The organism is Caballeronia sp. HLA56 (assembly GCF_054655155.1).
Genome location: NZ_BAAHOB010000004.1, coordinates 1 through 115,343, shown reverse-complemented (window position 1 = coordinate 115,343; position 115,343 = coordinate 1). Strand labels below are relative to the sequence as shown.

102 protein-coding genes and 11 pseudogenes (1 of these 113 running past the window's edge) are annotated in these 115,343 nt (G+C 59.6%); 32 read left to right on the top strand and 81 right to left on the bottom strand.

The annotated features are described in order from the left end of the window. Together ACYQ47_RS16520 and ACYQ47_RS16515 are read right to left on the bottom strand one after the other, a co-directional pair. Positions 1–520: the 5' portion of an amidohydrolase family protein gene (locus ACYQ47_RS16520; protein WP_459906034.1), read on the bottom strand. The gene continues 506 nt to the left of window position 1, outside the view; the window shows 520 of its 1,026 coding nt (coding positions 1–520); its start codon is at positions 518–520; its stop codon lies off the left edge, out of view. Between the two features lie 15 nt (positions 521–535). Continuing rightward, a complete protein-coding gene (locus tag ACYQ47_RS16515) occupies positions 536–1,510 on the bottom strand; it encodes an ABC transporter substrate-binding protein (protein ID WP_459906033.1) in 975 nt (324 codons plus the stop codon). A gap of 548 nt (positions 1,511–2,058) precedes the next feature. Between ACYQ47_RS16515 and ACYQ47_RS16510 the strand changes: the two genes are divergently transcribed. Further along, a complete protein-coding gene (locus ACYQ47_RS16510; protein ID WP_459906032.1) occupies positions 2,059–2,388 on the top strand; it encodes a DUF4148 domain-containing protein in 330 nt (109 codons plus the stop codon). A gap of 263 nt (positions 2,389–2,651) precedes the next feature. Here the strand turns inward: ACYQ47_RS16510 and ACYQ47_RS16505 are convergent, their stop codons facing one another. The 11 genes and pseudogenes from ACYQ47_RS16505 to ACYQ47_RS16455 form a co-directional block, all read right to left on the bottom strand. Continuing rightward, positions 2,652–3,737: a porin gene (locus ACYQ47_RS16505; protein WP_459906030.1), complete on the bottom strand. Its 1,086-nt coding sequence runs from the start codon at positions 3,735–3,737 to the stop codon at positions 2,652–2,654. A 739-nt stretch (positions 3,738–4,476) separates the two neighbouring features. After that, positions 4,477–5,622, bottom strand: coding sequence for a lactonase family protein (locus ACYQ47_RS16500; RefSeq protein ID WP_459906029.1), 1,146 nt, complete (start codon positions 5,620–5,622; stop codon positions 4,477–4,479). A 111-nt stretch (positions 5,623–5,733) separates the two neighbouring features. Beyond that, complete coding sequence (locus tag ACYQ47_RS16495; RefSeq protein WP_459906028.1) at positions 5,734–6,678, bottom strand: helix-turn-helix domain-containing protein; 945 nt, start codon at positions 6,676–6,678, stop codon at positions 5,734–5,736. 222 nt (positions 6,679–6,900) lie between these two features. Then, complete coding sequence (locus tag ACYQ47_RS16490; RefSeq protein ID WP_459906027.1) at positions 6,901–7,323, bottom strand: hypothetical protein; 423 nt, start codon at positions 7,321–7,323, stop codon at positions 6,901–6,903. Positions 7,324–7,455: 132 nt separating this feature from the next. Next, on the bottom strand, positions 7,456–8,223 hold the full coding sequence (locus ACYQ47_RS16485; protein ID WP_459906026.1) for an MFS transporter: 768 nt from the start codon (positions 8,221–8,223) through the stop codon (positions 7,456–7,458). Between the two features lie 577 nt (positions 8,224–8,800). Further along, a complete protein-coding gene (locus ACYQ47_RS16480) occupies positions 8,801–8,992 on the bottom strand; it encodes a hypothetical protein (protein WP_459906025.1) in 192 nt (63 codons plus the stop codon). A gap of 357 nt (positions 8,993–9,349) precedes the next feature. Further along, positions 9,350–9,507, bottom strand: a pseudogene (locus ACYQ47_RS16475) (ISKra4-like element ISBugl3 family transposase); the annotation flags it as partial. Positions 9,508–9,541: 34 nt separating this feature from the next. Beyond that, positions 9,542–10,726 carry a HupE/UreJ family protein gene (locus ACYQ47_RS16470; RefSeq protein WP_459906024.1) on the bottom strand — a complete coding sequence of 395 codons (1,185 nt, stop codon included), beginning with the start codon at positions 10,724–10,726 and terminating at the stop codon, positions 9,542–9,544. Further along, entirely contained in the window at positions 10,723–11,934 is a 1,212-nt protein-coding gene (locus ACYQ47_RS16465) for a DUF3500 domain-containing protein (protein ID WP_459906023.1), read from the bottom strand. Before ACYQ47_RS16465 ends, ACYQ47_RS16470 begins: the two co-directional genes overlap by 4 nt. Before the next feature lie 20 nt (positions 11,935–11,954). Continuing rightward, complete coding sequence (locus ACYQ47_RS16460; protein ID WP_459906022.1) at positions 11,955–12,611, bottom strand: O-methyltransferase; 657 nt, start codon at positions 12,609–12,611, stop codon at positions 11,955–11,957. 209 nt (positions 12,612–12,820) lie between these two features. Beyond that, on the bottom strand, positions 12,821–13,201 hold the full coding sequence (locus tag ACYQ47_RS16455) for a PadR family transcriptional regulator (protein WP_459906021.1): 381 nt from the start codon (positions 13,199–13,201) through the stop codon (positions 12,821–12,823). A 727-nt stretch (positions 13,202–13,928) separates the two neighbouring features. Here ACYQ47_RS16455 and ACYQ47_RS16450 point away from each other — a divergent pair. Next, positions 13,929–14,198, top strand: a complete 270-nt coding sequence (locus tag ACYQ47_RS16450; RefSeq protein WP_459906020.1) for a DUF4148 domain-containing protein — start codon at positions 13,929–13,931, stop codon at positions 14,196–14,198. 118 nt (positions 14,199–14,316) lie between these two features. Here the strand turns inward: ACYQ47_RS16450 and ACYQ47_RS16445 are convergent, their stop codons facing one another. From ACYQ47_RS16445 to ACYQ47_RS16370, 16 genes are all read right to left on the bottom strand, one after another. After that, positions 14,317–14,595, bottom strand: a complete 279-nt coding sequence (locus ACYQ47_RS16445) for a DUF4148 domain-containing protein (protein ID WP_459906019.1) — start codon at positions 14,593–14,595, stop codon at positions 14,317–14,319. Positions 14,596–14,820: 225 nt separating this feature from the next. Then, complete coding sequence (locus ACYQ47_RS16440; RefSeq protein WP_459906018.1) at positions 14,821–15,045, bottom strand: hypothetical protein; 225 nt, start codon at positions 15,043–15,045, stop codon at positions 14,821–14,823. Positions 15,046–15,087: 42 nt separating this feature from the next. Continuing rightward, positions 15,088–16,341: an MFS transporter gene (locus tag ACYQ47_RS16435; protein WP_459906017.1), complete on the bottom strand. Its 1,254-nt coding sequence runs from the start codon at positions 16,339–16,341 to the stop codon at positions 15,088–15,090. Further along, positions 16,338–17,633, bottom strand: a complete 1,296-nt coding sequence (locus tag ACYQ47_RS16430; protein WP_459906016.1) for an MFS transporter — start codon at positions 17,631–17,633, stop codon at positions 16,338–16,340. Before ACYQ47_RS16430 ends, ACYQ47_RS16435 begins: the two co-directional genes overlap by 4 nt. A gap of 46 nt (positions 17,634–17,679) precedes the next feature. Continuing rightward, complete coding sequence (locus tag ACYQ47_RS16425; protein WP_459906015.1) at positions 17,680–18,573, bottom strand: type 2 periplasmic-binding domain-containing protein; 894 nt, start codon at positions 18,571–18,573, stop codon at positions 17,680–17,682. Between the two features lie 35 nt (positions 18,574–18,608). Continuing rightward, complete coding sequence (locus ACYQ47_RS16420) at positions 18,609–20,159, bottom strand: acetolactate synthase large subunit (protein WP_459906014.1); 1,551 nt, start codon at positions 20,157–20,159, stop codon at positions 18,609–18,611. Continuing rightward, positions 20,159–21,016 (bottom strand): HpcH/HpaI aldolase family protein, encoded by an 858-nt coding sequence (locus ACYQ47_RS16415; RefSeq protein ID WP_459906013.1) that lies wholly within the window; start codon positions 21,014–21,016, stop codon positions 20,159–20,161. Before ACYQ47_RS16415 ends, ACYQ47_RS16420 begins: the two co-directional genes overlap by 1 nt. Positions 21,017–21,038: 22 nt before the next feature. Further along, the gene (locus ACYQ47_RS16410) at positions 21,039–21,887 is read right to left on the bottom strand and encodes an amidohydrolase family protein (RefSeq protein WP_459906012.1); all 849 of its coding nucleotides are present in this window, start codon (positions 21,885–21,887) and stop codon (positions 21,039–21,041) included. Next, entirely contained in the window at positions 21,887–22,912 is a 1,026-nt protein-coding gene (locus tag ACYQ47_RS16405; RefSeq protein ID WP_459906011.1) for an amidohydrolase family protein, read from the bottom strand. Before ACYQ47_RS16405 ends, ACYQ47_RS16410 begins: the two co-directional genes overlap by 1 nt. Before the next feature lie 22 nt (positions 22,913–22,934). Continuing rightward, entirely contained in the window at positions 22,935–23,906 is a 972-nt protein-coding gene (locus ACYQ47_RS16400; RefSeq protein ID WP_459906010.1) for an ABC transporter substrate-binding protein, read from the bottom strand. A 313-nt stretch (positions 23,907–24,219) separates the two neighbouring features. Further along, entirely contained in the window at positions 24,220–25,161 is a 942-nt protein-coding gene (locus ACYQ47_RS16395) for a LysR substrate-binding domain-containing protein (RefSeq protein ID WP_459906009.1), read from the bottom strand. A 49-nt stretch (positions 25,162–25,210) separates the two neighbouring features. Next, positions 25,211–25,741 (bottom strand): carboxymuconolactone decarboxylase family protein, encoded by a 531-nt coding sequence (locus ACYQ47_RS16390; RefSeq protein ID WP_459906008.1) that lies wholly within the window; start codon positions 25,739–25,741, stop codon positions 25,211–25,213. 23 nt (positions 25,742–25,764) lie between these two features. Further along, positions 25,765–27,798 carry a tripartite tricarboxylate transporter permease gene (locus ACYQ47_RS16385; RefSeq protein ID WP_459906007.1) on the bottom strand — a complete coding sequence of 678 codons (2,034 nt, stop codon included), beginning with the start codon at positions 27,796–27,798 and terminating at the stop codon, positions 25,765–25,767. A gap of 73 nt (positions 27,799–27,871) precedes the next feature. After that, a complete protein-coding gene (locus tag ACYQ47_RS16380) occupies positions 27,872–28,726 on the bottom strand; it encodes an amidohydrolase family protein (protein WP_459906006.1) in 855 nt (284 codons plus the stop codon). Between the two features lie 39 nt (positions 28,727–28,765). Further along, a complete protein-coding gene (locus tag ACYQ47_RS16375; protein WP_459906005.1) occupies positions 28,766–29,806 on the bottom strand; it encodes a Bug family tripartite tricarboxylate transporter substrate binding protein in 1,041 nt (346 codons plus the stop codon). A 189-nt stretch (positions 29,807–29,995) separates the two neighbouring features. Further along, entirely contained in the window at positions 29,996–30,955 is a 960-nt protein-coding gene (locus ACYQ47_RS16370; protein WP_459906004.1) for a LysR substrate-binding domain-containing protein, read from the bottom strand. 171 nt (positions 30,956–31,126) lie between these two features. Here ACYQ47_RS16370 and ACYQ47_RS16365 point away from each other — a divergent pair, with 171 nt between their 5' ends. Next, a complete protein-coding gene (locus ACYQ47_RS16365; protein WP_459906003.1) occupies positions 31,127–32,143 on the top strand; it encodes an ABC transporter substrate-binding protein in 1,017 nt (338 codons plus the stop codon). Positions 32,144–32,187: 44 nt separating this feature from the next. On the opposite strand, the gene ACYQ47_RS16360 is transcribed toward ACYQ47_RS16365, so the two are convergent. Together ACYQ47_RS16360 and ACYQ47_RS16355 are read right to left on the bottom strand one after the other, a co-directional pair. Then, positions 32,188–33,327 carry a porin gene (locus ACYQ47_RS16360; RefSeq protein ID WP_459906001.1) on the bottom strand — a complete coding sequence of 380 codons (1,140 nt, stop codon included), beginning with the start codon at positions 33,325–33,327 and terminating at the stop codon, positions 32,188–32,190. Positions 33,328–33,871: 544 nt separating this feature from the next. Beyond that, complete coding sequence (locus ACYQ47_RS16355) at positions 33,872–34,321, bottom strand: FCD domain-containing protein (RefSeq protein WP_459906000.1); 450 nt, start codon at positions 34,319–34,321, stop codon at positions 33,872–33,874. An 8-nt stretch (positions 34,322–34,329) separates the two neighbouring features. Here ACYQ47_RS16355 and ACYQ47_RS16350 point away from each other — a divergent pair. Next, positions 34,330–34,671, top strand: a pseudogene (locus ACYQ47_RS16350) (integrase core domain-containing protein); the annotation flags it as partial. A 300-nt stretch (positions 34,672–34,971) separates the two neighbouring features. Here ACYQ47_RS16350 and ACYQ47_RS16345 read toward each other — a convergent pair. From ACYQ47_RS16345 to ACYQ47_RS16265, 17 genes are all read right to left on the bottom strand, one after another. Beyond that, the gene (locus tag ACYQ47_RS16345) at positions 34,972–35,910 is read right to left on the bottom strand and encodes a substrate-binding domain-containing protein (RefSeq protein WP_459905999.1); all 939 of its coding nucleotides are present in this window, start codon (positions 35,908–35,910) and stop codon (positions 34,972–34,974) included. A 28-nt stretch (positions 35,911–35,938) separates the two neighbouring features. Beyond that, the gene (locus ACYQ47_RS16340; protein ID WP_459905997.1) at positions 35,939–36,931 is read right to left on the bottom strand and encodes an ABC transporter permease; all 993 of its coding nucleotides are present in this window, start codon (positions 36,929–36,931) and stop codon (positions 35,939–35,941) included. Positions 36,932–36,934: 3 nt separating this feature from the next. Next, complete coding sequence (locus ACYQ47_RS16335; RefSeq protein WP_459905996.1) at positions 36,935–38,422, bottom strand: sugar ABC transporter ATP-binding protein; 1,488 nt, start codon at positions 38,420–38,422, stop codon at positions 36,935–36,937. A gap of 38 nt (positions 38,423–38,460) precedes the next feature. Further along, positions 38,461–39,483, bottom strand: coding sequence for a zinc-dependent alcohol dehydrogenase (locus ACYQ47_RS16330; RefSeq protein ID WP_459905995.1), 1,023 nt, complete (start codon positions 39,481–39,483; stop codon positions 38,461–38,463). 92 nt (positions 39,484–39,575) lie between these two features. Beyond that, the gene (locus tag ACYQ47_RS16325; protein ID WP_459905994.1) at positions 39,576–40,538 is read right to left on the bottom strand and encodes an aldo/keto reductase; all 963 of its coding nucleotides are present in this window, start codon (positions 40,536–40,538) and stop codon (positions 39,576–39,578) included. Positions 40,539–40,709: 171 nt separating this feature from the next. After that, positions 40,710–40,889: a hypothetical protein gene (locus ACYQ47_RS16320; protein ID WP_459905993.1), complete on the bottom strand. Its 180-nt coding sequence runs from the start codon at positions 40,887–40,889 to the stop codon at positions 40,710–40,712. A 626-nt stretch (positions 40,890–41,515) separates the two neighbouring features. After that, positions 41,516–42,967, bottom strand: a complete 1,452-nt coding sequence (locus tag ACYQ47_RS16315; RefSeq protein WP_459905992.1) for an MFS transporter — start codon at positions 42,965–42,967, stop codon at positions 41,516–41,518. Positions 42,968–43,298: 331 nt separating this feature from the next. Further along, positions 43,299–44,105: a shikimate dehydrogenase family protein gene (locus tag ACYQ47_RS16310; protein ID WP_459905991.1), complete on the bottom strand. Its 807-nt coding sequence runs from the start codon at positions 44,103–44,105 to the stop codon at positions 43,299–43,301. Continuing rightward, positions 44,102–45,109, bottom strand: a complete 1,008-nt coding sequence (locus ACYQ47_RS16305) for a Gfo/Idh/MocA family protein (protein ID WP_459905990.1) — start codon at positions 45,107–45,109, stop codon at positions 44,102–44,104. The genes ACYQ47_RS16310 and ACYQ47_RS16305 overlap by 4 nt, the downstream gene beginning before the upstream one ends. Before the next feature lie 26 nt (positions 45,110–45,135). Beyond that, positions 45,136–46,092, bottom strand: coding sequence for an electron transfer flavoprotein subunit alpha/FixB family protein (locus ACYQ47_RS16300; protein ID WP_459905989.1), 957 nt, complete (start codon positions 46,090–46,092; stop codon positions 45,136–45,138). A 13-nt stretch (positions 46,093–46,105) separates the two neighbouring features. Beyond that, positions 46,106–46,855, bottom strand: a complete 750-nt coding sequence (locus ACYQ47_RS16295; RefSeq protein ID WP_459905988.1) for an electron transfer flavoprotein subunit beta/FixA family protein — start codon at positions 46,853–46,855, stop codon at positions 46,106–46,108. Between the two features lie 52 nt (positions 46,856–46,907). Then, complete coding sequence (locus ACYQ47_RS16290) at positions 46,908–47,867, bottom strand: ABC transporter permease (RefSeq protein WP_459905987.1); 960 nt, start codon at positions 47,865–47,867, stop codon at positions 46,908–46,910. 7 nt (positions 47,868–47,874) lie between these two features. Next, positions 47,875–49,374 (bottom strand): sugar ABC transporter ATP-binding protein, encoded by a 1,500-nt coding sequence (locus ACYQ47_RS16285; protein ID WP_459905986.1) that lies wholly within the window; start codon positions 49,372–49,374, stop codon positions 47,875–47,877. Between the two features lie 17 nt (positions 49,375–49,391). Then, positions 49,392–50,411 (bottom strand): ABC transporter permease, encoded by a 1,020-nt coding sequence (locus ACYQ47_RS16280; RefSeq protein ID WP_459905985.1) that lies wholly within the window; start codon positions 50,409–50,411, stop codon positions 49,392–49,394. Then, a complete protein-coding gene (locus tag ACYQ47_RS16275; protein WP_459905984.1) occupies positions 50,408–51,487 on the bottom strand; it encodes a sugar ABC transporter substrate-binding protein in 1,080 nt (359 codons plus the stop codon). The genes ACYQ47_RS16280 and ACYQ47_RS16275 overlap by 4 nt, the downstream gene beginning before the upstream one ends. Positions 51,488–51,612: 125 nt before the next feature. Continuing rightward, positions 51,613–53,286 (bottom strand): GMC family oxidoreductase, encoded by a 1,674-nt coding sequence (locus tag ACYQ47_RS16270; RefSeq protein WP_459905983.1) that lies wholly within the window; start codon positions 53,284–53,286, stop codon positions 51,613–51,615. 92 nt (positions 53,287–53,378) lie between these two features. Beyond that, positions 53,379–54,887, bottom strand: coding sequence for an aldehyde dehydrogenase family protein (locus ACYQ47_RS16265; RefSeq protein ID WP_459905982.1), 1,509 nt, complete (start codon positions 54,885–54,887; stop codon positions 53,379–53,381). A gap of 305 nt (positions 54,888–55,192) precedes the next feature. Between ACYQ47_RS16265 and ACYQ47_RS16260 the strand changes: the two genes are divergently transcribed. Next, positions 55,193–55,876, top strand: a complete 684-nt coding sequence (locus tag ACYQ47_RS16260; protein WP_459905981.1) for a TetR/AcrR family transcriptional regulator — start codon at positions 55,193–55,195, stop codon at positions 55,874–55,876. Between the two features lie 45 nt (positions 55,877–55,921). On the opposite strand, the gene ACYQ47_RS16255 is transcribed toward ACYQ47_RS16260, so the two are convergent. Then, positions 55,922–57,466, bottom strand: coding sequence for an acyl CoA:acetate/3-ketoacid CoA transferase (locus tag ACYQ47_RS16255; protein ID WP_459905980.1), 1,545 nt, complete (start codon positions 57,464–57,466; stop codon positions 55,922–55,924). A 201-nt stretch (positions 57,467–57,667) separates the two neighbouring features. Between ACYQ47_RS16255 and ACYQ47_RS16250 the strand changes: the two genes are divergently transcribed. The 8 genes from ACYQ47_RS16250 (at position 57,668) to ACYQ47_RS16215 (ending at position 67,101) form a co-directional block, all read left to right on the top strand. After that, entirely contained in the window at positions 57,668–58,813 is a 1,146-nt protein-coding gene (locus tag ACYQ47_RS16250; RefSeq protein WP_459905979.1) for an acyl-CoA dehydrogenase family protein, read from the top strand. Then, positions 58,810–59,589, top strand: coding sequence for a 3-ketoacyl-ACP reductase (locus tag ACYQ47_RS16245; protein WP_459905978.1), 780 nt, complete (start codon positions 58,810–58,812; stop codon positions 59,587–59,589). Before ACYQ47_RS16250 ends, ACYQ47_RS16245 begins: the two co-directional genes overlap by 4 nt. 8 nt (positions 59,590–59,597) lie before the next feature. Continuing rightward, entirely contained in the window at positions 59,598–60,767 is a 1,170-nt protein-coding gene (locus ACYQ47_RS16240) for a dihydrodipicolinate synthase family protein (protein ID WP_459905977.1), read from the top strand. A gap of 2 nt (positions 60,768–60,769) precedes the next feature. Continuing rightward, the gene (locus ACYQ47_RS16235; protein ID WP_459905976.1) at positions 60,770–61,189 is read left to right on the top strand and encodes a Dabb family protein; all 420 of its coding nucleotides are present in this window, start codon (positions 60,770–60,772) and stop codon (positions 61,187–61,189) included. Further along, the gene (locus tag ACYQ47_RS16230; protein WP_459905975.1) at positions 61,104–61,955 is read left to right on the top strand and encodes a sugar phosphate isomerase/epimerase family protein; all 852 of its coding nucleotides are present in this window, start codon (positions 61,104–61,106) and stop codon (positions 61,953–61,955) included. The genes ACYQ47_RS16235 and ACYQ47_RS16230 overlap by 86 nt, the downstream gene beginning before the upstream one ends. 32 nt (positions 61,956–61,987) lie before the next feature. Further along, positions 61,988–62,968, top strand: a complete 981-nt coding sequence (locus tag ACYQ47_RS16225) for a Gfo/Idh/MocA family protein (RefSeq protein ID WP_459905974.1) — start codon at positions 61,988–61,990, stop codon at positions 62,966–62,968. Between the two features lie 674 nt (positions 62,969–63,642). Beyond that, complete coding sequence (gene ppc, locus ACYQ47_RS16220) at positions 63,643–66,573, top strand: phosphoenolpyruvate carboxylase (protein ID WP_459905973.1); 2,931 nt, start codon at positions 63,643–63,645, stop codon at positions 66,571–66,573. Between the two features lie 114 nt (positions 66,574–66,687). Continuing rightward, on the top strand, positions 66,688–67,101 hold the full coding sequence (locus ACYQ47_RS16215) for an acyl-CoA thioesterase (RefSeq protein WP_459905972.1): 414 nt from the start codon (positions 66,688–66,690) through the stop codon (positions 67,099–67,101). Between the two features lie 193 nt (positions 67,102–67,294). Here the strand turns inward: ACYQ47_RS16215 and ACYQ47_RS16210 are convergent, their stop codons facing one another. The 7 genes from ACYQ47_RS16210 to ACYQ47_RS16180 form a co-directional block, all read right to left on the bottom strand. Further along, on the bottom strand, positions 67,295–68,392 hold the full coding sequence (locus tag ACYQ47_RS16210) for an FUSC family protein (protein ID WP_459905971.1): 1,098 nt from the start codon (positions 68,390–68,392) through the stop codon (positions 67,295–67,297). A 539-nt stretch (positions 68,393–68,931) separates the two neighbouring features. Continuing rightward, complete coding sequence (locus ACYQ47_RS16205; RefSeq protein WP_459906502.1) at positions 68,932–69,048, bottom strand: CHAD domain-containing protein; 117 nt, start codon at positions 69,046–69,048, stop codon at positions 68,932–68,934. Next, a complete protein-coding gene (locus ACYQ47_RS16200) occupies positions 69,003–69,368 on the bottom strand; it encodes a hypothetical protein (protein ID WP_459906501.1) in 366 nt (121 codons plus the stop codon). Before ACYQ47_RS16200 ends, ACYQ47_RS16205 begins: the two co-directional genes overlap by 46 nt. Beyond that, a complete protein-coding gene (locus ACYQ47_RS16195) occupies positions 69,293–69,478 on the bottom strand; it encodes a hypothetical protein (RefSeq protein ID WP_459906524.1) in 186 nt (61 codons plus the stop codon). The genes ACYQ47_RS16200 and ACYQ47_RS16195 overlap by 76 nt, the downstream gene beginning before the upstream one ends. Positions 69,479–69,583: 105 nt before the next feature. Then, positions 69,584–70,057: a hypothetical protein gene (locus ACYQ47_RS16190; RefSeq protein WP_459905970.1), complete on the bottom strand. Its 474-nt coding sequence runs from the start codon at positions 70,055–70,057 to the stop codon at positions 69,584–69,586. Positions 70,058–71,261: 1,204 nt separating this feature from the next. Continuing rightward, on the bottom strand, positions 71,262–72,434 hold the full coding sequence (locus ACYQ47_RS16185) for an L-dopachrome tautomerase-related protein (RefSeq protein WP_459905969.1): 1,173 nt from the start codon (positions 72,432–72,434) through the stop codon (positions 71,262–71,264). Beyond that, entirely contained in the window at positions 72,431–72,967 is a 537-nt protein-coding gene (locus ACYQ47_RS16180) for a GlcG/HbpS family heme-binding protein (RefSeq protein WP_459905968.1), read from the bottom strand. Before ACYQ47_RS16180 ends, ACYQ47_RS16185 begins: the two co-directional genes overlap by 4 nt. Before the next feature lie 102 nt (positions 72,968–73,069). On the opposite strand from ACYQ47_RS16180, the gene ACYQ47_RS16175 reads away from it, so the two are divergent. Beyond that, the gene (locus ACYQ47_RS16175; protein WP_459905967.1) at positions 73,070–73,969 is read left to right on the top strand and encodes a LysR family transcriptional regulator; all 900 of its coding nucleotides are present in this window, start codon (positions 73,070–73,072) and stop codon (positions 73,967–73,969) included. 1,107 nt (positions 73,970–75,076) lie between these two features. Here the strand turns inward: ACYQ47_RS16175 and mobF are convergent. The 3 genes from mobF to ACYQ47_RS16160 are packed head-to-tail and all read right to left on the bottom strand — an operon-like array spanning position 75,077 to position 79,933. Beyond that, the gene (gene mobF / locus ACYQ47_RS16170) at positions 75,077–78,025 is read right to left on the bottom strand and encodes a MobF family relaxase (RefSeq protein WP_459905966.1); all 2,949 of its coding nucleotides are present in this window, start codon (positions 78,023–78,025) and stop codon (positions 75,077–75,079) included. Beyond that, entirely contained in the window at positions 78,025–79,581 is a 1,557-nt protein-coding gene (locus tag ACYQ47_RS16165; protein ID WP_459905965.1) for a type IV secretion system DNA-binding domain-containing protein, read from the bottom strand. Before ACYQ47_RS16165 ends, mobF begins: the two co-directional genes overlap by 1 nt. Further along, positions 79,574–79,933 (bottom strand): hypothetical protein, encoded by a 360-nt coding sequence (locus ACYQ47_RS16160; RefSeq protein ID WP_459905964.1) that lies wholly within the window; start codon positions 79,931–79,933, stop codon positions 79,574–79,576. The genes ACYQ47_RS16165 and ACYQ47_RS16160 overlap by 8 nt, the downstream gene beginning before the upstream one ends. A 470-nt stretch (positions 79,934–80,403) precedes the next feature. On the opposite strand from ACYQ47_RS16160, the gene ACYQ47_RS16155 reads away from it, so the two are divergent. The 3 genes from ACYQ47_RS16155 to stbC are packed head-to-tail and all read left to right on the top strand — an operon-like array spanning position 80,404 to position 81,913. Continuing rightward, positions 80,404–80,814 carry a hypothetical protein gene (locus tag ACYQ47_RS16155; protein WP_459905963.1) on the top strand — a complete coding sequence of 137 codons (411 nt, stop codon included), beginning with the start codon at positions 80,404–80,406 and terminating at the stop codon, positions 80,812–80,814. 8 nt (positions 80,815–80,822) lie between these two features. Continuing rightward, positions 80,823–81,527 carry a StbB family protein gene (gene stbB, locus ACYQ47_RS16150; RefSeq protein ID WP_459905962.1) on the top strand — a complete coding sequence of 235 codons (705 nt, stop codon included), beginning with the start codon at positions 80,823–80,825 and terminating at the stop codon, positions 81,525–81,527. After that, on the top strand, positions 81,527–81,913 hold the full coding sequence (gene stbC / locus ACYQ47_RS16145; RefSeq protein WP_459905961.1) for a plasmid stabilization protein StbC: 387 nt from the start codon (positions 81,527–81,529) through the stop codon (positions 81,911–81,913). Before stbB ends, stbC begins: the two co-directional genes overlap by 1 nt. Before the next feature lie 148 nt (positions 81,914–82,061). Here stbC and ACYQ47_RS16140 read toward each other — a convergent pair whose 3' ends face one another. Next, positions 82,062–82,352 carry a TrfB-related DNA-binding protein gene (locus tag ACYQ47_RS16140; RefSeq protein WP_459905960.1) on the bottom strand — a complete coding sequence of 97 codons (291 nt, stop codon included), beginning with the start codon at positions 82,350–82,352 and terminating at the stop codon, positions 82,062–82,064. A 309-nt stretch (positions 82,353–82,661) separates the two neighbouring features. On the opposite strand from ACYQ47_RS16140, the gene ACYQ47_RS16135 reads away from it, so the two are divergent. Both ACYQ47_RS16135 and ACYQ47_RS16130 read left to right on the top strand, forming a co-directional pair. Continuing rightward, positions 82,662–84,203, top strand: coding sequence for an IS3 family transposase (locus tag ACYQ47_RS16135; protein WP_459905959.1), 1,542 nt, complete (start codon positions 82,662–82,664; stop codon positions 84,201–84,203). Between the two features lie 58 nt (positions 84,204–84,261). After that, a pseudogene (locus ACYQ47_RS16130) lies at positions 84,262–84,626 on the top strand (IS66 family transposase); the annotation flags it as partial. Positions 84,627–84,891: 265 nt separating this feature from the next. On the opposite strand, the gene ACYQ47_RS16125 reads toward ACYQ47_RS16130, so the two are convergent. Then, on the bottom strand, positions 84,892–85,911 hold the full coding sequence (locus ACYQ47_RS16125) for an IS110 family RNA-guided transposase (RefSeq protein WP_459905958.1): 1,020 nt from the start codon (positions 85,909–85,911) through the stop codon (positions 84,892–84,894). A gap of 77 nt (positions 85,912–85,988) precedes the next feature. Between ACYQ47_RS16125 and ACYQ47_RS16120 the strand changes: the two are divergent. Beyond that, a pseudogene (locus ACYQ47_RS16120) lies at positions 85,989–86,615 on the top strand (IS66 family transposase); the annotation flags it as partial. Positions 86,616–86,825: 210 nt separating this feature from the next. Here ACYQ47_RS16120 and ACYQ47_RS16115 read toward each other — a convergent pair. Next, positions 86,826–87,230, bottom strand: a complete 405-nt coding sequence (locus tag ACYQ47_RS16115; RefSeq protein WP_459905957.1) for a hypothetical protein — start codon at positions 87,228–87,230, stop codon at positions 86,826–86,828. A gap of 66 nt (positions 87,231–87,296) precedes the next feature. Then, the gene (locus tag ACYQ47_RS16110; RefSeq protein ID WP_459905956.1) at positions 87,297–88,187 is read right to left on the bottom strand and encodes a carotenoid oxygenase family protein; all 891 of its coding nucleotides are present in this window, start codon (positions 88,185–88,187) and stop codon (positions 87,297–87,299) included. 215 nt (positions 88,188–88,402) lie between these two features. On the opposite strand from ACYQ47_RS16110, the gene istA (ACYQ47_RS16105) reads away from it, so the two are divergent. After that, on the top strand, positions 88,403–89,917 hold the full coding sequence (gene istA, locus ACYQ47_RS16105; protein ID WP_459905955.1) for an IS21 family transposase: 1,515 nt from the start codon (positions 88,403–88,405) through the stop codon (positions 89,915–89,917). Then, positions 89,914–90,765, top strand: a complete 852-nt coding sequence (istB, locus tag ACYQ47_RS16100; protein ID WP_459905954.1) for an IS21-like element helper ATPase IstB — start codon at positions 89,914–89,916, stop codon at positions 90,763–90,765. The genes istA (ACYQ47_RS16105) and istB (ACYQ47_RS16100) overlap by 4 nt, the downstream gene beginning before the upstream one ends. Before the next feature lie 223 nt (positions 90,766–90,988). Here the strand turns inward: istB (ACYQ47_RS16100) and ACYQ47_RS16095 are convergent, their stop codons facing one another. Beyond that, the gene (locus ACYQ47_RS16095; protein ID WP_459905952.1) at positions 90,989–91,627 is read right to left on the bottom strand and encodes a carotenoid oxygenase family protein; all 639 of its coding nucleotides are present in this window, start codon (positions 91,625–91,627) and stop codon (positions 90,989–90,991) included. 4 nt (positions 91,628–91,631) lie between these two features. Next, positions 91,632–92,261 carry a hypothetical protein gene (locus ACYQ47_RS16090; protein WP_459905951.1) on the bottom strand — a complete coding sequence of 210 codons (630 nt, stop codon included), beginning with the start codon at positions 92,259–92,261 and terminating at the stop codon, positions 91,632–91,634. Positions 92,262–92,407: 146 nt separating this feature from the next. Here ACYQ47_RS16090 and ACYQ47_RS16085 point away from each other — a divergent pair, with 146 nt between their 5' ends. Next, positions 92,408–92,995 (top strand): TetR/AcrR family transcriptional regulator, encoded by a 588-nt coding sequence (locus tag ACYQ47_RS16085; RefSeq protein WP_459905950.1) that lies wholly within the window; start codon positions 92,408–92,410, stop codon positions 92,993–92,995. Positions 92,996–93,704: 709 nt separating this feature from the next. On the opposite strand, the gene ACYQ47_RS16080 is transcribed toward ACYQ47_RS16085, so the two are convergent. After that, a complete protein-coding gene (locus ACYQ47_RS16080; protein WP_459905949.1) occupies positions 93,705–94,247 on the bottom strand; it encodes a carbonic anhydrase in 543 nt (180 codons plus the stop codon). Positions 94,248–94,363: 116 nt separating this feature from the next. After that, positions 94,364–95,351: pseudogene (locus ACYQ47_RS16075) on the bottom strand (nitrilase-related carbon-nitrogen hydrolase). A 217-nt stretch (positions 95,352–95,568) separates the two neighbouring features. On the opposite strand from ACYQ47_RS16075, the gene ACYQ47_RS16070 reads away from it, so the two are divergent. Next, the gene (locus ACYQ47_RS16070; protein WP_459905948.1) at positions 95,569–96,525 is read left to right on the top strand and encodes a GlxA family transcriptional regulator; all 957 of its coding nucleotides are present in this window, start codon (positions 95,569–95,571) and stop codon (positions 96,523–96,525) included. A gap of 278 nt (positions 96,526–96,803) precedes the next feature. Here the strand turns inward: ACYQ47_RS16070 and ACYQ47_RS16065 are convergent, their stop codons facing one another. The 4 genes and pseudogenes from ACYQ47_RS16065 to ACYQ47_RS16050 all read right to left on the bottom strand — a co-directional run bounded on the left by ACYQ47_RS16065 (position 96,804) and on the right by ACYQ47_RS16050 (position 99,873). Further along, positions 96,804–97,163 carry a hypothetical protein gene (locus tag ACYQ47_RS16065; RefSeq protein ID WP_459905947.1) on the bottom strand — a complete coding sequence of 120 codons (360 nt, stop codon included), beginning with the start codon at positions 97,161–97,163 and terminating at the stop codon, positions 96,804–96,806. Between the two features lie 428 nt (positions 97,164–97,591). Beyond that, positions 97,592–98,778, bottom strand: a protein-coding gene (locus tag ACYQ47_RS16060; protein WP_459905946.1) for an IS3 family transposase whose coding sequence is annotated in 2 segments (ribosomal slippage) — positions 97,592–98,484 and positions 98,484–98,778 — 1,188 coding nt in all. Because the reading frame shifts where the segments join, the coding sequence is not laid out codon by codon here. A 64-nt stretch (positions 98,779–98,842) separates the two neighbouring features. After that, positions 98,843–99,358, bottom strand: a pseudogene (locus tag ACYQ47_RS16055) (transposase); the annotation flags it as partial. 116 nt (positions 99,359–99,474) lie between these two features. Further along, a complete protein-coding gene (locus tag ACYQ47_RS16050; RefSeq protein WP_459905945.1) occupies positions 99,475–99,873 on the bottom strand; it encodes a helix-turn-helix domain-containing protein in 399 nt (132 codons plus the stop codon). Positions 99,874–100,014: 141 nt separating this feature from the next. Between ACYQ47_RS16050 and ACYQ47_RS16045 the strand changes: the two are divergent. Together ACYQ47_RS16045 and ACYQ47_RS16040 are read left to right on the top strand one after the other, a co-directional pair. Continuing rightward, positions 100,015–100,161, top strand: a pseudogene (locus tag ACYQ47_RS16045) (transposase); the annotation flags it as partial. Then, complete coding sequence (locus ACYQ47_RS16040) at positions 100,127–100,711, top strand: TniQ family protein (RefSeq protein WP_459906500.1); 585 nt, start codon at positions 100,127–100,129, stop codon at positions 100,709–100,711. The pseudogene ACYQ47_RS16045 and the gene ACYQ47_RS16040, both read left to right, overlap by 35 nt. Positions 100,712–100,828: 117 nt before the next feature. Here ACYQ47_RS16040 and ACYQ47_RS16035 read toward each other — a convergent pair whose 3' ends face one another. After that, positions 100,829–101,023 (bottom strand): CsbD family protein, encoded by a 195-nt coding sequence (locus tag ACYQ47_RS16035; RefSeq protein ID WP_459905944.1) that lies wholly within the window; start codon positions 101,021–101,023, stop codon positions 100,829–100,831. 310 nt (positions 101,024–101,333) lie between these two features. Between ACYQ47_RS16035 and ACYQ47_RS16030 the strand changes: the two genes are divergently transcribed. Further along, positions 101,334–101,552 (top strand): hypothetical protein, encoded by a 219-nt coding sequence (locus ACYQ47_RS16030; protein WP_459905943.1) that lies wholly within the window; start codon positions 101,334–101,336, stop codon positions 101,550–101,552. 83 nt (positions 101,553–101,635) lie between these two features. Here ACYQ47_RS16030 and ACYQ47_RS16025 read toward each other — a convergent pair whose 3' ends face one another. From ACYQ47_RS16025 to ACYQ47_RS16015, 3 genes are all read right to left on the bottom strand, one after another. After that, positions 101,636–102,538, bottom strand: a complete 903-nt coding sequence (locus tag ACYQ47_RS16025; RefSeq protein ID WP_459905942.1) for a tyrosine-type recombinase/integrase — start codon at positions 102,536–102,538, stop codon at positions 101,636–101,638. A 24-nt stretch (positions 102,539–102,562) separates the two neighbouring features. Next, positions 102,563–103,636 (bottom strand): phage integrase family protein, encoded by a 1,074-nt coding sequence (locus ACYQ47_RS16020; protein WP_459905941.1) that lies wholly within the window; start codon positions 103,634–103,636, stop codon positions 102,563–102,565. Positions 103,637–104,352: 716 nt separating this feature from the next. Next, complete coding sequence (locus ACYQ47_RS16015; RefSeq protein WP_459906499.1) at positions 104,353–104,844, bottom strand: response regulator; 492 nt, start codon at positions 104,842–104,844, stop codon at positions 104,353–104,355. 183 nt (positions 104,845–105,027) lie between these two features. Here ACYQ47_RS16015 and ACYQ47_RS16010 point away from each other — a divergent pair, with 183 nt between their 5' ends. Next, the gene (locus ACYQ47_RS16010; protein ID WP_459905940.1) at positions 105,028–105,513 is read left to right on the top strand and encodes a ProQ/FinO family protein; all 486 of its coding nucleotides are present in this window, start codon (positions 105,028–105,030) and stop codon (positions 105,511–105,513) included. Between the two features lie 565 nt (positions 105,514–106,078). Here the strand turns inward: ACYQ47_RS16010 and ACYQ47_RS16005 are convergent. From ACYQ47_RS16005 to istA (ACYQ47_RS15995), 3 genes and pseudogenes are all read right to left on the bottom strand, one after another. Continuing rightward, positions 106,079–106,372: pseudogene (locus tag ACYQ47_RS16005) on the bottom strand (response regulator); the annotation flags it as partial. A gap of 84 nt (positions 106,373–106,456) precedes the next feature. Beyond that, positions 106,457–107,254, bottom strand: coding sequence for an IS21-like element helper ATPase IstB (istB, locus tag ACYQ47_RS16000; RefSeq protein WP_111483759.1), 798 nt, complete (start codon positions 107,252–107,254; stop codon positions 106,457–106,459). Beyond that, positions 107,247–108,750: pseudogene (gene istA, locus ACYQ47_RS15995) on the bottom strand (IS21 family transposase). The gene istB (ACYQ47_RS16000) and the pseudogene istA (ACYQ47_RS15995) overlap by 8 nt, the downstream one beginning before the upstream one ends. Positions 108,751–109,712: 962 nt before the next feature. Between istA (ACYQ47_RS15995) and ACYQ47_RS15990 the strand changes: the two are divergent. From ACYQ47_RS15990 to ACYQ47_RS15975, 4 genes and pseudogenes are all read left to right on the top strand, one after another. Beyond that, a complete protein-coding gene (locus ACYQ47_RS15990; RefSeq protein WP_459905939.1) occupies positions 109,713–110,108 on the top strand; it encodes a response regulator in 396 nt (131 codons plus the stop codon). Between the two features lie 500 nt (positions 110,109–110,608). After that, entirely contained in the window at positions 110,609–111,724 is a 1,116-nt protein-coding gene (locus ACYQ47_RS15985; RefSeq protein ID WP_459905938.1) for a sensor histidine kinase, read from the top strand. Between the two features lie 205 nt (positions 111,725–111,929). After that, positions 111,930–112,568 (top strand): annotated as a pseudogene (locus ACYQ47_RS15980) (DDE-type integrase/transposase/recombinase); the annotation flags it as partial. A gap of 256 nt (positions 112,569–112,824) precedes the next feature. Continuing rightward, positions 112,825–112,968 (top strand): hypothetical protein, encoded by a 144-nt coding sequence (locus ACYQ47_RS15975; RefSeq protein WP_459905937.1) that lies wholly within the window; start codon positions 112,825–112,827, stop codon positions 112,966–112,968. 299 nt (positions 112,969–113,267) lie between these two features. Here ACYQ47_RS15975 and tnpC read toward each other — a convergent pair whose 3' ends face one another. The 3 genes and pseudogenes from tnpC to ACYQ47_RS15960 all read right to left on the bottom strand — a co-directional run. Continuing rightward, the gene (tnpC, locus tag ACYQ47_RS15970; protein ID WP_459905936.1) at positions 113,268–114,677 is read right to left on the bottom strand and encodes an IS66 family transposase; all 1,410 of its coding nucleotides are present in this window, start codon (positions 114,675–114,677) and stop codon (positions 113,268–113,270) included. Positions 114,678–114,740: 63 nt separating this feature from the next. Further along, on the bottom strand, positions 114,741–115,037 hold the full coding sequence (gene tnpB, locus ACYQ47_RS15965; RefSeq protein ID WP_051154128.1) for an IS66 family insertion sequence element accessory protein TnpB: 297 nt from the start codon (positions 115,035–115,037) through the stop codon (positions 114,741–114,743). A gap of 44 nt (positions 115,038–115,081) precedes the next feature. Next, positions 115,082–115,343: pseudogene (locus ACYQ47_RS15960) on the bottom strand (IS66 family insertion sequence element accessory protein TnpA); the annotation flags it as partial.

Here is a 115,343-nt window from a genome sequence, read left to right as displayed (position 1 = left end):
GCACGTCCAGATCGACGAGGGCTTCGTAGAGCGGGTACCACTCGCGGTCGGTCATCGGCTTGCCGGTCCAGTAGCCGCCGCTCGGGTCCGGATTGAGGTTGCAACCGACAAAGCCCATCTCCTGAACGCAACGGCGCAGTTCGGCGATGCTATTGGCGGGCGCCGCGCCCGGCGACTGCGGCAACTGGCAAACCGGCGCGAAGTTATCCGGATAGAGCTCGGTCACGCGAAAAACGAGGTCGTTCGAGACTTCGGCCCATTCGAGGCTCGTGCGCTCGTTGCCGAGGTGATGGCTCATAAGGCCGGCGATCGGCGAGAACAGCGTTAGGTCGCTTCCGCGCTCCTGCTGCAACTTGAGTTGGCCATTGCCGATGGCTTCGCGGATTTCGTCGTCACTCACGTGCGCGCCGTCGCGCGAAGGCGCGTTCGTCGGGTCATTCGCGAATTCGACCTGTTTGGCGCGCCAGGCGCGAAATAATGCGGGTACGGTCGTGAAGTGGCCGTGGCAATCGATGATCATGTCGTCTCTCCCGTATCAGCCAACCTGCGGGTCGACGAACAGTTCGTCGATCGACATGCGGCGCGGCGTCAGTCCTTGCTTGAACGCCGTGGCCTCCAGTGCCTCGATGGTCTTGAGGTTCTCGGCAAGGCCATACGGCAACGGATCATGTCCGACGATCTTGCGCAGCTCAAGATACTTCTGGTCGCTCTTGCTCGTGGCTTCGCCTGCATCGAGACGCGCGAGCCATTCCTTCTTGGCCTGCGCGAAGGCGTCATAAATCGATTTTGCGATCCACGGATGCTCGGCCAGCACCGAGTCCTTCACGACAATGGTGCCGTGCATCGGATAAACGCCGGTGCGGGCAAAGTACTCGGCTTCGAGCTCGGTCGCATTAGGCAACAGGTCGGGATAGTCAGCCTCGACTTCCTTCCAGCCGCCCGTGGGCGCCCCCGTGCGGCCAATGCCGGCATTGGCACCGAAACCCGCCGACAATTCTCCTGATGCCATCATGTCGGCAAGCGAGGCGCCTTCCGGCGCGTGGATTACATTTGACGGCAGCTTCAGTTGCGTCACGTGTTCTTCGTCGTCCACCACCCACGTAACCTTCGACGAATCGAGGCCAAACTCGTCGATCAGAACCTGACGGGTCCACACGCCAGTCGTCACCGAATAGGCGCGCACGCCGACTTTTTTGCCTTCCAGATCCTTGGGCGTCTGAATACCGGCGTCCGGACGAACGAGCAAACCCGCGTGGTGAAAGCGGCGCACGACGAAAATCGGCAGCGCGACAAACGGTCCTCCAAAGGCGCGGGCAATGATGTACGTGGTCGGCGCGATCTCGCACACATCGAATTCGACATCGCGCACCATGCGGCGAAACGCACCGATCTGCGGATGTACGGTGATGAATTCCGCATCCACGCCTTCAATCGGGATCGACCCGTTGCGGATGGCAGACGTATGCGGATGCTCCGCGATTGCGATTTTGAGAGGGACTTTCTTGGTCAACTTCGTCTCCATGGATAGGGCTCCGGCACCAACTGGTGTACGTGGCGCTGCTCGAAGCGTCTCAATGGGTCAAGAATAGGTGAGCAGCAACCCCGCGTCCCTATACAAAAGTCAGATTCGATTGCACTTTTGTGGCCCCGGATCTTCCTTGAGAACATTTAGATCGACGACGCGGCTTTTATTCTCGCCACTAGTAAAACCTGTTCGATCGGCAAATGACCGGTTGGGACGATCACCTGTATCCAGCACCTCGTGACGGGGACAGTTTCTTTGCAGCTGTTGCGGGAACAATAAAAAGCGGAGTCAAGGCAGCGCCTGTTTTTTTCAATGCGGCGCGATCCATACACCGATGCTTTCAAGTAAGTAAAGCTAATCTTGTCTTTCCGAGCGAACGCGCGCCTGGTCGCTGTCAGGACATACGCGAAGTAATTGACACGGCCTTCGCGTATGTGCACGATGCGGAAGCCCGGATCAACGTGTTGAATTAATGGCCTCAAGGGGCACGTGTTTTGCGCGAGGTCGTCACCCATCCAGTGTCGGAGCACACTATGTCCAAATTGTTATCCATTGCTCGCAGATGGCCCTTGTTCGTGGCAACGACGTGCCTGATGCAGGCAGCGCCGGCCTTCAGCCAATCCACGGCGAGTCCGCCCACAGGCCAGGCGGCGAAGGCATCGCCGACCAGTACGCAACCCGAGGCGTCGACGACGACATCCGCCCATCCGCAAGCCTCGGATAAAGCGGCTCGCAAAGCACGCCGTGTGAAGAAGAACGCTGAGCTGGGAACGCTTGAAAAAAATGGCTACAACCCTGCAGCTGGAGACAATACCTATCCCGACAGTCTTCAAAATGCCGAGAAGAAATCGAACGGGAAATGAGTATTGTGTTCGCGCAGTTCCTGACGCGCCGGTTATTCGCCGATTGGCGGGTAGGTGAGAAGCAGGACAATCGAAGTTTTGGGTCCATCGATCGCAAATGCTACGAATTGGCCGGACGGACAGTTGCAGTCAACGCTGCGGGGCAAAGAAGTATTCCGCCCCGCTCGCGGATACTTCAAACGCTCTCGGGGTGCGACGCAGCGGAGATCATGGTGCTGCAGACTGATTCTTGATTGAAGCTGCGCGGAGATTTCGCCGCCACGTCAGAACTTGTGTACGAGACCGATGCCGATACCGCGCGAGTCAGCGCCCGCAGCGACAACGAGCCCTGAATATGCGGTACCCGAAAGCGTGTATTTCGCTTGATTCTTGTTCTGCAGAAAAGCCATCGCAGTGTAGAGCTCGGTCGACTTGGACAGCGCGTACTCGAGAAGCACACCCACTTGCTGCGCGTTGTTACCCGCGCCCGTGCGATCGTGGACGTAACCGTACATCACCGAAAACAGCGTAGCCGGGTCGAACTGATAAGAATCTGATAGTTGGTAGACGTCGTGCTGCATGTATTTCGGCGTATTGGTTAACTTCTCAGTGTGATAAGCCAGCCAGATGCGGTCGTCTCCGATCGCGTACGAAGCGCCAGCGTTGAACACCGTAAACACCGCGCCCGGACCTGCAGCAGCTCCGCCCGTCAGGGAATAACTGCCACCCGCTCCAACCGCAGGCTCATCTCCACGCTCATAGCCGGCCGCAACATTCAGCGGCCCGTTAATGTACTGGACGACGACGTTGTAAAACCCTATTCCAGAGCCTCCGCCAGTCGACGAATCGCGCAATGCCACCATGAATTTGGCATTCAGTCCACCCACCGTTGGCGTGTAGTAGGAAATACCATTGATCGCCCGGATGATCAGGCCGTTGAAGTTATTCATCGGCGACGCGATACTTTTCACCCACGAGGGGTCCATTGCCGCTTGAAGGACGTCGTATTGCGGCGTGTTTTGCAAGCCGAAGCGGACTTCTCCAAAACCGCCGGACATTCCGACAAACGCTAAACGGTTAAAGGCCTTGGTCGGGTCTGTCGCTGCACCCGTCTGGCCGGAGAACGCTTGCTCCAGCTGGAAGTTGACGTGCAGGCCACCGCCGATATCCTCGCTGCCCTTGAAGCCGTAGCGTGTCGAGAATAGTCCGCCAGGTACTGCCCGGATCGCCGAATTGTTGCCACCCGAATTTTGATAGACCAAGCCATTGTCGATTACGCCGTAAAGTGTGACTGCCGACTGGGCGAACACGCACGGGACGGACGCACAAAACAACCCTGCGGCGCATGCGAGGGAAGTTAGTCTATTCATTTCGATATCTCCGTTTGTTTCGACATCGGTAAGCCGACGTTTTATATGAATGTGGTTTGCTACGTACGACTGATAATCGAAACTGCTTTCTCAGATACTCGTTAATCGGTAGTTGAAGCGTCCACACACCGGTTGTCGCGGCGGACAGCGCGCTATAACCCGAGGGCAAAGATGCGTGGTCGTCGGCGTGAAAAATCCACGCCTTATTGGGATCGCCCCTTTTTGGGAGGCCGAAGCGGCTGGGTTTTCAGAAGATTTAGGTTTCGAGGGAGGCTTTTTATAATCGACGTCTCCTTTGTTAGATATGTCTCCGTCAAAAGCTCGAGCCAATTGCATGCGAGAAGGATCTCTCGACGGATCAAGAATATGTGAGGGCGGCGCCCCGGTCCCTATAAAAAAGTAAGATTCGACTGCACTTTTGTTACGAGACGCCCTGCAACGAGTCTTCCTATCGATCGATAAAGGCGCTTGCTCTCCAACACCGCTTGCAAACCCCCGCCATGCTCTTCGATAAAATATTTCAGCAAATCATCGGGTAGATTCGCGAACAGGTTATTCGCTTGTGTGTTGAAGGATCGCAGGTGAGTGTTTGAGTGCGTCGGTCGCGATGACACGCTATTTTGCTCGTCGCGCGAAGCGAATATCCGGTGCTTTGCCTAAGCTGCGCGTGACAGGACTAGAGATAAATTGAGCCGATCGGACACGCGCTCATGTTCTAATCGAACACGGACTTTCCGGGTCAGCGTGAAAAGGCAAGGCTCACGGCATTCGATGCCTTCGCGGAAACGCCCGTGTTCTTAAGCGCTCCGGTTGCCGGATCGATAGCCAGAACGCTCACGGTGCCGCTTCCCTGATTTGCGACCAACAGCCATCTTCCTGACGAATCGATGCCGAAGCTCCACGGCTTGATTCCGCCCGAAGTTGCACGTTGCATCTCTGAGAGCCGGCCGCTCGCTTGGTCGACGCGATAGACGACGATTTCATTTTCACCGCGATTGGCAACATATACAAAGCGCCCCTCGCGGCTGACCGCGAGCTCCGCGCCGCTCTTGCCGCTCACGGCTGCGGCGTTCGAAACCGGAAGCGACTGTACGAGCGTCAGACACCCTTGTGACGCGTCCCAACCGAGCACCATCACATCGGCGGACAATTCGGTGATGAGATATGCGAAGCGTCCATCCGCGCCGAACACAATATGACGCGGTCCGCTGCCGAAGGGCATGACGAAATCGTGGGAATGGTGCGCATCGAGTGCGGTCAGTGCGCGAGTCGCGCGGTCGAAGCCATACACGAAAACGCGGTCCGCGCCGAGATCGGGCACGAGAACGTAACCTCCGGAAGGATCGACGAGCGCGCTATGCGCGTGCGCGCTCATTTGCCGGCGGTTTGGCCCGGAACCGCTTTCGCTGATCGTCGATGCAAGCGCGCCTACGTTACCGTCGTCTTGAACGGCAATGCCCGATACTGAGCCGCTGTTGTAGTTGGCGGCGAGCAGCGTGTCTGAAAGGGCGTCGAACGTAAGATGGGTCGAGCCCATGCCGTGCGTCGCCACGGTGCCGACGCGGCTCAATTCGCCCGTTTCCTCATTCACGCTGAATGCCGTCACGCTGCCCGGCTTGTTGCTTTCGTCGTCGACGGCATAAAGCACGGGCAAGCGTGGATGCTTGAGCAGCCATGTAGGCCTGATGTCACCGCTGATCGTCGCAATGTGAGTAAGCTCGCCGCTCGCCGGATCGAGCCGCAGTTCTTCGATATGATTCGCCTGCGTGCCCACGTAGACAAATTCTGGCGATGTGTCCTGCGCGGGCATCGCGGCGCTTGCGTACATCGCCGCCGCCAGCAGTAACGCGAGGATCGGAAGGGTGCTTCGGAGGAACTGCATCATGGTCGGATGGCGGATGACAGTTATGCAAGCCTATCCGATCCACCGCAACGCGTCCTTGCAGAAAACCTCGATTCGCCGGGACTTTTGTCACATGGCGCGCGCCCGTGCCAGCTATTGCGATGACGCTTCTCGCGGTTGTTGCTGCCGCGCCGTCGCGCGAAACTGACTGGGCGCCTGCCCTACTTCACGACGAAAAAAACGGGTGAAGTAGGCAGCATCCGCGAAGCCGAGTCCGAAGGCAATCTGTTCAACCGACATGTCGCCGAAGATGAGATTCCTTTTCGCTTCGGTGATGAGGCGCGCATGGATCATCTTGGCCGGGTTCTGCTCGGCCACTGATGCGCATGCGGCGCGCAACTGCACTAGCGATATCGCCATCATGGACGCATAGTCCTGCAGGGGCAAATTGTCGCCGAAGTGTTCGTCGATCAGTTTGCGGAAACGCTCCACGAGACGTACGTCGTGACGCGTGCCGTGCTCTTCACCGGCCTTATCGAGACTGGCGTCGCGCAACAACCTGAGCAGCAGTATGGTGAGCAGCGCCTCGGTGCCGGCGACATGTCCCACTGAATCGGATTCGACTTCCTGTTTAAGACTCTTAAGGAGATTGTGCACGTCCAAGCCACCGTCTTTGGAGTCGGCCAGCGAGATGACGCGTGGCTCTCCCCATAGCACGATGAACTCGTGCAGCCTCGCATTGACCTGCGCCAGATACGACACCTCGATGGTCACGACCCAACGGTCAGCATCGTACTCGTAGTCTAGTCCGTGGACACATTCGGTGGGCAGCAATAGCGCGCACGGTCCTTCAAAGGGCACGCTTCGGCCTTCGAGGTTCATCAAGCCGCGCCCGCTACGCACGAAAATGACCTGACCGTATTCGGGATGCGCATGCGGCGCGGTACGCCAGCGCCCCCGGTCAGTAACGTGGCCAACATGCACGAACCACTGCTTTTCTTCGGGTTGCTCGACATAGAGGCGAACCTTGGGCACGGTGGTGAGCGGAGTCTTCGCGGCTGTCCGGGTCGGGCGCTTTACCGGATTGTGTTGTGTCATGTCGTCTCCTCGACGGTCGGCTACGACAGCCGCCATCGTCGTTCTAGGCTTGCGCGCAGCTTTTGGCGCTGCTTTCGCGAAGTCCCGCCATTACGCGGGACCTATGGAGCGAGAATTCATAGCCCGTCGGAGGGATCGCCGAAAGCGAAGTAATCATTCCATATATTGTGAGGCGATGCGCCTGCCATTTACCCCAAGTGGAACCGGGCCCGGTTCGGGGCGCTAGTCCGTCGTTCCGTCATGCACGCGCGCCATCATCCGCGCGTCTGATGAAGGCAAGGCCGACGGGAGATCGTTCACTTTGGGCGCCCATTCGCGTCTGAGCAATACCACAGTGCTCGTCGCGCCAATAAGCAGAAATGCAAAAATCGCCATCATCGGAAATGTGTTGCTGCCGCCGACATGAAGCAGCCATCCGGAAAGACTTGCCGAAACGCCACCTGCAAGACTGGTCGCAACTTGCTGGAGTCCGGTGTTCAGACCGACCGCCTGTTTGGGAATGAGCGTGAGCTTGCACAAGGCGAGATTGTTCGCCGTCACAAGCCCGAGGAGAGTGAGCGATACGACGTTCCAGAACAGAGCCATGTTCGGCGATGGCGCGTAGGCGCCCAGCAAGACTGTCGTGCCGCCGATGAACCCCGCCACGATGAAACACTTGCGGATTATCACCGCATCATGGCCGCGGACAATGAGCAGGTCCGCCGCCCAGCCCGCGAGTGCCGCAACAATGGCGATGCCAGCAAAACTGAAGAACGTGTAGAGCCCCGAGTCACTCAGCTACAAGCCGCGCTGCTCGACGAGATAGGCAGGCATCCACGTCATGCAATAAAACGCGAAATAGCTGTAGCAGAAGTTGTTCACAAGTCCGCCCCACACCACAGGGCTGGCAAGGAGATTCCGGAGCGGCACCGACGACGCACGATGTTTCGCGCTTGCCAGTTGATCCTTGTTCGGGAAATCGTTTCTCACCACCAGCAACCACGGCAGCAGCCAGATCATGCCGGCGAGTCCGGTGGCGACGAACCTCACCTTCCACGAATGGGCAACGATGATCCACGCGGCAATCGGCGCACCGAGCGCCGGTCCCATTTTGCCGCCGATGGAAAAGATGCCGAGCGCCGTGCCCTTACGCGTTTCGGGAAAGTGGTCGGCGAGATAGCGATAAGTGGCAGGCACCACCACCGCTTCCGCGACGCCGATGAGCAAGCGCATCACGATCAGCGCGGACAGCGTGGAGACAAGTCCCGTTGCCGCCGCCGCAAGACACCAGAGTACGAAGCATGCGGAATACGGCCATTTGACGCCGTAACGGTCAACGAGCCAGCCCATCGGCATCTGGAATAAGCCGTAGGACCAGAACACGGTCGAATTGAGCCAGCCCCGTTCGATGCTCGTCAGCGCGAACCCGCGAACGAATCCTCGGTCGGCGAGCGCCGCCGACAAGCTCGTTCGATCGACGAAAGAAATTAGCAACCCGAGAGAAAGCAAGATCACCACTATCCAGGGGTTTTCAGCGTTCGTTCGCTGCGGTGAATCGGTTTCCATTGCCTGCTCTCACCTATCATGCACATCTTCCGCAGAAGCGAATCGACGATGCACTAGTCGCGTGGTTGATCGCTATGCGCCAGCAAAAAGGGGTTACATGGGGCGACTCGTCCCTGTCGGCATAGCTCGTTTTGGCTCATCTTCATTCAAGCTTACTTAAAGCGCATGCGAGAGTCCTTGCACATAAGTGCGATCCGCTGGTATTTTTTTATCTCGCTGAGATCGGCGCGGGCGGACCGGTTCAGATGAGAGCGTTCCCCCATCTGTGGGCGAGGACCATGGAAAGTGTGCAATCGCTGAGTCCGTAGAGCCCCTCCGAACCGCAGCGCCCGGTCGGTGCTAGAAGACCGAGGGGGTTCACTATGAACGTCACCATCACAGCGCACGCAGCAGCAAGCACAATAGATCCGAATCTCCACCTGTTCGACTTTCGTGCGGACGACGGCGTAAATCGCTTTCGGGTCGAACTTGTCACGTTTCAAAGACGTCTGACTCTGAGTGGCGCAACTACGAATAGCCGGACGGCGATACGTACAAGCCTCCCGGGTGCCTTGACGTGTAAGCCACGTCATGGCCGTCAGTGGTATGCCGACGATTGCTCGGCGTCGGTTTCGGGATTCCTAAGTAGCGAGATCAGCGGCCCATGCGCTTGGCTATCGAAGTCGCAATTGCGGTCGGCCCAATGAGCGCGAAGGGCATCGAGCGTGGCGCCGTTTTCACCGCTCGCCGGCACCGTGCGTTGCTTGCGCCGCTTGCAGACGATCGGCACGGTGCAGACAATCCGAGGATGCAACCCATATGACTCAGCTGGTCTAGGACCGTCCCTCGATTTGCGTCTCGCTGACGTCGATGACTCCCTTTTGACGGCAAAAGGCGCCTGATCTGCGCGCCGGGCCCCGGGCGGCTTTCATTCGACGCAGTCCCATGTGACCGATTGAAAGAACAGCCCCGCGCACAGCACGCCGTTGATGCGCCGCCTCTTGTTGCTCACGCGCTCGCTCATGCTTGCTCACATGTGGCGCTAGCTGTTGAAGTGCATTAAATCGCTACCGAGGTACACTAATTCTGAATGTGGAACAAAGTTTGAGGAGGCCCGCATCGTGTCATCCTGTCACGCCTTTTCGAGAGCGCTGCGAGACATCTGCGTGCCAGCAAGCCACCCCGCTTCGATCTGGCGATCTTCGATACCTTGGCCCACACCAATCGTCCGCCGGTGAATTCGCATGTGCGATACCTTGATATGCCACACAACCCGGCAATGTGATTCGAAACAGAACGGTAGGGCGTCTAGGTCGGTCGCGCCTCCTCGGCCGAATGATCACGATACGCCGATAAGCGCGACGCCTAGGTAATACAGGCCCGCCATCGCGATGCCTGCGGAGCCGATGCGCTGAAACGCCATCGAAAGGTGCGCGCGTGAGACAACATTGCGTCGCGAGCGGCGGGCACAGCTCAGCAGCCCGAAGAGCGGCAACAGGACAATCTGGTGCCCGACCTCCACGCCCAGGCTGAAGCCCAGAATAGCCAGCAGGACCGCTGTTCCCGGCATCGCGTGCATGATGTCGAGCAGGCCGCCGGCAAAGACAAGACCGTGAAACAGCCCGAAGAAAAACGCGGCAAGAAGCCGGCTGCGTCCTCGCGCGCAGCCGGGCCAGAAGACGTTCTGCAACGCGACGAACACAATGCTCGCCGAAATCAGCGGCTCGACCACACTCGTCGGCAGATGCACGAGATTTAGGGCGGCGAGTGTGAGCGTGATCGAATGCGCCACGGTGAACGCGGTCACCACCTTCACTAGATCCCACAGCGTAATCACGGCGAGGACCAGCGCGCACCCAAAGAGCAGATGGTCATAACCAGTGAGGATGTGATGCACACCCTGGACGAAGAAGGTGCCGATGATGCCGGGATCGTCCACCGGATGCGATGCTTGCTGTGCGACCGTGGCGTGCGTCGGCTGAACCATGCCGCCGACTGAAAAATCCAGCTGATACCGCGACTGATCCACATTCCGATCCTGGGTGCCGATGGTGATGCGGGGATCGCCCGGCACCAGGCAGTTCACCAGATAGACCGCGATCGCGCGCCGGTGATGATTCTCAAAGGCGAGCCGATGCGTTGGACCGCCCGCAGGCAGTGGCGCATCGAACGTGAGCAGAATGTCACCCACACCGTTTCGCATCGCTTCGGCCGTCGGATAAGTTTCGGAGATGAGCCGCAGCGGCTGTGCCGCATCATCGATACTCAACCGCAAGTCACGGCGCACTTGTTGTGCGTAGCTTTGTTGCAAGGAGTATGGGATAGGCCCGTCGCCGCTGATGCCGATGTCCGCGAGTAACTGCGGCGCGACCGTGACGCCCGGTGTCAGGCGCAGCTGCAACGTCAGGTGGTCACGCGCCACGGAAATCGTCGTGGCCTCGAGATACTCGTCCAGCCGATGAGCGCAGACGGAAGCCGACATCACCAGAAGGAACCCGGCAAGAAGAAGCCATCCTCGTTTCATGGGGCAGTGAAGGCATGTCCATAGTCGTTCGTGGGATCGCGGTAGATGGTGTGAACGTGCATCGTCGGATCACCGCCGACTCCCTGCGGCGAAAATTCGATAATCACCTTTGGTCCCTGAATCCGGTAGTACGCGCTGCCGTTCTTACCCGGCTCATGCGTCGTCGGCCCACTCCAGGCGAACCAGGTGTCGTTTAGGCCTGCCTTGATTTCTTGAAGATGCGGCGCGGCGTATGCATCGTTGACGATGCCAGCCCATTCGGATATCAGATCGAGCAGCATGGCCTTTTGCTGCGTGTTCATCGCCGAGACCTTCAGACCTTCGGGCACGATCGACTCGCCGTCATGGCCCGGCCCCAGCACCAGATCATTCACGCGATAATTCAGGATGGCCTGCTTGCGCTGGTTCCCATCGAGCGCGTTCAACAGGGCGAAAGCCTTGTCGTTCTCGCCAGCAAGCACGCGTACCGTCTTGTCGTGGGATGTGTAGACGGAGGGTTGAGCACCGGTCAGTGTTGGCGTGAGCACACCGCGCGCGCCCGCGATCACCACGTTGAGCCCGAGATGATGTCCGCCAAATTCCAGCATCCACGGCGTAGCGGCACTGGGCGTGCCGAAGATGCCGATGGTGTAGACATCTTCGCCGGCGGCGAAGTGCTTTTCTCCGACCGACAACGCCTGATCGGAACCCATGATGTCGAGCACCTTTTGGTAGCCTCGGGCACTCAACGACACCTGCAGCAGATGCATGGCGGCCGCATGCTGCGGGGCGCTGAGGCCGCCTAGCTGCAGGCCGGGTCGCGGCACGTCGCTGACCGGGTAGTTCGACCAGATCGCCTGACCATATTGTTCGCCGACGAAGCCAGCTTGTGTCCCGAGAGCTCCTGCCGGATGATCGGCGGGCGTTGCGCCGTTCAAGCTCCCCGGCATGACGCCGCCAGCCGGGCCCGTTCTCGCGAACCGGGCTGAGGTGGCGGCTTTCTGCGGTGCGAACGCGAACAGTGCCTTGCGGCGTTGGTTCGCACTCAGCGAGTCCAGGAAGGCCGTCGCTGCGGATACAACGGCCCGGGTTTCGGCACTTGCCATCACGGGCGCGGAGGTGTTGGAGGAACCTTCCGTGTTGCCATACGATGCAGGGGCAATAAGGGCCGACATCGCGGCCGAGGCGATGAGCGCAACCAACCTAATCGAGCATGCTGCATCGCACATTGTTCTTTCTCGAGCTTCTTTCACTTGATCTTCAGTGCGAGTTCCGTGCTGCCTTTGATTGGCAGCGTCATCGAGATGAAGCCGTTGGCCGGATCGCGAATGTAATCGAGAAAATCCGGTTCCGCATTGTCATTGAGAACATAACCGCCGACGCGCAACTGCGGCGCAACGATCTCAATGACTTCGCGCGCGAGCGATGGTCCCTCGGGCGCAGGCCAACCGTCGATCAGCGCGAAGTCGACGGAACCGCCAAGGTCGCGCAGAGTTTGCCTGGCATCGCCGACGCGGATATCGGCATACTCGGCGAGGCCCGCTTCATCGAGATTTGCGCAGGCCAATTCTGCCTTGGACGCGACCAGTTCCGAACCGATGACGAGACCCCCGCCGTTGTCACGCACCGCCGCTGCGAAGTAGAGCGCGGACATGCCGATCGACGTTGCGAAATCCACGACGCGCCGCGCACCCATGCCGCGACAGAGAAGGTATATCAGATCGCCTTGGTCGGGATGGATGGAAAAGCCGTAATCGGCAAACGCCTCGGCGTCCGTTCGGGACGGACCGTCGAACGCGTGGGCGGAAGGAAAACGGCGCGACGCGTTCAGGCGCTCGAGCACGTCGAGGACGCGCTTGTCCTCAATTGGGCTGACGGTAGAGGTTGGAGTGTGATTTCGCGGCATGTGATATCTCGATGTTGGATAAGCGGATCGTTTATCCGCTGCTATGGATGGCCTGAACTGCCGCATGCAGTGCAGCGGCGATGGCGGCGGCGGCCATCGGATCGATTGAACCCTGCTGGAGACGGAGACGCATGGCGCGTTTTAGCTCTTCCAATGCTTTCTGCACCAGCGGCGGAACGTCACCGCAAGCAGGCGCCTCGGCCGGCCCTTTACGCGACAAGAGTTCCGTCTGCTGCCGCACGGTTCGCCACGAGGAATGCCTGGCCTTCCGCTGTGATGCGATAACACTTGCGGCTCGATACTTTGGCAAGCGGTGCGGCATAGCCCATGTCGTCCAGCCACGCGAGCGTCGGATACATCACGCCGGGGCTTGGGGTGTAGCGGCCCTCCATGCGCTCTTCGATCGCCTTGATCAGTTCGTAACCGTGACGCGGTCGCTCGGAAATCATCGCGAGGAGAAGCAGGCGCAGTTCGCCGTAGTCGAAGAGCCGGCCGTGGTGACGCTTGCCGTGGTGAGGACAATGACGCGGAGTGCCCTCGTCTGACAGAGGATCGGCGCTTGGAAGACGACCAAGGCTTTTGTTTTTCATGTAAAGGGAGCGTATATTCAGATATATCGGAAATCAAGATATATCGCAATTCCGCCTTTTACGAAGGTTTACGAAACTGAATGAGTGTTCCGATGACGACGCCCGTTCGAGAGTCGTCGTCCACGATCGCACATCCAACTCGATCACGATGCGGAGTTTTGGCGCAATACTGCTCCCCGCGATGATGTGGGGACTATCGAGTCCAGTGACCAAGCCGGGCTTGAGTCACTACCGCCGCTGGCCTTAACGGTAGCCAAGTGGTAGGTCACTGGCATGGCCGCCCGGTGATGACGGCAGGCTCGCTGCTCGGAATTGAGCTCGGTGTAACCTATCAGGGTGAGTAAGGGCCGCATTGCAGCAATCGCGCACGGTTGAACGCGATCGATGACATCTCGCTGGCAGAATATATTATGTAGAATACTTGAGTGCCGAAATACAATTTACTGCCTCTCTGGTCTGCACCATCTGACCGAACGATTCGGCCGTGAAGCGGCCGTAATGGTTCCTGCCCGTCGCCCGATAAGCGCACACAGCCCCCACAGGCGTCCGACACGAAACACAATACGAAGCAAACCCGTGCACTGGAACGCGCAACCCCGCCTCCGCGCTTCACCGAATCCTCAACCCCACCGCCGAAAATCTCAATGGACTAGGTGATAACCCTAGTGTGAAATGCAACCTGTGCCGCGCAATACATGCGGTTTAATTCCCACAGGTCACGTTAGCCATGAATCAATCAATCAATGCAGTTCTTATTGCCATCGCCACGCTCACGTCAACCGGCGCTCTCGCTCAATCGGCCGAACCGCTCACACGCGAGCAAGTGCGCACCGAACTCTTGCAACTGGAAAATGCAGGCTACAACCCGGCCAACAATTGCACCGGCGATTGCCCCGGAAGCCTGAGACACGCTGAAGCGATCCTGACGCGACAACAGCGAAGCGCACGCGCCGGCTACAGCCAGTTATTCGACGGCTCGGAACAGTCAGGCCGGTGAGCAACAGATCGTCACTGTTCGGATCGCGCAAGAGGATTTGCGGACTTAACCAGTCCGGCATAAGGCGCACGCGTATCGCACGATGCCGGTCGATCTCATCGCTACGTTGATAGAAACACTAACGAGCGATATCGCCCCACTGTGTGCTTCCGTTCCTGCTTGCGCCATAACCCGTCGGGTCCGCTGCCGCCCTGCGCGCGGCCACACGATATTCCGCCGCTTGAACTTCTCCGTACGGAAAATAGGCCCAGGCGGTCGGGCTGTAACCCGCGTTTTCGGCCTGCACCAACTCATTGCGGACCTGTGCGCGCGTTAACGATTGCTGAGCTGCCTGCGCAAAAGAAAGAATCGGCGCCGCAAGCGCCAGCGCAACGACTGCGTGACTTAGCGATTTCATGGCGACATCCTCCCGGCACTATTTAGCCGCACGACGAGACGGGCTTGCGCGAAGGCGGCAAACTTAGTCTAGCAGGCTTCGTAAATTGGGATGTTCACCACCGATCGGGCATGACTTTGCATGCGTTGCGACGATTGGCTTGTGCCGTGGAAAGATTCCGTGTAAAGGATCGGGCCAAACGCACGCGCGGCGAACGGCGCGCTGCGTCGGAACAGGCGGACCCGCTTACGCCTGATAAAACCGCATCGCGGGCACCACGATATTCGGCGGATAGACGCACCACGAGCCGTCGCCATGACGAAAGAACACAATGGCAAAGCGTGTTGAACGACGCATGACTTCGATGCGAACAGCGCGCCACGGCATATTTTCCGAACGTGCGGCGCGGCTCACGTGAATGCCGTCGATCTGCCCCAGCCAGTCATACACGAGGTGCCGGAGCGATGTCATCTGCTTGCTCATTCTAGTCCCTGCCTGAATCGAAAATGCCGTTCAATGCAGCGCATTGCGCTTGGCGAGTGGCCTGAAAATGCGGCTCCATATGATGCTGACCAGTATCGTCGCGCAGCCGCCCGCGACGACCGAGCCGATGACGCCCAGCGCAGTCGCGCTCACACCGGATTCGAATTCGCCCAACTGATTGCTCGCGCCGATGAACAGCGTATTTACCGCCGCCACGCGCCCGCGCATGCGATCGGGCGTTTCGAGTTGAATCAGCGTCTGCCTCACGATCACGCTGATCGTGTCCGCGCCGCCCGAGATCGCCAGCAGGCACAAGGACAGCGGAAACCAGCGCGACAGTCCGAACCCGACGATGGCCGCGCCATAGATCGCCACGGCAATCAGCAATTTCTTGCCGACGCCACTGACAATGGCCCGGCGTGCCAGCAACAGTCCCACGCACAACGCGCCCACGGCGGGCGCCGCGCGCAGCAGTCCGAGTCCTTGCGGCCCGACATGCAGAATCAGCCTCGCATACACGGGCAGCAACGCCGTCGCGCCACCGAACAGAACGGCGAAGAGGTCCAGCGAGATCGCGCCAAGCAGCAGCGGATTGCGCCAGATAAAGTGCAAGCCCGCGAAGATCGTATCGGCGGTGACGGGTTCGCGTGGCGGCGGCGTATAGTCGTAGCGCACGAACGCATACATCACCGCGCTGATGCAAAAGAGCGCCGCGCTGCTCAGATACACCGTCACCACATTGACCGCGAACAGCGCGCCCCCAAGCGCAGGCCCGGCAATGACCGATATCTGCTGAACCGACGTGCTCAAGGCCATTGATCGCGACAACAGTTTCGGCGGCACCAGCATGGGCAACAGCGCCTGCTGGCCGGCCATCTGAAACGGCCTGATCGCACCGAGTGCGAGAGAAAGCGCGAGCAGCGTGTCACGGGTCACGCTATGAGAAAGCGTCGATGCCGACAGCAGCGCGGCTGCGATCGCCTGAAGCCCAAGGCACGCCGCCACAATCCGTCCGCGATGCAGCCGGTCCGCGCAATGTCCGGCAATGAGCGTCGTAGCCAGCCCCGGCACGAACTGGAACAGCCCGACGAGACCGAGATCCCACGTGCTCGATGTGAGGTCGTACATATGCCAGCTGATCGCCAGCATCAGCATTTGCTGGGCGGTAATGGACCCGATGCGCGCAACCAGAAAGCGCGTGAGCGGCGCGTGCCGCAGCAGAGACGTCACTTCGTCCGGGCGGGTCGGCGTGGCGGGCGATGAAGAGTTACGAGAAGGCGTCATGGCAGCTCGCGCATGAATGCGGGCGCGGAAAGATCACCATATGACTTGATATCGACCTTTGGCGCCCACTTGCGCCGCAGCAATATGATGGTGCCGGTGGCCCCGAGCAGAAGGAACGCGAAAATTGCGAGCATGGGCAGCGTGTATGTGTGCCCGACATGCAGCAGCCAGCCCAACAGGCTCGCGGATACGCCTCCAGCAAGGCTGGTGGCCACTTGCTGCAAGCCCGTGTTCAATCCGACCGCTTGCTTTGGGATCAGCGTGAGCTTGACCAAGGCGAGATTGTTCGCTGTGACAAGCCCCAGCAACGAGAGCGAAGCAACGTTCCAGAACAGCGCCGTGCGCGGCGAATCCGCATACGCGCCAAGCAGCACGGTTGTTGCGCCCATGAATCCAACCACGATGAACGTCTTGCGCACTAATACGGCATCGCGCCCGCGCGCGATGAGCCGATCCGCGCCCCAGCCCGCCAGCGCCGCGACGACCGCGATGCCCACGAAACTCACGAACGTATAAAGCCCCGATTCCGTCAGCGTCAAACCTCTCTGCTCGACGAGATAAGCGGGCATCCATGTCATGCAGTAGAACGCGAAATAGCTGTAGCAGAAGTTGGTAATCAATCCGCCCCACACCACCGGACTCGCGAGCAAGTTCTTCAACGGCACCGAAGCGGCTCGCTTTTTCGATGCCGCCAGTTCCACGTTCGACGGAAAATCGTTCTTCACCATCGCGAGCCATGGCATGAGCCAGAGCAAGCCCGCCAGACCCGTGACGACGAACATCGACTTCCATGAACTCACCGAAATGAGCCACGCGGCAAGCGGTGCGCCGAGCGCCGGTCCCATCTTCCCGCCGATGGAATAAAGCCCTAGCGCTGTGCCCTTGTGCGTTTCATCGAAATGATCGGCCAGATAACGGTAGGTCGCGGGCACCACCACCGATTCCGCGACGCCGATCATCAAGCGCACGATGATGAGCGCCGCGAGCGTATTCACCACGCCGGTGGCCGCCGCCGCGAGACACCACATGAGAAAGCAGATTGCGTAAGGCCATTTCACGCCGTAACGGTCGACGAGCCAGCCCATTGGCATTTGCAAGAGGCCGTAAGACCAGAACATGGCCGAGCCGAGCCAGCCGCGCTGCACATGCGTCAGCGAAAACTCCTGCACGAAATGATGATCCGCGAACGCGGCGGACATGCTAGTACGGTCGACGTGGGAAATCATCAGTCCGAGCGCGAGCAACGCCAGCACGGCCCAGCGATTCTCTTGTCGCGTTCGGGTAATTCCCACGTTCTCGTCTCCGTTTATCGTTATTGGCAGGCGGACCGTCGATCCTTTAACCTAAACTTCCGGTTACATCGTCGAAGAGTTCGTCGACGGACAGGCGCCGCGGAATGATCTTCTGATCGAGCGCCCAGTCGACCGCGAGTTGAAGACCTTTGCGGTTGGCCTCCAGCCCGATGGGCGGGAAGATGCCGGGCACGTTCTCAGCGACGGCGCGGCTATCCACCACCATGCGGTACAAGTCGCGCACGATATCCGGACGCTCCTTCGACAACTTCTCGTGCACCACGAACATGTGGTTGATCGGCACCACGCCTGTGCGCGCGAACCAGTCCTTAGCGGCGGCGGGCGCATCCGGCACCAGCGTGCGCACGCGCTCGTCCTTCGGCATGTCTTCACCGAGCAACGCCGCTGTCAGCTCACCGTCGAGCATCATCTGCGGAATCGACGAACCGGCGGGAAGGCGCTGACAGTTCGCCGGATCGCTGTATTCCGCGAGATGCCCGTCGCCGAGTGTCATCCAGGTGACGCGGTCGAGATCGACGCCGTACTCGTGCCGCAGGATGCCGCGAATCCATAGCGCGGTGGTCTGAGTGTATGTACGTACACCGACTTTTTTCCCTTCGATATCCTTGGGATCGAGGTGACCGAAATCGATGTTGTAGCCCGCGCAGTGATGCTGAAAGCGGCCCGAGATCGGCGCGGGCAGCAGGACATACGGTTTGCCATACGCCTTTGCCTGAAGGAAGGTGACGATTGCCAGTTCACCCGCGTCGAAGTTGCTCTCGCGAACCATCGCCTTGAAGCCGTTATGCGCGGGCGTCGGGCCGCAGAAATCGAGCGTGGCCAGATCCGATTTCACGCGCCCGTCGCGCATGGCCTTCGTCACTGCATACTCGGCGAGATTGACCCGCAGCGTCGGCGCTTCGGTCTGCGTCGTCGTCATGATGTGTGCTCCTTCCTATTACCTTTAGTTGGATGTCAAAGCCGTACTTCGATCAGGCACGGTCCGGCCTCACGCGCCGAATCGGTCAACGCTTTGTGGAATCCTTCGGCCGTCTCCACGGCCATCGCTGGCACGCCCATGCTTTTGGCCATTGCGAGCCAGTCGATGCGCGGACGGTCGATATCGATCATCGACAGCGCGCGCTCGCCCAGTGCACCCGCGCCCATGTTGGCGTACTCGGCCTTGAGGATCGCGTAGCTGTTGTTGGCGAAAATGATTGTCGTGACGTTCAGCCCTTCGCGCGCCTGCGTCCATAGCGATTGAATGGTGTACATGGCGCTGCCGTCACCCACCATGCAGAACACACGGCGCTCGGGGCAGGCCAGCGCCACGCCGGTTGCAACGGGCGTGGCGTAGCCGATCGAGCCACCCAGGTTGTTGATGAGATCGTGCGGGCGCGCGCCCACCGTCAAGCTCATGGACTCGCGCCCCGTGGTAAGTGATTCATCCACGACGATGCAATGCTCCGGCAACCCAGCCGCCAGAACATGCGCGATGCTCGTCGGGTTGAGCGCGCCGGTGGGAACCGCCGTGTCGATGCGCGGCTGTAGCACCGCCGCCGTTCCCGACGCACCGAGGGCTTGCAACAGCATGTCGAGCGCAAGTTCGCTGTCCTCGTCGGCCTCGACGAGCGGATGCACGAGCGTGCCTTCCGCCTTCAACAGACTCGGCTTGTCCGGATAGGCGAAAAACGCCACCGGTTCACGCGTCTCGACGGTGATGATGTGTTTGAATTCCCTAAGGAACGCGCTAGCCTGCGCGACCGCATAAGGAATGCGCGCGAGCGGCACGCGGCCCGCACCGCGCTCCATGCGCGCCGTGAAGAACTGCGAGCCGAGCGTGGCACCGGTCGCGGCGGCTACACGGCCCGCCTTCTCCAAGGCCGCCCCGCGCGTCGCCCTGTTCGCCAGAACGATCAGCGCAGGCTCGCCCGAACGAAGCACTTTCGCCACGTGCTCGATGCGTTCTGCGCGCGGTGTCTTACGCGTTTCCGCAGGAACGGGCAGCGTTTGCGGCGCGGCCCCGACTGTCTGCCAAGACGTATCACCCGGCAGAATCAGCGTGGCGATTTGCCCGGGATGCTCGCTGGCCTTGGCAACGGCCTGAGCCGCATCCCACGCGATCGTGTCCGAAGATTCCGCGCGTCGCACCCAATGACTAAGCGGCCGCGCAAGCCCTTCGATATCCGACGTCAGCGGCGGATCGTACTTGAGATGCGACACCGAATGCTCGCCGACGACATTGACCATGCCCGACGAAGCACGCTTCGCGTTGTGGATGTTTGCCAGCCCGTTCGCGAGACCCGGTCCGAGATGCAGCAACGTGGACGCGGGCGTGTCCTTCATGCGATACCAGCCGTCAGCAGCACCCGTGGCCACGCCTTCGAACAAACAAAGAACGCTGCGCATCCGTGGATTGTTGCCGAGCGCGGCGAGAAAATGCATCTCGGAGGTGCCCGGATTCGCGAAACAGATGTCGACGCCCTGCTCAACCAGCGTCGAAACAAGACTTTCGGCGCCGTTCATCAGTAGCCTGCCAGTTCGCGTGAGAGACCGACCACGCCATACGTGCGCGCGGGCGCGGACATGAGGAACCGATATCCTTCTTCCTGTAGGCGTCGATGATTCTTCGCCGTCACATGCGGGTTGCCGACGACTACATTGTGCTTGCGGCACGTTTCGACGATCTGGTGCATCGCGGCGAGCACTTCGGGGTGTTCATACTGACGCGGCAAGCCCAGTTCTTGACTTAGATCGCCCTCGCCGATCAAGATGAAGCCGATGCCCGGCACATTGGAAAGCATATCGTCGAGGTTCTCGATCGCCTGCGTGCTTTCGCACATCAGGCCGACCAGTAATTCCCCCTGCGGCGCGAGCGGCCATACATCGGCCTTCTCGTAGTATTGCTGCATCGACAGACCCCAATAGCGCGCGGCATTCGCGGGACCGTCGCCGCGCACGCCCTTCGGCTCGTACAGCGGCGCGTTCTTCGGCCGAGCATATCGGCACGATGCAACCGCGTTATAAGCTTGCTCGACCGTTGCGATGTGCGGCCAGATCACGCCATACGCACCGCGATCGAGCACCTGCTTGGCGAAGCTCTGATTCATTTCCGCGCCGTTTGCGGGAATGCGTGCGAGCGGCGTCACCTTCGGCGCGACCGTACCTGATTCGGCAATCTGCTTGCGGTTCAACATGTACTGAAGCGCGTCGCCGAGCGCGGACACATCGTAGGGGTTGTGTTCCATCTCGTAGACGATGCCGTCATAAGGCGCATCGCTCATTTCGATGGCGGTCTGCTTGTCGAGCTTCGCAAACGCGGCGTGTGCCGGCTTGCCCGATTCGAAAGCGCGGATGATGCTGTTCAAGCGGGTGTCTGACATAATGTTCTCGCTTATGTTTCTCTTATTCGCTCAATGCCGGATAGAGCTTCTGCGCGGTCTTGCCGAAGATCCATGCGCGGTCTTCGTCGTCGAGGCACGCAAGCCCCTTTTGAGCCGTCGTGAAAATCTCGCCGAGCGTGCCTGTCGAGGTCGGGAAATTCGAACCCCACGCCAGCCGCTGCGCGCCGAAAGCTTCCACCACGCGCGGGAAGAAGGTTTCCGCGCTGGCTTTCTCTTTCTTCACATCACCAAAAATGCGCGGTGTAAGCTTCATGTAGACGTTCGGCAGATCGCGCAATTCAAACAGTCCGGCGGCGTTGGCGTACGGTGGTCCGTCGAGCACATCGGGACGCGCGAGATGATCGAGAATGATGTTCACAGCCGGAAATTTCTCAGCCAGCATGCGCACTTGCGGCAGACCGATCGGCCCGGTCTGGATGCACATGGGCAGCTTCAGTTCGGCCAGCACCTCCCACGCCTTGAACGACTTCGGGTTATCCAGCTCGCTCGGGTCGAAGTCTTTGGTCGAACCGCCCGTGAAGATGCGCAGGCCCGCGAGGCCCTTGTCGGCCCATCTCTCGATGACAGTGGCCACATCGTCGGCCAGCATGTCGACGGAACCCACGGCGATCAGGCGATCCTTGTACCGATTGCAGCCGTCCACCACGTAGCTGTTGTCGAAGCCGTAGGTGGTCGACGAATGCACGACCGCGGCTTTTGCTACGCCCGCTTCGTCCATCGCCGAGATCAGGGCTTCGACGGTATTCGGGCGTTCCTGCGACCAGTCCGAGCGCTTGCCGAACAAGGGTGCGGGCGGATAACGCTTCTCGTCGTCTGAGATGATGTGCGGATGAATGTCGATGATCTTCATTACAGTCCCTTCGCCTTGAGGTGCTTGTCCAGGCGCGGATAAACGCGGCGCGCATTTCCTTCGAAGATCGCGTGGCGATCTGCCTCGCTGAGCGCTTCGCATGCGTCGATGTAGCGCTTCGTATCGTCGAAATACTGACCGGAATCCGGATCGCGTCCGCGCACGGCGCCGATCATTTCCGAACCGAACATCACGTTGCTGGTTGGCACGACCTTGGTCAGCAACTCGACGCCCGGATGGTGATAGACGCAGGTATCGAAGAAGATGTTATTCAAGAGACCCTCAAGCGGGCGCTTGGCAATTTCGAGCGACATACCGCGATAGCGTCCCCAGTGATACGGCACCGCGCCGCCACCGTGCGGAATGATCAGGCGCAGCGTGGGGAAATCTTTGAACACGTCGCCTTGCAGCAGTTGCATGAACACGGAAGTATCCGCGTTCAGATAGTGCGCGCCCGTGCCGTGATGGCACGGATTGCATGACGCCGCCACGTGAATCATCGCCGGCACGTCGAGATCGCAGAGCGCTTCGTAGACCGGAAACCATTCGCGGTCCGTCATCGGCTTGCCGGTCCAGTAGCCGCCGCTCGGATCGGGATTCAGGTTGCAGCCGACGAAGCCCATTTCCTCGATGCAACGGCGCAGTTCGGGCACCGAGTTCTTCGGCGGCGCGAGCGGCGATTGCGGCAACTGACATACCGGCACGAAGTTGTCCGGGTACAGGTCGCACACGCGGCGCACGAGATCGTTCGACACTTCCGCCCATTCGAGGCTGGTGCGTTCGTTGCCGAGGTGGTGGCTCATGAGTCCCGCGATCGGCGAGAAGAGCGTCAGGTCGCCGCCACGTTCCTTCTGGAGACGCAACTGGCCGTTGCCGACCCCTTCGCAGATGTCGTCATCGGACACGTAAGCGCCGGACAGCGGCGGCGCGTTGGCCGGATCGTCGGCGGCGGCGATCTGTTTCGCGCGCCAGTCGCGAAACGAAGCGGGGACGGTCGTGAAGTGACCGTGACAATCGATGATCATGGTTTGACTTTCCGTGCAGGGTTCAGACGCGGGGATCGACGAACAGCTCGTTCATGGACATGCGACGCGGCGTCAGTCCTTGCTTGAATGCGGTCGCTTCGAGCGCTTCGATGGTCTTGCGGTTTTCCTCGATGCCGTAGGGCAGCGGATCATTCCCCACGATCTTTTGCAGTTCGATGTATTTCCTGTTCTTCTTGTCGTTCAGTTCGCCCGCGTTCAGCTTCGCGAGCCACTCCTTCTTGGCGCGGTCGAAGGCGTCATAAATCGACTTCGCCACCCACGGATGCTCCGCAAGCACTGAATCCTTCACGACGATGGTCCCGTGCATCGGATACACACCGGTGCGGGCGTAATACTCGGCTTCGAGTTCGTCCGCGTTAGGGAACATGTCCGGATAATCGGCCTCGACTTCCTTCCAGCCGCCGGTCGGATCGCCCGTGCGGCCAATACCCGCATTACCGTGGAAACCGGCGACCAGTTCGCCCTTCGCCATCATGTCCGCCAGCGACGTGCCCGTGGGCGCGTGAACCACGTTCGGCGGTAGTTGCAGTTGCGTGACGTGTTCTTCGTCGTCGACGACCCACGTGACCTTCGACGGATCGAGATCGAATTCGTCGATCAGAACCTGCCGCGTCCATGCACCCGTCGTCACCGAATAGGCTCGCACGCCGACTTTCTTGCCTTCAAGATCCTTAGGCGTCTTGATGCCCGCATCCGGGCGCACCAGCAGTCCGGAATGGTGAAAACGGCGCACCACGAAGATCGGCAGCGCGACGAAAGGTGCGCCGTAAGCGCGGGCGATGATGTAGGTGGTCGGGGCCAGCTCGCACACATCGAATTCGACATCGCGAACCATCCGGCGGAACGCGCCGATCTGCGGCTGAACCGTGATGAACTCCGCGTCGACACCTTCGATCGGGATCGAACCGTCGCGGATGGCCGAAGTGTGGGGATGCTCGGCGATCGCGAGCGTGAGATGGACTTTCTTGGTCAATTCAGTCTCCCTTGAAGGAATGATCGATCGAGCCGCCGATTCATTCGTGACGTCTTGATGCGGCGATTCGAGCAGCTACGTGGTCGTGCTTCGTTGATGAGATGATCTTCGAGACCATCAACACCGTCTATTGAAAAATCCGGCGCACACCTTAACCGTTTGGTAAAGCGGCTTATCCTTAGGTGGAACTTTATTATGTAATTCTAATTAAATGAGGATGCAGCCATGCGTCTGGACCCAGCGTGACCTTGACCGCGTTGGCCAGAATGTTCACGAACTTTAGAAACCCGACGACACGATACGACGTCGTCTCTTAGGTGGTCCCGCTCTGCAACTGCTGCGCGGCTTCTTCCAGACACGCGACCATGAGTTGAGCGCTGGGTGTGAGGCCCCGGTTGCGATTCCACAGCACGCCCGATGGCCTCAGCAACCGAGGCAAGGTCAAGGGCAACGCGTGCAGGGGCTGCGCGGCGTCATTGGCAGGCGTGCCCACCATCACCGCAATGAAGTCCGAGATCTGCAGATGCGCCCGTGTGACGTGAACGGATAAGGTCTCGATGTAATTGTTGGTCAGCGGCACATCGTGCGCCCGCAGAGTGCGATCCAGCGAATCCCTCAAGATCGAGCCCTGCGGCGGCAGGATCCAGGGATAAGGCACGAGGTCGGACCAGTCCAACTTCTTACGCCGCGCCAACGGATGATGCCGTCCCGTCATCAGGGTCACGGGCTCTTCGAGCAGCGCCTTTTCCTCAAAGCTGCCGAGCGTGTCCGGCGCGGGCAACCGCCCGACGATCAGGTCGAGACGTCCTTGCCACAGTTCAGGGAGCAACGCGCCGCGCGTGCCTTCGACCACGCGCACATTGGTCCCCGGAGACTGGATCTTCAACAGATTGAGCGCCTGCGGTAACAACGCCGAGGCAGATGCGGGCAACATGCCGATGTGAACCTTGCCCTCGGTGCCCGAACTCAGCGCTTTCATTTCGTCGCGCGCCTGATGCAGGATCGTCAGCATCTCACGCGCGTGGCGGATGAGGCATTCGCCGTGTGCAGTCGGCACCAGACCTTGCGCCGTGCGTGCAAAGAGCGTAAGTCCGAGTCCACGTTCGAGCTCCGCCAGCGACTTAGATACCGCCGGCATGGTGACGTGGGTGACTTCCGCCACCTGCGTCAGATTGCGATACGTGTCGATGCTCACGATCAGGCGCAGATGCCTGGCCTTGAGATTCACTTGCAAATAGCCGTCCAGCCCTGTCACGTCAGACCTCCCCTCAACTTCACGATGTTGATCCGCACCGGCTGTCCGTTCAATCCTTGGGTTTGAGGTCGTGCAGCGTCATGCCGAGCGAGATCGAGGTGAAGTAGCCGATTGTGACGAGCAGTTCCGCGATGACCGCCCGTCCCAATTCTGCATCGTATCTGACGAAACGGGCATCGTCGATTTTGCCGCCCGCGAGGAGGTCGCTCACCGCATCGCATACGAGTCCCAGACGCCCCGGTGCGGCCTCGGGCGGGCGCTTATCCAGGATCGCCGCGACAACCGCCTCGGGCACGCCTGCCTTCAGCGCATGCCGGTGATGATTGGCGATCACGTACGAGGCATTCCAGAACACCGCCGTGGCGAGAATCGCCACTTCGGTTTCCGCTTCGCTGAGCACCGGCGAGCGATCCACATGCGTGCCGATGATCTCCATTCCCTCCGCCAGCCGCGGATTGTGCAGCCAGATATTGAACGGCGTCGGAATGCGCCCGCGCCCTGCGCCCAGTTGCGCAATGACGCGCTTCTGTTCATCCGTGGCCTGTTCAGCGTCGATGCGCGCCAGCCGGTCTTGCGTCATGTGCTTTTCCTTTTGTAGAAAACTCAGTTTCCGCCAAGCCCCGGCAACCACTGTCCGAGCAGGCTGTCGGGCCAGGGAATATGAAGAATCCGATCGAACACGAGGTAGAGAAACGCCGTCACGCCAAAAGCGAGAATCAAGCTGAGCTTCCAGGGCTCGCGACCTTCAATACGCATGTACGCTGCGATCATCACAGGCACGGTGGGCAGCATGCCGATCAATGACATGCAGACCAGAAACGCGAGGAACCAGCCGAAGAAGCGTGCCGCGCGTGTCAGCACGGTCTTGCGGGAGAGCTTTTCATCGTGATCGCTCGATACGTCCATATGAACGCCGCCGCCTGAGTGCGCCTTGCCATGCGCCGGGATAACGAAGATCTTGTAGGCCAGACTCACGCTCCCCGCGATCATCAAAATGCTTGCCACGACCGTCGGCCCGATCCGCGCCATCAGCAGCCAGCTCTGCGAACTCACCAGCATATACAGTCCGATGCCAATGAAAAACGCATACACAAAGTCTTCGCGCTTCAGAACGATCGAGCCGCTCGGCTTGAACTGCGCGATGCCGCGGCTGCGCAATGCCGTGAACAGTGGTTTGAAGAAAACCAGCGCGGCAAGACTCAGCAGTACGATCACGACGGGACGCGTCACCCACTCCGTGCCGTAGCGCACAAAAGAGATCGACATATAGCGCTCCATCAACACGCCCAGCACGAGACCGAGAATCAGCGGCGGACGCGCCCATCTGAGTCGCTTCATCGTCCAGCCGATGACACCCGCGATCAAAAGCACGAACAAATCGCCCCAACTGCGCGATCCCTGAAACGCGCCAACGTAGATCACCGGCATGATGACCGGAAGGATCAGCGTATAGCGCAACGTCGAGACCTTGGCGAACTGACCGCTCAACAGAAAACACAGTCCCGCGCCGAAGATGTTGGCGAGTGCGATGGACCAAACCATCGAATAGGTGAAGTCGAGGTGCTTGGTCAGCATGTCGGGACCGGGAATGAACCCATGCACCATCATCGCGCCAAGCAAAATGGCCTGAGCCGCGCCACCCGGCACGCCGAAGGACAGCATTGGCACAAGACTGCCGCCTTCGCGCGCATTGTTCGCAGCCTCCGGTGCGATCACGCCGCGCACATCGCCCTTGGTGAAGGTCTGCTTTGCGCCCTTCGATGTCTGCAATGCATGTCCATACGCGATCCAGTCCGTCACCGCTCCGGTGATACCAGGCACAGCACCTAGGATCGCGCCGAGGGTGCCACAACGCAGCACCAGGAACCAATTGCGAAAACTATCGACGACGCCCTGACGCATGCCCTGCCGCGACGTGAACTGCACATTCTCGGCGATTGCCGCACGCCGGATCGCCAACTCGCACAGCTCGGGCAATGCGAAAATGCCGAGGATGATCGGCACTAGCGGAATGCCGTCCTGCAGATAGAGAATGTTGCCGGTCCAGCGCATCTGGCCAGTCGCGACGTTGGTCCCGATCATCCCGACAAGGATGCCGAAACACGCCGCGACCACGCCACGCAGTGGCGCGTTTCCCGACAGCGCGGAGACCATCGACACGCCGAAAATCGTGAGCGCGAGCATTTCGGGCGTGCCGATGGACAACACGAACGGCCGGACCAGCGGCAGCGAGATCGCGAGGATGACCGCGCCGATCAGTCCGCCCATCAGCGAAGACATGTAGCACGCGCTCAATGCCCGCGATGCCTCGCCGCGCTTGGTCATCGGCAGGCCGTCCAGCACGGTGGCCTGGGACGCCGCGTGGCCCGGCACGCCAAACAGCACGGCGGGAATCACATCCGATGTCGTGATGACCGACGCCATGCCGAGTAACATGGCGAACGCGGCATACGGGTCCATCGTGTAGGTGAACGGCACCAGTAGCGCAAACCCCGTCAGCCCGCCGATTCCCGGCAACAAGCCGATCGCCAGCCCGACTGTCACGCCGAACACCAGAAAGATGATGCGGTTGAACTGCAGGATCGTCGACAGCGCGTGTCCGGCCGCCATCAACGTTGCATCGTTGAAGAACTCCATGTCTCATCCTGATGGTTGGCGAGCGTCGTGGGCTCACCTGTTTTTAGGTCCGAGGCGAACGGCGCCCGATCGATCAGCCAGCGAGCATCGGATAGAGCGCCTTGGCCGTTCGTCCCCAGATCCATGCGCGCGCCTCGTCGTCGAGATTCGCGAAACACGCTTTGCCCTGTTCGATGAGCGTTTTCAACGGCCCCGCCGATGCCGGATAGTTAGAGCCGAACGCGAGATGATCCGCGCCGAAAATTTCGACGAGCTTTGCGAAGAACGGTGCCTCGCCACCGGGCGCTGCCTGCGCGAGATCGAAAGTGCGTGGCGTGATCTTCATGTACACGTTGTCGTACTTCGCAAGCGCGAACAGACCCGCGCACTGCGCATAGGGCGGGCCGTCTTCCAGATTCGGCCGGCCGCAGTGATCCAGCACGATCTTTACCGTGGGAAATCGTTCGGCGAGCTCGGCCACCATCAACAGGCCATCGGGCGTGGTCTGCACCGCCATCGTCATGCCGATTTCGGCGCAACGCTGCCAGATCGGGAAAGTCGCGGGATTCACGAGCCAGCTTCCGTCGCTCTGATGCGTCGCACCGCCGGTGAATAGGCGGATGCCGCCCATGCCGCGTCCGAGCCAGTGGTCGAATGTCGTTAGCGCGTCGGGGGCTAGAAGGTCGAAGGAATAGACGCCCGTGAAGCGGTCAGGCTGCTTCGCCACGCTGTCTGCGACATAACCATTGTTGGTGCCGTAGGTCGTTGACGAATGCACGATCGCGGCCTTCGACACGCCGGCTTCGTCCATCTCGGCGATCAGTTGCTCGAACGTGACGGGACGAGTCGCCGACCATTTCGAACGATGTCCGTGCTGAGGCGCAATCGGATACCGCACGGTATCGGTCGAGATGATATGTGGATGAATATCGAGGATTTCGGGCGTCATTTGGCTTTACCATTCAGTGATGATGTGCTTTTGCGTCGCTCAGTGCGCGCTGAAGATGAGCTTGCGGGCATCCGCGAGTTGCGGTTCGGGCGTGGCGTATAGCACCGCGACGATCTGCTCGACTGCATTGCCGTCGATCGGATCGATGGGATATCCCGACTGCTTCATTGCATCGATGAAGTCGGGGTCGGCGATGGTCTTTGCAAAGGCCTCGCGCAAGGCATCGAGCCGGTCTTGCGGCACATCCTTTGGCACAGCGATCGGACGGCCCGCCTGAAACGGCAGAATGAACAGATTAAACAGCGCTTTCACGTCCGGCTGCGTGATATAGGACGACAAGTTCGGTACATCCGCGTAACCTGCGGGACTGTTCCAACCGAGATGCAGCAGCACTTTCATCTTGCCGGTCTTGAGCAGTCGCACCGGTTCGCCCTGCTGGAGACCGTCGATGGTCGACGCCCAGCCGTCCACTTCGCCGCGCTGCATGGCCAGATAAACTTCGCCGCGTCCGGTGTAACCCGGCACGATGCTCATCTTCGCGCCGATGTATTCGTCCAGCAGCGCGGGCAGCGTGCGGTCTTCGTTGGCGAATCCGGTCGCGCCGATATACATCTTCTTTTTGCTTAGATCGTTGGCGCTCGTCACGCCTGAGCGAGTCATCGCGACCAGACAGTATTCGACCTTGTTGAGACTGCCCAGCCAGCGCACCTGACGCGGATCAAAGCGATTCTGCCGTTGGTCGAGCAGCGGAATATAGAGATTATTCCGTTGCAAAAAGCCGATGACGGTGCCATCGCTCGGCTGGCGCGACTGGAGCGATGCCGCCGCGACCATGCCGCCCGCGCCCACCACGTTCATCACGATGGCTTTTGGATGTCCCGGCACATACTTGACGAAGAACCGCGAGAACTGCCGCGCGATGATGTCCGTGGGCGTGCCTGCGTCCGCGCTGACGACAAGCGTCAAAGCCTTGCCGCGGTAAAAATCCTCGACGGACTGACTGGAAGCGGGCGCGGCGGATGCCGTCGCGGCGAGGCCGAAGAGCGCCGCACACGCGCAAATCGCGGTCCTGAAATTCATGTTTTAACTGTCTCCGTATGGATGCGCGGAACCGTCTTTATCGTGATCGGGATCGTGTGTCCCGGTCGCGGTTCGCGTCGTCGCCCGTCGTTCAATGAGCACGAAACCATTGTGCCAGCGGGTCTGGCGGGGCGGATTGAGTTATTCCGCTACGCAGTTGAGCCAATGGTTAAGGTGACGGCGAGGCGTTCAGTGCTTCTTGCGCGCTTCTTCCTCGAGGCGCTGGGCAGTGTCTTCCAGGCAGGAAAGCATGAGTTGCGCGCTGTGCGTGAGTGGGCGCGCGCGGTTCCAGAGCACGCCGGAGGGACGTAGCAGACGCGGCAGGCTCAAGGGAAGCGCATGAAGCGGTTGTGGATGACCGGTGTCGATTGCGGAGGCATCGGCCATAACGGCGATGCAGTCGGACACCTGCAAATGCGCACGGATGACATGCAGCGAGAGCGTTTCGATGTAGTTGTTGGTGAGCGGCACGCCATGCACTTCCAACGCGCGTTCAAGCGGATCGCGCAGGATCGACCCGAGAGGTGGAAGGATCCATGGATAGGGCAGCAGGTCCGCCCATTTGAGTGTTTCCCGACTCGCTAACGGATGCTGCCGCCCTGTCACCAGCATGACCGGTTCTTCGAGCAGCTCCTTTTCGTCGAAGCTGCCCTGCGCATCGGGCGGTGGCAGACGACCGACCACGAGATCAAGATGACCCTGCCACAGTTCGGGCAGAAGCGACGCCGCCGAGCCTTCGACGATCTTCGCATTGGTGCCGGGTGAGCGTTGCTTGAGCAGGTGTAGCGCATGCGTGAGCAGGATCGACGCCGATACCGGCAGTACGCCAATCTCGATTTTTCCTTCGGTTCCCGCGCTTAGCGCCTGCAGCTCGTCGGCCGCCTGATGCAGCACGTGCAGCATCGAACGTGCGTGCCGCGTCAGACATTCGCCGTGTGGCGTAGGGAAGAGACCCTGTCCCGTACGGGTAAACAGCGCGACGCCAAGACCGTGTTCGAGTTCGGCCAGCGCCTTCGAGACAGCAGGCAGCGTCACATGCGTGACTTCCGCGACCTGACTCAGACTGCGGTAGGTGTCGATCGTCACCAGCAGGCGCAGATGCCGCGCCTTCAGGTTGACCTGCAGATACCAGTCGAGTTCTGCCGTCACGTTCCGGTTTCTCCCGGCATGAGCAAATGGTTAAGTTATCGACCATTTTACTCAATCGACCTTACCAGCACGCGAAGGCAAAATCCGCTTTCGAATACGCTCGGCGGATCTTGTTCCAACGCGCGATCCGACAACTATAGGCCGGCTCGACCGGCGTCTGGAGACATGGAGATGACATACCATTGGACCCGTCGCGCTTTCCTGCGCAAAACGGGCGCGCTCAGTGCGGGCATGGCAACGGGTGCGCTCGCCGCGCCCTTCAATGCGCGCGCGGCGGCGAGTGAGATCCGTGTCGTCAGCAATCCGGGTTTGGAAAACGCGACGCTGAACGGACTGATGGACGAACTCGGCTACTTCAAGACCTATGGCGTCGATGCGCGCATCATCGAGGTGCCAGGGCCGACGGGCCCGTTCGATGCCATCGCCGCCGGTTTGGCGGACATCTGCATGGTGTCCGGCTACAACCTCGTGCTCACGCGTATCGAACAGGGCGCGCCGGTCAAGATCGTCGGTGCGGGCATGAGGAAGTGCGCGCTGACGATCTTCGTGCGGCCCGGTTCCGTAACGACGCTTGCGGGTCTTGAAGGCAAGACCATCGCGGTCGGACCGCGAGACGGGCTGCTGCACACGCTTACGCGTCAGATGTTGAAGGAGAAGGGCATCGACGCGTCGCGGATGATGTTCGTCGATCACGGAAGCAACGATCAGTGCTTCGATGCAGTTGCAAGCGGCGCCGCCGATGCCTGCTGCGCAAGCATTTCCCATCTCAATGGCGATGCGGGACCGGTCGCGCTGCGCGAAGGCAACCTTTGGCAGGCCCTGCCGCAGTGCGTTTTTCAGACGGCGTATGCATCGGAAAGCGCACTGCGCGACAAGCACGATGGACTCGTTTCGCTAATGGCGGCTTACGGCGCGCTCTACGACTATCTAATGTCACCCGCCTCGCACGATGCGTTCATCGATGCACGCAAGCGAGCCCAGAAGCGCTTCGACGCCGCATCCGCGAACGCAATCTGGACCTTCAATCAGACGCAGCGTCCATATGCGCGGGACTTGTCGCTGACGGAAGCCGAAATCGCATATTTGCAGGAGATGGATATCAGCGCGGGAAGCCTGAAGCGCAAGCAAGCGTTCGGCGCCGTGGCGGATATGTCGGCGGCGAGGGAAGCGGCGAAGCGCGTGCGCTAAATGCAAGGGGAAGCAAACGCTTCCCCTCTTTCTTGTGCGGACCGTCAGAACGTGTGCCGAATGCCTGCGATGATGGAGATCTGCGATCCACCCGCGGTCGGCGTCGGCACCGGTGTGAGCGTGGTGGCCGCGAGTGCCAGGTTGCCGGAATTGTGGATGTGCTCGCCCGTCAGATAGAGCAAGGTGCGCTTGGAGAGCAGATATTCGCCGCGCAGCACTTCGATCAGCGCTTTGTTGGGCGAATGCTCGTATCGGAGGTCCGCGACCATGCCGTCGATATGGAAAAACGGTGTCACGGGAATCGTGCCTGTCACCCAAAGCAGATTGCTTTTTGGCGTGGAGATGCCTTCGTTGTCACGCTTGATCCAGCCGATGCCGAACTTCGCTTTGTGAACGATGAAGTAACCGCCCAGCGTGAAGCGGCTGTCCGTGAGTTTGGGCGAGGTGAGACCGCCCCAAGTCGCCGACGTTCCGCCGTAGTTGCGCTCGTAGGACGACGCGACGCCCCACGTGTGCCCTTCGTACTTGACCATCGCGGAATACTCGCGGCACTCATTCGACGGAGTTGTTTGGCCGGGACAGTTTGAGGCAACGTTGCTATTGCCCGCCACGGCATCACGGCCGAAGCTGTAGTTCACGCCACCTTCGAAGTCGCCCAAGAAGTAACGGTAGCTGACGGAGTTGTCCGCGCGCGCATTGGCGATGCCGTTGTCGAGTGTAGTCAGGCCTTGCGCGCCCGTTCCGAACGGGTTGATGAACGAAGTCGCGAAGAAGCGCATCGTGTACTGGCGCCCAAAGGTCAGGCGGCCGTATTTGCCGTCGAGTCCGACGTAGGACTGCCGTCCGAAAAGCCGTCCGCCCTGCCGCGATGCACCGGTGGTCGGGCTGAATCCGCCCTGCAGGTCAAAAATGGCCTTTATGCCGCCGCCCAAGTCCTCGCTGCCCCGAATGCCGAAATACGAGGTCGCAGTGCCGTCACCTGTGCGCCAACCGTTCGCCGTCTTGTTCTTGCCGTTGGCGACGTTGTTGACGAACTCGACGCCCTGATCGATCAGGCCGTACAGCGTCACCATGCTGCTACCGACAGGCTTTTCTGGCGGTGCATCCTCTGCTTCTTCCTGAGCCCTGGCGGACGAGGCGCAAAGAAGCGCAGCGCAGACCCACATCCTGGTCTTATATTTCATCACTATGTCTCCGTCACGGTGCCCACTGAGCAAGGAAAGCGTTCCCGCGCCCGTGAGCCTCTTCGTTTGTTGCTGCAGTGACGGAATTCTGCCAGCGGGATGTCATCAGCGAGTTGAGAAAAGCGGCGTCCCGATGGAGCAAATGGTTAATGTCGCTGGGCGCGATTCCGCGGCTCGCGCCCAGAGAAATGAGCTTCGATACGGATTTAGTTTTGTCGGTCCAACGCTTATTCGATCGGTTTCCTTATGGCTTAGACATCAATGCGATGCGCACCGAAGTGGACACCTTCGCCGGGATCCCCGTCTCTCGCAATAGATTGGACGCGCGATCGATGGCTAGAGCGCCCTCAGTGCCCGCTGGGTTCGCCATTGCATCGCTCCGAGGCCTAGCTCATATATTAATTGGAAGGCACATGGTGGTCGCGGCCTGCCTCGCGGCTTGCAGTGTATCTTCGCGCCTTATTGCCGCCAGGATTGCAACACATAATGGCACAGCGTTAAACAGCAAGGCGACTGTTCAGTTATGAGCCCACAGGCTGAAGCGTTAGTCTGGACGACTTTTCCGCTCAAAGGCTCCGTCATCAACCGTAACGACACGTTCAATGAATCTCTCGGCAGCGAGCGTGAAAGACTGCCGCCAGATACTTTCGGCTGCAGCGAAGTCGTTCTCCTTCAAAGCTTGTGCCAAGGCATCCACGCGTTCCTCCGCGTCCTTCTCTCTGTCGGTATAGGACATCTTCAACAGGTTGTTGAAGCGGACCACTTCGGCGGTCAATTCCTCGAAATAACGAGCAGTCTTTTCGAGATTGCTGGCCTTAACGATGGCGTCTTGAAACTCGAGATGGTTGAGAATGGACGCTTCCTGATCCGACTCTTTAGCAAATCTCAGCGCATTGCGCGCCAGACGTTCGAGGTTGCGAATCACAGAACCCGTCAGCAACTCGGGCTTTTTCGCCAGCGCGCCGAGCGCGATTGCGCCGAGCGCGGAGCGCAACGCATAAGGTGCTTGAACGGTTACGCGAGATGCGCGGCTTGCCTGCTTCCATCACGGTGGACAACGGTCCGCAGTTCGCTGGTAAGGTGCTGGATGCGTGGGCTTATGAGGTGGGTGTCACGCTATCGTTCATCCGGCCCGGCAGGCCCGTGGAAAACGCCTACATCGAGAGTTCTAACGGGCGATTCCGCGACGAATGCCTGAACGAGCACTGGTTCGTTTCCATGCGCCATGCCAGGCAATTGATTGAGGAATGGCGTATCGAGTACAACACCGAGCGGCCCCACAGCTCGCTCGGTATCTGGCGCCGATGCAATTCGCGCAGGCGCACGAAGCGAAGGAATTATTAACCTCGGACTCTGACTCCAGTTCTACTAAAACCGGGGGCAGGTCAGCCCGAACTTAATTATGTCGGCGCTCGTTAAACCTCCGAGTCTCTTAACAGGTTACTCTCTTGTGTGTCGAGGCCAGACTGAAAAATCCGCCGCACCCCCACCGCTTCGCACGTCCACCGGAGACCACCGTTGCAAATGTGTCAACACTTTGGCAACCGGCCGTTAGGAGGGGTACGGTATCGGCTACAGCCGCTTGAGTCTTCAATAACAGAAAAGTGCGTCGCGCAAGACAACGACGCAATTTCGCTTGTCTCGTTAAAACGCCGGCTTTACCGTGTCAATGTTTTCCTTTGTGACCCGCACGGTGGGTAATACGACCTTGGGTGGCACCTTTTCGCCCTTTAGGATCTTAACCGCGACAGCCATACTCTCAGTACCGGCGGGCGGATACAGCCACGTCGCAGTTTCATCACCCGCGCGGATCGCTTCAAATTCCTCCTTTTGCCCGTCAAGCCCGAGCACCTTGATCTCGCCCGATCGGCCGCTTTCCTTAATCGCCTGGATCGCACCGAGTGCCATCTCGCCATTCGCTGCGAACACGAGATCGATCGTGCCCGCCGGATGCGCCTGCAAGATGTTCTGCATCGTCGCATAGGCCTTCGGGCGACGGTAATCCGCGGGTTGTCTTGCGATCACCTTGATGTCCGCGGATTTTCCGGTCACCGACGTCACCCCGCCAATACGGCTTACCGATGTTTCGTCGCCCGGAATCCCTTCGAGCAAGACAATGTTGCCTTTGGGCTTGCCATACTTCTTCGTCAGCGTTTCGACAATGTATTGACCCGCGTCCGCGCCGAGCGCGCGGTTATCGCCTGAGACCATCGTGACGGCGCCGGCATTCTCGATCGGTTTGCCGACAAACATGTACGGCACGCCTCGCTCCTTCAGCGACGCCAACTCCTGACGCAACCCTTCGGCTTTCCCGGCTTGCACGAGCAACAGCTTGATGCCCTTGGATTCCATGTCCTCGATACCGGCGATCTGGCCCGCGACGTTGCCCTGCCCGTCGGTGGCAAGGACCTTGATACCGGCAGCTGCTGCAGCTTCGTTAATCTGCTTGCGCTGCGTCGCAAGCCACGGATGATCGAGGCTTTCCTGCGAAAGTCCGATCGTGTCGGCAGCAAGCGCGCTCGTGGCACTGCCACATGCAAGCGCCGCAACTGCTGCGAGATGCATCATTTTTGAGTTGAACATGGTGTCTCCTTGACTATGGAAAACCGCTCTAGCGGCCTTTTGAACGATTGAGTTGCGCGTGGATCAATACCGCGCCGACAATGATTGCGCCCTTCACGATCAACTGCGTGTAGGCGGGGATGTTGAGCAGATTGAGCAGGTTGTTCAGAACGCCGATCAGCAAGACACCGACGATCGTGCCGCCAATGCCACCCGCACCACCCGAGAGGCTCGTGCCGCCCACGACCACAGCGGCAATCGCGTCGAGTTCGAGGCCCTTCCCGAGATTCGCCTCGCCAATATTGAGTTGCGTCGACATCACGAGGCCACCGAGACCTGCGAACAGTCCGGAGAGGCAGTAGGCGATCACCCGAACCTTGTCAACCGGTACACCTGACAGCCGTGCCGCTTCGGCATTGCCGCCTACCGCGTACACATGTCGCCCATAGCGGGTCATCCGCAATATCACCGCCGACGCGATGGACATGACGATGAACAGCAACGCCTGCACCGGCACGCCCGCGAGCTTGCCGCGCCCGATCCACGCCAGCGACACTGGCACGCCGATGACCGGCTGCCCATCTGAATACGCGAGCCCAACGCCCACGAGTGCCGTCATCATCCCGAGCGTGACGATGAACGGCTGGATGCGGCCCTTCGTGGTGATGAAACCGTTGGCCCAGCCGCACGCGATGGCGATCGCAAGGCCGCCGGCCAGCGACGCAAACGGTCCATAGGGCTTGAGCCCTGCGATGGCGAGCGTGGTGAGCGCGAGAATCGATCCCACCGAAAGATCGATGCCCGCCGTGAGAATCACGAACGTCATGCCAAGCGATGTCAGCCCGACGACCGACACTTGACGCACGACGTTTAACAGATTCTCGGCCGTGAGGAAATAAGGGGAGGACACCGCCGCCGTCACACACAAAAGCATGAAGATGGCGAGGATGCCAAAACGTTGGATAAGTTCGATACGCCGATATGCGCCGCTCGAAAAACGTCCGATCGAAGTCGCGCCAGAAATAGGTTCTACTAATGCCATGATTTACCTCGCTATCATATGAAGGACCGACTCTTCCGTCGCGCCGTGTGCGGACGCTTCGCCCGTGACCATGCCGTCACGCAGCGCGACGATGCGATCGGCCATGCCGAGCAGTTCCGGCAATTCCGACGAGATCAGCAGCACCGCCTTACCTGAACGTGCGATCTCGTCGATCAACCTGTAGAACTCGACCTTCGCGCCGACATCGACGCCGCGCGTTGGTTCGTCCAGAATCAGCAGCGTGTAATCGTGAGCGATCCACTTCCCGAACACGACCTTCTGCTGATTGCCACCGGACAGCGTGCCGACCGGCACATCCGCGCTCGACGCCGATACGGCCAGTTGCTTGCACACGGATGCGACTCGCACCTGCTCGCGGCGCCGATTGATGAATCCCCACCGGCAAACGCTGTCGAGCGTCGGAAGCATCGCGTTCTCGCGAATGCTGAGGCCAAGTACGAGTCCTTGCGCCTTGCGGTCTTCTGGCACCAGCGCGACGCCTGCGTCGATCGCCTCCGCTGCGGTCTTGGGACGATGGATGCGGCCGCCTAGTGATATCTCGCCCGATTCGATGTCGTCGAGTCCGAAGATCGCGCGCGCCACTTCCGTGCGCCCCGCGCCGACAAGTCCTGCCAGTCCCACGATCTCGCCTGCACGAACGCTGAAGGTGACGTCCTTCACTCGTTGCGCGAGCCGCAGCGCTTTTACATCGAGCACGATGTCGTTGCTGGCCGCGGCACCGTCATCACGCCGATCGGGAAAGCGCGTGTCGACTTCGCGGCCCACCATGAGACGAATCAGCGACGCGCGGTCGAGGTCTGCCACCTTGCGCGTACAGACCGATCGACCGTCCTTCAGGATCGTGCAGGTGTCGCAGAGGTCGAAGATTTCATCCATCCGATGTGACACATAGAGGATCGTGACGCCATCGCGCGACAACGTCCGCACGACGTTGTAGAGCAGCGTCATCTCGTGATCGGAGAGCGTCGCGGACGGTTCGTCCATAATCAGCACGCGAGCCGAAACCGCGAGGGCCTTCGCGATCTCGACGAGTTGCTGTTCAGCCACCGACAGCGTGCTGACACGCCTACGCACGTCGATCGGTGCGCCGATGCGCGCGAGCAGCGCTTTTGCTTCGCCACGCATCGATGCGCCATCGAGGAACCCGCGCGTGATTCGTTCGCGGCCAAGGAAGATGTTTTCGGCGACGCTCAACGCCGGGATCAGGTTGAATTCCTGATAGATCGTCGATACGCCCGCGTCCACCGCCTCGCTCGGCGACGCCGGTGCGTAGGCCACGGCGTTGAGTATGAGCTGGCCTTCGTTGGGAGCGGTCGCGCCGCTCAGGATCTTGATCAACGTGGATTTACCCGCGCCGTTCTCGCCGACGAGGGCATGCACGGACCCCTTGGCGCATGAAAATTCCACGCGATCCAGCGCTCGTACGCCGGGGTACGTCTTGCTGATTCCCTTTACTTCCAGAGCGTTCATGAACAACCTCAACTGCGCGTTGGTAACGATGGGTCGGCTCAAGCGATCTGCAGCTGAATTTTCAGGACACTCTTGTCTTCAGCCAGTCGCTTGAACGCAGCTTGCACGTCCTCGAGCCGATAGATCGTGGTGAGGAACGGCGCGACATCCACGCGTCGATAGCCGAGCAATGTCGCCGCTTCGTGCATGTCGTCGCCCATGCCGGCGACACTGCCTTGCACGCCCTGCTCACGCAGCACGAAATCGAGCGCGGAGATCCTGAACGTGTGGCCCGGTTTGGCGATACCGAACGCAATCACGCGGCCTCCGGGACGAATCAGGGTGAACGCTTGCTCGTAAAGCTCAGTCGAGCCCACGCTCTCGATCGCGACGTCCACGCCCCGTCCGTCGGTCGCAGCGCGCACGGTGGCGTCGAGTTGCGCGGGATCGGTGACGACGAAATCCGCACCCAGCTCTTTCGCAAGCGCCGCGCGCTGTGCATTCGGCTCGACGACGATCACCGGCGCCGCGCCTGCGCGCACGGCCAATTGCATATGCATCTGACCGATGGGCCCGGCGCCGATCACGAGCACGCTTTCGCCAAGCCGCAGATGACCTTTGCGGAACGCGCGCACGATGCATGAGAGCGGCTCGACCATCGCGCCCTCCTCCACGGGCATCGCAGCGGGCAACGCAACCACCGCGTACGCCGGCACGCGCACGTACTCAGCCATGCCACCGTTCACGTGGATGCCGAGCTGGACCATCTGTGTGCAATTGAGAATCTCATTCTTGCGGCAGTAGAAGCAACTGCGGCATCCGAGATTGATGTCGGCGGTCACCGCCTGACCTACCTTCAGGCCGTTCACGGCCGACCCGACTTCAGCGATCGTCCCGGAGAATTCATGGCCGGGAATCATCGGAAGTCGGTCGCTGGAGTAGTTGCCGTGATAGATGTGCAAGTCGGTCCCGCAGATGCCGCAACGCTCGACTTTGATCAGCACGTCGGACGCGCCGCATTCCGGAACGGGCACGTCGCGCAACTCAAACTGCATTGGAGCAACGAGAACAGCAGCTTTCATGACTTCTCCCTGACGGTGAAGCGTGGGCACGAGCTGATCGAGCGGCTCGGCCAAGCCCGGTGGCGGCAACAGGCTCGACAGCGCGCTAGCGGTTATTGCGGTGTGGGTGCGTCCTGCCGGATCAGTTCCCGACGCTTCAACTCTTGCCAGAACGCGGCAGGGATGTCTGCCCGGAAAGTCTGCAAGTTGTCATCGAGCTGGGCAACGGTGCGCACGCCGGGAATGTTGGTCGGGATGGCCGGATGGCCAAGCACGAATTGCAACGACGCCGCTTTCAGCGGCACCGCGTATTCAAGACACACCTGCTCGATCTTGCGCACCCGTTCGAGAATCGCTTCTGGCGCGGGCGAATAGTTGTATTTCGCGCCGGGCACTGCGCCTGTCGCGAGGATGCCGCTGTTGTAGCCGCCGCCGAGAATCACGGAAACCTGGCGCTCTTCGCATAGCGGAAGGAAGCCGTCCAGCGCGTCCTGCTCGAGCAGTGTGTAGCGCCCGGCGAGCAGCAGGCAGTCGAAGTCGTTGCGCTTGACCGCTTCGTGCGCGACCTGCCATTCGTTGACGCCTACGCCCACTGCCTTCACGACGCCTTCGTCACGCAACTTCAGCAGCGCCTTTGCCGCGCCCGACATCGCCGCGTCGAACATTTCAGGCTGCTGGTCGCCGTGCGTGAAGGCGTCGATGTCGTGGATTAACGCGATGTCGATGTGCTCGAGCGCCAGCCGCTGCAGGCTGTCTTCGATCGAGCGCATTGCGCCGTCATAGCTATAGTCAAAGCGCATCTCGAACGGGAGGCCGTCGACCCACGGCGTGAAATCGATCGCAGCGCGCTTGCGTGGCTTGAGCAGCCGACCGACTTTCGTCGACAGCACGTACTGGTCGCGCGGATACCAGCGTAAGCCCTGCCCGCAGCGCGCTTCGCTCAAGCCGTGGCCGTACATCGGCGCGGTGTCAAAGTAGCGTACGCCGGCGTCCCATGCGGCCTTAATCAAGGCCACCGAATCTTCTTCGGAAATCGGCCGGAAGATGTTGCCGATCGGCGCGGCACCGAAGCCCATCAGTGTCGTTTCGAGTCCCGATCGCGGCCATTTACGCTTTTCTGCTGGATTCATCGTTGTCTCCTGTCGGCTCGAGGTGGTGCCTCAGCGCTTGCTCTGGTTCGGTGTAAGTCGTGCGACCAAGAATTGATCGTTCCAGGAACCACAGCTTTTCAATAACCCACCGGATAGTTACTTGTTGCCAATGCTAAGCGCGGTCGCATGATCAATCAACGGGGTTTTCCCGGACATACCGCGTGGCGTCGGGTTAACGATGAGACCGTGCCGCCATTCGCCGCGGGCGATCAAGAGGATCTCGTCACAGGCGTCTCTTTGCTCGCGATGGCCACGGGCGTCGTCAACGCCGTCCATCCGTACGGTCGTGTCTGAAGGGCCAAAGCGTCAGTCGCGCGCTCACCTTCTAGGCACCAACCCTTCGGTGAATTGCTCACGGTGCGCAGTCACCGGGAGGCTACTTGAAGACTACTTGCGTGGTGATTTTGTTCGCGACCTAGCAAGCCTGCTTTGCTCGCGCGATAGCAGGCGATGGCGCTCGTGTAGACGTCAATATGGGGCGACGGAGCTGGACGTCTGCTTCTATCGACCGAAACGCAACGCTCTGAGCCTACGGAAACGGCGTCCCGCAACTTCGACCGGAACTATTCTGATCGCTCGCGGAGCCGTGGCTTCGCAAAATCCTGTCGTTTCCTGTGACACCGTTACGCATGCGGCGGATCACCCGAAGCAAATTCGCCGCGGTTGGGTCCGACCATGCACGTCGCGAAACATTAGGCCGCGCTGTGGGATGGCCGTCTGCGCCACCAACCCGTATTCGGTTAGATGGCGCAGCAATTCAGCTTGGACAGCGCAGCGAACGTTCCGAGTTCCGGATGAACGACACTAAACCCGGCGCGCGGGTTTGTGGCCGTCGCGCGTTACCCCACATCGCTGCGCTGCTTGCTTCCGCCGGGCGTACTAAGACAAGCTGCCGGCCTGCTTCAATCTCTTGCTGATTTTGAATTTGCGATCGGCACCATTGGCCGCTCCGCTTTGGCCAGTCTCGCATCGGCCAAGGTCTGCGTCCGTATCCGCCGGTATTGCGGCTCGTCAACGGGCACGGCACCCGGCTTGCCCAGATCGTTCAAGTGCATGCGGTACGTTTCTCGTGCGCTCAGCGCCGCGAGCGCCGCGATGATCGTCGCCACTAATGTGATGGTGCCGACTGTGAGCGGAATGCTGGCCGACCCTCCCGGCGGCGCCACGGCGACAAACAGCGCAGGCAGCAGCGCCGCGATGGTAATCCCGACGTTATGCCCGATCGCCACCCCAGTGACCCGATTGCGAGTGCGGAATAACTCGGGATAGAAACTTGGGAAGATAGCGTTGAAACCCTGGTAGGCGACGCCCCACATCAGCAGCGCCATGATGATCGCCAGTGGCGTGCTATGGATGCTGATGGAATAAAGATAGCCGAACGAAAGGAGGCCGGAGCCGAGTGCACCGACGATCGCCGGAATTCTCCGGCCGATTCTGTCCGACAAGTTGCCGACAAAGGGAATCAGGATCACCGCCAAGATGTTGCCGAGCACTGGAATCCACAGGTAGACGTCCGCACGGAAGCCGATACCGTAGGCCGGCTGCACCGCATAGGCAGCGCCGAAGATCGTCGCCACCACAGGAATGACCGTCGTCAATGACATGCAGGCAACGCGCAAGATATCGGCCCAACTGTCGGTAAAGGCATGGACGATTGGCGACTTGGCAATCTCGCCCTGCTGATCTTCCTCGACAAAGGCCGGCGTTTCATCGACATCGCGTCGAATGAAATAACCCGCGACGATGATAAAGAAACTCAAGATGAAAGGTATGCGCCAGCCCCAGACAGTGAACGCGTCCGTCGGGATGAAATGCGCGAGGGGCAAGAATACCGCCGCAGCCAATACCTGGCCAGCCTGTACACCTTGCAGCGTGAAGCTCGCGAAAAAGCCACGCCGGCCGAACGGGGCGTGCTCCAGAACCATTGAGCTTGCACCCGCAATTTCTCCGGCTACAGCGAACCCCTGAATCAGGCGCATGGCGACCAATCCGATCGGTGCCCACAGCCCCACCTGTTCATAGGTCGGCAGCAGGCCGACGGCCATGGTCGAAAAGCCCATCATGAACATACAGAGAATCAGCACGTACTTGCGGCCGTGCGTGTCACCCAAGTGACCGAGTACGAGCGCCCCAATCGGACGCGCCACATAGCCGACACCGTAGGTCGCCAGCGAGGCGATGATGGCGATCTTGGGATCGCTCTTTGAAAAGAAGATCTGCGGGAAGATCAATGATGCTGCCGTAGCGTAGATGAAGAAGTCGTAATACTCCAGCATCGAGCCGATCCAACCGCTGGCGGCGGCTTTCTTCGACTGATGCCTGCCTTTCGGCTCGTTATTCCGTTGGTGGGCCATGTGTGTCTCCGGGTTGATAGGCCGCCTTGTCGTACCGTCGCTAGCTTGCGTGAAAGACGGTTAGCGCGATCGCGAGATGACGTCAGTAGTGCGTATGACCTGTGTGATGACAATCTATTTCGAAGAGCGAGTATCTGCTCAGCTTTTTCTGCTGGCTTCAACTCGCCTCCATCCGGGAATAAAGCTCGTCAACTTTCTTAATTTCGAACCCACCGGATAGTTACTTATAGCTTATTCTATGCCCGGTTTGCCAATCGATCAAAGCGGGTTTTCCCGCGTGCTGCTATGCGACGTTGGGCTTTTTCCGCCTTGGCAGGGGTGCGCCTGAATGTTATGCCGGAGCGATCAGATCCAGAAATGCCGTCATCGCTTCGACTGAATTCTCGAGCAAGTAACGGCCGGGGTGCACGGCAAGGCCACGTGCCTTCGCGCTTTCCAAAAGGCGTGTTTCTGCCGGTTTCATGATCAGGTCAGCGATGACTGCATGTGGCGCGGCCTCAGCCAGATCGATCGGCACGGGGTCGTCGGGGCGCATCCCGCACGGCGTCGCATTGACGACAAGATCATGCTTTGCTTGGGCGCACGCCTGGCCTTCGCCGATGACCGTTTCGCTCCCACGCGCCCGCAAAGCCCACGCGAGCCGCTGCAACGACATCGCATTAGTATCGAAAAGATCGAGCGAGGCGATGCCTGCATCGATCAACGCATGCGCTACTGCCACGCCCGCTCCGCCTGTACCGACTATCAGTGCGGACTTACCTCGCACGATGTGTTGGCGCCCTTGCAAACCCTTGACGAAGCCAACCCCATCGAACATCGCACCGCTCCACGACCCATCGGCTTCACGGCGTAGACAGTTGACCGCGCCCGTTTGCTGCGCCGCGTCCGATAACTGCGTGGCATACGCGGTCGCATGCAACTTGTGTGGCACCGTCACGACCACGCCGGCGAGGTTGGCTACGCCGCGCAGCCCTTCGAGGACCCTCTCGAGGTTGGTTGCCGGCACATGAAACGGTACGAGCGCCGCGTTCACCCCATGCCGTTCGAACAAGGCATTGAAGAGTTGCGGGGATTTCGCCTGTGCAATGGGATCGCCCAGAATCGCGACGATCCGTGTTTCTCCGTCTATGTGTGTCACTGCCGGTGTCCTTTGCTGGTGGTGATGCGCTCGATCAGTCGCTGCACGCGCAGCGCGTCGTCGCCAGTTATCAATGGAGCGCGATCCTCACGGATGGCGGCGAAAAAGTCCCTCAACAGATCGCGATGGGCCGTGTGCGCAAAGTCCATGGGCTTCGCACCAAACCCGGACGACGAAGGGTCACTGAAGTCATCCACACGGCCGTCTTGAAAGAACACCCGCAGGTGTCCGCCGTCGAGCACCGCCGTCGCGTTTGCGCCGATCAGTTCAATGCGCTCAGGAAAGCCGGGAAACGCCGCCGTCGTCGCAAGGACTTGACCGGCAGCACCGCTCTCGAATGTGAGTGCGGCGCTCGCGAGGTCTTCCGCTTCCATCGAATGCAGCGTGGTCGTGGCGGTTGCCGCTACAACCGATGACACGTCGCCTGCCAGCCACATCAGGATGTCAAGTGAGTGAATGGCCTGCGTCATCAATACGCCGCCACCGTCACGCGCATACGTACCGCGTCCGGGCTCATCGTAGTAGGACTGCGGTCGCCACCAGCGCGGATCGACACCCGCATAGGCGAGCGGCCCGAGTGCGCCACTCTCGGCCAACGCTGCGAGCCGCTGGACAGCGGGACGGAAGCGATTCTGGAAGACGACGCCGAGCTTCACGCCGGCCTCTCGACAGACCTGGACCGCCCGTTGCGCGCGAGCTATCGATATATCAAGCGGCTTTTCGAGCAGTACATGCTTGCCTGCGGCAGCGGCCTGTTCGACGAGTTCGAGATGCGTATGCGGCGGAGTGAGCACCAGAACGCCATCGACGCTCGACTCGCTCAACACGGCGTCGATCGACTTACCAACAGGAAAGCCGTAGGTGCTGGCGAAGGGTTCAATCCGTTCCGGCGAACGACCGACCACACCGACCACGTCTACTTCGTCATTGAGTTCGCTCAGGGCAAGCGCGTGAGGGGTGGCCGCCAGGCCGGCGCCTACGATCGCGATTCGGGTTTTGCTCATCCGTGTATGTCCTCGAAGACGATCGTTCAGATGAGCGCCGTCAACTCGGGAACCGCTTCGAACAGATCCTGAGCCAGACCATAGTCCGCCACGCTGAAAATCGGCGCTTCCAGGTCCTTGTTGATCGCGACGATCACCTTGCTGTCCTTCATGCCGGCCAGATGCTGGATTGCGCCCGAAATGCCGACAGCTACATACAGCTGCGGCGCGACGATCTTGCCGGTTTGGCCGACTTGATAGTCGTTCGGAACGAAGCCCGCATCGACTGCGGCGCGCGATGCGCCCAACGCCGCGCCAAGCTTGTCGGCCAACGGTTCGAGCACCTTCGTGTAGTTCTCCCCGTTGCCGAGGCCACGTCCACCCGACACGATGATTTTTGCACTCGTCAATTCCGGTCGATCGAGTTGCGTCAACTCACGGCTCACGAACTGCGAGATGCCCGCGTCTCCCGGCGCGTTAATCGTATCTACCGTTGCGGTGCCGCCTTCGGCCGCAGCCGCGTCGAATCCGGTCGTGCGCACCGTGATCACCTTGACCGGATCGGACGATTGCACCGTCGCGATCGCATTTCCCGCGTAGATCGGACGTTCAAACGTATCCGCACCATCCACCGCCGTGATATCGCTGATCTGCGCGACGTCCAGATGAGCAGCAATACGCGGAGCGATGTTTTTGCCGTACGCAGTAGCGGGCGCCAGGATGTGGGAGTAGTCCTTTGCCGGGTCTCGCACCAGCATCAGCACCGTACCTTCCACGTTTTCTGCCAGTCCTTCGGCAAGTTGTGGCGCGTCGGCTAACAACACCTTCGTCACGCCCGCAATCTTCACGGCCGCCTCGGCCGCACTGCGTGCATCGTGGCCCGCCACCAAAACGTGAACGTCCTGTTCGCTGAATGTCGCAATCACCGCGGCAGCGGCCACCGTATTAAGCGTCGCCGCTTTGAGCGACGCGTTGTCATGTTCCGCAATCACCAGAATCGTCATTTTGTGCGTCTCCTTACAGGACCTTGGCTTCGACTTTGAGCTTCTCGACCAGCGTCTTTACGTCCGGCACGAGCACGCCGGCGGAGCGCTTCGGCGGCTCGACGACCTTCAGCGTTTTCAGGCGCGGCGCGACGTCGACGCCGAGATCAGCGGGTGTCAAAGTCTCAAGCGGCTTCTTCTTTGCCTTCATGATGTTGGGCAGCGTCACGTAGCGCGGCTCGTTCAGGCGCAGATCGGCGGTTACCACCGCCGGCAACGTCAGCGACAGCGTTTCAGCGCCCCCATCAACTTCACGCGAGACCGTCGCCTTGCCATCGGCCACGACGACCTTCGAGGCAAACGTTGCTTGCGGCAAGCCGGCCAATGCGGCCACCATCTGCCCGGTTTGATTCGAATCGTCGTCGATGGCCTGCTTGCCAAGGATCACAAGCTGCGGTTGCTCTTTGTCGATCAGCGCCTTCAAAATCTTCGCGACGGCCAGCGGCTGCAAGTCATCGGCCGACTCAACCAGAATCGCGCGATCCGCGCCAATGGCCAGCGCGGTGCGCAGCGTCTCCTGACATTGCGCCACGCCGCAGGAGACCGCCACCACCTCGGTCGCCACACCCGCCTCACGCAAGCGTACAGCTTCTTCAACCGCGATCTCATCAAACGGATTCATCGACATCTTCACGTTCGCGATATCAACGCCGCTGCCATCCGACTTCACGCGCACCTTGACGTTGTAGTCGACCACCCGCTTTACCGTCACCAGAATCTTCATGTGCAACCTCTTCCTTCAACAATAGCCCGCACGATACGGGCCGGATCGAAACTCACTTGATAATCAACACCTTCGAGCGATCGAAAGCAACCGTTACCGCGACGATCAAAATTAGCCCGAACACAATCTGCTGCGCGAACACGCTGATGCCGACGAACGTCATGCCCACCCGTGCCACCGACACCAGAAGCGCGCCGACCAGCGTCCTGCCGATACCACCGGCGCCACCCGTCAACGCCGTGCCGCCGACGATCACTGCAGCGATGGCCGGGAGCAGAAACTGGTCCGCCAGCGTAGGCGAACCGCTTCCCAGCCGCCCCGCCATCACGACCCCCGCCAGCCCCGCGAAGAACGACGACGTTCCGAACACGAGGCATTTGGTCACCGACACGCGCACGCCCGATGCAATCGCCGCCGGTTCGCCGGCGCCAATCGCATCGGTTCGCCGGCCGAACACCGTCGAGCGATGCAGGAACACGCAGAAAGCGAACACCGCGACGCCGAGCAGGATTTCGTGGGGCACCCCGAACGAGGAGCCAGTGGTCCAGCCGAGCGACGCATTGCGCATCTCATCACTGATACCGATAGAGCGAGTACCGGAAAGCGTCAACGCCGCCGCCGAGGCAATCCCGCCCACCGCCAAGGTCGCGATGAAAGACGGAATCCGCAGCACCGTCTGGATCACGCCGGAAAGCAGACCAATGCCGAACGATGCCGCGAGCGCGACGACAGCCGCCATCGCGCCATAGCGCGGCAGCAACATCGCGACGATCACGCTCGACAACGACGCCACCGCCTGCAGAGAGAGATCAATACTGCCGAGCAACACGACGAACGTCGTGCCGGCGGCCATGATAAAAAGCGTCGAACTGTCGGCGAGCAGGCCGAGTTGCGTCGACGGAGCGAGAAAGCTCGGCTGTGCGACTTCAATTAGCACGTACAGCACGATGAGCGCGAGGAAGGGCGCGTTGTCGCGCAGCTTCGCCGCGATAGGTGTGTTGAGTTGTGGCATGTTGACCTCAGACCATGTGTTCGACGATCTCGACCTGCGAGGGTTTGTGACCCACTTCGCAAGGGAGAATCCTCTCAGCGCGGCCGTCACGCATGACCATCACGCGATGACTGAGCCCTAGAATCTCTTCGAGCGTGTCGCCCGTCAGCACGACTGCGACGCCTTCCGCCGTCAGTTCGCGGATGAGCTGATAGACCTCCTCTTTGGCGCCGACATCCAGACCGCGCGTCGGGTGATCGAGCACGAGAATCCGGCTGCCTGCGAAGCGCCACTTGGCGAGCACCACCTTCTGCTGATTTCCGCCCGAGAGATTGCGACACGATGCGTCGGGCCCCGGCGTCTTGATGTGCAAGCGCCGGATCCAGTCGTTGGCGAGCGCGCGTTCACTGGACTTGCGCACCACGCCGGCGCGGCTGACTGCGCCGAGCCGAGGCAGCGTAAGGTTCTGCGCGACGCTCATCTGCGTGACCAGTCCTTCGACCTTGCGCTCACGCGGAACGTATCCGATGCCGAGAGACACCGCGTGATTCGCCTGTGGCTTGAGTCGCGTGTTACCCACCATCACCTCGCCGCGATCGAGACTCTCCAGGCCCGCAATCACCCGGCACAGCTCCTCGCGCCCGGACCCGACCACGCCCGCCACGCCGAACACTTCGCCGCAGCGAACATCGAAGGAAACGTCGTTGAGCACGTGACCAAGCGTTGCGTTTCGGACCGACAGCGCCACTTCCGCGCGGCACGGTTTCTGCAGGTTCTCGCGGTAGTACTCGCTGTGCAGCGAGCGGCCGACCATCAGCTCATGCAGCTTTGCCACTGACGCCGTTCCCGAAGCCATCTCGGATACGACCTTCCCGTCCTTCATCACATACACGCGATCGCTCAGTGACAGCAATTCATCGAGCCGATGGGAAACGAACACGAACGATGCACGCGACTTCAACTCACGCACGAGGCCGAACAGGATTTCGATCTCCCCGGCTTCGAGCACGGACGTGGGCTCATCGAGCAGGATGATCGGCGTGGCCCCAATGCGGCTCGCGAGCGACAATGCTCTCGCCAGTTCCACCATCTGCCGCTGGCCAAACGACATGTCCTCGCACAGCGTCATCGGATCAACGTCCAGATGCACCGTGGCAAGCTCCTTCTTTGCGGCGCGCTTGAGCTTCGTCCAGTTCACACGCCCGAGCGTGACGAACTGTTCTTCGCGCCCCAGAAACAGGTTCTCCGCAACCGTCAGGTTCGGCAGGATCGACTGCTCCTGATAGACCATCGCGATGCCTTTGGACGTCGCGTCGCGCGGGTTGCGGATCACGAGCGGCTTGCCGCCGAGTTCGATCTGGCCCGCGTCCTGGCGGTACGCGCCGGTTAATAGCTTCATCAGCGTGGACTTGCCCGCGCCGTTCTCGCCGATCAAGCCGACGATTTCATTCGGCCGGACTTCGATCGATACACTGTCCAGCGCAAGCACGCCCGGAAAGCGCTTGGTGACGTTCTTAAGTGAAAGCATGTCTATTCTCCTCACGCTCACTTGACGATGCGCCGGCGCGAGCGATTCAGCGCGAGCGTCACGGCGGCGATGATCAACACGCCCTGGATGCCTTGTTGCACATAGGGCGGGACACCGAGCAACACCATCCCGTTGCCGAGCACGATCACGATCAGTGTGCCGATCAGCGTGTTCATCGGCGTGCCATTGCCGCCTGCGAGCGACGTTCCGCCCACCACGATCGCGGTAATCGCAACGAAGAGCTGGCCGTCGGCGATGCGCGCATGGCCCTGGCCGAATTGCGCCACGGCGAGGATGCCCGCAACGCCATAGAAAGCCCCGGCCAGCGCGAATATCGCAATGCGCACGCGCGAAACCCGCACGCCGCTCAGTCGCGCCAGATCCTCGCCACCGCCGATCGCCAGCGTGTGACGGCCAAGCAGCGTGTGCTTGTAGACGAACCAGGCGACGCCGAGCATCAGCACCGCGATCCACACGGACAACGGCAACCCCAGGTAGCGTGTGATCGAGATGGCACGCAGCGAAGGGTCGCTCACACGGATCGTGTTCCCCGACAGCCATGCAGTCCCGATTCCAGTCGCGACAAAGCCGATCGCCAGCGTCGTGATGAAAGAAGGAATGCGCAGGAACACGTGCAGCACACCGTTGACGAGGCCCAACAGCGCGCCAGCGGCCAAGGCCACCGCCAGCACCCAGAGGCCGAAGTGGTTGTCGTTATACGAGTTCTCGACCAGCGTCGATACTGCGATCGCCGCTACCGCGACGATCCCCTCGGCTGACAAATCGATGCTGCCCAGTTGAATAACGAACGCCGCGCCGAGTGCGATGGTGAGCGGAATTGCGGCACCCACCGCAATCCGCGACAGGTTCATCGGATCGAAGAAGTCGTGATTCAACGCGCCGATGCAAAGACCGAGCGCCACCAATACGAGCAACGGTGCAAAACGCCGCACGAGTGCTTGCTTCGATACGATTGGAGTCCCGGTTGTTTTCGTGGATGTGGCCTGCCGGGTGGGCGCTGCGGTCAGCTTGTTCATCGATACACCACCGGACCCGCGACGCGGGCATAGAGGTTGTTCCAATCGACACTCGGCGCGCTCGCGCGCTTCATGACGTCCTGGATGTTCGCCTTGGTCACGAACGTGGCCTTGCAGTACGACTCGCGGCGGTCTTTCGGCAGCGTCGCCACATCGATCTTTTTCTGCTTCGCCTGCAGACCCATCGACAGGCCGATGCCGCCCAGCCAGTACGGGTCCCAATCGACCGACGCGATCAGCTCACCCGCCTTGATCGCGCTGAGTCCGGGCGGCGTGCCGTCCATTCCGGTCACCGGCATCTGGCCGGCAAGACCTTCCGCGCGCAGCGCCTCGATCGCGCCGAGCGCCATGTCGTCGTTCGCGGCCCATACGCCCTTGATCTTCGCGTTGAAACGCGTCATCCAGGCTTGCATGATCGGGAACGCCTTCTGCGAATTCCAGTCGGCGACTTGGAAGTCGAGCAACTGGATGTCGGGGAATTTCTTCAGCGCGGCGTCGAGACCGGCCTTGCGTTCGATCGCCGGCACATTGCTGAAAATGCCGCCGAGCGCGACGACGCCGCCCTTGCCGCCCATCGCCTTGAACAATTGCGTCGCGGCTTCCTCGCCGTAGGCCACGCCGTCATAGGAAAGATGCGCGACATAGTTCGGGTTGTGGTCCCACGGATGCAGGTCTTTCGGCTTGTTCCAGATCGTGGTGACGTAAGCACCTGCCTTCGAGCAGGCTTCGACGATCACGCGGGCGTCGGCGGAATCGTTCGGATCGACGTTGAGCACGAGGTTGCCGTTGGTCCTTTGCAGCAGCGCACGAATATCGGCGATGCCCTTCTCCGAGCTTCCTTCGGTCGTCAGAGGCACGTACGGCAGGCCCACGCTTGTCGCGAAGGCCTGTGCACCTTTGTTAAAGGCCGCGTGATACGGGTTGGTGAGCGAGCGGAAGGAACAGGCAAGCGTGGTCTGGTCCGCGCCGAGCGACAGACGCGAGAGACCGCCGCCGGCCACGGCAAATGCCGCGCCCGCGCCAAGCTTGATGAAGTCACGGCGTGAAAAGGCCGGGCAGCGTTCGTGTTCGGACATGGTGTCTCCTGCAGTTAGTGGGCATGCGCCCTTGTTGGTAAATAAATATGCAGATAGTTACTATATGAACTGTATGAAGATGGCGTCCGAGCCGGACGATCCCTGGCGTGCGCCTTGCGACCGTATTACGCCGCTGTCGTAGTGGCGACGCCCACTGAGCGCCCCGAATAGCCGGCCAGTTGACCGGCAACCGGCATCTGCTTCGCCACGCGTCCGCGAATTAAGTCCGAGGCTTTCTCCGCAATCATCAACGTCGGTGCATTGGTGTTCGAGCTGACGATACGCGGCATCACCGAAGAATCCGCGACACGCAGCCCTTCGATACCGCGCACCCGCAACTGCGGATCGACTACCGACATCTCGTCGACGCCCATCTTGCAAGTGCCGACCGGGTGATAGCCGGTACGTCCGTACTGCTGCGCATACTCCTCGTACTGCGCCTGCGTGCGCACGGTAGTTCCCGGGAAATGCTCGCACTTGATGTACTTGGAGAGCGCGTGCTGGCTCATGATTTCGCGGCTCTGGCGAATGCCTTCCACCGCGACCTTCAGGTCATACGGATCGCGAATGTAGGCGGGATCGATGATCGGCGCATCGGCGGCGTCGGCGCTGTTGAGCGTGACGCTGCCGCGGCTCTTCGGGCGCAGGAAGTAAGAGTTGAGCGTGCACCCCGAGCCGGAAAGAACCGGCGGCACACCAGCCTCGACTCCGGCGCCGGGCAGGAAGTGAAACTGCAGGTCGGGGGTCGGCACGCTGCTGTCCGAGTACCAGAATGCGCCGCCCTCGGCAATGTTCGACGTGACCGGTCCCTTGTTAAACATTTTGTATTCAAGGCCGGCGAGTAACATTAGGTGCTTCTTGGCGTACTTGTCGAGGCTGTAGGGGCCGTTCAGTTCGTACACGATATCGATGTCGAAATGATCCTGCAGGTTCTCTCCAACGCCATTGAGCACATGCAAGGGCTTCACACCTACGCGTTCGAGATCGATTGCGCGACCGATGCCCGAGAGCATCAGCAGCTTGGGCGAGCCGATCGCGCCGGCCGTCACGATCACTTCGCGCTCGGCCCGTGCAACCTCAACGTTCGAGCGCACGTTCTGATCAGCGAATTCAACGCCCACCGCGCGTCCATTTTCGATCACGATGCGCGACACCAGACAGTTCGTCTTGACGCTCAGGTTGCTGCGCGAGCGCGCCTCGCGAAGATAGCCGACCGCCGCGCTGCAACGCCGTCCGCCACGCTGCGTGACTTGATAAACCCCGACGCCCTCTTGCTGCGCGCCGTTGAAATCGCTGTTGTAGGGCAGGCCCGCTTCCTGGCCAGCCAGCACGAAGGCCTTGGTCACTTCATTGACGCTGATGAGGTCCGATACGCCGAGCGGTCCGCCCACGCCGTGATATTCGTTGCACAGGCGCTCGTTGTCTTCCATCCGGCGCAGATAAGGCAACACGCCGTCACGAAAGCCCCAGCCGGTGCAGCCGTCGCGCTCCCAGCCGTCATAGTCTTCCGGCTGGCCGCGGGTATAAACCATCGCATTGATCGAGCCGCCGCCGCCGAGCACACGGCCCTGCGCGAACGGAATCTGCCGGCGTTGCGTTTCCGCCGCCGCCGCCGTGCGATAGCCCCACGTCAACGGCCCGCCCGTCATCTTGAAGAAGCCGACCGGCATATGGATGTAGGGGTTCGTGTCGGCGGGGCCGGCCTCGAGTAACAGTACCCGGTTGCTGGCGTCTTCGCTCAGACGCGCGGCCAGCGCGCATCCCGCCGCGCCACCGCCCACGATCACATAGTCATACATTGCTGTCTCCGGTTTTTTGTTTCGTCGCCCGCTTTGCGTAGGCCGGCTTTTCCTGCGGCTCTTCGTGGCCGCTTCGTTGAAAGTAATTTAACTTACGCGATCCAGCGCGGTCGGTTACCAAGTTGGACATGCACTGACTTGAGCTCCGTGTATTCCTCGACGCCATAGCGCCCCGTCTCGCGGCCGATCCCCGATTGCTTGACGCCGCCGATTGGCAGCTCAGGGCCCCCGGTGATTGTGCAGTTGACCCAGATGCGCCCGGCCTGCACGTCGCGCAGGCTCTTGAACGCGCCTTGCAGATCGCGTGTCCAGATACTCGCTGCGAGCCCGTAAGGCACGCCATTCGCAAGCTGGATCGCCTGATCGAAGGTGTCGAACGCAGTGACCGAGAGGACCGGCCCAAAAATTTCTTCCTGCGCGAGCGTGCTGCTGGGTTGCACGTTGCGAAACACTGTCGGTTGAATAAAGTAGCGCTCGCCTTCGCTGCTTGTCGTGCCGCCGCAGACGAGCTGAGCGCCGTCGTGCGTACCTGCGTCGATGAAGCCGCGAATCTTCTCAAATTGACGCGCCTCGACGATCGCGCCGACGTGATTCGACGCATCCAGCGGGTCGCCGACACGCACCTTCGCGAGCACCGCCTGCACCCGCTCAAGGAGTTCCTGCTCGACCGAGCGGTGCACGACGAGCCGGCTGCCCGACACGCAGCACTGGCCCGCATTGAACGCAATGCCGAAGGCGATGGCATCGGCTGCATCGTCCAGATCGGCGTCGGCGAAAACGATCTGCGGATTCTTTCCGCCCAGTTCCAGCCCGACTTTCTTCATGTTTCCGCCGGCGGCAGTGAGCACCGAGCGGCCAACCGGCGTCGAGCCAGTGAACGAGATCATGTCGACGTCCATGTGTTCCGCGAGCGCTTGGCCGACCACGGAGCCGAGCCCCGTCACCACGTTGACGACGCCATCGGGCAGGCCGGCTTCGGTCAACAGCGCGGCGAGCTTGAGCGTAGTGCTGGACGTGAGTTCCGCGGGCTTGACGACCACCGTGCATCCCGCCGCAAGCGCAAACGGCAGGCGTTCCGAGAGAATGAAGAACGGGAAATTCCACGGCGTGACGATGCCCACCACGCCAACCGGCTGCCGCACGACCAGCCCGAACATATCGGGGCCGAGCGTGTCGTGCGAGTCGCCGTGCACGACACGGGCGAGGCCCGCGGCGTATTCCCAGATGCCTGCTGCCGCGGTGACTTCGCCGCGCGATTGGCCGATGGGTTTGCCACTTTCGAGCGTCTCGAGATAGGCGAGCGTTTCGACGTTATCGCGAATCAATTGTGCTGCCTTAAGTAGCACCGTTCCGCGCTGTTCGCCCGTGAGCTGCGACCAGCGGCCGTCATCAAAAGCGCGCCGTGCGGATCCGACCGCGAGGTCAAGGTCGCTGCTCGATGCACGCGTCGTAGTGGTTACTGGGACACCATGGCCGGGACTCTTGCGGGTCACCCACTCGATATTCGCGCCCGCATAGTCTTTGCCGTCGATGAACATCGGCGTGCGCACCGGCTGAGTGGGTAGGCGCAGCGTGGCTGCCAGTTCGCTCAAATCCGTCATTGCTGTCTCCAAATAATCAATTCGTTACGGTCGATGCTTAAAACCCATCGCATATCAAGCTTAAAAAATTCGGTCTATAGAAAGCATTTAGACACCATACAGTTACTTACAGATATCCAATTTTTTCGTTTATCGTCATAGATATGGCGCAAAAAACGTCGCCTATCTGCAACAAACCTAACGCTTTGATGCGCGGCTTCATTCTGCACCATCCGGTTACTTCCTGGCAACTATTTTTTGGTTTATAGTTACCGCCATGGCGTCGGCGAAATTGACGTCCCGATTCCCTCTTTTTCGACGACCCTATGACCCTTGAAACCATCCCCCAGAGTCGAGCAACAAAGGCCACCGAGGCGGCTGTCACGCGCCAGCCGCGGCAGCGAGACCCGGAGGTCACGCGCGCTCGCATTCTCGAGGCCGCGAAGAAAGAATTCTCGAAGTTCGGTCTCGCCGGCGCCCGCGTGGAAGCCATTGCAACGCGCTCCAAAGCCAACAAGCGGATGATCTATCACTATTTCGGCAGCAAGGAAGAGCTTTTCGTCGCTGTGCTCGAAGACGCTTACGCCGATATCCGCTCCGCCGAACTGAAGCTGAATCTCGATCATCTGTCGCCCGAGGACGCCATCATTGCGCTCACCACGCATACCTGGAACTACTACCTGCGAAACCCTGAGTTCATGACGCTCGTGAACAGCGAGAATCTTCATAAGGCACGCCACGTCAAGAAGTCCCAGCGGTTTCACGATCTGCACAAGGGTTTCATCTCTATGTTGCAGGGCATACTCGATCGCGGCGTTGAAGCGGGCGTGTTTCGAAGCGGCGTCGATGTACGGCAACTGCATATCACCATGGCTGCAATCGGCTACTACTATCTGACGAACCGCTTTACGAGCGGCGTGATCTTTGACATCGACTTCATGGACAAGGCCGCCCTGAAAAACCGCCTCGAGTTCAACATTGAGACCATCCTGCGGCTCGTGCGTCCCTGATATCCGCGGCGCATGGAGAGTGTGGACCGTCCATGCGCCGTGTTATCAGGCCACCTTTTCCTGCGGCGAGGACGCGTCCGGCTTCGTCCGCGCCAGTAATGCTTCATCAACGAGCGGGCGGAACGCCATGCGCGCCAACACATCGCGCTCGACATCGATCCCCTCCGCCACTTCGATCAGCCGCACGCCTTCTGTCTCGAGACGGAACACCGCGCGCTCGGTCACGTACAGCACTTCCTGATTGGTGCGGCGCGCCTGCTCGCCGCTGAACGTGATGTGCTGCACCCGCTCGACGAGCTTCGGCACGCTGCCCGGCGACACGATGTTCAGATGCGTGCCCACTTGTTCGACTGCCAGCCCTTTCGCTTCGAAGCTGCCGCAAAACACGATCTTGCGTGCGCCCTGCGTGATGTCGATGAAACCGCCCGGCCCTACCACCGTCGCGCCAAGCTTCGACACGTTGATATTGCCTTCGCCGTCCATTTCGCCCATGCCGAGGAATGAGACATCGACACCGCCACCGCTATAGAAGTCGAACTGATCGACGCTTGAGAGGATCGCGTCAGCGTTGCGCGCGGTACCGAACATCGGACCGTCGAGCATCGCCCCGTTGTGGATGCCCTGCTCCACCGAGCCCCAGAACGTGCCGAGCCGCCCTTGTTCCGCCAGCAAAGCGGGAATGCCGCCGGGAATGCCAAAACCGAAATTCGCCGACTGCCCCTCATGCAATTCGATCGCTGCCCGCGCGGCGATGATGCGGCGAATACCCGTCGGTACTTCATAAAAGCCCTCACCGATGGCGCATAACGCTTCGCCGCTCAACGCCGGATCGTAGTCCGACACCACGCATTGCACCTGCTCGGGCGTTTCGACGAGCGTATCGACCAGGATGCCCGGAACTCGCACAAGACGCGCCGGGACGTAGTCAGAAGGCTCACGCTCCTTCACCTGCACGATCACGCGGCCGTCGCTGTTGTGCGCGGCAAGTGCGGCGGCATAGACGTCGAGATCGGCGGGTTCGCGGCGCAGCGTCACATTGCCGCTCGAATCGGCCGACGAGCCTCGCACGACCGCGAAGTCCACTTTGAACGGCTTGTAGCGCAGAAATTCGCGCCCATCCAGTTCGATCAGCTCGACCAGGTCCTCAGTCGCACGCTCATTGATCTTGCCGCCATCGATACGCGGATCGACAAAGGTACGTAAGCCAACGTGTGTGACCAGACCCGGTCGGCCGGCGCCGATTTCCCGCAACAGCGTGGAAATCGCACCAGCGGGAAAGCTGTACGCCTCGAAGGCGTTTTCCTTCGCCAGTTTCTGCATCGCTGGCGCCCAACTCCAGTGGCCGCCAATCACGCGCTTAACCATCCCCGGGTGTGCAAAGCGCCCAAGTCCGCTGCCCTTCGCGTCGCCAATTCCGAGCGCGTGCACGAGCGTCAGATCGCGCGGATGCCCGGTCGCGAGAAACCGTTCTTCGAGCTTCGCCAGCACCGCGTCTGCTTCGAGGAGACCACCTCCGGAACCGGCCAGCGCAATCGTCGCGCCGTCAAAAATTTGCTCGACCGCGTCAGCAGCCGCCGTCCATTTGTTCACACTACCCTCCGTTCAAATCGGCCGCAAAACCCGTTGACAACGGCCCTGCGTTCGTTTTAAATAACCCACCAGATGGTTACATGCTGCGAATGGTGGCACATGAGACCTCTGAATTCAAGGCCTATCGCTTGGCGCTCGGGTTTACCTGAACCGGCGTGTTGCATCGCAAAATCAGGTACGACGATTACATACGGAGACAGCATGAGACTCTCGGAAACCCACGAGCAGATTCGTGACACGACGCGGCGCTTTGCACAGGAAGTGATTCGCCCCCTGGCAGAAGAACTGGACCGCGAAGAGCGCTTTCCAGCGGAGATCTACAAGCAGATGGGCGAACTCGGCTTGTTCGGCATCACGGTGCCCGAGGCATTCGGCGGCGCCGGGCTCGATGTCACGGCTTACGCGCTTGTGATGGAGGAATTGTCGCGCGGCTACGCGTCGGTGGCCGACCAGTGCGGACTGCTCGAGCTGGTGGGCACGTTGCTCAGCGTGCACGGCTCCGACGAACAGCGCGCGAAGTACATGGAACCGCTGTTGCGCGCCGAACTGCGGCCGGCATACTGCATTACCGAATCGGATGCGGGCACCGATGTGTCCGGCATTCGCACCACCGCAACGCGCACCGCCGAAGGATGGGAACTCAGTGGCGCGAAGCTCTGGATCCACAATGCGCCGGTCGCCGATCTTGCCTTCGTGCTCGCACGCACCGATCCAAGCGCCGGCAAGCGTGGCATGAGCATCTTCATCGTCGACTGTCACTCGGCGGGCGTGTCAAAGGGTCCGAAGGAACACAAGATGGGCCAGCGCGCATCGCAAGTGGGCGAGCTGCATTTCGAGCGCGTGAAGCTTCCCCATGACGCCTTGCTCGGCCAAGAAGGCCGTGGCTTTCACATCATGATGAGCGCGCTCGACAAGGGCCGCGTAGGCATCGCTGCACTGGCCGTTGGGATCGCGCAGGCGGGGTTGGAAGCTGCGCTCGAGTATGCGCAGACCCGCAAGCAGTTTGGCAGCCACATCGCCGATTTCCAGGGGGTCCAATGGATGCTCGCCGACATGGCGAAGGACATTCAGGCCGCGCGCCTGCTCGTGCACGACGCGGCTGAACGACTCGAAGCCGGCGACCGCGCGAGCATCGCCTGCTCGATGGCGAAATGCTTCGCCGGCGACACGGCGGTCAAGCACAGCGCGAACGCGGTGCAGATTTTCGGCGGCAGCGGTTACATTCGCGGCTACGAAGTCGAGCGACTCTACCGCGACGCAAAGATCACGCAGATCTATGAAGGCACGAACCAGATTCAGCGCACGATCATCGCTCGCGACCTGATCGCCAATGGAGCGCAGTTATGAGCGGCCGCCCTGTTGCACTCGTCACCGGCAGCCGGCGCGGCATCGGGCGGGCGATTGCGGTCGAACTCGGCCGCGCTGGCTTCGACGTCGCGCTGACGGACGCAGTGGCATCCGACGAGCTCGATCAGGCGGTCGTTGAAGTTGAACAGACCGATGCCCATGCAATCGCGGTCGTGTCCGATCTCGCCGATATCGGCGCGCATCGGGCCACGCTGCTTGATATCGAAGCGCGGCTCGGCGGACCGATCGATTGCCTCGTGAACAACGCGGGCGTATCGGTGATGTCGCGCGGCGATCTGCTCGACGTGACGCCCGAGAGTTTCGATCGCTGCATTGCCGTGAATACGCGCGGCACGTTCTTTCTGACCCAGACGTTCGCCAAACACTTTCTCGCCCGCGCGCAAGCCAGCGTCGCGCCTCATCCGAGTGTCATCACGATCACGTCATCGAACGCGGTCGCCGCGTCGCCTTTGCGCGCCGAGTACTGCGTGTCGAAGGCAGGCCTCTCGATGGCGAACACGCTGTTTGCGCTGCGCCTCGCCGAGAACGGCGTCGGCGTTTATGAAGTCCAGCCCGGCTTGATCGAAACCGAGATGACTGCGCCCTCCCGTGCGCGCTACGACGCCCAGATGGAACAGGGCCTCACGGCCATCAAGCGCTGGGGCACGCCTCAGGAAGTCGCGACCGCCGTGCGCACGCTCGCGACCGGCGGCTTGCCCTACAGCGTCGGACAGGCCATCCGTGTCGACGGCGGCCTTCTCGTAACCAAATACTGACCACGCATATGAACCCGACAATCAAGCTGCCGACGGCCCTCGGCATGATGGACAACTATCGCCTGCAAGGCACGCCGCTCGACGTTCGCGCGCCTTCACGGCCGTTCAACCGCATCGCCTACTCGGCAGCTCACGTCGTGGCCGATCCGCTTCGCGCCGGCGAACTAAATGCGGCGCCCGCCATCGATTGGGAACGCACGCTCGAGTACCGCCGCTACCTCATCAAGCAAGGCCTCGGTATCGCTGAAGCGATGGACACCGCGCAACGCGGCATGGGTCTGCCGTGGCACAGCGCACTCGAATTGATCACGCGCACAGTCGAAGGCACGCGCGATCTCCCCGGTGCGTTGATCGCATCGGGCTGCGGGACGGATCACGTCGCGCTCAATTCGATCACGAACTGCGAACAAGTGATCCGCGCCTACGCGGAACAGTTGGAAGCGGTACAACGCGTCGGCGGACGCGTCATTCTAATGGCAAGCCGCGCCCTCGCTCGTGTCGCACGTTCCCCAGACGACTACCGCCGCGTCTATCGCGAAGTGCTGGCGATGTGCGATCAACCGGTGATCCTGCACTGGCTCGGTGAGATGTTCGATCCTGAACTTGCGGGCTACTGGGGTGCGTCGGACTATGAAAGCGCGGCGCAGGTCTGCCTTGACGTGATCAGCACGAGCGTCGATCGCGTGGACGGCATTAAGATCTCGCTACTTGACGACGCCAAGGAAATCTCCTTCCGTCGTCAACTTCCGCCCACCGTGAAGATGTACACCGGCGATGACTTCAACTATCCGTCGCTCATCGCGGGAGATCAAGCAGGCTTTTCGCACGCGCTGCTCGGCATCTTCGATGCGATCGCGCCGGCCGCATCGCAGGCCCTCGATGCACTCGCCGGTGACGACCTCGAAACGTTCAACGCGCTGCTGGCACCGACGGTCCCCTTATCGCGCCATATTTTCCGGGCGCCGACGCAATACTACAAAACCGGCGTCGTGTTCCTTGCCTACCTCAACGGCTTCCAAGACCACTTCTTCATGCTTGGTGGTCATCACGGCATGCGCCCGCCTGCCTATCTCGCGGATGTTTTCCGCCTGGCTGATCAAGCTGGCCTGTTGCGTGATCCGGAAGATGCGGTCGAGCGTGTGCGCAAGGTCATGGCGTCGCTCGGCTGCGGAGAATGACCATGATCAGCTCAAAGGGGCCGGTGCGACACATCGTGTTATGTCGATTCCGCAGCGAAGTCACAGCTTCGAGTCGCCTCGTCTTTTTCGAGCAGATCCGACGGCTGGCGGAGATTCCGGATATCGCGTTTACGAATTTCCAGTGCGGACCGAACGTCTCGCCGGAAGGCTACGGCATGGACTTCGGCGATGGTTTCATGATGGACTTCGAGAGCCGCGACGCGTGCTTTGCCTACCTTGCCCATCCGACGCACCGCGCGATCGGCGCGCGGCTCATCGAAGCGCTGGAAGGCGGAGTCCGCGGGCTACTCGTCTTCGATATCACTCTGGACAATCATGAGAAACCTGCAGGGAAGACTCGACCTGTGCTCCGTCAACACCGCGACGCTCGCGCACCGCGAACCACTCAGCCGCACGATTGACCGGGTCGCCAGTGCGGGATTCGGCGGCATTGCGCCGTGGCGTCACGAAGTGGAGAAAGCGGACGTGGCGCAGATCGCCAAGCAGATTAAGGCGCTCGATCTGACCGTCAGCGGCTATTGCCGCTCCACCTATCTGCCAGCATCGACACGTGCGCAGTTCGCGGCGAACGTCAACGAGAACAAGGCCGCGTTGCGCGACGCTGCGACCCTCGGCGCACGCTGTTTCGTGATGGTGGTTGGCGGCTTGCCCGAAGGGAGCCGTGATTTGACCGGCGCACGCGAGCAGGTGTCAGACGGCATCGCTGAGTTGCTTGAAACCGCGCGCGATTGCGGCGTTCCGCTTGCGCTCGAGCCGCTACATCCGATGTACGCCGCCGACCGCGCCGTGCTCAACACGCTCGCGCAAGCACTGGACCTCTGCGATGCGCTCGATCCCGAGCGCTCCGGTTTTCTCGGCGTTGCCGTCGATGTGTACCACTGTTGGTGGGATCCGGCCTTGCAATCGTCGATCGCGGCGGCGGGACAAGCGAGCCGCATTCTTGCCTACCATGCCTGCGACTGGCTGCGCGAAACCCGCGACATGTTGCTCGACCGCGGCATGATGGGCGACGGCGTGGTCGACCTGCCCGCGATGCGAGAAAGCGTCGAGCGTGCCGGTTACGAAGGGCTGGTCGAAGTTGAGATATTCTCAAAGGAGAACTGGTGGCGCCGCGATCCGGATGAAGTGCTTCGCATTTGTGCTGAGCGGCTTCAGACGGTGTGTTGACGCACCTTTAGAACCATGCGAGGAAAACGACCATGCGCGAGCTGATCCGATGGGGCGTGCTCGGTGCCGCCAGAATCGCCAACAATTTTGTGGTGCCGGCCATCCAGCGCTCGAGCAACGGCCGCGTGGTCTGCGTGGCCGCCCGCGAGGGCGAGCGTGCAGCGGCTTTCGCTGCAAAACATGGCATACCTACCACGTGCGCAAACTATGATGAAGTTATCGCAAGCCAAGGGATTGACGCCGTGTACATCCCCTTGCCGACGGCCAGTCACTTCGAGTGGTGCCGAAAGGCGCTGCTTGCAGGTAAGCATGTGTTGTGCGAGAAGCCCATCGCAATGGATGCCGCCCAGGTTCGGGAACTCATCGCCTTGCGCGATGCGACCGGGCTCATGTGCGGCGAAGCGTTCATGGTCGCGCACCATCCGCAATGGGCGTTCGTGCGCGAACGGATCGCCGACGGGACGCTTGGCGAGCTTGAACTCGTAGGAGGCTCCTTCACCTACTTCAACGACGATCCCAAGGCGCTCAAGAACGACCTCGCGCTTGGCGGCGGCGGCGTGCGGGACATCGGCGTTTATCCAGTGGTGACGACGCGCATCGCGACCGGCATGGAACCGCTCTGGGTGCGTGCGGACATCACGATCGACCCGCGGTATGGCACTGACAAGCTCGCGATTTGCGATCTGACATTTCCAGGCTTCCGCCTGAACTTCTATTGCGGAACCCAACTCGCGCGGCGACAGCATATGGTTTTCCACGGCTCCAAGGGCTGGCTTTCCGTGGATGCGCCGTTCAATCCGGGCTTGTACGCCGGGGCGAGCATCAGGATTCGCACCGATCTGAGCGCAGAAGTCGAGACAATCGAGTTCGGCGAGGTCGATCAGTATCAGTTGATGGTGGAGAATTTCGCCTCGGTGCTACTCGGCCATAGCAAATCAATCGCATTCTCGCTCGAGAGCTCGCTCGGCAATCAACTCATCATCGACCAGATCCTCAGACAAGCGAGGTGCTAGCGTGCCCACGATGAAAGGCGAGACACGTACGATCGACGTGCAGGAGCTTCGAGCGGCGCGCGCTCTGGCCGCCGCGTGCGCCAATGCGGAGGACGCTTCTGTATGGCGATGGTTCTCCGCTCTATTAGAGGGCGGAAAGATTCGCTGGTGTTTGTCCGCCAACGGTTGGCTCGTCAGTGTCAACCACCGGCATGTAGCGACCGCCATGTCTTTCGACGAGGCGATTCGAACCGCGAAGGCCCGATCGGACTTCTTGCCCAATGACATCGGTGCGGCTCCCGGCCTTCGCGCAAGATCTGCTACAAAGGTCCATAGGACTTGATGACAAACCGACGATTTCACAGCAACAAGTTGATGCGGTTCCAGCACTGCGATTCTGCGGCGATGTATCGTCGGAATTGAGAGTGCCTTGCGCGACCACCGGTGGAAATTGCTACCCGATCTAGTCTTGCAGACGTGCGTCGCCGCGACTGCTATCGGTCTGCTGAGGCGGACGGCAGCAACACGTGATTGCCATCCTCGTTGAAGATGCGCTGCTATTGCAAGGTGCGGTATTGCCGCGCCCCGTACCCATAAAGGGCTCCAACTGCTCGCTTCGTGGCGACAGCCGTTAGCCGTTAGCCGTTAGCCGTTAGCCGTTAGCCGTTAACCGTTAGCCGTTAGCCGTTAGCCGTTTGTTATCCCACGACTCGCGCCCTCGCGCGCCGATGTTTTCCTCTTTACAGGTAATCAGCATGGACACACGAGCCTCTTCCTTGCATGAGCTAACGGAACAGACCGAAGTATCATCAAGCGACCTGCGCGATGACAAGGACAGGCCGCTGGCTGAGGACATTCGCTTTCTCGGTCGGCTGCTGGGCGAAGTGTTGCGCGAGCAGGAAGGCGATACCGTGTTCGATGTGGTTGAGGCGATCCGCCAGTCTGCCGTGAAGTTTCGTCGTGAGGACAACGCTGACGCCTCGCAAGCGCTGGAAAGTAAGCTGCAGTCGCTGTCGCCCGAGCAGACCGTTTCCGTCGTGCGCGCGTTTAGCCATTTCTCACATCTGGCGAACATCGCCGAGGATCGGCACCACAACCGCAGACGCCGCGTTCATGAGCTCGCGGGGTCGATCGCACAACCCGGCACCGTTGCCTTTGCCCTCGAACGCATGCGCGACGGCACTCACGCGGCGCCCGAGCGCCTAGAGAAATTCTTTGGCGACGCGCTCATCATGCCTGTTCTGACTGCGCATCCGACCGAAGTGTCACGCAAGAGTATCCTCGATGCGCAACACGAGATCGCGCGTTTGCTCGCCGAGCGCGACCAGCCACTGACCGCAAGGGAACACGCCCGTAATGAAGAAGCGCTACGTGCGCGCGTGACGTCGCTCTGGCAAACGCGCATGCTGCGCGACACCCGCCTGAGCGTCGCCGATGAGATCGAAAATGCGTTGTCCTTTTATCGTGCGACCTTCCTTGAAGTGGTCCCCGCGCTCTATGCCGACATTGAGCGCACGCTCGCCAAACACGGTCTTTCTGTGCGTTTGCCCGCGTTCCTGCAGATGGGAAGCTGGATCGGTGGCGACCGGGACGGCAATCCGTTTGTCACCGGCGAAACACTTGATACTGCCATCACGCGTCAGGCGACGGTGATCTTCGAGCACTATCTGGAGCAGGTTCACAAACTGGGTGCGGAACTATGCGTGTCGGATCGCCTGGCCGGTTCAAGCGATGCGTTAAAAGCATTGGCGGGCGCGTCTCCAGATCAGTCGCCGCATCGCACCGACGAACCCTATCGTCGCGCGCTGATCGGCATCTATACACGGCTCGCCGCGAGTGCGCGCGTACGACTCGGCGAAGGCGTGGTCGCACTGCGCAGCGCCGGCCGGGGCGTGGCGGCTGTGCGCGCAACGCCGTATGCCGATGCCGCCGAATTTACGCGTGATTTGCATGTGCTGATCGACTCGCTCATTCAGTATCACGGCGCACCGCTCACCACGTTGCGGCTTGCGCCGCTGGCGCGGGCATCCGAAGTGTTTGGTTTTCATCTCGCGAGCATCGACTTGCGGCAAAGCTCCGACATCCACGAGGCGGTGATCGCCGAACTGCTGGCGCGCGCCGGCGTGGTGAACGATTACGCGGCGCTTTCCGAGGAAGAAAAGCGTGCGGTGCTGCTGAAGGAACTGGCGCAGCCGCGCCCGCTGCGCCCGCCATACGCTGAATATTCCGATCTTGCGAAGAGCGAACTCGGCGTGCTCGAAGCCGCGCGCGAGACGCGCCGGAAGTTCGGCGCGCGCGCCGTGCGCAACTACATCATCTCGCACACGGAAACCGTCAGCGATCTGTTGGAAGTCATGCTGCTGCAGAAGGAAACGGGCGTGCGGCCAGGCTGCCTCGGCGCCAAGGACGATCCCGCACGCGATGGCCTGATGGTGATTCCGCTTTTCGAGACCATCGCCGACTTGCGCAACGCGCCGGTCATCATGGGCGAGTTCTTCGCGCTGCCAGGCATCGACAAGCTGATCGAAAACGCGGGCAACGAGCAGGAAGTCATGCTCGGCTACTCCGACAGCAACAAGGACGGCGGTTTCCTCACGTCGAACTGGGAGTTGTATCGCGCGGAACTGGCGCTGGTAGCGCTCTTCAAGGAACGCGGCACGACGCTGCGCTTGTTCCATGGGCGCGGCGGCACGGTCGGTCGCGGCGGCGGCCCGACCTATCAGGCGATTCTGTCGCAACCGCCCGGCACCGTCGACGGACAAATCCGTCTCACCGAACAGGGCGAAGTGATTTCGAGCAAGTTCGGCAATCCGGAAATCGGGCGGCGCAATCTCGAGACCGTGGTCGCGGCCACGCTCGAAGCCTCGCTGCTGCCGCACGAGAATTCGCCCGCGCAGCTGCCGCAGTTCGAAGAAGTGATGCAGACGCTCTCCGATTCGGCGATGGCCGCGTACCGCGCGCTCGTCTACGAGACGCCCGGCATCACTGACTATTTTTTCCTGTCCACGCCGATTCAGGAAATCTCCGAACTGAACATCGGCAGCCGGCCGGCGTCGCGCAAGCTGCAAGACCCGAAGCAGCGCAAGATCGAGGATCTGCGCGCGATTCCGTGGGGCTTTTCGTGGGGTCAATGCCGCTTGCTGCTGACCGGCTGGTACGGCTTCGGCAGCGCGGTGACGACGTATCTCGACCGCGCCGGATCGGACGAGGAACGCGCGAAGCGGCTCGCGACGCTGCGCAAGATGCACAAGACGTGGCCGTTCTTCAAGAACCTGTTGTCGAACATGGACATGGTGCTGGCGAAGACGGACCTAGCCGTGGCGTCGCGCTATGCCCAGCTTGTCACCGATGAGGGCCTCAGGAAGACCGTATTCAGTCGCATTGTCGCGGAACACCAGTGCACATCGGACATGCTCGCGCAGGTCACCGAGAAAAGGGAGCGGCTTGCAGACAACCCGCTGCTTGCGCGGTCGATCAAGAACCGCTTCCCGTATCTCGATCCGCTCAACCACTTGCAGGTTGAGCTGCTTAAGCGCCATCGCGCTGGCGACCATGACGTTCGGCTGAGACCGGGGATTCACTTGACCATCAACGGGGTTGCCGCTGGGCTGCGAAATACCGGTTAGTCAGCGCCCCTCCGCGCGCAGCCATGCGATCGGCCTGATGGAATCACGGAACGTACTTGAATACGTTTTCAAGCCTACCATCTTTCCCGTTCCACCTCCTGTTAAAGCTCACCCATGGCTAAAGAAACCACCTTTCGTGTCGAAGTGCAATTTGGCGATTGCGACCCTGCGGGCATCGTGTTTTTTCCGAACTTTTCGCGCTGGGTCGATGCTGCGTTCCATGACTACTTCCTGCAATGTGGGTTACCTCCCTGGCGAGAAATCGACGCGTTACCGGGCTGCGTAGGGGCTCCGCTTCTGGAAATTCACAGCCATTTTCATTCCTCGGCCACTTATGGTGAAACGCTCGACGTCCATACCTCCACCGAAGAGTGGCGCGGCAAAGTTCTCATTCAGCGCCATCGCATCACACGTGGCGAAACGTTGATCTGCGAATTTCGCGCGACCCGTGCGTTGTGTATCAAGCAGGCCGATGGAAAGCTCAAGGCGGTGCCGATACCTAATTTCATTCGTGCGGCGTGCGCCTAAGACCTGCGCCCACCGTTTGATGAGATGGCTCATAACCTCCGAGCGTACGAGGGATTTCGTTGGTCGTGGACCAGCTCCGCCTGTCTCTTCGCCAGCGCGCCAGGTCTCGACGGAAGTTACCCGAACAGCTTTTCGGGTTCTATCTGCACCGTCGACCGGATTCTGGGGAGATACCGACCCTGACCGGCCACCCTCACCGGGGTGCTCGGGTATCCTCATCGGTGGGCACCGCCCGCGTTATCGGGGTGACGGCGCTCACATCCTGGAAGCTGGCCAGGGCCTCCTCAACCGCCTTAAGATGATCAAGGCAGGATTGCCAGCTCGAAGGAATATAGTCCGCGTCAGGCGGTGATGGTATGCACAGCGGATCTTCCTCTGGCGCTTCTCCCCCGTCGGCGATACACACGCAACATGTTGCTGCACAAGTGATACGATCACTCAGACTGACAGGAGGTGGATCCGCGTTTTTTCGCAGCGCATTTGCAAACGCTTCCTCGAACAGAAGGGAGGACGCAAATAGGCGGATGGCTCGTCGATCATAGCGAGCCGCGATCTCTCCGACTTCATGCGCGGCGAGCCGACCTCGCACGGACCATTTCGCGGCAGATTGAGCGGAGCCAATGCCCGCGCCAAGAGCAATCAAACTTTCGTGCGCAGCTAGAAAGGTCCTAAGGGCGGCCTGTGCCTTTTTCGCATCATGACCATTCAGCGCCTCGACGCAGGCGCTGAAACTGGCAGCTAGTCTCTCGAGCAGATCTCTCGCCGCGGCATCTATCACGCGAACCGGATCTGGCGTCAGAAGAATCTGGCTAAAAATCAGGCCCACTATAGTGCCGATTGCGACGTCGATCATACGTGTGCCGCCGGCGCTCGCGGGACCAAGTGCAAGCACCAACACAGCGGAAACACCAGCCTGAATCGGTACGACCGCGGCCAGTCCGAAAGAAGCAGCGAGGACGATGGCGAAAAAAGTCGCCACGCTAATCCTGAGAAGCGGCAAGGCGTCCGGCAAGAATAGCGAGAATTCACCCACTGCAATGCCCGTAGCAACACCCAGCATTAGACCCACGGCCTGCTTGCCATGGCTAGGTAATGCTGGCGAAAGACAGACTATCGCGCTGATCGCTGCAAAGACCGGATGGGGGTGTCCAAACAGCCTGTGTGCAAGCATCCATGCGAGAACTGCGGCGATCGCCGAGGCAAGCGCATCCTGCCAGGATGACGCCCAGCGTCCAGCAAGCAGTTTCGCGACGATTTTCGGCGCGAGATTTTGGTTTTCAGCAGACATCATGTTTATGTATTTTGATGACGTGGCTTCAGTCGCGAGGTCGATTTCAATTTGCTATTTGCCCAAAAGTTCAGTGTCATATTTTCATTTACATGCCAAGGACATAGGCCCCTGCCTCCTGAAGTCGCTGCTTCCCCATTAACACATCGCTGCATGGCATGTGTGTCGGAATGTACCGGTCTGGGTTTCCGCAAACCGCCTTATGTACAAAGAACAGGAGATACCGCATAGAAGTACTCGCCGCCGGAATCGACAATGAAATCCAGCTAGTTTCCGCCGTGTTGAAGGAATCACTGGTTGGTCCGCCGACTCAGGTTCCTCTTTACCCCTTTCATGAGTTAAAGGTCAACTCGCCTATCGAAACTTGCACAGCATACGCCGCACAGTGCGCATGTGGCGCCGTTTCCGACCGTCCAGCCAATCCACTACCGGCGTGATGGGCTCCTGGGCATCGGTGTGAAACCCGTCCCGTCGCACCAGTGTTTCACTCACCACCACATCGTTGAGCTTGCCAAGCTCCTCCTGTACATCGGTCAATCTTTTTATCGTTCGCCGACAGTCAGGGTCGAGAACGGCGCAAAAAATTCCAGCAGATAACGCAGCTTCTTGCTGGCTATCCGAGCCTTGTGCAGCGAAGCGTTGTCCGTGCGGCCGTGAATGCGAGAGCCGCCCTCACCCGCTTACGCAAACTCTTCTCCGCCTGCCTGACCCGCCTTTTGGCAAAACTCGCCAGCGTTGGGCTCGTGTCTCTCACATCCAACCGGTGCTGCACATGTGTGAGGGCACGATTCAGATCTTGCTCGGCATCCGAATTGATAATCGTAATCCGACTGAGCGACTGCGCATGGTCCCGATGTTTGATTAACGTCCATCTCAGCGATTCGATCGACGATGTCGGCTCGTTCATTTCAGCCGCAGTATCGCTAAGTAGTGCAGACAATACGTCCCAGTCACGTGTTGCGGCTGCGGCATCGGCCAGAGACCTGAACTGTTCGCGTTGCGCCCTGTCGCTTTTTCTTTCCGAAGCAGCGGCAGATAAGCCCACCAGAGCGCACGTAACCGGCGCATCGCTACCTGAAGCAGATTCATGACGAGATCCGCCACCGCGATTGGAATCGCGCTCGACGAGCCGAATAGATGTCCAAGGACCGAGACACCGACAAAAGGCACTGCCGGACCATCGATTGTAAGGACCTACAACGAAGACGTCATCACATCCTGACGGACTATGTACCGTGCAATAACGAAGACCACGATGTAGCCGTCCGCCATTCCCGCGAGAAGCGCAAGCGCCAACGGGCCTTGCGCGAGCACGTGATCGCGCGACGTGCCGACCATCCCGGTGAAAAGACTGAGCGGCAATGCGTAGAGCATGACCAGGCGATTCAAAATCGCTGCCTGTTTGCCGTTGAAATCGTGGTGCCAGCCAGCCACGTGGTCGGCAGCAGTGTGACGTTGATTGGCAGAGCGCCGATGATAGTAGCGGTCATAGAGGTTCAGATCTCTAGTCGTGCAGGGGAAGTCATTGCGAATCGCTTCGGGAGTCGCACCATATGCTTCAGTACATTCCTCGCTAGGATGGCGTTCGAGATCAGCATCGGATGATCCACATCTATTCCTGAGCGACGTTTGACGCGCCGCATTTACGGACGTTGCGCCGCGATCCAATGCGTTGGGACACCGTCCGTCCTTCCATCGCCGATGATTGGTTGCGTTCGGCCTATCTAAGCTTGCCGATGTCTGACAACCTCCGACCCACATAGGTGTGCCAGGCCTATCTTCAAGATTGACGCAGTGAAATAGGTGTCCCATATGCTTGTCTATGCCGAAAACGGCGGCCGCCTATGGCTGCCCATCGAAGAAATTTATGCGCGTCAGGACCAGATTTACGGGACCGTTCTGTAACACCTTGAAACGTATTCTCGATCGATCTGATGTCACACCGGTGATTGACGCAAGGGCGTGCGGGCCATCGGCCTCGATCAATATGTCGCCGTCCGCATTGTCACGGTCCGTCACTGCACCATATCCGCATGTGAACGTCTCCGCCGCCATCGAATCAATCGTCCCAAAAGCGACGGTAAGAACGAGAATTCCAAGTGTTCGCAAGTAATGCATTCTGGTCATCCATTGCGAAGCGTGAGCGTCAAGCAGGCTGTTGTTAATCGCTAGTATCACGGAGGACAGACGTACGGCGCACGAGTCGTCGTGGTTTCGTATCGCGCTCGGTCGATCGATCGGCCTTATGCAACCCAGCCGTCGACCCGCAAATCCGATAATCTGGACGTCCTTGTCGTACCCGGCGGCCATAGATCGCCCGCGTTCACGAGCTCTGTACCCGCACTCGTAATCGAAAGAATTAACTAGAGGTACAGCTGTTCGGGCCTGCGGTGTTAGTCGCCGATCAGAGAGCTTGCTGCACGTGTTAGTTCCAATCTCCCGGCCAATCCGGACGATGGGTATGATTGTCCCTATCGCCACATCGGTATGGCCGGTGAGGACGCGGTAGAATTCTTTCGGGACTGCCGGTACAACGCAATAGCCAATAATCACCTCGGGATCATTTTCCGGCCCGACGATGGATTGTCTGCAGCGACGACGACGAGTTCGACAGGCATACGATTTTTTACTTATCGCGAACGGACATTGACCGTGGTCCCGACGAAGGCGAAGCGGCCACCGAAGCGGACATTCACATCGGACGATCCCGCATGGTCCGATGCATCAAATTACTGTTTCGAGATGGATTATGCAAGGTGGCGGGGCCGCAAAACTTTTCGTTTCCTGTTTCGCTGATTTCATGGCGCATACTTTTATATTGCATCATTGGGCTCGCAGGGGGTGCCCCGTCCATAACCCGTCGCGGTCCATATCAGTGAGGCGACCGGACAATCGGCGTTTGAGCGTTATCGATCGGCGCGCGAATCAAAAGGTAAGGCGGCACGCGGAGGTCCGTGCCGCCGTTGAAACCCGGCAGACGGTTCCACTGCCCTATCGTGCACCATACATGCGAGGACGTAGCGAAAATGCCGTCCGGCCATACGATGCGCGGATCGCGGACAATCACGTCGATGTGTCCGTCCGGATAACGCCGCAGGATAGCGTCATGTTCGCTGGCGGTCAGGTAGATGCGGTTCAGGGCATCGGTCGCGAGACCGTCCGTCATCACCTTCTCACCGTGGTCCACGACGCCTGCCGCGAGGGCTGCGTCGGTGGCATTCGGATCGGCCAGAAGACTCGTTGCTATGCTGTAGAGCCTGCGACTCGTCAACGGCGAATAATACAGCCGCGAACTGTCCGCACTGAGCGTGATGCTGTCCGCTCCGCCGACCGGAAAGGTGGGATGGGTCGGGTCGTAACGCAAAGGCCGCCCTTCGAGCACCGTGACAAATCCTCTCTCGGGCTGTGTCGAAGGATGATCGGCCAAGACCCGCCGCTGGCGTCCGGTCGCGATGTCCACGACGACCAGCGCGCCAGATGTGCCGAAAGAAGAATCCGCGACGTAGACAACACCCTTTGCGCCGTGGGTAAGATCGACGCGCAGATCGTTCATGTGACTATCGGACAGCATCACCGGTGGATGTAGCACGATGCTTGCGATCAACCGGTCGGTCTGCGGATCGACGCCGATGACCTTCGCCGCGCCCGGTCCAATTGGCTGTCCCGCCAACTTGCCGTCGTCGATCGCCCATAGCCGGCCGCGGCTGTCGGTCGTCATCCCGTGAATCGACACCAGCCGACGCTCGGGCGGAGCATCCGATGGCAGACTGAGCGCAGCATTCGGGTACGGGATCAGCTTGCCGTCGCGTAGTTCTGCCAGCGTCGCTTCGCGATGGTTATCGGCGTGCCTGGGAAACCCGACGAAGACGCGCCCGTCAGGCGTCACGGCAATTCCGGACGGCCCCGGCCCCGGAAATGCGGCCACAATCTCAAACGAGCCATCCGGTTCGGTGTCGCCGGAGACCGTCCCCGCATGAGCTGTCACGTCGAGCGCCGGCGCGAGCGAAGCGCCAGCCGCAGCGACAATAAAATCGCGGCGCTTCAATGGAATTCCCCTCTATATCTGTCGACGGCGGCCTGCGCACATTCCTCATCCTTGTCGCCGCCCGGCGCACCAGACACGCCAATACCGCCGATCACGGTGCGATCGGCCTTGCGCAGCGTTACACCTCCGGGAATAAAGATGACCTCCGGAACCGTCGCCAGAACCCCGCCGTCAAGCGGACCGGCCACCTTCGCCGCAATCAGTTCGCTGGTGGAGTCCTTGTTGAAGGCCAAACCATACGAATAAGCCGTATAGGCCTTGCGATAGGAGACCGAAAGCGACTGTAGTGGCACCGAATCGCCTTTGATGACGGCCTGTTGGTGGCCCGAGGGATCAACGACAGTCGCGGCGACCGAATAGCCGCGGCTGGCGCACACGCGCACCGCTTCGCTGGCGAGGGCCTCGGTAGTTTGCCAACGGAGCTTCTGCGTCGTGACGAGATTGGTGTCGTCGGCCTGCACCGGCGTTATTGCACATGTGAACAAAAAAACGGCGGCGACCGTGACAGTACGCGGTGTCCTGGAATGGGCCATGGAGAGTTGGGTAAATGTTGCGACGCAATAATTCTCTGACAGCATTGTTCTTGGATAAATGGTCTAATTCCGAAAACAGCTTCCGGGAAATTCTGAAAATAAATGCATGCGATCACTGAAATGGAAACGTTCGTCGAGGTGGTACGGCAAGGCGGCTTTTCTGCCGCAGCCCGTCATTTTGGACTGGCGCCATCCGTCGTAGCCGATCGTGTCGCGGGCCTTGAGAAACGGCTCGGCGTGCCGCTGCTGCTTCGTACCACGCGTAGGCAGTCGCTAACCGAAGTTGGAGAGGATTATTATCAAGACGCCACTAAAATTCTCGACGACTTGCAGAAGCTGGAAAGCAGGGTCATCGAAAGCGCGACCGCCGTGCGCGGCACACTTCGCGTCACGGCGCCGAACCCGCTAGGGCAGCGCTGGATCGCTCCGTTCATCGAGCAGTTTGCGGCCAGCTACCCCGAGATCTCGATCCATCTGACGTTGGATGACCGCTTTGCGGACATCGTCGCGCAAGGCTTCGACATCGCGATCCGGGGCGGCCCTGCCGTCGATTCAACTCTTATCGGACATCGTCTGTTCGACACCCGGCGCGTTGTCGTCGCGAGTCCGGCGTATCTAAATCGCCACGACACGCCAAGCCGACCGGAGGAGCTTTCGGCACATCGCTGCCTCGTCTTTAATACGCAATCAAATCTAAACGCCGAATGGCGTTTTGGCCGTGGCTCGTCGGCGCAAAAACTACGGGTGACAGGGGTGCTCGCGACAACTAGTTCCGCGTTACCGGTAGCCTGGGCGGTCGCAGGACTAGGTCTTGCCCAAAAATCCTGGTGGGAAGTTGCCGAATACATTGAGGCAGGGCGACTGGTGACGGTTCTCGACGCTTTCGAGCCTGAACCGGCAAGCTTTTACGCCATCCACCCGATAAGCCTCAAACAGTCGCGCAAAGTCGCACTTTTTGTTGAGGAGCTTGCCGCGTCACTTAGCGGTATTGATGGAGGTTGATTGCATCATCCGGGCACCTTTCTTTTTACCCTGCTGTCAGAGGCTGACGGAGCCACGATGTGAAGCACGTCTGTGCATTTGGCCATGAGCCCGCCAAGCCGCTGATTGGCGATGCGCCAGGAAAATAAGCACGAAAGTAGCTCATCATGGATCCAAAAGCGATCGGTGACTCGTTAGCCGAATCACCCACGCCCGATTCGGAATCACCGCCCTGTTATCCCTTTGCCCGAGCAACGGCTTTTATATGCCGTCATAGAACGCCGTGGTCTGAAAGACGATTCGGTCTGCTTGGTTATGTACAGAACAATCTACGTCGTGTAGGGGTCTTCGGCCGCCCCAAAGCACTCACCACTCGCTTGGAACCGATCGCCCAGATCCGGCTTGCTTGCCCGCTCATTGGACAGGAAAACGATAAGCGCCTTCTTGTATTCGCCCAGTCTTGGCAAGCAAAAGGAGTGGGTTGGCTACGTCCGATCTAGTCGCTCTAGCAACACTCGGAATCTTCAACAAAGTCTGGCGTCTCGAAAGCTGTTACACGTCGTCGCCTCCGGGCGAGTGCTTATAGTTTCTAGCAGGCATCAAACGAAAAATGCAAAAAAAGCAGCTGCCAAGATAACTCTCAATCTATTAACGCCAGCGTTCGGCGCCAGACACATCAACTTCGTGTTCGCAACGGATGGCGCCGGGCGACAGCCTCGGCCATAGACGACGCTCACCGTTCAGCCTCGATGCTTCGGCAGCAGTCCACGTTCCGGTCATCTCCGAGCTGTGCTCTCGTTGGTATCGCACTGATCGACGTGCAGTCTTCAATCTGGAACAAGGCCGTAACATCTCCCCGCCTCTAGACCGTTCAGAAAACACCGCATCCGCTCGACAGTCGGATGCTTGCAGACGATAAGGTCGATCCCGTACGGATTCGTGCACCACACCAAACCTTCATCTCGATCGTAGATCACGAAGTGTTGATGAGCGGTCATCGAGCGTCCCGCTAGCAACGCCTCGACCATTGACTCCGCAGAGATTGACCGCTCTCCTTCTTGTTCTCGATCAAATAATGTCATCTGTGGCTCCCGAATCGGATTTTCCGGCAACGTGCCTTGTATTTCGCTACTCACCGATCTCCATACCCCGACCGCCTTTTTCCTTTTGCTTCTGAGCGTGTTGACCATCATTCGGAGAGCGGACAGCGCTGTGTTCTCGTTCGCCATGACGCTGGAGCTGGCTTAGTTCCAGTGCGGCGGTCTTATTCGCTTCGCGCAAGACAGCAGCAGGCAGCCGTCGAACGTCGTCCGTAAAAATCTCCGCTTCGTAGCGCGCGCGAGATACGGCGACGTAGTAGACGTCTTTGGCCGTCGTCAAAGACCGCGTATCAAGGTTGATGAGGACCTTGTCACTCGTGAGCCCCTGTGCACTGTGAACCGTCGATGCGTAGGCAAGCGCCGCATACATTCCTTGCGTGGCGTCGAGCGCGATACGACGTCCCCGCGCTTCAGCGATGACTTCGCGTTCTCGAATCTCCCTCACGGTCAGACGATCGCCGTTTGCCAGATCCCGATCCTTGTCGTTGCGTGTAACTTTGATTTGATCTCCGACCGCCAGCTCAATACTCTCTGGCTTGTAGACCGATAATTGCGACGTTTGTGCGGGAGAGAAAGTGAAGGCGCCGCCGTCTCGACTACTGACGGTCAGTCGATTTCCAGGCCCTGTATCCAGCACGGTGTATTGCTCACCCCGCTTCAACCCGACCTGATAGTCGCGCTCCGGAATAATGATCGCGCCCTTCTCGTAATACTTGCTGTGACGTCGTTCGGCTTGGGTGGTGTCGAGCCGATCCAGCAAAGTGTATTCGCGACCGGTGCCCTTCAACCCTAATGCTTGCTGTATTCCCTCGTTGATCGCCTTGCGGCTCTGATTTGTGCCGGTGATGACCAGCGTTGAAATACGTTGTGCAGGCGTCAGGTCAGCGTAGGCCTTCACGATCTCACCATACCGACTCGACGAATCTTTCACCTCGCGGATGCGCTTCACATATGCGAGCGAGTCCGCAGTCTTCCCGGTCGCAGCCAGTTCAACCGCCTTCAACAGGTCCGGATCCTTTTGGCGCTGAATGGTTCGGATTTCAGTCGATTGCATACCGGCGTTCAGAAGCTGCTGAAAAGGCTTACCCGCTTCGACCGCTTTCGTCTGGGCTGTGTCCCCCAGAAAGACGACACGCGCGCCGTGCTCCTGCACAATTTTCATGGTCTCGAGCATCTGGCGGGCCGGGATCACACCTGCCTCATCGATAAACACGACCATGTTGCTGTCGAGCTTCTTGTTCTTCGCTTTCAGGAAGGACTGGAGCGTCCTCGCTTCGATCCCCTCCGATTCCAACGCCTTCTTTTGGCTGCCATAGGGCGCGAGCGCGGTGACGGTGTAGCCATGTTGCTCGAGCAATTCCTTGGCCGAGCGCGTCATGTAGCTTTTTCCCACGCCGGCGAAGCCCGGAACCGCGATGAACCGGTTCGTCGCGTCCGCGATGTGTGCCACAGCACGTGCCTGTTCGACATTCAACCCGGGTCGCTCCGCCGTGCGTGTGCGCGTCGCAAGGTAGGTCTCGATGTGCTTGGTCGTGATGCGCGGCACGATGACTGCCCGCCCTGCACGCTCGAGCGCGAGAATGTCACGCTCGCGCCGCTGGGCTATGTGCGTCGTGAACCGCGAGCCAAGACGCTCAAGTCGACCCTGCACAATGCCGGCGTCCACAAGGACACGGGCCTGAGCGCGGGATCGGCGTTCGTTCGTCAACTCAGCGATCCACTGCTTGCGCGTGAGCGCAGGACCATGCGACGTGGTCATGGCGACCGCCCCCTTTTCCAAAGATTGCTTTTCAGAAGCTTCCTTCTCAGGCGTCGGATTCATCGACCGATAGAGCGTCTCTTCCTTGATGAGGTGTCCACTGCGCCGGGCTCGATCCAAGGCCGCTCGAATGTCCGACGCAGTGAGCCGCCCGTATCCGTGTTTCAGCGCAACGGCCAGGAGTTGCTCCCCGGTTACGATAGCCTGACGCTCCGTGAGGCTCTGAATCGCAAAACGCACGGTCAGATCCGCATGGTGATCAAGCGGCTTCTCGATTTGCGGCGGACTACCAGACCGATCACCCGGGCCGTCATTGCCGACGCCCACCCACGCGCGGCTTTGAAAATCAATGCCAAGCTCCGTGGCCCGCGCCTGCCAGGCGGCCCGCACATCGTCGTGGTCGATGGCGGATTTGCGTTCGCGCGTTTGCATCGCCGCCCGATCGCGCTGCTCGGCGGAGGCACTGGTGCGATCCAGGCCCCATTCGGCCAATTTGGCATCGATCTGGTTGCGACGGACGCTGAATTCGTGGATTTGCCGCTCGCTGAAATGCGCGAGATCGAAGGTGCCGCTCGGATCGAATTTCAGATTGAAGCCCTGGAGCTTGACCGCCTTGGCCAGCTCCGCCTTATAGACATTCCCGAGATGGCTCAAGGAGTTGACGATCCCGTCGTTGACCAGCGCCCGCCACTCACCGTTCGCCCGCTGCGTCATGTTCAACACAAACGCGTGGGTGTGCAGATCCGGGTCGACTTCCCGCGAGGTCTCGTGCCGGAAAGTCGCAGCGACAAGTTTGTGGGTCTGCTCGACGCGGGTCTTGCCACTCACGGTCTGGCGCGCCGCGGTGAGCATCTCAGCCTCACGCAGCGCTGCGGCCACCGCTCGATCGTGCGCCGCGATAATCCGCTCATCGCCGTGCACGAGCGCCTGCAACGACACACCCTTGGGCGCCGAGAACGTCAGATCGTATCCGAGGCGTTCCTTGCGCGCCTCCGACGGCTTCGTGCGACGCAACTGCGTGTGCTCGTCGATCCGGCCATCCAGTAATTCGGCAAAACGCGCCTCCTCGACAGCCCCAGTTAGCCCGAGCGCCTCCGCACCCTTGCCATGCCATTGCATGGCACTGCCGTCCTTCGCGTAATAGTCATCGGCGCTGTCAGCGTAGTAGCTCACCACTTTACCCACGTTCTGGCGCTTGATCGTCGTGATATTGAGCATCAGGACGCTCCCAGGATCTCGCCGTCGGGCGACACGATGCCCGGTACGCGAGATTTGCGGGTGTAGGTGACAGACTCGGTCTTGAACTTCGCAATAGGCAAGTCCCCTGGAAAAGCGAGATACCCCTCCAGGTTCGGCAGACGCATCAGTTCGGAGGCGAGCACGACCGACTCCGGTTTGATTTCTTCATTCTGGCTGTTCGTGCCCATTCCACCAAAGGCCCGACGGCTGCGCCCGGAGCGCTGCCGCATGATCTCGTGCTGCCCGAGTGCGCGCGACATCTTCTCCGCCGTTTTTTCGCCCATCCGCCCGACACCGAGCGCGACCATCGTTCGGTGGTTCCCGAGCATCGTCTCCGCCAGGTTCTCGCCGTACACATCGACCAGTTGGGTGTACGTCTGATAGCCCGACACGACGCGCAGGCCCTTCTTCCGGCCTTTGGTCAGTGCGTCGCCTAAGGTCGGGAGGCGAGCGAGGGACTCCAGTTCATCCAGATACACCCAGAGGCGACGGTTCAAATCCGGGCTCATGCCGAGCACGCTGCTAAAAATCGTGTCGGCAAAGCACGAGATCAACGGCACGAGCGCTGCGCGCATGTTTTCGTCCCAGGTAATGAAGAGATTGCCGCCGCGTGGATCGGCAATCCAGTCGCGCAGCGAAAAGTCGCCGTGCGGCATTTCGAGGTGCGGCGGCAACTTGTTCGACAGGACAAATCGGGCACTTCCTGATGCGCGGCTATTTCCCGTGAACAGCGCCTGTGCATTAGTGCCTTGGACATACGCTTCCAACTCTTCGAGCGTTTTTCGATTGGTCCACTCAAATACTTCTTCCATCGTCGGATTTCTCGACGTCGCATAAACCTTGCGCGCAACCTCGGAGAAAAGCAGCCGACCGTAATCATTCCACTCTTCAGATTCAGCGCTGCCCGATCGTTGAATAATCGAGGCTGAATAGCGTTTAAAATCGAAATCGGCCCGAATCTCATTGAAAAATGACCATCCCTCGGATCGCGCGTCATACGGATTGAGGATCTTGTCTCCCTTTCGATGGAAGTTAGAGAGAAACTCGCCGTCTGGATCAAGCACGACCATTCGATCACCGCGCGCCAAAGCGCACACCATCATTTCTTTGAAAATGGTCGACTTTCCCGTCCCAGTTGAACCACCGATAGATACGTGCGTATTTTCAGCTTCTATTGGCATCGGCACGCCCGCAATCGTGATTTGCCGCCTTTTGCGCTCGCGTGTCTTTCGCATGAGCTCATCGGCTGTCACGACTTCCGTTCCGCGAAAGAACTTCGAGAATGCCGCGCCTTTGAAAGGTTTTTTCCCCATCTCTATTGCAACCACGATCCCAGCAATCGCAAGCAGCTCGCCAATCAGAAGTGCGCTCCACAGCGGGAACAGATGAAATGTGTTTCCGATCAGGTGTGGCATGATCTCGCGAACAGTTTGCGGTGTAAATCCATACACAAACCTAGCCGTCACAAACCACGCAAATAAAGGTACAAAAAGCATTGCCGCAATAGCCGCCTGTCGCTTCTGGATATCATCCACGATAGTGCTCCCGGGCCGGTTCCCACGAGCGAATATCAAGACGGTCCAGTTCAGCTCTCGCACTTCGTATCTTGTCGGGCGGCAAAGCCATTCTCAGCAGCATCAAAATCTCAATTAGCATGTGTGCGGTCAAGTCTGGCTCTGCGTAGGATTCATCTCGCCCCGAGTGCGACAATCTCGATAGCGTGTCTGTTAGCTCGTCAAGGCGTGACAGCAGCTCTCGTCCGCTCTCGTGCCCTTTCCCAAAAAGCGCGTATTTGATGTACTCGGAGACGTTTCCATCGTGACGCGCCGAGCGTTCCTCAAGCTCAATCTTCTGCGCATCATTGAGTCGAATGCTAATGGTTGGCATGGCTTATCTCCGGTAGGACAGGTGTAATACACAATAAGCCTTATGCGATAGCACGTTCAAGGGCCCAAGTAGGACCCCCGTTTTACACATTCGAAATTCTTTAAAAGTAAAAATTGCGCAATATCAACCACTTAGTCAATGCGAAGCATTGCGTATGGTGTATGGCCTTTAAGGGCTCAGGCGAACCACCGTTTTAAGGGCAAGTCGGAAAGGTTTACAGCTCATTTGCGCGTCCAAAATACGTCTTTTCCGATCCTTCACGCGAAGCGTGAAGGCAAACGCGCGAATGCACGCGAAGGGGACACGATGAGGCCACAAAGGGGACATTATGAGGACAGCCCGGGGACAAAGTGGGGACATTCAGGGGACTTAATGAGGACACCGCTGCATAAAAACACTTGCATCGTTTTGATGAGATGATTAGAGTGAATCCAACACCTGCTTCCAATCCAAGACCATGAGGCGTCGCGATGCCGCTGTCGCACCTCAAGCCAAAAAGTGACTCAGCCGTTGTGCGCAAGATGCTTCATGAGATTGAGACTGCTCTGTCTTTCGGTATATCACGCGAGTCGATTTGGAAGACGCTATGCAAGGAACAAAACCTTAAACTGACTTTCGAGGGCTTTAAAAAAGCACTGATGCGCGCGCGCCAATCGAGAAATGGCTCGATCGAAGCGTCGAGTCGTTTTGAGAAAGTCGGATCTCATTCTGCGCAGTCAGCGCTGGAGACGGATAGTGGTAAAGAATTAAGCTCCGCGACTGACGGTAACACCGATTTCATCCTGCGTGATACGCCAAAACATAATCGAATCAGGACGACGGGCGATTTCTCCAAGGTTCACCGAATGAATTTCAACGAGTTTGACGAAAAATTTAAGTGAGGTTCGCGATGAAGATTGCTGTCTTGAACTACAGCGGGAGCGTGGGAAAAACCGTCGCGGCGCATTATATGCTGAAACCACGTATGCCGAATGCGGCGTTCTTTTCAGTCGAAACGATCAATCAATCGGCAAGCGACCTTGGCGCGGACCAAGTTTCACAATTGCAAGGCAAGAAATTCGGCGAACTGCTGGAGGCGCTGGTTTTGGAAGATGACGCGATCATCGATGTGGGCGCGTCAAACATTGAACCGTTTTTCGAAGCCATGTCGCGATTCTCTGATGCTGAGCAAGAGTATGATCTTTACATCGTACCGGTGACACCCGATCAGAAAGCCTGGCAGGAGAGTCTGAAAACGGTCGAAGCGCTCGCCAGTATTGGCGTTCATTCGAACAAAATCCGCTTGCTTCCAAATCGCATTGCGTCAGCACCTACTGACGAAATCCCCGCTGTGTTCAATTACGTGAAGAAGACGAAGAAGGCGTGGATCGATCAAACGGCTTATTTGTTTGAAAGCGATATCTATGGCTATCTGGCAGCCAAGCGCATCGGCTTCGACCAGTTAATCGACGATGGGCAGGACTATCGGGCGCTGGCGAAGTCGGAAACGGACCCGGACAAGGCGCGAGATTTCGCTCGCATGTACCGATGGAAGAAGCTGGCGATCCCCGTTCGCAACAATCTGAATGACGCCTTCTCGGCGCTGGTGTCTTGATGGAACCACCACCGACCAAGGAAGAGATCCTGCTCGAATGGTTCCTGGGTGACTCGAAGGAGATCACCGCCGACTTAAAGGCGGCGATGGTCGAGGCTCAGGGCGTACGGGTGGGTGTCGATTCGGCGGGACGCGCACTGGACGCAACCGTGCAGGCTGCCACGCGGGAATTAGTCTCGGCGCATCGCGAACTGGCGCAGGTGATTCGTGACACTCGCGCGGGTAACGCGGAGATGACCCAAGGCGTTCTGGCGTCTGCCCATCGTGCCACGATCGCCGGCATCCGCCAGTCGATTCCAACGCTGATGGTCTGGAGCGGCATCAGCGCCGTCATCGGCGCGACCATTGGTGCAGGCCTGGCGATGATGGCCGCACGATGGCTTTGAGGAGCGCTGTGGTCGAGAAAGATACAGATACCCGCTACGCCGATGCGATGCGTAACGCAACGAGCTAATCACGCTGCAACCCACGTTGAACCCAAGCCCATGCCGCAGAGATTCACGTCACTCGACTGATTGCCGATGTCCTTCTCGGTTAGGTCGTTGACTTCGCGCGCGCGAGCGCCTCGTCGGCCATCTGGCGAACTTGTGCGGCCAACTCGGGCGGAAGCCACACTTCAACCTGCTCCCAGTCGAGGGGAATGTCGCGGGATGCGGCGAGCACCGTTTTCACAAGGATGTTGATACGCTGCTTGGTCAAACCCGATTCATTTGCGGCGTCAACCTGCGAGATGCCGTCTACGAGCACGCGCCGCACAATCTCGACATTGCCGACGGTCATACGCTTGAGACGCGGCATGAGCGACTTGAAGTCTCTTGCGGTCATCCTTACTCCTGCCATGTCGTGCCCCTGCTCCAAGTGTTGACGTGGGGCCTTATTATCGGTTCGTGGTCAATATCGGTCAATATTTTGTATTCACGCCGAACGGCACGCCCGCGATTGCAGCGTGCCGCTTCAGTTGGTTTTTGCTTCGGTTGGTTTCTGCTTCAGTGATGGTGGATCTTCTGGACAATCTGGGGATGCGGCAGGGTGGCGACGCCACGAAAGCGCCAGTATCGGGAGCCCTGTTGATTTGCACCGTAAACTGACCCACTTGGGGTGCGGACAAAAACTTGGACTACCTGGAGGTAGTTCATGTTCTCATACGAAGATCGCATTCGAGCGGTTCGACTTTACTTGAAGCTGGGCAAGCGCATCGGAGCTACCATTCGGCAGTTGGGCTATCCGACCAAGAACTCTCTTAAAGCCTGGCATCGCGAGTACGAGCAGTGCCACGATCTGCGGGCGGGCTATGTCCGTTCGAGGCCGAGGTATTCTGATGAGCAGAAGACGATTGCCGTCGATCATTATTTGAGTCATGGCCGCTGTGCTGCCGCCACTTTGAGGGCTTTGGGTTATCCGAGTCGCGAGACGCTTGCGACCTGGATCGAAGAATTGTGTCCGGAAATCAGCAAACGTATCGTTGGCCGAGCCGTTGGAAGCCTTCCAAAATCACAAAAGATGAAGCAGGCGGCAGTCATTGAACTGTGCACCAGAGAGCAAAGCGCTCGCGTGGTGGCCGAGAAAGCCGGTGTCAGCCGGCCAACGCTGTATAACTGGAAGAATCAGCTACTCGGTCGAGAGGTTCCAGCATCTATGAAACGCAAGAGGAAGCCAGCATCGAACAATGAGCGTGCGGAACTGGAACAACAGGTCGAATCGCTTCGACGCGACATCCGACAGCTGCAGCTTGAGCACGATATTCTGAAGAAGGCGAACGAACTGATAAAAAAAGGGATGGGCATCAACCCGCAACTCCTGAGCAACCGGGAGAAGACAATGCTGATTGATGCCCTAAAGCAAAGCTATGCGTTGCCAGAGTTGCTAGCCGCTTTGGGTCTTGCCCGTAGCTCTTACTTCTATCACCGTGCACGGCTGTCGGTTGCTGATAGGCATGCTGACGCGCGGCGCGTCATCGCGGACATCTTCGAAAATAATCACCGTTGCTACGGTTATCGGCGGATTCGCGCGGCATTGATCAGGCAACAGGTCTTCATTTCGGAGAAGGTCGTGCGTCGCTTGATGCGACAGGAAGGTCTGGCCGCCGCCACGACGAGGCGACGTCGCTACGGCTCCTATCGTGGAGAAATTAGTCCCGCGCCGGAGAACATCATCAATCGTGACTTCTACGCAGCTGCTCCTAATCAGAAATGGCTCACGGACCTTACCGGGTTTCAACTCCCGGCCGGCAAAGTGTATCTGTCGCCGGTTATCGACTGCTTCGATGGTCTTGTTGTGAGCTGGTCAATTGGTACGCGGCCGGACGCCGAGCTCGTCAATACCATGCTGGATTCGGCGATCGAATCAGTAGCCGGCTGCAAGGTGCGACCTGTAGTCCACTCGGATCGTGGTGCGCACTATCGCTGGCCAGGATGGCTCTCGCGTATGCAGGCTGGCAGACTGACTCGTTCGATGTCGCGCAAAGGATGTTCGCCGGACAATGCAGCCTGCGAAGGTTTCTTCGGGCGACTGAAGACGGAATTGTTCTATCCTCGTGATTGGCGGGCTACGACCATCGATCAATTCATCGAGATCGTTGACTCGTACATCCGCTGGTACAACGCAAAACGGATCAAGGTCTCGCTCGGCTTCCTCAGCCCCATCGAATACCGGCAGAGTCTTGGAATCGCGGCATAAATCAGTCCAAGAATTTAGCCGCACCCCCTTCTGGGGAAATTACGGGCGGCATTGACACAAGTATCAGTTCGGGATGCCACTGTATCGCCAGGCCGGTCTGCTACGTCGCTTCGGCGGCGACATCTCGTCGAACACGATTGCTGCGAGCATGGTCCGTGTGGGTCTCGGAACGCAACCCGTGATCAACCTGATGCGCGATACGTTGCTCGATGCCGAGCTGATCTACTGCGACGAGACGACACTCCAGGTGTTGAAGGAAAGGGCCGTCGACCGCAAACGAAGAGTTATATCTGGGCGCAGATGACCGATTCGGGCGTGCCCATCCGATGCTTCACCTATACACCGGGGCGTGGCACCAGGCTGGCCGACAAGCTGTTCACCGGGATCCGCGAGGGCGCGGTCATGATGACCGATGTATATGAGCACCTCCCGTTTGCACAAGCATCGGTATTCAGATTCGACAGAATGGGTCGCAGATGTATATCCGGGCTTGTTGCAGCCGGTCGAACCGCTGCGGCCCCCTATGAAATCCGCTGACTCACACCTCACTGGCTACTCGAGCTTAACGCTCAGTCGGTCATTCAGGTTTCGCGAGTCCCGGTCCAACCTGTCTTGTCATCACACTCGATCGCTGCGCAACCGTTCAACGTTCATCTTCGATAAACCTCACTTTCCGATGGGATAGCGGTCATGCCGGTTTGGCACTCACATATCCTCGTTGAAACGGACGGTCGTGAGCCAGCACCGCCCAGATTGTTCGCGCCATCTTGTTCGCCAGCGCGACGATTACTACGTTCCAGCACCGACGCTTCTTTAACTGTTGGGCCCACGGCCCGGGGTCTCTGGCGTTCGTCATGACACTACGCGCGCCGTGGATCAGCAGCGTTCGTAAATAGGCATCCCCTCGCTTGCTGATTCCATGCAGATTTGTCTTTCCGCCCGAACCGGTCTGCTTCGGCACCAGTCCAAGCCATGCAGCAAACTCACGACCGGATTTGAAGGCTTTGGCGTCGCCCATCATGGCAACGGTGGCCGTCGCGGTTAGTAATCCCACGCCGGGAATTTCGCTAATGGCTTTTACTGCGGAGTCATCTTTTTTCCACGCGCGCATACGGCGCTCGATCCCTTCAATTGCCTCATCCAGTTGTTGTATGCGATTCCACTGCTCGCGCAAGGTGTCGATGAGGACGGCGGGAAGCCGCTCGGCAACCCGCGCAAGCACGTCAGCTATTGCACTTACCATCCCGGCACGCTTTCGCCCCATGACCTCGCCAAACTCGGCCAGCATGCCACGCAACCCGTTTATTTGCATCGTGCGGAATTCGACCAGTTGCTGCCGAGCCCGGTGCAAGGCCAACATAGCCTGTTGTATTTCAGTTTTGATAGCAACGGGTTTGCTGGGCTGTTGTACGGCAAACCAGATCGCCCGTGCGTCGGCCGCGTCATTCTTGTTGCGAATGTTGAACGCCTTTACGAACTCCGCCGGTAGCAACTTCACCTGATGCCCTATCTTTGAGAGCTCTCTCGCCCAGTGGTGGGCTCCGCCGCATGCTTCCATCCCGATCAAGCAAGGCGCCCGATTTGCAAAGTGCTCGAGCAACTGCGCGCGTTTGACGGGCTTGTTCACGATCTCGCCCGTCTCCTGGTCAATGTAGTGCAATTGCATCACATTTTTGGCAATGTCGATCCCAACGGGCGTGAGAGTCATGGTCGTTTCTCCAGGTTGGCTTTGGGAGACTCCATCATCTTCCGATTTAACGATGGGTGGGAGGCGCTCATTCCATTGGCTACGAGCCCTACAACGACATTGCCCGGCGTCACCAGCTCGTGCACCTTGGATGCTGGGTTCACCTGAGACGGTACTTCGTCAAAGCAGAGGACAGCGTACCAAAGGCTGCCCGAACGCCCGATCTGTTGGCGACGCGCTTCATCAAATTGATCGGCAAGCTGTTCGCGGCCGAGGCGCGCAGTACGACGTGGACCTCACGACGACGACAGCGGTTGCGACGACGATACAGCGCGCGCGTACTCAATGCCATCCACGCGCTGATGCTCGAGCAATCGCCCGGCGTCGTACCGAAAAGCCTGCTCGGCAAGGGACTGACTTACCTGCGCGCGCAGTGGCCCAAGCTCATTCGTTACGTCGAGAACGGCGACTGGCCTATCTCGAACAACGCTGTTGAAAATGCGATTCGACCATTCTGCGTGGGGCGCCGCGGATGGCTGTTCTCGGACACCGTCGGAGGCGCGAACGCGAGCGCCAATCTCTACACGCTCGTCGAAACCTGCAAAGCAAACAGCATCGATCCCTACCAGTACCTCACCTGGATGTTCCAGCGCCTGCCTCTGGCGAAGACCGTCGACGACTACGAAGCGTTGCTTCCCTGGAAAATGCCGGCCGACCTCCGCTGACCCGCATCACTACCACACCTCACGCGCTCCGCCACCTTACTCTGAGGGGCGTCGTTCGTGGATCGCATACGATATATCGATATCGCTTGAGGCCGTTTGGCAGGCTATCTTAAGCCGGACGTATCCTGCTGTTGCCGGCGTTGCTTTCGAGGCATAAAGACTGCCGAATACGACAAGGAAGGTGGGGCATGGTGGAAACCTTCTACAGATTTATGTGTAAAGGCTGGCGCGTCGCCCACTTTTCGCCCGACCCCAGATCTCGTCATCTGTGAGGGTCGTCTCGACGAACTCGATCGGCATGCTCGCATTGTCAATCACCGCGACACGATATTGGTCGATCGGTTCGTACGGGCCGAGCAGAACGATGTGACCTTCGATCGCCCTACTCAGATCATTTACCTTGTATGCCACGTGCGGCTGTTCTCGAAGTAGCGGATGTATCGGCGAGCCAGGTTCATACCGATGCCACTGTACCGGCACGGGGCCACTCAGGTCATCCGTCGTGTACATCTTTACCTTCGCAGCATATCGATCCCCCGGCCGCCGCTCCGTAGTGGGGATGCCAATATGGTGCAATGTGTAGATCACACCCTCACGGCGCAGTGTTGTGGTCATCGTCGTTTTTCTCGCAAGTATGTCCTGCCCGTCGCTGTGCATCGGGTTCGAAAAAGACAGCTTGGGTCAGGCCAATGACGCAGGAATCCACGATCCATGCAGCCCGGCCGGCACGCGCCGAGGCAGTTCGATCACGGCGAGCGGTTCGCGATCGAGCTGCCGCGCGTCGAGAAGCACGAAACGTCCGGCGCTGCTACCCAGCTCATGTACGAACGTCACGATGAACCCGTCCTCTTCACGCCGGCCGTGCGGGTTAGCAACAAACACCGGTTCAGAAACCGTCTCGCTGGGCGCGAATTGGTGGATCGTCTTGCTTCCGGTGACGAGATCGTAGCGTGCGATTGCCTCGAACGCACCGATCTGCCGCGTTTCGCCGGGCCGCGGCATGCGCAGCCCTACGTATCCGTACCGCGCGCGTCGTCCAAGATACGCGTCGTTGACCCGTCCGAACTCGCACGGCTGGTCGTCGATCGCCTCGTCGTGCACTACGCCCCTGGCGATGTCGATTACCAGCCGGTGAAGCTCCAGCCGCTTCGAATGGCCCGTCAAAGAGAAAGAGTCATACCACGGCAGGACAGCTTCGATCCGATCGCCGTCCGCAAATGCATTGATCGTATGCCAGTGGAAGAACGGCGGTGCATCGATCCAGCGGATCTGCTCCGCGCGCTGCGCGTCGCGCGGAATCAGCGCAACCTTGGCGCCGCGCTCCGGCTCCCACAATCCAGGAGGGCCGTGCCGCGACCAATCGAAGACGAACGGACACACGAACACGACCAGATGCCTGTGGGTCAGCGCGACATCATGCACGATAGCCGCCCACGGTGCCTGGAAAGGAACGACGCGATCGATCTGTCCGGACCGGCTCGCCCGCATGTAAGTCAACATGCCATTGCTCAGGTCGTATGAAACCGCCAGCAATTCGCCGGTGACCGGATCGGTTTTCGGATGCGCGGACATCACGCCAGGCAAATTGCTGCCGCGCGTCAAACAAGGTGAGAGCAGCGCGTCAATCAGGATGAGAGTACTGGCGTTGCGGCAGCGGTGGAGGGCGTAGCCCGGAACCGCTGCCGCAACGCCGCGCCGAGGAGTCTGCCCCGCTGCCGGGGTGCCTTATTGGTGGTCGCGGTAAATCGGGTATGAACAGCTCTTTCGTGTAGCGAACGGAGGCTGCGTTGCCCGGCCGACACATCAACGACCATCAGATGAGGCTCTACATGAAGTACAGACTCAAGGAAGGACCGGCTCAAGCGGCTGCGCGCGCCGGGTTCAGCGCCGCCACGGGTTATCGCATCGATCAGGACCGGCGATTGCCATCACAGAAGAAGGCGCCACGTGCGCGTCGTCGTCCGGATCCTTTGGCAGCGATTTTCGATACCGAGATCGTGCCGCTGCTCCAGTCCGCTCCCGGCATTCGACCGATAGCCGTGCTGGACGAAATGCTTCGGCGCCATCCCGACCTCCCGGGCAACGTGCGCCGCACTCTGGAGCGCCGTATTCGCGACTGGCGTGCACTCCACGGCGAGGAGCATGACGTTATGTTCCGTCAGGTACACGAACCCGGGCGTCTCGGGTTGTCCGACTTCACCGAGATGGACAGCCTAAGCATCACCGTGGCGGGCGTCGCGCTTGACCACCGCCTCTATCACTTCCGGCTTGCCTGCTCGGGCTTCGAGCACGCTCACGTCATTCTCGGCGGCGAGAGCTATGTCGCCCTGGCTGAAGGGCTTCAGAATGCCATCTGGGCACTCGGAGGCGCGCCGCGCGAGCACCGCAGCGACAGTTTGTCGGCGGCGTTCCGCAATCTCGATGCTGACGCGCGCAAGGATCTGACCACGCGTTACGATGCTCTGTGCGCCCACTACGGCATGCAGCCCACACGCAACAACCGTGGCGTTGCCCACGAGAACGGCTCTATCGAGAGCCCTCATGGCCACCTCAAGAGCGCGGTGCGTGATGCGTTGCTTCTGCGCGGCAGTCACGACTTCGAGAATCTCGGTTCTTATCGCCGCTTCATCGACGAGATTGTCGGTCGAATCAACGCGCGCAACGGCAAACGCATCGAACTCGAGCGGGCACTCCTTCAGCCGCTTCCGGTCCAGCGTACGTGTGATTACGAGGAAACGCGCGTGTACGTCACAACCACCTGCGGCTTCGTCCTGCGCAAGGTGTTTTATACCGTCCCGTCACGGTTGATCGGCCATCACCTGCGCGTACGCCTGTACGACGACCGGCTGGAACTGTTTCTGGGCGGCACAGCCCTCATGACACTGCAGCGCGGCCGCGCGGGTCCCAACGGCAAGCACGGCCATGTCATCAACTACCGGCACGTCATCCACGCGCTGCGCCGCAAGCCCATGGCGCTGCTCAACCTGGTCTACCGCGATCAGATCTTTCCGCGCGAGGCGTATCGACTGACCTTCGATCGCCTGCTTGAGGAGCTCCCGCAGCGCCAGGCATGCAGGACCATGGTTGAACTGCTCGGCCTCGCCCACGAGCACAACTGCGAAGCGCAACTGGTTCAGGCTCTGCAGCAGTGCTTGGACGATGGACACTTACCCGACTTGGACGCATTGTGTTCTCGTTTCGAAGCGAAGCGCACGAACAGCATGCCGGAAGTAAATGTCCAACTGGCACCGCTGAGCGACTACGAAGCCCTGCTTGATATGGTAACGGAGGTGACGGCATGAGTCTCGACATCGATGCTACCCGCCTGTCGCTGCTGCTCAACGATTTGCGGTTGCCCGCCATCAAGCAGATCTGGTCCAGCTTTGCCGAGCGCTCCGACACGGAAGGCTGGCCGGCAGCGCGCCTGCTGATGGCGCTGGCCGAACACGAGATCGCCGAGCGCGATCGACGCCGGGTCGAACGTCACCTCAGGGACGCCAAGCTCCTGCCGGGCAAGACATTGGAGAACTTCGATTTCGACGCGGTGCCAATGGTGTCGCGCGCGCACGTCTCGGCGCTTTGCGCGGGCGACGGCTGGTTGAGGAACGGCACCAACCTGATTCTTCTGGGGCCGAGCGGCGGGGGCAAATCGCACTTGTCGTCGGCGATCGGACTGAGCCTGCTGGAGAAGGGCTGGAAGGTCCTCTTCGCTCGCACTACCGACCTCGTGCAACGGTTGCAGGTCGCGCGCCGCGAGCTCGCACTTGAGTCCGCCATCAATCGGCTGGATCGCTTCGACTTGGTCATCCTGGACGATTTCGCCTATGTCAGCAAGGATCAAGCAGAGACGTCGGTGCTGTTCGAGCTCATCAGCGCCCGGTATGAGCACCGTTCCCTTTGCATAACGGCCAACCAGCCGTTTGGCGAATGGGACAAGGTTTTCCCCGACAGAGCCATGACGGTGGCCGCCGTCGACCGGCTGGTCCACCACTCGACCATCTTCGAGCTGAACGTCGAAAGCTACCGTCGCCGAACTGCCCTGCAGCGCAAGCAGCAGAGGCCGGGGCGCCCGGCCAGTAGAGCGACACCAAAGAACATTGGCGTGCCACCGACACAGGAGGATCAGCACGGCATCAACTTCACCGAATGACCCGCTATTCTCATCCTGATTGACGCGCGGTTGTACATCCTGATTGTCGCGCTGGCAGAGTAACTGCGACGTCACCATTACACAGCAATCCTCAGCTACCAAGGGCTTCAGATTGATTGTCGCGCTACACCCACTTGCCCGCGTCAATCAACGCCGCGCGTCAATCAACAAACGCTTGCCAGCGTCAATCAACATCGGCATCATCAATTCTGCCGCGACATTCTCAACTTGATTGTCGCGCGTCTCTCATCCGGATTGTCGCGCCACACAAATTGCCCTGGTAATCGAACCGCCCCAACGTGCCGATGCCACTATCAAGCTCATACGGCTTGCCACCCTCGTACAGCGCCAGATACCGGCCGCCGTGATGAATGATGTTCGTATTCGCGAGATTCGCGTGCGGCGGCGGACTGAACGTCGAATTGTAGAGCCGGTGTCCGGCCCGCTGTTCCGCACGCAACTCATCAGTTGCGACCCAGCGGTTTCGGTATCGCGCACGTCCGTCCTCGAGAAATATCGCGTGGATCATGCCAGTACCGTCGAACGGATACGCATAGTGCGCATCGGGTTCAAAGCGCGGATTCGGCCCGTTGCGCATGAACACGCCGTTCAGGCCGGCGGGAATCTCGCCCCGAACCTGCAGGTCTGCGTCGTCGCGCTCATCGAATACCGGCTCGAATGCGCCGCTTAACGCCGGATTGTCGCTGTGCCAAGGTGCCCCAACGGGCGGTTCGCCCCCGGCATCGGAGGTTGTTGCGAACGCTGGCGGTGTCCCAAGACTTCCGGCAGCCATCAAGCCGACCCCGACCGAAAGGAATGCGCGCCGGCTCAGCCTATCTTTTGTCATGTCGTATTTTCCCATTTGATTAACGGCCCGGGACGGCGTTACGTTCCCGCTCTGGATACCAGCCCGTGAACTTGACCGCTCCCACCAGCGCCAACACCGTCGCGACGATCGAGACTGAGCGGGGCAACGCGGGCAGATACGTCAGCGCGACATCAGCGATCACCATGATGGCGAACGCCGCAGCCCATGCAGCCGTAATCACGTAGTTGGTCCGCATGAACGCCGGGCTCTCCCATAGATCGGATGACACCTCTTCTCGGGCGTATTGCAGCGTGAATGGACGTCGCATCGCGATCGACGCGAGGACGATCAGCAGCAGACCGGTGTCCACACGCAGGCGGACCGCGGCAATCGACCATTCCGTCGCGCCTGGCAACAGCGCGATAAGCGTCAATCCAGCGAACAGAATGAAGTTGCCGATTTCGAGCACCTTTACCTTTCGCGTGGGGCTCACCATGTCCCGCAACAGCAGTAGCGCGGATACGATTGCGCCGGCTGCGAGGCCCGCCGGCACGCCAATTGTGCGCTCGATAACTACGAATGCCAGGAACGGCGAAAAGGCCAGCAAAATTCCCATGTCAACCTCCGTTGATTCACAACCGACGATGATGTCATTAATGTTTCCGATGGAAAGATTTTGACTGGACACGAAAAATCCGTCAATATATTTTTACACTGGAAACATTCAAAAGCTGAATGACTGAGTCAATCGCATCCCGCGCCGCCTCGGCTGGCGCCCGTCCTCGCCGTGCTGACAAGGCACGTCCCTATCATCACGGTTCGCTACCCGAAGCCATGTTGCAGGCGGCCGAGACCGTATTGAAACGGGACGGGCTGCGTGGGCTAACGCTTCGCGCGATTGCCCGGGAGGCCGGCGTATCGCACACAGCCCCTCAACACCATTTCGGCGATACCGCAGGAGTGCTGAGCGAGCTGGCCGCGGCCGGGCACAGACGGCTTGCCAACGAGATAGAGGAACAGGCGCGGAGCGCAGCGCCAGGCAAGCCGAGGCGCAAGGCGACCGCGCACGGCTACATCGACTTTGCGATCGGACATCCAGACCTCTTCAGACTCATGTCCCGCAACGAACTGCTGGATTCCGAGCGACGATCGCTCGTCGAAGCGCGGCAGATCTCTGCGCGTGCGTTGGCAGGTGTATTCGACGCGGTGACGAAACCTCAGCAGGAAGCGGGACCATTCGCCGGAATCGGCACCGCTCAGGCGATCGCCATTACCGCTGCGTGGGCCTACGTACACGGACTCGCGACCTTGCTGGTCGACCACCGGCTGGATAGCGTAGCGCGCGCGGCACCGGACTTCGGCGACGCGCGCGCGCTGGTGGAAGCGGCCATCGACGGCATGAAAATAGTCCCGGATGTTTGAAACCGTATTCAACGCCTGCCCACACGCGTTGTCGTTGGCTCGTGAGCCTTTGGTCGAGGGCAGGCGTCGAACAAATCTAAACGGGGGCATCGGGTAGTACTAAAGCATCAGAATGTCTGCTGATGACGTCCGTTACCTGAGCGAAGCGGTCGCACGAATGTCTGATAGTGCCTATGGGCGAACGACTCATCGTGGGCCGATTGCCGACGGCCAGGGGCGGTGGCCCTCGCAAGCGCCAAAATCATTTCGCAATAGTCGGCGCCGTGTTGGGCAGGGCCGAGCAACCTCTTGGGGCCGGCCGCGCATGCGAGTCACGCTTTTCCGGCGCAACTGCGATAGATTTAATACGGTCTGCGGGTGCTGAGCCCGGCCCCTCCTGCACTAGCGACTCCCACATAAAGTTTACTTGCATGATTCCGACGTCGAAGTCCGATCGACCGTTGCTGATCACATAGCGGACCGCGCGATACGCGATCGTCGAAGATTCATAGGCGTGCGCAGACGAGCGCCGCCTCAGACCCGTAGCTGACGGTCGAGCCCTCGTTGTTCCAACGACATGTATTAGAGCGCAGCGGTCATTCCGTGCAGTCAGTCGTGAGCGAGGGTGGCTGACCGTCAAATCAGCGGCGCTTCGCTCGTCGACGTGTGGGACAGTGGTGAGCGTTCAGGAAAAGCCGGACGAACTTCCGACTCCTATGTCCAGCGAGTCTCAGCCTGCCGTCTCACGCAAAGGCGCGGGAGGTACCACGGTCTTGATGAGACCTGTTTTGACGTCGTACACCAGCCCCGACACGATCAGGTTATCGGGAAGATCTTTGTTCGCGCGGAGTGCCGCGACATCGAGTGCTGCCGCCTCGTACGGTTCCGTGATAGCGAGTTCATCGAGCGCGTCTGTCTCGACGCCAAGATGCTTCGCGAGCAACGCAGGCGCATGCTTGTGACAGCCGATGATCCCGCAATCGGTGTGCTGCAGCAGGACGAGATTGCGCGCACCATCCGGGCGTCCTGCCGCTTTCGCGACGACGCTCAGGACTGCCAGCGTTTCTAGCAGGTTTTTGTTGACCCGGCCACCGACATTGCGAATCACGGCCGCCTCGCCCTGCTTCAAACCCAGCACATTGACGGGATCGACGCGCGGGTCGACACAACCGACAACCACCGTTCCCGTCGACGGCATCATCTTCAGTTCGGGCGCGAACGCGGTGTTCGCGAAGTCGGCGTTACGCTCTAGCATCACATCGTTGAAGTCCATTTTGCTTGCTCCTGCGTTGTTGGCACGAAGTGGCCTGGTTGAATCTCATGTGCCTGGCGCATCGCATTCGCGCGATGCGCACTCGACGAAGGTATCTCGCGATTTCACACGCGACTTCAGACGAGCTCTTCCAGATCGCTGACGGGCTCTTCACCCGGCGCGCGCACCGATCGCTCGATGACGTGCAGCTTCGGTGTGCGGTCGATTACGAGGCCAAGCACGTCGGGACGGCTGTAGTGACCACGCGAGTCCATCATGCGTTTGCGCTTGTCGATCTGCCAGAAATCCAGATCGGCGATGATCTCGCCCTCTCCTTTACGCAGCGGCGCGCCACCCATGTACTCGCCCTCCGGCGAAACGATGGCGGTAAAACAGCCGCTGGAGATCGGGCCAATCTGGGTTGTATTGGTATCGTTCAGAATCTGTCCTTGCTGTTCGGGCGTCAGCCAGGCGGTCGCGTTGACCACGAAGGCACCCGCCTCCAGCGCATGCTGGCGGATATTCACGGAAATCTGCTCCGAGAAAAGATCGCCGGCGAACGAACCCGGATACATGGCCGAATGGATTTCCTCACCATCGACCATCAGCGCGTAGCGAGCGAGCGGGTTGTAGTGCTCCCAGCACGCCAGCTGGCCGACTCGGCCCACCGCCGTATCGACAGCGCGCAGGCCCGAGCCATCGCCCATCCCCCAGATCATTCGCTCGTGATAAGTTGGCGAAAGCTTCCGGCGGCGCTGCACGAGCGTGCCATCGGCATTCGAACAGGAGTTGCGTGTTGTAGAGCGTGCCGCCGTCGCGTTCATTGACGCCAATCGACACCACCATTCCGGCCTGGCGTGCCGCTTCGCCAATGGCGCGAGTCGTATCCGACGGAACCGTCACGGCCTGCTCGAGCAGCTTGTAATGCTCGGCACCCATTGCAAATGGCGATTCGATGAACGAGAAGTACGGATAATAGGGAACGACAGTCTCGGGGAACGTCGCGAACTGGACGCCCTGTTTGCCAAGTTCCAGGATTTTCTTGACGACTTTATCGACGGTGCCTTCACGGCTATAGAGGACAGGCGCAATCTGGACAGCTGCGGCGCGGATGATTTTCGACATGATGAGGTTCCTTTCGCTGGTGCGAGACGGATAAGAGAAGTGCTTGTACCTTAACGTCGCGGGCCATTACGAACCATGTCGTTGTTGCCACCATTCATGACATGCGCCGCCTTGGCGCAGTAAGCTCACCACTCAGATTCATCAGTCCGCTATCTGGGAATTCCACCCGGACGGCGTTCATTCACGCCACGTTGATATTGCAGACGGTAGATCAGATATGCACCGGATTGGCTTCTTAGTGCCGAAAAGATTTCAGATGATGAGCATCGCGGCTCTGACGGTGTTCGAAATCGCGAATATGCCGCCGAGAGGCCCTTGCTACGAGATCCATCTGCTGTCCGAACACGGTGGTCCTGTTGTCTCTTCGGGTGGCATGACACTGGAAACGGAGGCGTTCGGCGATCCCGCATTCGACACGGTCATCGTGGGCTCGATCACTGCAATGAAAATGCCGACCTCCGACGCGCCTGTGGTTGCATTCGTCAGAGAGGCTGCCAAGGTATCCAGACGGATAAGCTCGATCTGTAGTGGCGCATTCGTCCTGGCCGAGGCAGGAATGCTGGAAGGCAGACGCGCAACCATGCATTGGGCTCACGCGGCCGAATTCAGAGCGCGCTTCCCGAATGTCCGCACCGAAGAAGACCGCATATTTGTCAATGACGGTCCGTTCTGGACGTCGGCGGGAATGACAGCGGGAATCGACCTCGCCCTGGCGTTGCTCGACAACGATCTCGGCCCCGACGCCGCAAAAATGGTGGCCCGACTGCTTGTCATGAACCAGCGTCGACTGGGTGGTCAGCTGCAGCATTCCGCACTGCTGGACATGACGCCGAAATCCGATCGGATCGAATTGGTCCTCGCGCACATTCGCCGCAACCTGCGCAATCCACTCACCATCGAAGAGCTTGCGGAAGTGGCGAACTTGAGTCCTCGCCAGTTCAGCCGCGCGTTCGTCGCCGAGACGGGTCAGTCACCGGCCAAAGCTGTCGAACAACTTCGTCTGGAAGCAGCCAGATTCATGATCGAGCAAGGACGCCACACGATTAACGTGGTGGCGCAGGAAACGGGTTTCGCGGACCGTGAACGGATGCGTCGCGCGTTCGTCCGAACGTATGGCGTACCCGCCGATATCCTGCGCAGAAGCGCCCGGTCGGAATCCGCCACCGGCAACTGAAGTCCCCCGGTGTGGCGAGCCTGACCCACGCACGGCCGATCCAAAGATGGCCGATGTCCGGGCGGAGGAGACGGTGAAATGTCAGCGTCGCAGCGACGGCGAGCGACTGCTCCTGGCCGATAGCACCAGTTCAACATACGCCTGAAGGAGCGATTTTTGAATTTCTTAACCGCCGCCGCGCAAGTGGCCGAAACTTCTACTACTGCGCGGATCTGGCGGGTCGATCGGCTCATTGCCCACCAAAAAGCGCTCTTTCGGCGTCGCCTGCGACTACTTCTTCAGCTTGAAATCCTCGAATAGTTCCGGCTTTGCTCCGATTCGACCGCAATGATGTCGGCGACAAAATGCGCGTTCCGCTTGCCGCAATTGCCCTGCCATTCGAGCCGCGCGTAAATGTTGTACACGGCCATGTTCCCGACCTTCGCAACCTCAATGAAACGGTGCTTTTCGCGTGTCTTAACGGCAGCAACAACCGAGGTGATGCTGATTCCGACTATCTCGGCTATCACAACCTGAGAAACCGCAATTGCGTTCGTGCGCGTCATGCATCGGGTAAAGAACATCAGCGTCGCCATCATGCGCGGCTTCGGCCAGCCGCTCAGCCGTTCGATGTAACGCACACGGGGCGTGATGCTCACAGCGAACCCGCGTCGCAAAGCGGCTTTTTCTCGCTCTGTCTGCCTCGCTGATCGTTCGCCCAGTTGGTGAACAGACGCGGCGCGTTGTCGTCGGCCCGGGCCAAAACGCTTACGAATTCCTAGCAGTATGCAGCGCGTTGCGGTCCGACGAACGAACCCATGGTCTCCCGGTGATTCTTTGCTCCGCTGCAAGGGGCATTCGAGCCGAAGGCTTAGCCAACGTTGTCTTAGAAAAACCCCTTTCAATTAAAACGTTAGTCGAGCATATCCGCTTGCTTTCGCGCCGTCCGTCGAGTAATTGAAATTTTCTTCAAGGTTCGACGCGCTGCAGAAATCGACGCGAACTCAAGCATATCAGTGTCATTCGATTTCAGACGACATTCAATATTCTCGTCGAATGATCCTGCCTCGTTTCCACGTACAGCAAGTCATGCAGCGATCATCCTAGCCTCGTAATCGACGGGAGTGGAGAAATCGATAGAGGTGTGCAGGCGTTGTCGATTGTAGTAGCCCTCGATCCAGTCGACGATATCCAGACGAGCCTGCGCGCGCGTTTCGTAGCGAACCTGATAGATTCGCTCGACTTTCAGGGTTTTGAAGAAGCTTTCCATTGCCGCGTTGTCCCATGCATTAGCGCGACGGCTCATCGAAACGTTCATCTTGAAGTCAGCGGCCAGTTTTCGGTACGCCCGGCTTGCATATTGACTTCCGCGATCGGAATGTAGCAACAACCCCAGCGCGGGCTTACGGTGCCAGCACGCGCTGCGCAGTGCCTGGCAGACCAGTTCCGCGTTGATGCGCTCTGAAATTGACCAACCTACGATGCGTCGGCTTGCCAGATCCAGAATGGCAGCTAGGTATAGCCAACCTTCGCCGGTCCTGATGAACGTGATGTCGCTGACCCAAGCCTGATCGGGCTGCCAGCCGTCAAAACGACGATCAAGCAGGTTGGGGGCAACCGGTAAGCGGTGTGTCGAATCCGTCGTCACCCGATACGGGCGTTTATAGACCGGCCGCAGCCCTAGGCGTTGCAGACTACGGCGTACGCGTTCGGCGCTCGCCGGCTGGCCCTGGATCCTTAATTGCCTTACGATCCGAGGACGGCCGTAGCTGCCACGACTGGCCCGGTGAATCGCTGCCACCTCCCGATCAAGCGCGGCGTTGGCCTGCGCTCGCTGACTTGGCACGCGCTTACGCCACTGGCAATATCCGCTGCGCGACACCGTCAAGACGTGACACAGCCGAGTAACACTGTACTGGCCGCGGTGCTCGTCGATCCATGCGTACTTCACCGCGACCCCTTCACGAAGTACGCCGTCGCTTTTCGAAGGATCTCGATATCGAGTCTCGCACTGGCGAGCTCTTTCCGAAGTCGGCTGTTCTCCGCCTCAAGTTCGTTGATCGGGCGCGTCGATCGCGTGCTCTTCACTTCGTGACTGTCGACTTCGCCGATACTTTTAGCATTGCGACTGCGTCGACTCCAATTGCCCAAGGTTGCTACGGGCACCCCAAGCCTACGCGCGGCTTCGTGCTGCCCAACTGATTCGGCAAGCCTAATGGCCTCGACCTTGAACTCGTCTGTGTACTGCCGCTTTGGCACTAGCTTCTCTGACATTAGAACCTCCGTACAAACAGGAATTAGCAAATTTCTGCTGTACGTGAAATCGAGGCATGGTCAGGCTTTGCCAGGCGAGCGCTTCAGCCATGACTTCGTCGGTGACCGAGCTGATGAAATCGGGCGAAACCTCGGTGCCATAGGCTTCGGCCAGAAACGCCTGGATCTCGCGCACACTCATGCCGCGCGCGTACATGGCGATGATGCGCTCGTCGAAACCGGTAAAACGGCGCTCGTGTTTCGGAATCAGGATGGGTTCAAAACTGCCGTCACGATCACGCGGCAGATCGACCCTGAGCGGGCCATAATCGGTGATGAGCGTCTTGCCGCTGGCGCCGTTACGTTCGTTGTCCTGGCCGTCGGGTTTCGGCTGCCCCGCCAGGTAGCCCAGATGCATCTTCATCTCGGCGCCCATCGCGCGCTCGATGAGTGCCTTGTTGAACGCCAGCATCAGGTCCTGGACCTCGGTGGGCGTCATCGGGCCTTTGACCAGGTCATCCAGCAGACCTTCCGGAAGGGCAGGTAGCGGCCCTCGGGCCGCTGCCTGAGAAGCGACGGTGCGTTTCTTCTTCATCGGCATATCCATGACTTTTACCTCACCTCTCATAATATGCCTCGCCCACAGAATTACGGATAGGTCCCCGGCTGCAGCACGCGCTCAATCATTTCAGAGGGCGCTTGACGAACGCGGGCATATCACTTTCTCACCAACTGATAACCAAGCCCAAGGTCGTGCGTCAACTGCCAGATATAGACCCGCGAGTAGCGCACGCCGAACTCATTTGCAATAAGTTCCCGCACTCTGGCGTTTGTCCACGAGTCGGAGTCAAAGCCATAGCTCACCGCGGAGCCATTCACGGCGGCGACTATCCATTGCAGGGCCTTCTGATCAAGCGCAGATATTCTACCCCCTGCTTGCAGCTGGCGCAGGGCGTCGAGTCCCCCTTTGCTTATCAGTGTCTGATATCGCTTAACCGTGATTCGCGCCATATGAAGCTGCGTTGCGACCTCGTCAACAGTTAGTCCGTCGAGGAGTAATTGCCCGGCATGCAGCCGACGGGAAACGCTGGGCAGTTTTTCCGGTGGCGTACGCATTATCTTTTCCGCAATGTAGGATGCAGATATATTACTTCCATTCCTGCTTCAGAGAGAGGTGCCCCCGAAATCTGGACAGCCGGTTAGGTGGAATCGCTTAGTTCTGAAAATAGGCATAATGCCTACAAAGGAAATCAAACGATAACGAAGAGAACCCGGCGCACGCACTCAGCGGCGTTCAAGGCGAAGGTGGCACTGGCAGCCGTACGCGTCGAGCGCACGCTGGCAGAATTGGCACAGGAGTCTAAGGTTCATCCGAACCACATCACAGAATGGAAGCGGCAGCTGCAATGACCCGCGTCCGTGGCCGGTTGCGCCTCGCCCGTTCGCCGATGAGGCTTTCGAAAGCTGGCTGGGACGTGTCGCCAGTCGCTATCAGCTGAGCGTCGCTCAGATATGGGAGGTTCATTGGCTAGGCGAATTCCCTACTCTGAGTAACACCGGCTGGGTTCTGTTTCCTCCGTTATCGGAGGGTGCGCTCCTCACACAATCAAGTATCGCCCGTCTGGACCCTCACCGACTCGCGCAGATCCAGACCCCGTCCAAATGGATGTCAGACCGTCCGCACCTGCTCTACTGCTTTCGATGTCTTGTGCTCAATCCCGTTGATATAGCCGCCCCTCGTTGGAAGCGTATATGGCTCGACACTGATATCGCCGCATGCGAGGTGCACGGGACAACACTCGAGCAGTTTTCAACAGCAATCGCTCGGCGAGCACGAAACATGGATCGACTGCTTACTTATACGCAAATACCGGCAGAAGCTGCAAATCCCCTGACCTACGGTGTATTAGCAGAATTTGTGCACCCAGTAAGAATTAAAGCACCTCAACAATAAGCACGGACGATCCACTTGGAGATCGCTGCAAACGCGCCCCGTGCCTGTCGGGCGCCGCGATGAACAACGCCCGCGAAATTGAGACGGGCGTTCATCCGTCCTAGACCTGAAAATCCATTACGGCTTTGACGCATCGTCGGCCGCGTCCTTCAGATCCTCTTTGGCGTCGCCTAAATCCTTGCGCACTTCGCCTGCTGCTTGCTGTGCGTCGCCCTTCGCTTCCTGGGCTGGATCGTTCGTCATTTTGCCAACGCCCTCATTGATCTTGCCCTTTACCTTCTCCCCAACTCCCTTGACCTGGTCTTCATTCATGGCATCGCTCCTTTTCGCCGGCAACATGCGGGCATCCACTCTACGCAAGGACGGTGCCTTCTCACTTTCCAACCTCAAGTTTTGATGACGATATCCGCGACGTCGGTACCAGCTGTTTAAGCAGGTGAAGCTTCTCTTCGAAGCGGCCCACCCGTCTCAATAGCGCGCCCGGCGAAACCATGTAGTTAGCTTTGAAAGCGCCAGCTGAAAAATCCTGGCTAATAGATGAATAAATTGACGACTGAAGCTTTAAGTCGAAATCAGATAGCGGGCGCGGTCAATGCTGGTTAGACCAAAAGGTGCCTTCGACATGAACGTTACGATTACAGCCCATCAAGCGGCCAGTACAGGTGATCCTGACCGCCACGGATTCCGATTCTGCGCAGACGACGGCGACAACAGTTTCCACGAAGGATTCGTCACGCTGCGCACCGCGCGCGTTATTGCGCTCGAGTTATCGAGTCTCACTGGTTTGGACGCCATGATGCACGCGTTGTTGCAATCCTTCCCGCCGAGTACGACTCCTTGATCGGAGTCTGGTACCACGATTAATGAAGCGCTCAAAGTCGGACGCTACTTCTGGCAATCAAATCTGCCTAACACCTTGCGCGCTCACTCGTCATCATCGGCGTAATAGCGGGCCGCCGCCTCAAGCATGCGCCGCTTCTCTGCTTTGACGTAGATCGACGTAGTTTGTAGCGAGGCGTGACCAAGGATCGACTGCACAACATCGGTGGGCATATCCCGCGCGACGGCGCGCGTGCCAAAGGTATGGCGAAACGCATGTGCCGAGGTGTTGACCAGTTGCACCAGGTCCTCGGTGCTCATCGCACTTAGCGACGCGGGGTCGGCTCGAAGCTCAGCCACCAGTCGCCGGACGGCCATGCGCACCAGCCGCCCTAGCGCGTCCGGCGTGTAGGCCACGTCATGGTCGTCAGTGGCATGCCGATTCTGTGCCGTGTTAGTTTCCGGAATCCAGAGTGGCGCAATCAGCGGCCCGTGCGCCTGACTCTCAAAATTGCGATCGCTGTCGACCCAATGGGCGCGCAGTGCATCAAGCGTGGCGCTGCTCACCGGCACGGTGCGCTGCTTGCGCCGCTTCCCAACAATTGTCAGGGTCCAGACGGTTCGAGGACGCGAGCCAGATGCTTCACCTGCCGCAGGCGCGTCGCCTGATGCGCGTCGCGCTGAGGTCGGTGATTCGCTTCTGACGTCAGAAGCGCGCAAATCTTCACGCCTTGCTTGAGCGGCTTCGACTCGACGCAGCCCGGAGTCACCCATCAAAAGAATCGCCGCGCGCGCCGCCCGCCATTGAGGCGCTGCTTCTTGCTGCTCACGCGCCCGCGCCTGCTTGGCTAAACGTTCCGACGATTGTCCCGTCGCCGCCGGTGTCGAAGATGCCGAGGCCACACAACGGGCGTCGAGGAGCCTTCGTACGCGCGTCCAGAGATCGGCGGTAAGTGCACGGTGAACCTGCACAGCGGACTCGCGGATCACCGTCGCCGGCTCATGCACGGCGCTCCACGGGTTGCCCGCGAGCTAGCGCACCTCGACCAGCCAGGCGAAGGCGGCGCGAACTACGCGCACCGCATACGCCTGACTGTCGTCCGACAGTCCCTCGGGCGCAAAGGGCCGCCAACGGCCGCTCGTGCGGGCACGCTTCGGTCCCGTAAAGCTCGCGATCGGCGCTCGCAAAAAATCCTTGTAGGCCTCGCAGTCTTCCACCAGCAGCGACGAAAGCGCCTTTTGTCGAACGACCACGCTCCACAAAATCAGCCGTTCAAGCTCCCGCGTATAGGCGCGCAGGGTCACCGGCCGATCGCGATACCGGTGCAGGTACGCGTGCACGGCGGCCAGGTCGTGCTCGGCGCGAATGAAGGCGAAACTGCTCGCGCGGTTGATGCCTCGATGGAGTCCGTGGCCGCCCGATAACTCAGCCGGTACGGCAAGCTGCTCGAAGGGCGCCAGACGCGGCACCGCCGGATCGCCGCCCACCACGATGGCGACCGCCTCGCCCGCTGCGCGAAAGGTGACGTCGAGTGGCCTCGCATCGACGTCGTCCGCCACGCGCGCGCCGAGGCTTCGCTCATACCGACGCAGCCACGCCACCAGGGTCGCCGCGCGCAGCGGTCCAATGCGCGGCACGGATCGCCACCAGCTGCCGCCGCGCGCGTTGCAATACTCGATCAGGGCGCCCAGCGTGGTGATCCCCTCCCCGATCAGCCGTCGCGCGATCAGCGGCCGGAACCACAGCTCGACCGGGTGGGCAAATTCCGGCACGGCGGCCGCTAGGGTCGACGCCTGTTCGACCATGCGCAGCGTCATGGCGGTAAGCCCCGCGCTGCCGTGTTGTTTGATCGAGGCCTTCAGGTGATCGGCGAGCACCGATGAGCCATGTTTGAGCGCCAGGCTTACCAGGTCATCGCGCATCTGGCGCAGGTAGCGCTCGGTGGTCTCGGGGCTCGCCGCATGGGGGGCGCGTTCGACGTCGTAGTAGAGCCGCGCGATGGTGGCCGCGGGCACGCGCTGCACGAACGCGCGCAGCGCCGTGAAGTCGGTGCGGGTGTAGGTACGCGGCGTGGGCAGCGTCAATTGTTGGGGTTGATTGGCCATCGATTTGTCGCGTGCGTGCTCCCGCAGGTGCTCACCTCATCCATCAAACGTTGGCTTTCATGGCCGTGGCGTCGCCGGTCAGACACCACTACTTCGCCGGAAGGTCTCATCTTCCGATTCGTCGAAAACCCGCCTCTGCCCCCGTGCTAATGGGCCTTTGGCGGGGCGTAAATGACGCTCCCACTATTTTACTCATTAAAATCTTCACTGCTAATACGACTTATCAGGCTTTATAAGCGATAGCGTATCTAAATAATTGCGTTAATTTGAGGTGTTTGGGCTTAGGGAAACACGCGCAGTGCGGGGACAAATGGCTGTCAGATTCGTGTTGGAAAGTGTTAGGCCGCGCTGCACAACACCTACGGCGCAAAGGGGACGTAGCGTCGTCCAGGAGTTTTTGCCTGATAGATCAGTGACGGAGGATCCGGGCGTGCTCTGCCCTGCGCCCATTTCAGCGAATGCACCCATTACTGCGCTTTGACTTGGCGCAGCCTCGACGGCCGCGCCTAACGTAGAAAGTGTCCTGCCTCCGTTTCATTCAACAGCCAGACCTTGTTGGTCTGGCTCTCGCTCTGGCTGACCGACATCAGGCACGTCCGGAGGATTGTTTGGTGCCGGAGCGTCTGGCGTAAGCGGTTGACTGTCGGGAATGGTTGGATCGGACATCATGTACCTCCGTTGTAAAGCCACTTGGATTTTCGGATTAGCCGGAAAAATTATGTGTTCACCGGATCTGCATTTTTGGAAAGGCCCAGAGCGACGCGCCATTCCTCGAGTGCTCTTTCGAACGGACCGTAAGTAAGAGGTTTGCGCATATACCCGTCGAATGCAGGAAAGTCGTTGTCGTTCAAGTCAACCCTTCCGGTCACCGCGATCATGACGGCCTCTTGCGACGTACCCGTCATGCGAAGCCCTTCGCAGACTTCGCGGCCATCGCCATCCGGTAAGTCGACGTCGGCGAGGATGATGTCGAAGGAACGAGATTGAGCAAGAGCTCGCGCTGATTCGCAGTCGTGGGCGACAGCGGCTTGATGCCCCATCTTGGTGATGAGATCCGCCAAACTTTGTGCGAGGTCAGTCGTCGTCGAGGACCAGGACTTCCATGGCAATACTCCATTCGAAAAGAGGTCACGAGGGTGAGCATGTCGGTGCAAGGTTGATGCCAACGATGAGCGCTGCTGCTTTCCCCATAGGCGAGCTTTGTGCACGCAGTGTGGCGACTGTTTGCTATATGAGTTCGATCCAAACGGATGGCGATTTTTCACTGCCTACAAGCAGAGCCGGCCAATCGTCTCGATGTGTTCGCGGCGTCGTCACGGCTTGCGTCTCGTCTTGGGCAAAGTAAGCACCATCGCTGATAAACTCTTACCAATGAGTCTCAGGCGCACGCAATGGAATCGAAACAGCTCGCCGCGCTCAAGTTGGAACTCAATCAACGCGCAAAGGACCCAAGGGCGGATTCACACCCAACGTCAATGGCATCAGTCGGAGGACGGGCTATCAAGCAAGGACTCAAGCCGCCGCCAACGTCCCGTCATGCAGCCGAGCGCGCAGTCACGACGCTTCAGCGAAATTTCCCGCGTGCTTTTCCGCGAAATCCCGCACCCAAGGTTCCGCTCAAAGTCGGAGTTTTGAAGGACGTGCTTGCCCAGGCGGGGGCCCTCGGACTTAGCGAGCGAGACGTTCGTAACGGCGTGAAGCTATGGTGCAGCGGCCAACGCTATTGGACTTGTCTCGTTGAAGGTAGTGAACGTGTGGATCTCAACGGCGCAGTCACTGGTGTGGTCACCGAAACCGAAGCAGAGTATGCATTAACACAAGAAAGGGTTCGGCTTGCGCGCAGACGGGAACAGATGGAAAACAAGCAGCGGGGCTAATTCCGTTGACGCAACAGTACACACCTTTGACGCGTTTGCATCTCATCCCGCATTGAATGCAACTCCATGGAGCTTCGACTTAACTAATGGCACCCACAATTTGAAATGCGAAATGAGCGTCGGTCGCCATAGTAAGGTAGGCTTAAGCGCTACGTTCCAACCGTTAGTGAGTATTCGGCGCGTCCCACCTTGTTTGCCACTTGCAGAACCATTCCTGTAATCACGTTCTTCGTTTAACGCCCCAGACTCGCGTAAAAATGAGAATCGTCGGTGACGGCGAGCGAACGCCGCACAAGTTTGCCTCGCGTCGTGATCTGGGTTAGTTAAAAGGCTTCGATTGATTAACTCACAGGCTGAGCGGTCTCAGTTACGCCCAAGCGCAGTGGGAGGCTTATCCCGCTAGTGGCAGTAAGCGCCGACCCTGCCTACATCATGTGGACTCGCCGCTGTCGCTGAGTCTCGCGTAAATCCGTTGACCAGGGCCACGCCTCGAAACCAAGTCCCTGGCGTTTTTGAGCTTAGTTGTCAAGTGTTCTGCCGGGCGCCACGAGTCGCAATAACGCGATCAAGACTTGTGGCGAGTTGCCTTTGCGACAATAGGCGTCAATGCCCGCCGGCATGCCCTGCACCAGAACATCCTCTTCGAAAGAGAGGTATGGGCAATGATAGGCACCCGCGTGCAGTGCGATAGCTTGCGCAATTCCTGAGCTACGCGAAAGCCGCTCATGATCGGCATTTCCATGTCGAGTAGCACCACACCAGGCATCCAATGCCGGGTAATCTCAAAGCACTCGACGCAATCGGCCATTTGCGCCTCGAAACCCTCAAGCTGTAAAACAGCGACCAGTGCCTGAGCGAAGTCGCGGTCGTCTGTTGATTTTCACGGAGTCTTAACCCACCGTTTTCATCTAAATTTGACCCACCTCGAGACAGCGTAGTACATCTATTCCGGTGTGGATAACTCTTCGTTTCCAGCCGGTTTTGCTGCTCTTTTTCTCGTTGCCTTCGCCTTGGCAGAACTGGTCCTGAAGCGCCACGATTCATTGCCGGTCTCGACGATATGGCAGTGATGCGTAACCCGGTCCAGCAGCGCTGTCGTCATCTTTGCATCCCCGAACACGGTCGCCCATTCGCCGAAGCTGAGATTGGTCGTGATCGCGACACTCGTGTGCTCGTACAGCTTTGAGAGCAGATGGAACAACAATGCACCACCGGTCTGGCTGAACGGCAGATAGCCCAGTTCATCGAGAATCACCAGATCGACGTACATCAGCTTGTGTGCGATCTGGCCTTGTTTGCCGGTCGATTTCTCCTGCTCTAGCGCGTTGGTCAGCTCGACAGTTGAGAAGTAACGCACACGCTTGCCGTGGCGCTGTACGGCCTCGATTCCGATTGCCGAGGCAAGGTGCGTCTTGCCGGTGCCTGGGCCGCCGATGAACACGACGTTGTGTGCGCTCGCGAGAAACGACAGTTCGCTGAGTTCACGAACCAGCGCTTCATCAACTTGTGCCTGTGCGAAGTCGAAGCCTTTCAGGTCGCGGTGAGCCGGGAAACGTGCGGCGGTCATCTGGTAGGCGATCGAGCGTACCTGCCGTTCGGCGGTCTCCGCCATCAACAGCTGCTTCATGAAGCGCTCCGGCTCGAAGTCAGTGTGACGCGCCTGTGCCAGCAGCTCCGGCCAGGTGCTCGCCATGCCGTGCAGTTTGAGGCCCTTGAGCTGGGCAATGATGTCGTTAGACATGACGATCCTCCGGTGGGTTGGCGCGTAGCGTCTCGTAGCGGCTCACGTCAGCCGCCGGCTCTTCCTTGAGCTGAAGTTTCGTCGTGGCGGGAGTGGCACTCGTGACGGGCGCCTTCAGCCGGCTCAGCACGTTCAGGACGTGCTCGCCACTTGGACGCCCTGAATCCAGCGCAGCCTGTACCGCAAGCAGCACGGCATCAAGCCCATGTTCGCGCACGGCCGAGAGCACTTGGGTCATGACGCGATCCCCGCCCGGGTGTTTCAGCAGGTGCCGCTGCAACAGCTGCAGCGGCTGCGGCATCGTTATGAAGGGCGCCCCGTTGCGTAGCGCGCCGGGTTTGCGCTCGACCAGCGTGATGTAGTGTCGCCAGTCGTAAAAGGTCATGTGCCGCTCGAAGCTGCGTTCGTGACGGGCGATCTCCTGGGCGTCGGCGACGACACTGAGATACGCCGGATAGCAGCGCACGCTTACCAACTGGTTCGTGTATTCGGTGGGCACGCTGTAGCGGTTGCGCTGGACGTGGATCAGGCTGGTCGACGAGACGCGCAAGGTCTGCTCGACATAGCCGTCGAACGGCCGTGGATTGGGCATCAGCCGGGTGCGCTCGTCCTGCAACACGTCCTCGACTGTCAGCTCGGGCCATTGCGGGTGCCGCATGTGCCAGGCTTCGCGACACTGGCCGGCAACCCATTCGTTCAGGATCTCCAGCGTCTCCCAGCGCCGTAGCGCTGCTTCGTGCCAGATCTGCCGTCGGCGGTCCTGAACGTTCTTCTCGACGATGCCTTTCTCCCAGCCTGCCGCTCTTACAGAAATCCGGCTCGAACAGGTAGTGGCTGCACATCGCTTCAAAGCGGGCGTTGACCGCGCGCTCCTTGCCGCGACCGACCTTGTCCACGGCGGTCTTCATGTTGTCGTAGATGCCGCGCCGGGGCACACCGCCGAACGCGGCGAATGCACGGGCGTGCGCGTCGAACAGCATCTCGTGACTCTGGGTGGGATAGGCGACGAGCCAGAACGCGCGGCTGGCGTTCAGTTTGACGTGGGCAACCTCCAGGCGCCGCCGCAGGCCGCCGACGAAGGCGTATTCGCAGCTCCAGTCGAACTGGAAGGCTTCGCCGGGTTCGAAGGCGAGTGGCACGTAGGCCTTCCTGCGCGGGGCTTCGGCCTGCTCCTTGTGCCAGCGCCTCACAAACGCGCTGACGCGGCCGTAGCTGCCCGCGTAACCCTCGCCGCGGATCGCCTCGAACATGAATCGCGCGGTGCGCCGGTCACGCTTCGGTCGATGACTGTCCGCCCGCAGCCAGCCCGTCAGCTGTGCGGCCCACTCGTCCACGACGCTCGGGCTGACGCGCTTCGGATACTTCGGCTCGACAGCATCGGTCTGCCGCAGCCAACTGCGCACCGTGTTTCGGGACAGGCCCGTACGCCTCGCAATCTCGCGCAGCGGGACCTTCTCGCGGAAATACATCCGCCTGATCTTGGCCAATAAGCCCACCGTGATCACCTTTGTATCCCCTGCTCAAAGATTGAGCAGGACATTCAATCACGTGGGTCAAAATTCGATGAAAATTACGCCCCTTAGTGGGTCTGTTCTGCGTGAACATCAACAGCTCTGTTTCAGAAAGCGGACGCGATAGAGGGTGTGGATGACCGTTGGACATCGAAGAACGTCGTTCGCCTGGCGTGGCGTTCAACGTCCGCTCCGGGTCAATCAGAGCCTCCCGTCGTCGGGCTCAGTCGGATGGCGACTTTGGAATTCTCGCGAGCCGCGACGTCGCGTTCCAGTTCGTGGTTTGTTGCGCTGTCGCCTACGTAGACAGAGAGCGCCTCCCGGTCCCGCCAATCTCGCTGCCATTCTCCAGCCACTCGTGGCCACTCCGCCCGATGCTCACGACGCAGCGGTGACGCGACGACAACTAAAAGCGACCTCGCTCCCGTTTTGGTTGCCTTTTGTATCCTTATGAACGTAAAACCCGGTTGGTCCCGGGTCAGCTTCTCAACGTCTGGCGGACCGACGATTCCTGCTTCGACGATTTCCCAGGTACGCGGAATAACATAAGAACCGAAGACCTGGCGCAACTGGATCACACCTCGGCGCAAGCGCTTCGCAAAAACCTTCGGGACCCGCGCCGTCGCGCGGGATACCCGCTAATGTCGTTCAGTCGATGCTTGAGCACGCTGGCGGCAGACGGCCTCGATCCTAGGTTAAGGCGGAAATGCCGCAGACGCTGGAGGAAGCGGCACGCTCTTACGCCGGTCACGACGCGCTCAACTGATCTCTTAGATGCGTCCTCGGTCAGGCGTGTTTAGGAAGGGAGCAAAGTGGCATGTACGAGAAAGCGCCGTTATGATCGCGCGCAAGACGGCGATGAAACTGGTTAATGTGCCTTGCGGCCCGGTTGGTCAGGCATACGGCATGCGCCAACTCATTACTCGCAGGTCAACCATGGGATCAAAATGTCGTCTTCTAGCGGACCACTCGCTCCGCGCCCCAAGTCTGTTTTACTTATCGACGACGAGCCAGACATTCTTCACGTTTGGGCGATGGTATTTGAGATGGAGGGCTTGACGGTGAGTACGGCAGCAAACGGACGTGAAGGGCTGGCGCGGGCGCGTGAACTTCGGCCCGACGTGATCATCTGCGACTTCATGATGCCAGATCTGAACGGAGTTGAAGTGTGCCGCCAAATACGTAAAGATAGGACACTAAAGGGCATTGCTGTCATCCTCTGGTCGGCGGCCAGAGGCATCGACGCTGAGGATTGGGCCGACATGGTCGTCGAGAAACCTGTGCGTATCGAGGCTTTCATTGCCGACGTTAAATTGCTAGCGAGCAAACGTGCCGAATTATGAGCGATACCATGGCATAGCTCTGGAATAGTCACACCAAGTTCTGTGTCGAAGTAGCGGAAGTCTTGGCCAAGGTCAGCCCATCCATCGAAGCGCACTGTTAGTCTCCGTATGGCAAATTGATCCACGTTGGACTGAGGAATGTCACGCTGTCAGATGAGAGCAACGGCTGGACCTGCAACCGAAATCGGTGAATATGCCACTGTGGACGCGCTTCCACCTGGCAATCACCACGCGTCATAAGCGGTTCGAGGCGAATCAGCTTATTTAACGTAATTGCCGAATGCCAACGTTACATGTTTTTCCGATGCCGGATAATAAATAACTTTCTTGGCCTCTCAATCTCAACTTCTGCTTTGACTTGGCGATTCAACGAATCGCCCTTGCTCAAATCGCTCGTTGTTTGCGCGTCGTCTTCTGTAGTCCTTCTTTACGCAAATCCTTTCAATCCCTCGACACTTTGTCAGCGATAGGGTTGCACGTTTGTTGGGGGAAAAAACGCCATGATGCACAACTTCCTGTCGAACAACCGAAACATCCTCCTTGAGCGATGCCAAGCGAGGGTGGCGAGCCGGAGCGAACGAGAAGCGACCCCTGAGCAGCTTGCAAACGGGGTGCCGATGTTTCTCGATCAGCTAATCAAAACGCTTCGCATTGAGCAAAGTGACGACCCGCTTGCAAGCCGTGAGGTTTCTGGTGCGGTCAGCGACGTTAAGACAGAATCCGAAATCGGGGCGGCGGCGAGCTTGCATGGGAGGTCCTTACATGAACTTGGCTACTCAATCGACCAAGTCGTGAATGACTATGGCGATCTTTGTCAAGTCGTTACTGCATTGGCGCAGGAGCGGAACGTTCCGTTCAAAATTGAGGAGTTCCAGTGTTTGAACCGCTGTCTCGACACTGCGATCGCCAAAGCGGTCACTGAATTCGCTTATCAACAAAGTCGGGTTGCAACGCAAGAACACAAGCAGAATCTCAAAGAGCATATGGGCGAGCTGACGCATGAACTCCGAAATGCGTTAGGCGTGGCAAGGAACGCCTTCAATGCCGCAAGAACCGGAAACCTTAGCCTTACAGGAGCGACTGGATCGATGCTCGATCGTGGCCTCAATATGATGCAAGGGCTCATCGATCGGTCTCTTAATGAAATTAAGGCTGCAGATTGTAGCGAACCAGCATCCCTAGCTGATTTCATCACCGAAGTGGCAAATGCTGCCCACCTCGCGTCACAGGTGCGAGGCGTGCAGTTCAGAGTGCTAGCGGTGGACGAAAAACTCGCCTTTTGCGCGGATCGCGATGCACTGTATGCCGCGCTCGGCAATCTATTGCAAAACGCATTCAAGTTCACCCGCCCACGCAGCGTGGTGACGCTGCGTGCATTCAGCGTAGGCGGTCGGATCCTTATCGACGTGAAGGATCATTGCGGCGGGCTACCACTCGATACACAGGCAATGTTTGAGCCGTTCACGCAGCAATCAGAAGATAAAACCGGTCTTGGTCTCGGGCTATCAGTAACAAAGAAGATCGTGGAAACATATGACGGCGTCCTTCGGGTCAAGAACCGTCCGGGGGTCGGTTGCGTCTTCACGATTGATCTTCCTCGCTACGAAGTGAAATGAGCGGCAGGGCAATTTCCATTGATTACTGCCCGTTGAAAACGCTGAAGGTTTGCTCGTGCGCTATGCGCGTCGTCTTTCTTGAGACGACACACGAGGATGGGTCCCGCAGCAGGCGTGCGGCGCCACGCTTCGTTGAAGTAGGTGTAGAGGTGCGTGAATTCCGCTACTGGGTGCACTTATTCCGCTATGCAGCGAATTGCGGTGTGAGGTTCCAGTGAATGCGAAACGTGTTTATCGCGTGATGCGCCAGCACGATTTGTTGCTTTACAGGAGGCCTGCGAGGCCGAGCATCGAGCGTCGGCATGAAGGTACGGTGGCGATGCCCAGAAGCAATCAGCGATGGTGCTCTGACGGCTTCGAGTTTCGTTGCGACAACGGCGCGCCGCTGCGCGTGACGTTCGCACTCGATTGCTGTGACCGCGAAGCGATCAGCTGGGCAGCGACGACAGGCGGTCATAGCGGTGACGTTGTGCGCGATGTCATGCTGGCGACTGTCGAACATCGTTTCGGGAACGTTCGCAAAGCGCCCGCGCAAATCGAATGGCTCAGCGACAACAGTTCGGGTTACATTGCCGAAAAGACCCGCGCGTTCGCTTCAGATATTGGTCTCAAGCCGTTGACCACGCCCGTATGCAGCCCGCAGAGCAATGGCATGGCAGAAAGCTTCGTCAAGACGATGAAGCGCGATTCCGTTTCGTTCATGCCGAAGCCGGACACGGCGACCGCCGTGCGCAATCTGGCCGTCGCATTCGAACACCACAACGACAAACACCCGCGTAGCGCGCTGAAATACCGCTCGCCGCGCGAGTTCCGACCTAAAGCCGGTTCATCAACCTTGGTGTGAGATGGTGTCCGGAACTACGGGGGCGAATCCATGGGCATCGTCCGCCTGCGCGCGCACTATATCGTCTAAAACCTGCAGTACCGGAATAAGCGCACTAGACCCGGGTAGTAGCAGAATTAGCGCGCACAATACATGGGTTGCGCCTCGGCAACAGCATTGAAGAAGTTCAAGAGTCACGATAATGTGCGGGAAATTAACGAGTTGTCGGCCATTTCCTATTAGCGTTATCTGCGAACCCAGTAGCAGAATTAAACATATGCCGACAGACGTTGTCCAGTCAATCCTCGGCCACGCCTTCCTGCAAACAACTTCGATCACCAAGGCGGAAAGGCGCCGCAAGCTCGAGGCGGCCGCGCAGTACTACGCCGATGATGACGGGTGGGATGAAAATGAGCGTTAGGCAGAGCCGGGCACGTTTCCGGTAAGCTCCCCAGATCTGCTTCTGACGTTGGAAAAGCAGAGTTAGGTAAGCCTAAGCTTGCGAGCTAGACGGATAAACGCCAAAAACTTTGGACTAACTGATGGAGCGAGGCTTTGCTTATCCTCTACCCCGTGCCAGCAAGCGGTGGACTAACGGGGTCCCTCTGGTTGGACCTCACCGACAAAGAGGCGGATTTGATTGCGACCACGAAAAACTTTGGCTCGACCCATACCGTTGAGCTGGACAACGCGGGACGCGGTGGGATCCGCATCGAATTCTCAGGCGGCAATGCGAGTGGCCGTCGCACGAGCGCCTCGCGGTGAGCCCGCAAACGTCCAGTTGACTCTTCCAAGCGCAATCGGCCTGATCTGCCGTTCCAACGCGTTGTTGTCGGGTAGCAGAACACCGCTCTCTGTGTAGCGAATCAGCGCTTGCCAATGACGTAACGCGTAGCCGAACGCTTTGGCGAGCGGCGCCTGAGTCGGCAAACCGATGACGTTGCCTTCCAACCATTGCCGGAACTTTGCAAGTACCGGTAAGGCCTCAGTTTGCCGCGCCGCATATTTGACGTCGGGCGTCCGATGGTTGATTCGGGACTCGATGGCGTATAGCTGGGCGATCCACTGCAGTGCCTGTGCCGCGAGCCCCGGTTTGCTTTGGGTCTTGGCGATTTCAAAGAACCGACGGCGGCAATGCGCCCAGCAACCGACCGCGATGATGTCGCCCGTCTCGTAGAGCGCCTCGTGCCCGCTGTATGCATCGGCCTGCAAGTAGCCTTTGTACGTTCGCAGGTAACTTTGCGGATTCGAGCCCGCGCGCGACTCTGCGAACTCGAACACGACCCCCGGAGGGTGATCGACCCAGACGCCATTCTCCTCGCGTTGGCCCGCACCCAGGTAGCCCCATAATCGCGCAGTACGGGTGGTCTTACGACCCTTCTCGAGCAAAGGCAGTGTCGTGTCGTCGACGTGCATGCGCGGTGCCTGCAGTTGGTGTGAACGCAGCGACGGCATAAGCGCAGCGAGTAATTCTGCTGCGGCCAACTTCCATTCACACAGCGTGGCCCGCGGCAGGTGAATACCGCGACGCGCATAGCGCATCTCTTGCCGATTTAACGGTAGATGATCAACGTAGGTGTTGACCAGGATGTTGGCGAGCAAACTCGCGCTCGCGTTACTCTTGGGCAGCGGCGAGGGCTGAGCGCTCGCCGTCACGATGGTCGACTCGCCATCCTTCTTCGCCGCATACTTGAAGCGGATGTGTTCGATGACTGTGAGCCTTGACGGCTCATAATGCAGCGTCTCGCTACGCTCTTCGCCGATGCGCTCAAGCGCGTCGAATGCGGCCTTCTGTTCGTCGCTCAGGTCATATTCGACGCGCGTGCGTGGCAGGTCCTTTGGCAATGCGGGGCGTCCCCGGCGAGCGTGCCCCGTGACAGGGACCTTCGCCGGCTCCGGAGGGAGAGGCATATCCATGGCGGCGTCGAACAATTCGGCCTGACCCGCCAAGCGCTCAGAACTCGCGCCGAAGCGAGCGCGATTGAGCTGCGCGATCTGATGATGCAGGCTCTCCAGTTGCTCCCACAACACGCACGCGAGCCGATTCTGTTCGAGTGCAAAGGCTTGCAGAGCCTCGAGCTCCAGTGGCAGATCCCCGGCAGTGATGGTGGCGGGCAACATACCAACCATGATGCCCAACTCGTGCGACGTTTACAAGCTTCGTGAGCCCTGAATTACGCGCGATTCAGGCGCTTACGCAACGCGCGTCACCGCGACGGCGCGATGAGGTTCGCGCGCTGGAATCTCTATACCTTCGAGCCATGCATTGAGCTCCGCGAGCGTGAATCCACGTTGCGCCAGCGCCGCGGGCGATGGGAAATGCCCATGTTCAAGCCGCTTGTACCAGAGCGCGAACCCCGTGCGATCCCAATACAGGCACTTCACCTTCGTGCGGTCCCGGCCGACGAACACGAATAGGTTGCCCGAGGCCGGCTTCTGCGCAAGAAGCGGTTCGACCAGATACGACAGCGTGTCGATTGACTTGCGCATGTCGACAGGCTCGCGGCAGATGTAAGCTCGGACGTCAGCGGCGATCAGCACCGTGCACCGCCAAGCTGTCCGAGCACGAAGCGCACAATGCGCTCAGCATGCACGCCACTCAATTCGATGCGAACGCCGGCGATCGATAACGTGACGCGATCACGCGTCGATGATAATGGCGTATCGGCTGACCCAGATGATGATGTCGCCGCAGGCTCACCTTCGAGGTGAGCAATGACAAACGCGGCGTCGGCCGTCACAGCCAGCCGACTCGTTGAAGGCGTTTCGCCCGTAAACTTCTTGCGCCACAACCCG

Bases quoted from the DNA above. Each gene is read 5' to 3' on its own strand.
- ACYQ47_RS16510 (WP_459906032.1), top strand. From the start codon at position 2,059: ATGTCCAAATTGTTATCCATTGCTCGCAGATGGCCCTTGTTCGTGGCA.
- ACYQ47_RS16505 (WP_459906030.1), bottom strand. From the start codon at position 3,737: ATGAATAGACTAACTTCCCTCGCATGCGCCGCAGGGTTGTTTTGTGCG.
- ACYQ47_RS16500 (WP_459906029.1), bottom strand. From the start codon at position 5,622: ATGATGCAGTTCCTCCGAAGCACCCTTCCGATCCTCGCGTTACTGCTG.
- ACYQ47_RS16495 (WP_459906028.1), bottom strand. From the start codon at position 6,678: ATGACACAACACAATCCGGTAAAGCGCCCGACCCGGACAGCCGCGAAG.
- ACYQ47_RS16485 (WP_459906026.1), bottom strand. From the start codon at position 8,223: ATGGAAACCGATTCACCGCAGCGAACGAACGCTGAAAACCCCTGGATA.
- ACYQ47_RS16470 (WP_459906024.1), bottom strand. From the start codon at position 10,726: ATGAAACGAGGATGGCTTCTTCTTGCCGGGTTCCTTCTGGTGATGTCG.
- ACYQ47_RS16465 (WP_459906023.1), bottom strand. From the start codon at position 11,934: ATGTGCGATGCAGCATGCTCGATTAGGTTGGTTGCGCTCATCGCCTCG.
- ACYQ47_RS16460 (WP_459906022.1), bottom strand. From the start codon at position 12,611: ATGCCGCGAAATCACACTCCAACCTCTACCGTCAGCCCAATTGAGGAC.
- ACYQ47_RS16455 (WP_459906021.1), bottom strand. From the start codon at position 13,201: ATGAAAAACAAAAGCCTTGGTCGTCTTCCAAGCGCCGATCCTCTGTCA.
- ACYQ47_RS16450 (WP_459906020.1), top strand. From the start codon at position 13,929: ATGAATCAATCAATCAATGCAGTTCTTATTGCCATCGCCACGCTCACG.
- ACYQ47_RS16445 (WP_459906019.1), bottom strand. From the start codon at position 14,595: ATGAAATCGCTAAGTCACGCAGTCGTTGCGCTGGCGCTTGCGGCGCCG.
- ACYQ47_RS16440 (WP_459906018.1), bottom strand. From the start codon at position 15,045: ATGACATCGCTCCGGCACCTCGTGTATGACTGGCTGGGGCAGATCGAC.
- ACYQ47_RS16435 (WP_459906017.1), bottom strand. From the start codon at position 16,341: ATGACGCCTTCTCGTAACTCTTCATCGCCCGCCACGCCGACCCGCCCG.
- ACYQ47_RS16425 (WP_459906015.1), bottom strand. From the start codon at position 18,573: ATGACGACGACGCAGACCGAAGCGCCGACGCTGCGGGTCAATCTCGCC.
- ACYQ47_RS16420 (WP_459906014.1), bottom strand. From the start codon at position 20,159: ATGAACGGCGCCGAAAGTCTTGTTTCGACGCTGGTTGAGCAGGGCGTC.
- ACYQ47_RS16415 (WP_459906013.1), bottom strand. From the start codon at position 21,016: ATGTCAGACACCCGCTTGAACAGCATCATCCGCGCTTTCGAATCGGGC.
- ACYQ47_RS16410 (WP_459906012.1), bottom strand. From the start codon at position 21,887: ATGAAGATCATCGACATTCATCCGCACATCATCTCAGACGACGAGAAG.
- ACYQ47_RS16405 (WP_459906011.1), bottom strand. From the start codon at position 22,912: ATGATCATCGATTGTCACGGTCACTTCACGACCGTCCCCGCTTCGTTT.
- ACYQ47_RS16390 (WP_459906008.1), bottom strand. From the start codon at position 25,741: ATGACGCAAGACCGGCTGGCGCGCATCGACGCTGAACAGGCCACGGAT.
- ACYQ47_RS16385 (WP_459906007.1), bottom strand. From the start codon at position 27,798: ATGGAGTTCTTCAACGATGCAACGTTGATGGCGGCCGGACACGCGCTG.
- ACYQ47_RS16380 (WP_459906006.1), bottom strand. From the start codon at position 28,726: ATGACGCCCGAAATCCTCGATATTCATCCACATATCATCTCGACCGAT.
- ACYQ47_RS16375 (WP_459906005.1), bottom strand. From the start codon at position 29,806: ATGAATTTCAGGACCGCGATTTGCGCGTGTGCGGCGCTCTTCGGCCTC.
- ACYQ47_RS16365 (WP_459906003.1), top strand. From the start codon at position 31,127: ATGACATACCATTGGACCCGTCGCGCTTTCCTGCGCAAAACGGGCGCG.
- ACYQ47_RS16360 (WP_459906001.1), bottom strand. From the start codon at position 33,327: ATGAAATATAAGACCAGGATGTGGGTCTGCGCTGCGCTTCTTTGCGCC.
- ACYQ47_RS16345 (WP_459905999.1), bottom strand. From the start codon at position 35,910: ATGTTCAACTCAAAAATGATGCATCTCGCAGCAGTTGCGGCGCTTGCA.
- ACYQ47_RS16340 (WP_459905997.1), bottom strand. From the start codon at position 36,931: ATGGCATTAGTAGAACCTATTTCTGGCGCGACTTCGATCGGACGTTTT.
- ACYQ47_RS16335 (WP_459905996.1), bottom strand. From the start codon at position 38,422: ATGAACGCTCTGGAAGTAAAGGGAATCAGCAAGACGTACCCCGGCGTA.
- ACYQ47_RS16330 (WP_459905995.1), bottom strand. From the start codon at position 39,483: ATGAAAGCTGCTGTTCTCGTTGCTCCAATGCAGTTTGAGTTGCGCGAC.
- ACYQ47_RS16325 (WP_459905994.1), bottom strand. From the start codon at position 40,538: ATGGGCTTCGGTGCCGCGCCGATCGGCAACATCTTCCGGCCGATTTCC.
- ACYQ47_RS16320 (WP_459905993.1), bottom strand. From the start codon at position 40,889: ATGGACGGCGTTGACGACGCCCGTGGCCATCGCGAGCAAAGAGACGCC.
- ACYQ47_RS16315 (WP_459905992.1), bottom strand. From the start codon at position 42,967: ATGGCCCACCAACGGAATAACGAGCCGAAAGGCAGGCATCAGTCGAAG.
- ACYQ47_RS16305 (WP_459905990.1), bottom strand. From the start codon at position 45,109: ATGAGCAAAACCCGAATCGCGATCGTAGGCGCCGGCCTGGCGGCCACC.
- ACYQ47_RS16300 (WP_459905989.1), bottom strand. From the start codon at position 46,092: ATGACGATTCTGGTGATTGCGGAACATGACAACGCGTCGCTCAAAGCG.
- ACYQ47_RS16295 (WP_459905988.1), bottom strand. From the start codon at position 46,855: ATGAAGATTCTGGTGACGGTAAAGCGGGTGGTCGACTACAACGTCAAG.
- ACYQ47_RS16290 (WP_459905987.1), bottom strand. From the start codon at position 47,867: ATGCCACAACTCAACACACCTATCGCGGCGAAGCTGCGCGACAACGCG.
- ACYQ47_RS16285 (WP_459905986.1), bottom strand. From the start codon at position 49,374: ATGCTTTCACTTAAGAACGTCACCAAGCGCTTTCCGGGCGTGCTTGCG.
- ACYQ47_RS16280 (WP_459905985.1), bottom strand. From the start codon at position 50,411: ATGAACAAGCTGACCGCAGCGCCCACCCGGCAGGCCACATCCACGAAA.
- ACYQ47_RS16275 (WP_459905984.1), bottom strand. From the start codon at position 51,487: ATGTCCGAACACGAACGCTGCCCGGCCTTTTCACGCCGTGACTTCATC.
- ACYQ47_RS16270 (WP_459905983.1), bottom strand. From the start codon at position 53,286: ATGTATGACTATGTGATCGTGGGCGGTGGCGCGGCGGGATGCGCGCTG.
- ACYQ47_RS16265 (WP_459905982.1), bottom strand. From the start codon at position 54,887: ATGACGGATTTGAGCGAACTGGCAGCCACGCTGCGCCTACCCACTCAG.
- ACYQ47_RS16260 (WP_459905981.1), top strand. From the start codon at position 55,193: ATGACCCTTGAAACCATCCCCCAGAGTCGAGCAACAAAGGCCACCGAG.
- ACYQ47_RS16250 (WP_459905979.1), top strand. From the start codon at position 57,668: ATGAGACTCTCGGAAACCCACGAGCAGATTCGTGACACGACGCGGCGC.
- ACYQ47_RS16245 (WP_459905978.1), top strand. From the start codon at position 58,810: ATGAGCGGCCGCCCTGTTGCACTCGTCACCGGCAGCCGGCGCGGCATC.
- ACYQ47_RS16240 (WP_459905977.1), top strand. From the start codon at position 59,598: ATGAACCCGACAATCAAGCTGCCGACGGCCCTCGGCATGATGGACAAC.
- ACYQ47_RS16235 (WP_459905976.1), top strand. From the start codon at position 60,770: ATGATCAGCTCAAAGGGGCCGGTGCGACACATCGTGTTATGTCGATTC.
- ACYQ47_RS16230 (WP_459905975.1), top strand. From the start codon at position 61,104: ATGAGAAACCTGCAGGGAAGACTCGACCTGTGCTCCGTCAACACCGCG.
- ACYQ47_RS16225 (WP_459905974.1), top strand. From the start codon at position 61,988: ATGCGCGAGCTGATCCGATGGGGCGTGCTCGGTGCCGCCAGAATCGCC.
- ACYQ47_RS16215 (WP_459905972.1), top strand. From the start codon at position 66,688: ATGGCTAAAGAAACCACCTTTCGTGTCGAAGTGCAATTTGGCGATTGC.
- ACYQ47_RS16210 (WP_459905971.1), bottom strand. From the start codon at position 68,392: ATGATGTCTGCTGAAAACCAAAATCTCGCGCCGAAAATCGTCGCGAAA.
- ACYQ47_RS16195 (WP_459906524.1), bottom strand. From the start codon at position 69,478: ATGAATCTGCTTCAGGTAGCGATGCGCCGGTTACGTGCGCTCTGGTGG.
- ACYQ47_RS16180 (WP_459905968.1), bottom strand. From the start codon at position 72,967: ATGGCCCATTCCAGGACACCGCGTACTGTCACGGTCGCCGCCGTTTTT.
- ACYQ47_RS16175 (WP_459905967.1), top strand. From the start codon at position 73,070: ATGCATGCGATCACTGAAATGGAAACGTTCGTCGAGGTGGTACGGCAA.
- mobF (WP_459905966.1), bottom strand. From the start codon at position 78,025: ATGCTCAATATCACGACGATCAAGCGCCAGAACGTGGGTAAAGTGGTG.
- ACYQ47_RS16160 (WP_459905964.1), bottom strand. From the start codon at position 79,933: ATGCCAACCATTAGCATTCGACTCAATGATGCGCAGAAGATTGAGCTT.
- ACYQ47_RS16155 (WP_459905963.1), top strand. From the start codon at position 80,404: ATGCCGCTGTCGCACCTCAAGCCAAAAAGTGACTCAGCCGTTGTGCGC.
- stbB (WP_459905962.1), top strand. From the start codon at position 80,823: ATGAAGATTGCTGTCTTGAACTACAGCGGGAGCGTGGGAAAAACCGTC.
- stbC (WP_459905961.1), top strand. From the start codon at position 81,527: ATGGAACCACCACCGACCAAGGAAGAGATCCTGCTCGAATGGTTCCTG.
- ACYQ47_RS16140 (WP_459905960.1), bottom strand. From the start codon at position 82,352: ATGACCGCAAGAGACTTCAAGTCGCTCATGCCGCGTCTCAAGCGTATG.
- ACYQ47_RS16135 (WP_459905959.1), top strand. From the start codon at position 82,662: ATGTTCTCATACGAAGATCGCATTCGAGCGGTTCGACTTTACTTGAAG.
- ACYQ47_RS16125 (WP_459905958.1), bottom strand. From the start codon at position 85,911: ATGACTCTCACGCCCGTTGGGATCGACATTGCCAAAAATGTGATGCAA.
- ACYQ47_RS16115 (WP_459905957.1), bottom strand. From the start codon at position 87,230: ATGACCACAACACTGCGCCGTGAGGGTGTGATCTACACATTGCACCAT.
- ACYQ47_RS16110 (WP_459905956.1), bottom strand. From the start codon at position 88,187: ATGTCCGCGCATCCGAAAACCGATCCGGTCACCGGCGAATTGCTGGCG.
- istB (WP_459905954.1), top strand. From the start codon at position 89,914: ATGAGTCTCGACATCGATGCTACCCGCCTGTCGCTGCTGCTCAACGAT.
- ACYQ47_RS16095 (WP_459905952.1), bottom strand. From the start codon at position 91,627: ATGGGAAAATACGACATGACAAAAGATAGGCTGAGCCGGCGCGCATTC.
- ACYQ47_RS16085 (WP_459905950.1), top strand. From the start codon at position 92,408: ATGTTGCAGGCGGCCGAGACCGTATTGAAACGGGACGGGCTGCGTGGG.
- ACYQ47_RS16080 (WP_459905949.1), bottom strand. From the start codon at position 94,247: ATGGACTTCAACGATGTGATGCTAGAGCGTAACGCCGACTTCGCGAAC.
- ACYQ47_RS16070 (WP_459905948.1), top strand. From the start codon at position 95,569: ATGCACCGGATTGGCTTCTTAGTGCCGAAAAGATTTCAGATGATGAGC.
- ACYQ47_RS16050 (WP_459905945.1), bottom strand. From the start codon at position 99,873: ATGCGTACGCCACCGGAAAAACTGCCCAGCGTTTCCCGTCGGCTGCAT.
- ACYQ47_RS16035 (WP_459905944.1), bottom strand. From the start codon at position 101,023: ATGAATGAAGACCAGGTCAAGGGAGTTGGGGAGAAGGTAAAGGGCAAG.
- ACYQ47_RS16030 (WP_459905943.1), top strand. From the start codon at position 101,334: ATGAACGTTACGATTACAGCCCATCAAGCGGCCAGTACAGGTGATCCT.
- ACYQ47_RS16020 (WP_459905941.1), bottom strand. From the start codon at position 103,636: ATGGCCAATCAACCCCAACAATTGACGCTGCCCACGCCGCGTACCTAC.
- ACYQ47_RS16010 (WP_459905940.1), top strand. From the start codon at position 105,028: ATGGAATCGAAACAGCTCGCCGCGCTCAAGTTGGAACTCAATCAACGC.
- istB (WP_111483759.1), bottom strand. From the start codon at position 107,254: ATGTCTAACGACATCATTGCCCAGCTCAAGGGCCTCAAACTGCACGGC.
- ACYQ47_RS15990 (WP_459905939.1), top strand. From the start codon at position 109,713: ATGTCGTCTTCTAGCGGACCACTCGCTCCGCGCCCCAAGTCTGTTTTA.
- ACYQ47_RS15985 (WP_459905938.1), top strand. From the start codon at position 110,609: ATGATGCACAACTTCCTGTCGAACAACCGAAACATCCTCCTTGAGCGA.
- ACYQ47_RS15975 (WP_459905937.1), top strand. From the start codon at position 112,825: ATGCCGACAGACGTTGTCCAGTCAATCCTCGGCCACGCCTTCCTGCAA.
- tnpC (WP_459905936.1), bottom strand. From the start codon at position 114,677: ATGGTTGGTATGTTGCCCGCCACCATCACTGCCGGGGATCTGCCACTG.
- tnpB (WP_051154128.1), bottom strand. From the start codon at position 115,037: ATGCGCAAGTCAATCGACACGCTGTCGTATCTGGTCGAACCGCTTCTT.